108 protein-coding genes, 1 tRNA gene and 4 pseudogenes (2 of these 113 cut by a window edge) are annotated in these 115,343 nt (G+C 41.8%); 32 read left to right on the plus strand and 81 right to left on the minus strand.

The window, feature by feature from the left end:
• Positions 1-187 carry the 5' end (the start) of an ADP-ribosylglycohydrolase family protein gene (locus HMPREF9331_RS08035; protein ID WP_016420466.1) on the minus strand. Its footprint begins 596 nt before the window's first position, so 187 of the gene's 783 nt are visible here — the first part of the coding sequence; it begins with the start codon at positions 185-187; its stop codon lies beyond the left edge, outside the window.
• Between the two features lie 82 nt (positions 188-269).
• Positions 270-343, minus strand: a tRNA-Ala gene (locus tag HMPREF9331_RS08040).
• A gap of 151 nt (positions 344-494) precedes the next feature.
• Here HMPREF9331_RS08040 and HMPREF9331_RS08045 point away from each other — a divergent pair.
• From HMPREF9331_RS08045 to HMPREF9331_RS08060, 4 genes are all read left to right on the plus strand, one after another.
• A complete protein-coding gene (locus tag HMPREF9331_RS08045) occupies positions 495-1,766 on the plus strand; it encodes a polysaccharide deacetylase family protein (RefSeq protein WP_016420467.1) in 1,272 nt (423 codons plus the stop codon).
• Positions 1,767-2,040: 274 nt separating this feature from the next.
• Complete coding sequence (locus tag HMPREF9331_RS08050; protein WP_016420468.1) at positions 2,041-2,337, plus strand: virulence-associated protein 2; 297 nt, start codon at positions 2,041-2,043, stop codon at positions 2,335-2,337.
• Between the two features lie 307 nt (positions 2,338-2,644).
• On the plus strand, positions 2,645-3,916 hold the full coding sequence (locus tag HMPREF9331_RS08055) for a UDP-N-acetylmuramoyl-tripeptide--D-alanyl-D-alanine ligase (protein ID WP_016420469.1): 1,272 nt from the start codon (positions 2,645-2,647) through the stop codon (positions 3,914-3,916).
• 10 nt (positions 3,917-3,926) lie between these two features.
• A complete protein-coding gene (locus HMPREF9331_RS08060; RefSeq protein ID WP_009642876.1) occupies positions 3,927-4,421 on the plus strand; it encodes a metallophosphoesterase family protein in 495 nt (164 codons plus the stop codon).
• Between the two features lie 258 nt (positions 4,422-4,679).
• Here HMPREF9331_RS08060 and priA read toward each other — a convergent pair whose 3' ends face one another.
• The 11 genes from priA to HMPREF9331_RS08115 form a co-directional block, all read right to left on the minus strand.
• Positions 4,680-7,130, minus strand: a complete 2,451-nt coding sequence (priA, locus tag HMPREF9331_RS08065) for a replication restart helicase PriA (protein ID WP_016420470.1) — start codon at positions 7,128-7,130, stop codon at positions 4,680-4,682.
• A 3-nt stretch (positions 7,131-7,133) separates the two neighbouring features.
• The gene (locus HMPREF9331_RS08070) at positions 7,134-7,865 is read right to left on the minus strand and encodes a YggS family pyridoxal phosphate-dependent enzyme (protein WP_016420471.1); all 732 of its coding nucleotides are present in this window, start codon (positions 7,863-7,865) and stop codon (positions 7,134-7,136) included.
• A 40-nt stretch (positions 7,866-7,905) separates the two neighbouring features.
• Positions 7,906-8,580, minus strand: coding sequence for a DUF4276 family protein (locus HMPREF9331_RS08075; RefSeq protein ID WP_040357253.1), 675 nt, complete (start codon positions 8,578-8,580; stop codon positions 7,906-7,908).
• Between the two features lie 2 nt (positions 8,581-8,582).
• Positions 8,583-9,668, minus strand: coding sequence for an AAA family ATPase (locus HMPREF9331_RS08080; RefSeq protein WP_016420473.1), 1,086 nt, complete (start codon positions 9,666-9,668; stop codon positions 8,583-8,585).
• Positions 9,669-9,725: 57 nt separating this feature from the next.
• Positions 9,726-10,424: a metallophosphoesterase family protein gene (locus tag HMPREF9331_RS08085; protein ID WP_016420474.1), complete on the minus strand. Its 699-nt coding sequence runs from the start codon at positions 10,422-10,424 to the stop codon at positions 9,726-9,728.
• A 58-nt stretch (positions 10,425-10,482) separates the two neighbouring features.
• A complete protein-coding gene (locus tag HMPREF9331_RS08090; protein WP_016420475.1) occupies positions 10,483-11,538 on the minus strand; it encodes a DUF6892 domain-containing protein in 1,056 nt (351 codons plus the stop codon).
• A 21-nt stretch (positions 11,539-11,559) separates the two neighbouring features.
• Positions 11,560-13,380, minus strand: a complete 1,821-nt coding sequence (locus HMPREF9331_RS08095) for a hypothetical protein (RefSeq protein ID WP_016420476.1) — start codon at positions 13,378-13,380, stop codon at positions 11,560-11,562.
• A 170-nt stretch (positions 13,381-13,550) separates the two neighbouring features.
• Positions 13,551-15,389, minus strand: coding sequence for a hypothetical protein (locus tag HMPREF9331_RS13330; RefSeq protein ID WP_016420477.1), 1,839 nt, complete (start codon positions 15,387-15,389; stop codon positions 13,551-13,553).
• A 79-nt stretch (positions 15,390-15,468) separates the two neighbouring features.
• On the minus strand, positions 15,469-15,768 hold the full coding sequence (locus tag HMPREF9331_RS08105) for a hypothetical protein (RefSeq protein WP_016420478.1): 300 nt from the start codon (positions 15,766-15,768) through the stop codon (positions 15,469-15,471).
• A 461-nt stretch (positions 15,769-16,229) separates the two neighbouring features.
• Positions 16,230-17,114, minus strand: a complete 885-nt coding sequence (locus tag HMPREF9331_RS08110; protein WP_016420479.1) for a DnaB-like helicase C-terminal domain-containing protein — start codon at positions 17,112-17,114, stop codon at positions 16,230-16,232.
• Between the two features lie 12 nt (positions 17,115-17,126).
• Complete coding sequence (locus HMPREF9331_RS08115) at positions 17,127-17,360, minus strand: hypothetical protein (RefSeq protein ID WP_016420480.1); 234 nt, start codon at positions 17,358-17,360, stop codon at positions 17,127-17,129.
• Positions 17,361-17,503: 143 nt separating this feature from the next.
• On the opposite strand from HMPREF9331_RS08115, the gene HMPREF9331_RS08120 reads away from it, so the two are divergent.
• Entirely contained in the window at positions 17,504-18,436 is a 933-nt protein-coding gene (locus HMPREF9331_RS08120) for a helix-turn-helix transcriptional regulator (protein ID WP_016420481.1), read from the plus strand.
• A gap of 73 nt (positions 18,437-18,509) precedes the next feature.
• Here the strand turns inward: HMPREF9331_RS08120 and HMPREF9331_RS12965 are convergent, their stop codons facing one another.
• The 4 genes from HMPREF9331_RS12965 to HMPREF9331_RS08130 all read right to left on the minus strand — a co-directional run bounded on the left by HMPREF9331_RS12965 (position 18,510) and on the right by HMPREF9331_RS08130 (position 20,204).
• Positions 18,510-18,662, minus strand: a complete 153-nt coding sequence (locus HMPREF9331_RS12965) for a hypothetical protein (protein ID WP_155848680.1) — start codon at positions 18,660-18,662, stop codon at positions 18,510-18,512.
• Positions 18,663-18,969: 307 nt separating this feature from the next.
• Entirely contained in the window at positions 18,970-19,566 is a 597-nt protein-coding gene (locus HMPREF9331_RS08125; RefSeq protein ID WP_016420482.1) for a hypothetical protein, read from the minus strand.
• Between the two features lie 23 nt (positions 19,567-19,589).
• Positions 19,590-19,715 carry a hypothetical protein gene (locus HMPREF9331_RS13435; RefSeq protein WP_262482227.1) on the minus strand — a complete coding sequence of 42 codons (126 nt, stop codon included), beginning with the start codon at positions 19,713-19,715 and terminating at the stop codon, positions 19,590-19,592.
• Between the two features lie 117 nt (positions 19,716-19,832).
• Positions 19,833-20,204 (minus strand): DUF2493 domain-containing protein, encoded by a 372-nt coding sequence (locus tag HMPREF9331_RS08130; RefSeq protein WP_016420483.1) that lies wholly within the window; start codon positions 20,202-20,204, stop codon positions 19,833-19,835.
• A 91-nt stretch (positions 20,205-20,295) separates the two neighbouring features.
• Here HMPREF9331_RS08130 and HMPREF9331_RS08135 point away from each other — a divergent pair, with 91 nt between their 5' ends.
• From HMPREF9331_RS08135 to HMPREF9331_RS08205, 17 genes and pseudogenes are all read left to right on the plus strand, one after another.
• On the plus strand, positions 20,296-21,243 hold the full coding sequence (locus HMPREF9331_RS08135) for a helix-turn-helix transcriptional regulator (protein WP_016420484.1): 948 nt from the start codon (positions 20,296-20,298) through the stop codon (positions 21,241-21,243).
• A gap of 85 nt (positions 21,244-21,328) precedes the next feature.
• On the plus strand, positions 21,329-22,786 hold the full coding sequence (locus HMPREF9331_RS08140; protein ID WP_016420485.1) for an aminoacyl-histidine dipeptidase: 1,458 nt from the start codon (positions 21,329-21,331) through the stop codon (positions 22,784-22,786).
• Between the two features lie 350 nt (positions 22,787-23,136).
• Positions 23,137-23,349: pseudogene (locus tag HMPREF9331_RS13530) on the plus strand (IS1595 family transposase); the annotation flags it as partial.
• Positions 23,350-24,137: 788 nt separating this feature from the next.
• Positions 24,138-25,337 carry a DUF262 domain-containing protein gene (locus tag HMPREF9331_RS08150; RefSeq protein ID WP_016420487.1) on the plus strand — a complete coding sequence of 400 codons (1,200 nt, stop codon included), beginning with the start codon at positions 24,138-24,140 and terminating at the stop codon, positions 25,335-25,337.
• A complete protein-coding gene (locus HMPREF9331_RS08155) occupies positions 25,324-26,088 on the plus strand; it encodes a hypothetical protein (protein WP_016420488.1) in 765 nt (254 codons plus the stop codon). The genes HMPREF9331_RS08150 and HMPREF9331_RS08155 overlap by 14 nt, the downstream gene beginning before the upstream one ends.
• A 71-nt stretch (positions 26,089-26,159) precedes the next feature.
• A pseudogene (locus tag HMPREF9331_RS12975) lies at positions 26,160-26,779 on the plus strand (hypothetical protein).
• Complete coding sequence (locus HMPREF9331_RS08165) at positions 26,736-26,987, plus strand: hypothetical protein (protein WP_016420490.1); 252 nt, start codon at positions 26,736-26,738, stop codon at positions 26,985-26,987. The pseudogene HMPREF9331_RS12975 and the gene HMPREF9331_RS08165 overlap by 44 nt, the downstream one beginning before the upstream one ends.
• A gap of 246 nt (positions 26,988-27,233) precedes the next feature.
• Complete coding sequence (locus HMPREF9331_RS08170; protein ID WP_016420491.1) at positions 27,234-28,490, plus strand: fibronectin type III domain-containing protein; 1,257 nt, start codon at positions 27,234-27,236, stop codon at positions 28,488-28,490.
• Positions 28,491-28,557: 67 nt separating this feature from the next.
• Positions 28,558-29,017, plus strand: a pseudogene (locus HMPREF9331_RS12980) (hypothetical protein).
• Positions 29,018-29,141: 124 nt separating this feature from the next.
• A complete protein-coding gene (locus HMPREF9331_RS08175; RefSeq protein WP_016420494.1) occupies positions 29,142-29,942 on the plus strand; it encodes an outer membrane protein assembly factor BamD in 801 nt (266 codons plus the stop codon).
• Complete coding sequence (locus HMPREF9331_RS08180) at positions 29,942-30,286, plus strand: DNA-directed RNA polymerase subunit omega (RefSeq protein ID WP_369730988.1); 345 nt, start codon at positions 29,942-29,944, stop codon at positions 30,284-30,286. The genes HMPREF9331_RS08175 and HMPREF9331_RS08180 overlap by 1 nt, the downstream gene beginning before the upstream one ends.
• Positions 30,267-31,475, plus strand: a complete 1,209-nt coding sequence (coaBC, locus tag HMPREF9331_RS08185) for a bifunctional phosphopantothenoylcysteine decarboxylase/phosphopantothenate--cysteine ligase CoaBC (RefSeq protein ID WP_016420495.1) — start codon at positions 30,267-30,269, stop codon at positions 31,473-31,475. The genes HMPREF9331_RS08180 and coaBC overlap by 20 nt, the downstream gene beginning before the upstream one ends.
• 70 nt (positions 31,476-31,545) lie before the next feature.
• Entirely contained in the window at positions 31,546-32,430 is an 885-nt protein-coding gene (gene porD, locus HMPREF9331_RS08190) for a type IX secretion system protein PorD (RefSeq protein WP_016420496.1), read from the plus strand.
• A gap of 70 nt (positions 32,431-32,500) precedes the next feature.
• Complete coding sequence (locus HMPREF9331_RS08195) at positions 32,501-33,337, plus strand: ChaN family lipoprotein (protein ID WP_016420497.1); 837 nt, start codon at positions 32,501-32,503, stop codon at positions 33,335-33,337.
• 1,285 nt (positions 33,338-34,622) lie between these two features.
• On the plus strand, positions 34,623-36,368 hold the full coding sequence (locus tag HMPREF9331_RS13495; protein ID WP_016420498.1) for a SusC/RagA family TonB-linked outer membrane protein: 1,746 nt from the start codon (positions 34,623-34,625) through the stop codon (positions 36,366-36,368).
• Positions 36,298-37,752, plus strand: a complete 1,455-nt coding sequence (locus tag HMPREF9331_RS13500) for a SusC/RagA family TonB-linked outer membrane protein (RefSeq protein WP_345908519.1) — start codon at positions 36,298-36,300, stop codon at positions 37,750-37,752. The genes HMPREF9331_RS13495 and HMPREF9331_RS13500 overlap by 71 nt, the downstream gene beginning before the upstream one ends.
• 11 nt (positions 37,753-37,763) lie before the next feature.
• The gene (locus tag HMPREF9331_RS08205) at positions 37,764-39,233 is read left to right on the plus strand and encodes a RagB/SusD family nutrient uptake outer membrane protein (protein ID WP_016420500.1); all 1,470 of its coding nucleotides are present in this window, start codon (positions 37,764-37,766) and stop codon (positions 39,231-39,233) included.
• 77 nt (positions 39,234-39,310) lie between these two features.
• On the opposite strand, the gene HMPREF9331_RS08210 is transcribed toward HMPREF9331_RS08205, so the two are convergent.
• The 29 genes from HMPREF9331_RS08210 to HMPREF9331_RS08340 all read right to left on the minus strand — a co-directional run bounded on the left by HMPREF9331_RS08210 (position 39,311) and on the right by HMPREF9331_RS08340 (position 68,015).
• Positions 39,311-41,632 carry an outer membrane beta-barrel family protein gene (locus tag HMPREF9331_RS08210; RefSeq protein ID WP_016420501.1) on the minus strand — a complete coding sequence of 774 codons (2,322 nt, stop codon included), beginning with the start codon at positions 41,630-41,632 and terminating at the stop codon, positions 39,311-39,313.
• Positions 41,633-41,659: 27 nt separating this feature from the next.
• A complete protein-coding gene (locus HMPREF9331_RS08215; protein ID WP_016420502.1) occupies positions 41,660-42,157 on the minus strand; it encodes a hypothetical protein in 498 nt (165 codons plus the stop codon).
• A 6-nt stretch (positions 42,158-42,163) separates the two neighbouring features.
• Positions 42,164-42,391: a hypothetical protein gene (locus tag HMPREF9331_RS13335; protein WP_016420503.1), complete on the minus strand. Its 228-nt coding sequence runs from the start codon at positions 42,389-42,391 to the stop codon at positions 42,164-42,166.
• Positions 42,310-42,624 carry a hypothetical protein gene (locus HMPREF9331_RS08220; protein WP_234945870.1) on the minus strand — a complete coding sequence of 105 codons (315 nt, stop codon included), beginning with the start codon at positions 42,622-42,624 and terminating at the stop codon, positions 42,310-42,312. The genes HMPREF9331_RS13335 and HMPREF9331_RS08220 overlap by 82 nt, the downstream gene beginning before the upstream one ends.
• On the minus strand, positions 42,621-42,815 hold the full coding sequence (locus HMPREF9331_RS08225) for a hypothetical protein (protein ID WP_016420504.1): 195 nt from the start codon (positions 42,813-42,815) through the stop codon (positions 42,621-42,623). Before HMPREF9331_RS08225 ends, HMPREF9331_RS08220 begins: the two co-directional genes overlap by 4 nt.
• Positions 42,812-43,384 (minus strand): methylated-DNA--[protein]-cysteine S-methyltransferase, encoded by a 573-nt coding sequence (locus HMPREF9331_RS08230; protein WP_016420505.1) that lies wholly within the window; start codon positions 43,382-43,384, stop codon positions 42,812-42,814. The genes HMPREF9331_RS08225 and HMPREF9331_RS08230 overlap by 4 nt, the downstream gene beginning before the upstream one ends.
• A gap of 12 nt (positions 43,385-43,396) precedes the next feature.
• A complete protein-coding gene (locus HMPREF9331_RS08235; protein WP_016420506.1) occupies positions 43,397-44,812 on the minus strand; it encodes a HEAT repeat domain-containing protein in 1,416 nt (471 codons plus the stop codon).
• Between the two features lie 12 nt (positions 44,813-44,824).
• Entirely contained in the window at positions 44,825-45,346 is a 522-nt protein-coding gene (locus HMPREF9331_RS08240; RefSeq protein ID WP_016420507.1) for a hypothetical protein, read from the minus strand.
• A gap of 2 nt (positions 45,347-45,348) precedes the next feature.
• Positions 45,349-46,521, minus strand: coding sequence for an AAA family ATPase (locus HMPREF9331_RS08245; protein WP_016420508.1), 1,173 nt, complete (start codon positions 46,519-46,521; stop codon positions 45,349-45,351).
• Positions 46,522-46,592: 71 nt separating this feature from the next.
• Positions 46,593-47,975, minus strand: coding sequence for an SMI1/KNR4 family protein (locus HMPREF9331_RS08250; protein ID WP_016420509.1), 1,383 nt, complete (start codon positions 47,973-47,975; stop codon positions 46,593-46,595).
• Between the two features lie 21 nt (positions 47,976-47,996).
• Positions 47,997-48,614, minus strand: a complete 618-nt coding sequence (locus HMPREF9331_RS08255) for a hypothetical protein (RefSeq protein WP_016420510.1) — start codon at positions 48,612-48,614, stop codon at positions 47,997-47,999.
• A 12-nt stretch (positions 48,615-48,626) separates the two neighbouring features.
• Positions 48,627-48,797 carry a hypothetical protein gene (locus tag HMPREF9331_RS13340; RefSeq protein WP_248641634.1) on the minus strand — a complete coding sequence of 57 codons (171 nt, stop codon included), beginning with the start codon at positions 48,795-48,797 and terminating at the stop codon, positions 48,627-48,629.
• Between the two features lie 206 nt (positions 48,798-49,003).
• On the minus strand, positions 49,004-49,279 hold the full coding sequence (locus HMPREF9331_RS13345; protein WP_016420512.1) for a hypothetical protein: 276 nt from the start codon (positions 49,277-49,279) through the stop codon (positions 49,004-49,006).
• A 125-nt stretch (positions 49,280-49,404) separates the two neighbouring features.
• On the minus strand, positions 49,405-50,067 hold the full coding sequence (locus tag HMPREF9331_RS08265; RefSeq protein ID WP_016420513.1) for a hypothetical protein: 663 nt from the start codon (positions 50,065-50,067) through the stop codon (positions 49,405-49,407).
• Positions 50,068-50,432: 365 nt separating this feature from the next.
• Positions 50,433-51,824 (minus strand): RtcB family protein, encoded by a 1,392-nt coding sequence (locus HMPREF9331_RS08270; protein ID WP_016420514.1) that lies wholly within the window; start codon positions 51,822-51,824, stop codon positions 50,433-50,435.
• Positions 51,825-51,871: 47 nt separating this feature from the next.
• Positions 51,872-52,573 carry a peptide chain release factor H gene (prfH, locus tag HMPREF9331_RS08275; protein ID WP_016420515.1) on the minus strand — a complete coding sequence of 234 codons (702 nt, stop codon included), beginning with the start codon at positions 52,571-52,573 and terminating at the stop codon, positions 51,872-51,874.
• 12 nt (positions 52,574-52,585) lie between these two features.
• Positions 52,586-53,380 carry a hypothetical protein gene (locus HMPREF9331_RS08280; protein ID WP_016420516.1) on the minus strand — a complete coding sequence of 265 codons (795 nt, stop codon included), beginning with the start codon at positions 53,378-53,380 and terminating at the stop codon, positions 52,586-52,588.
• A 315-nt stretch (positions 53,381-53,695) separates the two neighbouring features.
• Positions 53,696-55,177, minus strand: a complete 1,482-nt coding sequence (locus HMPREF9331_RS08285) for a vWA domain-containing protein (RefSeq protein ID WP_040357264.1) — start codon at positions 55,175-55,177, stop codon at positions 53,696-53,698.
• A gap of 194 nt (positions 55,178-55,371) precedes the next feature.
• Entirely contained in the window at positions 55,372-56,409 is a 1,038-nt protein-coding gene (locus tag HMPREF9331_RS08290) for an Acg family FMN-binding oxidoreductase (protein ID WP_040357277.1), read from the minus strand.
• 81 nt (positions 56,410-56,490) lie between these two features.
• Positions 56,491-57,012 carry a Crp/Fnr family transcriptional regulator gene (locus tag HMPREF9331_RS08295; RefSeq protein WP_016420519.1) on the minus strand — a complete coding sequence of 174 codons (522 nt, stop codon included), beginning with the start codon at positions 57,010-57,012 and terminating at the stop codon, positions 56,491-56,493.
• 78 nt (positions 57,013-57,090) lie between these two features.
• Positions 57,091-57,993, minus strand: a complete 903-nt coding sequence (porN, locus tag HMPREF9331_RS08300; RefSeq protein WP_016420520.1) for a type IX secretion system ring subunit PorN/GldN — start codon at positions 57,991-57,993, stop codon at positions 57,091-57,093.
• 14 nt (positions 57,994-58,007) lie between these two features.
• Positions 58,008-59,582, minus strand: a complete 1,575-nt coding sequence (porM, locus tag HMPREF9331_RS08305) for a type IX secretion system motor protein PorM/GldM (protein WP_016420521.1) — start codon at positions 59,580-59,582, stop codon at positions 58,008-58,010.
• A 41-nt stretch (positions 59,583-59,623) separates the two neighbouring features.
• Positions 59,624-60,325, minus strand: coding sequence for a type IX secretion system motor protein PorL/GldL (gene porL / locus HMPREF9331_RS08310; protein WP_016420522.1), 702 nt, complete (start codon positions 60,323-60,325; stop codon positions 59,624-59,626).
• A 59-nt stretch (positions 60,326-60,384) separates the two neighbouring features.
• Positions 60,385-61,770 (minus strand): T9SS ring complex lipoprotein PorK/GldK, encoded by a 1,386-nt coding sequence (gene porK / locus HMPREF9331_RS08315; protein WP_016420523.1) that lies wholly within the window; start codon positions 61,768-61,770, stop codon positions 60,385-60,387.
• A 338-nt stretch (positions 61,771-62,108) separates the two neighbouring features.
• Entirely contained in the window at positions 62,109-62,624 is a 516-nt protein-coding gene (locus HMPREF9331_RS08320; RefSeq protein WP_009640837.1) for a PAS domain-containing protein, read from the minus strand.
• 186 nt (positions 62,625-62,810) lie between these two features.
• A complete protein-coding gene (locus HMPREF9331_RS08325; RefSeq protein WP_016420524.1) occupies positions 62,811-63,785 on the minus strand; it encodes an alpha/beta hydrolase in 975 nt (324 codons plus the stop codon).
• 1 nt (position 63,786) lies between these two features.
• Positions 63,787-65,133, minus strand: coding sequence for a DUF4374 domain-containing protein (locus HMPREF9331_RS08330; protein ID WP_016420525.1), 1,347 nt, complete (start codon positions 65,131-65,133; stop codon positions 63,787-63,789).
• Between the two features lie 70 nt (positions 65,134-65,203).
• A complete protein-coding gene (locus tag HMPREF9331_RS08335) occupies positions 65,204-67,555 on the minus strand; it encodes a TonB-dependent receptor (protein WP_016420526.1) in 2,352 nt (783 codons plus the stop codon).
• 181 nt (positions 67,556-67,736) lie between these two features.
• On the minus strand, positions 67,737-68,015 hold the full coding sequence (locus HMPREF9331_RS08340) for a hypothetical protein (RefSeq protein WP_016420527.1): 279 nt from the start codon (positions 68,013-68,015) through the stop codon (positions 67,737-67,739).
• A gap of 137 nt (positions 68,016-68,152) precedes the next feature.
• Between HMPREF9331_RS08340 and HMPREF9331_RS08345 the strand changes: the two genes are divergently transcribed.
• Positions 68,153-68,572 (plus strand): hypothetical protein, encoded by a 420-nt coding sequence (locus tag HMPREF9331_RS08345; RefSeq protein WP_016420528.1) that lies wholly within the window; start codon positions 68,153-68,155, stop codon positions 68,570-68,572.
• Positions 68,573-68,655: 83 nt separating this feature from the next.
• Here the strand turns inward: HMPREF9331_RS08345 and HMPREF9331_RS08350 are convergent, their stop codons facing one another.
• The 9 genes from HMPREF9331_RS08350 to HMPREF9331_RS08385 all read right to left on the minus strand — a co-directional run bounded on the left by HMPREF9331_RS08350 (position 68,656) and on the right by HMPREF9331_RS08385 (position 76,342).
• The gene (locus tag HMPREF9331_RS08350; RefSeq protein WP_234945871.1) at positions 68,656-70,245 is read right to left on the minus strand and encodes a subtype B tannase; all 1,590 of its coding nucleotides are present in this window, start codon (positions 70,243-70,245) and stop codon (positions 68,656-68,658) included.
• Between the two features lie 110 nt (positions 70,246-70,355).
• Positions 70,356-70,568, minus strand: a complete 213-nt coding sequence (locus tag HMPREF9331_RS13350) for a type 1 glutamine amidotransferase family protein (RefSeq protein ID WP_234945872.1) — start codon at positions 70,566-70,568, stop codon at positions 70,356-70,358.
• Positions 70,569-70,578: 10 nt separating this feature from the next.
• Positions 70,579-71,400, minus strand: a complete 822-nt coding sequence (locus tag HMPREF9331_RS08355) for a Crp/Fnr family transcriptional regulator (protein ID WP_074698802.1) — start codon at positions 71,398-71,400, stop codon at positions 70,579-70,581.
• Positions 71,401-71,547: 147 nt separating this feature from the next.
• Positions 71,548-72,606: an RNA ligase family protein gene (locus HMPREF9331_RS08360; protein WP_016420531.1), complete on the minus strand. Its 1,059-nt coding sequence runs from the start codon at positions 72,604-72,606 to the stop codon at positions 71,548-71,550.
• A 38-nt stretch (positions 72,607-72,644) separates the two neighbouring features.
• Positions 72,645-73,109, minus strand: coding sequence for a DinB family protein (locus HMPREF9331_RS08365; protein WP_016420532.1), 465 nt, complete (start codon positions 73,107-73,109; stop codon positions 72,645-72,647).
• Positions 73,110-73,294: 185 nt separating this feature from the next.
• Complete coding sequence (locus HMPREF9331_RS08370) at positions 73,295-73,567, minus strand: hypothetical protein (protein ID WP_016420533.1); 273 nt, start codon at positions 73,565-73,567, stop codon at positions 73,295-73,297.
• Between the two features lie 102 nt (positions 73,568-73,669).
• Positions 73,670-74,836, minus strand: coding sequence for a PDDEXK nuclease domain-containing protein (locus HMPREF9331_RS08375; RefSeq protein ID WP_016420534.1), 1,167 nt, complete (start codon positions 74,834-74,836; stop codon positions 73,670-73,672).
• A gap of 41 nt (positions 74,837-74,877) precedes the next feature.
• Positions 74,878-76,080: a beta-ketoacyl-[acyl-carrier-protein] synthase family protein gene (locus HMPREF9331_RS08380; RefSeq protein ID WP_016420535.1), complete on the minus strand. Its 1,203-nt coding sequence runs from the start codon at positions 76,078-76,080 to the stop codon at positions 74,878-74,880.
• 1 nt (position 76,081) lies between these two features.
• On the minus strand, positions 76,082-76,342 hold the full coding sequence (locus tag HMPREF9331_RS08385; RefSeq protein ID WP_009642558.1) for a phosphopantetheine-binding protein: 261 nt from the start codon (positions 76,340-76,342) through the stop codon (positions 76,082-76,084).
• A gap of 247 nt (positions 76,343-76,589) precedes the next feature.
• Here HMPREF9331_RS08385 and HMPREF9331_RS08390 point away from each other — a divergent pair, with 247 nt between their 5' ends.
• The 3 genes from HMPREF9331_RS08390 to lipA all read left to right on the plus strand — a co-directional run bounded on the left by HMPREF9331_RS08390 (position 76,590) and on the right by lipA (position 80,094).
• Positions 76,590-77,870, plus strand: a complete 1,281-nt coding sequence (locus HMPREF9331_RS08390; protein WP_172539812.1) for a M23 family metallopeptidase — start codon at positions 76,590-76,592, stop codon at positions 77,868-77,870.
• 22 nt (positions 77,871-77,892) lie between these two features.
• A complete protein-coding gene (locus HMPREF9331_RS08395; protein ID WP_016420537.1) occupies positions 77,893-79,137 on the plus strand; it encodes a sulfate adenylyltransferase subunit 1 in 1,245 nt (414 codons plus the stop codon).
• A gap of 84 nt (positions 79,138-79,221) precedes the next feature.
• Positions 79,222-80,094 (plus strand): lipoyl synthase, encoded by an 873-nt coding sequence (gene lipA / locus HMPREF9331_RS08400; RefSeq protein WP_016420538.1) that lies wholly within the window; start codon positions 79,222-79,224, stop codon positions 80,092-80,094.
• Between the two features lie 106 nt (positions 80,095-80,200).
• On the opposite strand, the gene HMPREF9331_RS08405 is transcribed toward lipA, so the two are convergent.
• The 19 genes and pseudogenes from HMPREF9331_RS08405 to HMPREF9331_RS08495 form a co-directional block, all read right to left on the minus strand.
• Entirely contained in the window at positions 80,201-83,359 is a 3,159-nt protein-coding gene (locus HMPREF9331_RS08405) for an efflux RND transporter permease subunit (protein WP_016420539.1), read from the minus strand.
• Between the two features lie 22 nt (positions 83,360-83,381).
• The gene (locus HMPREF9331_RS08410; protein WP_016420540.1) at positions 83,382-84,131 is read right to left on the minus strand and encodes an SDR family oxidoreductase; all 750 of its coding nucleotides are present in this window, start codon (positions 84,129-84,131) and stop codon (positions 83,382-83,384) included.
• A 5-nt stretch (positions 84,132-84,136) separates the two neighbouring features.
• Positions 84,137-84,850 carry a GNAT family N-acetyltransferase gene (locus HMPREF9331_RS08415; protein WP_016420541.1) on the minus strand — a complete coding sequence of 238 codons (714 nt, stop codon included), beginning with the start codon at positions 84,848-84,850 and terminating at the stop codon, positions 84,137-84,139.
• Between the two features lie 31 nt (positions 84,851-84,881).
• A pseudogene (locus HMPREF9331_RS08420) lies at positions 84,882-85,298 on the minus strand (DNA alkylation repair protein); the annotation flags it as partial.
• Positions 85,299-85,420: 122 nt separating this feature from the next.
• The gene (locus HMPREF9331_RS08425) at positions 85,421-85,840 is read right to left on the minus strand and encodes an LNS2 domain-containing protein (protein WP_016420544.1); all 420 of its coding nucleotides are present in this window, start codon (positions 85,838-85,840) and stop codon (positions 85,421-85,423) included.
• 58 nt (positions 85,841-85,898) lie between these two features.
• Positions 85,899-86,051 (minus strand): hypothetical protein, encoded by a 153-nt coding sequence (locus HMPREF9331_RS13135; RefSeq protein ID WP_040357283.1) that lies wholly within the window; start codon positions 86,049-86,051, stop codon positions 85,899-85,901.
• Positions 86,048-86,623 (minus strand): ATPase, encoded by a 576-nt coding sequence (locus HMPREF9331_RS08435; RefSeq protein ID WP_016420545.1) that lies wholly within the window; start codon positions 86,621-86,623, stop codon positions 86,048-86,050. The genes HMPREF9331_RS13135 and HMPREF9331_RS08435 overlap by 4 nt, the downstream gene beginning before the upstream one ends.
• Positions 86,616-87,290, minus strand: a complete 675-nt coding sequence (locus HMPREF9331_RS08440; RefSeq protein ID WP_016420546.1) for a hypothetical protein — start codon at positions 87,288-87,290, stop codon at positions 86,616-86,618. Before HMPREF9331_RS08440 ends, HMPREF9331_RS08435 begins: the two co-directional genes overlap by 8 nt.
• A 6-nt stretch (positions 87,291-87,296) precedes the next feature.
• Entirely contained in the window at positions 87,297-87,845 is a 549-nt protein-coding gene (locus HMPREF9331_RS08445) for a hypothetical protein (RefSeq protein ID WP_040357333.1), read from the minus strand.
• A gap of 8 nt (positions 87,846-87,853) precedes the next feature.
• On the minus strand, positions 87,854-88,492 hold the full coding sequence (locus HMPREF9331_RS08450; RefSeq protein ID WP_016420548.1) for a peptidase E: 639 nt from the start codon (positions 88,490-88,492) through the stop codon (positions 87,854-87,856).
• A gap of 94 nt (positions 88,493-88,586) precedes the next feature.
• Positions 88,587-89,324 (minus strand): hypothetical protein, encoded by a 738-nt coding sequence (locus tag HMPREF9331_RS08455; RefSeq protein WP_016420549.1) that lies wholly within the window; start codon positions 89,322-89,324, stop codon positions 88,587-88,589.
• Positions 89,325-89,425: 101 nt separating this feature from the next.
• Positions 89,426-90,823 carry an efflux transporter outer membrane subunit gene (locus HMPREF9331_RS08460; protein WP_016420550.1) on the minus strand — a complete coding sequence of 466 codons (1,398 nt, stop codon included), beginning with the start codon at positions 90,821-90,823 and terminating at the stop codon, positions 89,426-89,428.
• Between the two features lie 57 nt (positions 90,824-90,880).
• Positions 90,881-91,375 (minus strand): carboxypeptidase-like regulatory domain-containing protein, encoded by a 495-nt coding sequence (locus HMPREF9331_RS08465; protein WP_234945873.1) that lies wholly within the window; start codon positions 91,373-91,375, stop codon positions 90,881-90,883.
• A 57-nt stretch (positions 91,376-91,432) separates the two neighbouring features.
• A complete protein-coding gene (locus HMPREF9331_RS08470) occupies positions 91,433-91,978 on the minus strand; it encodes a carboxypeptidase-like regulatory domain-containing protein (RefSeq protein WP_016420552.1) in 546 nt (181 codons plus the stop codon).
• A gap of 141 nt (positions 91,979-92,119) precedes the next feature.
• On the minus strand, positions 92,120-92,620 hold the full coding sequence (locus tag HMPREF9331_RS08475) for a carboxypeptidase-like regulatory domain-containing protein (RefSeq protein ID WP_016420553.1): 501 nt from the start codon (positions 92,618-92,620) through the stop codon (positions 92,120-92,122).
• A 78-nt stretch (positions 92,621-92,698) separates the two neighbouring features.
• On the minus strand, positions 92,699-93,352 hold the full coding sequence (locus HMPREF9331_RS08480; protein ID WP_016420554.1) for a carbonic anhydrase: 654 nt from the start codon (positions 93,350-93,352) through the stop codon (positions 92,699-92,701).
• 50 nt (positions 93,353-93,402) lie between these two features.
• Positions 93,403-94,518 (minus strand): efflux RND transporter periplasmic adaptor subunit, encoded by a 1,116-nt coding sequence (locus HMPREF9331_RS08485; RefSeq protein WP_016420555.1) that lies wholly within the window; start codon positions 94,516-94,518, stop codon positions 93,403-93,405.
• 97 nt (positions 94,519-94,615) lie between these two features.
• A complete protein-coding gene (locus tag HMPREF9331_RS08490; RefSeq protein ID WP_016420556.1) occupies positions 94,616-95,800 on the minus strand; it encodes a Bcr/CflA family multidrug efflux MFS transporter in 1,185 nt (394 codons plus the stop codon).
• The gene (locus HMPREF9331_RS08495; RefSeq protein WP_016420557.1) at positions 95,787-96,272 is read right to left on the minus strand and encodes a MarR family transcriptional regulator; all 486 of its coding nucleotides are present in this window, start codon (positions 96,270-96,272) and stop codon (positions 95,787-95,789) included. Before HMPREF9331_RS08495 ends, HMPREF9331_RS08490 begins: the two co-directional genes overlap by 14 nt.
• Before the next feature lie 238 nt (positions 96,273-96,510).
• Between HMPREF9331_RS08495 and HMPREF9331_RS08500 the strand changes: the two genes are divergently transcribed.
• The gene (locus tag HMPREF9331_RS08500; RefSeq protein ID WP_016420558.1) at positions 96,511-98,892 is read left to right on the plus strand and encodes a hypothetical protein; all 2,382 of its coding nucleotides are present in this window, start codon (positions 96,511-96,513) and stop codon (positions 98,890-98,892) included.
• A 57-nt stretch (positions 98,893-98,949) separates the two neighbouring features.
• Here HMPREF9331_RS08500 and HMPREF9331_RS08505 read toward each other — a convergent pair whose 3' ends face one another.
• Positions 98,950-99,597: an O-methyltransferase gene (locus tag HMPREF9331_RS08505; protein ID WP_016420559.1), complete on the minus strand. Its 648-nt coding sequence runs from the start codon at positions 99,595-99,597 to the stop codon at positions 98,950-98,952.
• Positions 99,598-99,600: 3 nt separating this feature from the next.
• Entirely contained in the window at positions 99,601-101,748 is a 2,148-nt protein-coding gene (locus tag HMPREF9331_RS08510) for a S46 family peptidase (RefSeq protein ID WP_016420560.1), read from the minus strand.
• A 233-nt stretch (positions 101,749-101,981) separates the two neighbouring features.
• Between HMPREF9331_RS08510 and HMPREF9331_RS08515 the strand changes: the two genes are divergently transcribed.
• The 4 genes from HMPREF9331_RS08515 (at position 101,982) to HMPREF9331_RS08530 (ending at position 106,429) form a co-directional block, all read left to right on the plus strand.
• Positions 101,982-102,230, plus strand: a complete 249-nt coding sequence (locus HMPREF9331_RS08515; RefSeq protein ID WP_016420561.1) for a GlsB/YeaQ/YmgE family stress response membrane protein — start codon at positions 101,982-101,984, stop codon at positions 102,228-102,230.
• A 291-nt stretch (positions 102,231-102,521) separates the two neighbouring features.
• On the plus strand, positions 102,522-104,195 hold the full coding sequence (locus HMPREF9331_RS08520; protein ID WP_016420562.1) for a DUF1444 family protein: 1,674 nt from the start codon (positions 102,522-102,524) through the stop codon (positions 104,193-104,195).
• A gap of 7 nt (positions 104,196-104,202) precedes the next feature.
• The gene (locus tag HMPREF9331_RS08525) at positions 104,203-104,748 is read left to right on the plus strand and encodes a hypothetical protein (protein WP_016420563.1); all 546 of its coding nucleotides are present in this window, start codon (positions 104,203-104,205) and stop codon (positions 104,746-104,748) included.
• Between the two features lie 22 nt (positions 104,749-104,770).
• A complete protein-coding gene (locus HMPREF9331_RS08530; protein ID WP_040357288.1) occupies positions 104,771-106,429 on the plus strand; it encodes an MBOAT family O-acyltransferase in 1,659 nt (552 codons plus the stop codon).
• 149 nt (positions 106,430-106,578) lie between these two features.
• Here the strand turns inward: HMPREF9331_RS08530 and HMPREF9331_RS08535 are convergent, their stop codons facing one another.
• The 5 genes from HMPREF9331_RS08535 to HMPREF9331_RS08555 all read right to left on the minus strand — a co-directional run bounded on the left by HMPREF9331_RS08535 (position 106,579) and on the right by HMPREF9331_RS08555 (position 113,431).
• Complete coding sequence (locus HMPREF9331_RS08535) at positions 106,579-107,775, minus strand: glycoside hydrolase family 57 protein (protein ID WP_016420565.1); 1,197 nt, start codon at positions 107,773-107,775, stop codon at positions 106,579-106,581.
• Positions 107,776-107,870: 95 nt separating this feature from the next.
• Positions 107,871-109,160, minus strand: a complete 1,290-nt coding sequence (locus HMPREF9331_RS08540; RefSeq protein ID WP_016420566.1) for a glycosyltransferase family 4 protein — start codon at positions 109,158-109,160, stop codon at positions 107,871-107,873.
• A gap of 7 nt (positions 109,161-109,167) precedes the next feature.
• On the minus strand, positions 109,168-111,132 hold the full coding sequence (locus HMPREF9331_RS08545) for an amylo-alpha-1,6-glucosidase (protein ID WP_016420567.1): 1,965 nt from the start codon (positions 111,130-111,132) through the stop codon (positions 109,168-109,170).
• A gap of 57 nt (positions 111,133-111,189) precedes the next feature.
• Positions 111,190-111,447: a hypothetical protein gene (locus HMPREF9331_RS08550; protein WP_016420568.1), complete on the minus strand. Its 258-nt coding sequence runs from the start codon at positions 111,445-111,447 to the stop codon at positions 111,190-111,192.
• Positions 111,448-111,460: 13 nt separating this feature from the next.
• A complete protein-coding gene (locus tag HMPREF9331_RS08555) occupies positions 111,461-113,431 on the minus strand; it encodes an alpha-amylase family glycosyl hydrolase (RefSeq protein ID WP_016420569.1) in 1,971 nt (656 codons plus the stop codon).
• 464 nt (positions 113,432-113,895) lie between these two features.
• Here HMPREF9331_RS08555 and HMPREF9331_RS08560 point away from each other — a divergent pair, with 464 nt between their 5' ends.
• Positions 113,896-115,343, plus strand: partial view of a nitric-oxide reductase large subunit gene (locus tag HMPREF9331_RS08560; protein ID WP_016420570.1) — the 5' portion only. The gene runs 796 nt beyond the window's last position; only the first 1,448 of its 2,244 coding nucleotides appear in the window; the start codon lies at positions 113,896-113,898; the stop codon falls past the right edge of the window.

Genomic DNA, 115,343 nt, shown 5'->3' on the forward strand with positions numbered 1-115,343 from the left:
TCCTACACCAATAGAGCAGACTGTCCTTAAAAGGTTTTCCCTCAAGCAGCGCATCGGCTATGGCGATAGTACATATAGTATCATCAGTAAAGTCGTTGTATGGAGTAAACAACTCAAAATCAGTAGTATGTATATTAGCAAACTCATAACGAGAGCCTACAATATCACCTATAATAGCTCCTAACATAGCGAATAATGATTAATGAATAATGATTAATGACCAATAACTAATACCAAAGGGGATTAGTTATTGGTCATCAAGCCTGAAGTGGAGAATACGGGATTCGAACCCGTGACCTTTTGCATGCCATGCAAACGCGCTAGCCAGCTGCGCCAATCCCCCATTATTTCAGCGGCAAAAATACAACTTTTTTCTCAAACCACCTAATGTTTTTTCAAATATTTTTTTATCTCCTCCCCAAGGAGAATTAGTCACTTGTCATTTGTCATTAGTAATTATTTTTCGTACATTTGTCCCTGAAAAAGCAGCCGTTATGTTACTGATTTACACGGAAAAGAAAAGCCCTCGCTTTATGTACATTTGTCAGCATATCTTTGTTCATATGCTGGGGCTTACCATTGAAATTACTACCGATTTGGAGACTTTCGTCCGCTCCGACGAGAGCAAGCTCTCCTATGCAAAATCTCCTATCGGCAATGAGCTGTTTATCAAAAACTTTGGCCTACTCTACCAGAAGGGCATACAGCCTATTGAACTCTTTATGGAACAGTGGGAAGGGTTACCTTATTTCTTTGCTACCAAAAAAGGACACCTGCCTTTTGATATCCTCTCGGCAGCCTTCTATATGTTAAGCCGTTATGAGGAATACCTCCACCGAGATGCCTATCCCTCCTCCCCCTTTAGGGCTACCGACAGCGTGGCATACCAACATGGGTTCTTAGCGCTACCTATTGTTGACCTATGGGTAGCTCGTCTGAAAACCGCCTTACAGGAGAAATACCCTACCTTGGAATTTGCTCCTCGTGAGGGAGCAACCATATCAGTGATTGAGGTACCTAAGGCTTTCAAATACAAGCATAAGGGCTTTATGCGTACACTGCTCAGGGGGCTTACTTACCTCTTTACCTTGCAGTGGTCACAGCTCTCGCAGCTTTGTCGTGTGGTGATAGGAATGGAGAAGGACCCTTATGATTTCTACCAAACGCTAATTGACTATTTCCAGACACATAAGCTCTATCCTACATTCTTCTTCCCTGTGGGGGATTACAACTATTACGACCAAGGGCTTTCGTATAACAATGTGAAATACAAATACCTGATAAAGCATGTAGCGGATTATGCCATTGTCTCCATCTTAGGCTCTTACGATGCCATCTCACAACAGGAGACCATGATGAAGGAACGAGAACGCATGATCAATATCATCAACCGACCTGTTAGGCGCTTTCGTGCCAATAACAACCTACTGCCCTTGCCAGAGCTTTACCGCAACCTAGCCGACTCGGAGTTCAAGGAGGATTACACCATGTGCTACCCTACTCACATGGGCTTCCGCTCTGGCACTTGCACTCCTTATGCTTTCTATGACCTGCGTTTGGAGGTGCAGATTCCCATCGTTGTGCATACCTGCGCCCTACATTGGCAGCAGATAGACAGACTCTGTACCAAGGAAACCCTCTATGAGATAGAAATGATGAAGCGACGCACCCAAGAGGTACATGGTGATTTTGTTTCAGTATTCTCGCCCGAATACCTCTGTAAGGCTCCTAATCGTATTTCTATCTACAAGAAAGTGAATGATTAGTGAAGAGTGAAAAATGAAAAGTGAAAAGTGAAAAGTGAAAAGTGAAAAGTGAAAAGTGAAAAGTGAAAAGTGAAAAGTGAAAAGTGAAAAGTGAAAAGTGAAAAGTGAAAAGTGAAAAGTAAAGCCAGCGAATACTTGGAGCTGAGTATGTGAGTGAAAAGAGATTCGTCTATTGTAAATCAAAAACACAAAACTTTTCTTGACTTTCGCTTTTTAAAGTCGTAAATTTGCAGTCTGAACTAGTAACAGAATAAAAATTAGGAACTAAAAAATTATGTACGCTGTATTATTTGATTTAGATACTAACTATCTGAATGACAACTACGAAGGCACTACCTATCACAATGCTTATAAGCTCATCAAGGACTATATGCTTGCCAATGGTTTTGAATGGAAACAAGGAAGTGTATATTTCGGTAGGGAGACTATCAATGCAGTAAATTGTGTGGTAATTGTACAGAAGCTCGCCAAGTTATACCCTTGGTTTACTACCTGTGTAAAGGATGTACGTATGCTTCGTATAGAAGAAAATAATGATCTCGCTCCTGCTGTAAATCTATCGCTTTCTTAATCAGCAGGCAGTCGCTATTTATTTTTCACTATTCACTAACAACTTAAAACCAAAAATCTATGAAGACAGTTACTATAGAATTTAACAAAGCTACCGATTTTCATATCAATGACCCCCTCTAATGCTTTTAAAAAGGTTATACAATCAACCTAAAAAACTTACAAAAGTAGAAGATATGCTAAACCTTCTCAAAAAGGGAGGGGTAGATGAAATCCCTAAAAAATAGATTAGACGCTCATTCAGAGTTGTTTGGATAGAATATTAGGTACCATTAGTCATTAATCATTAGTCATTAATCATTATCAAAGTGTCCATATTATACGAAAAATTCAAAGAATGTGCGGGAGTCGCCACTGATACCCGTAAGGACTTGCGTGATACGCTTTTCTTCTGCCTCAAGGGAGAAACCTTTGATGGCAATGAGTTTGCTCCTTTGGCCATAGAGAAAGGGGCTAAATATGTAGTGGTTGATAACGAAAAATTTGCCTCACTCCCAGAGGCGATCTTAGTAGAAGACACCCTTAAGGCCTTGCAGGACTTGGCACATCAGCATAGAAAACAATTGGCTACCCCTGTGATTGCCCTTACGGGAAGCAATGGAAAAACCACTACCAAGGAACTGATATACAGCGTACTAAACCAGTCCTTCCGTGCGCTCAAGACAGAAGGCAACCTCAACAACCACATAGGGGTACCACTGACGCTCTTGCGTCTTACCCCTGATACCGATATCGCTATTATAGAGATGGGTGCCAATCACCCAGGGGAAATTGCAGCGCTTTGCCAGATAGCTGACCCTGACTTTGGCTATATCACCAACTTCGGACGCGCCCACTTAGAGGGCTTTGGCTCCTTTGAGGGCGTAATTAAGGCCAAAAGTGAACTCTACAACTACCTGAAAAAGGCTGATAAGCGAATTTTCTTCTGTCAGGACAATGACTTACAAGCGAATTTGCTCGAAGGGTATAGTCAGACCTATTCCTTTTCCTTAGAAGGCAATGAGAAAGCCTCTCTCCAACTCTCTGTTAAGGAGAGCGTACCCTTTGTCCAACTCGCTTGGGGAGAGACCATACTCCCTACCCACTTAATTGGCAAATACAACGCAATGAATGCCGCTGCGGCCATCTGTATCGGCCACTATTTCAAGCTCTCCAAGGAGGCTATCTCTCGTGGGATAGAGGGGTATGTACCGAGCAATAACCGCTCTCAGTGGGTCAAAAAAGACCGTGGCAACCAAGTACTTATGGATGCCTACAATGCCAATCCAACCAGTATGCACGCAGCCATTGAGGCTTTTGGTGAGATCAAGGCACCACACAAGGTGCTTATCTTGGGCGATATGAAAGAATTGGGTGCTTATAGCCAAAAAGAACACCAGCAACTGGTAGATGATATTGCGGCTTCTGTATGGGATGCGGTTCTGCTATTGGGAGATAATTTCTACCAGACGCAAACTGACTTTATGAAGTTCAGGACACTAACCGAGATGAACCACTACCTCAAGCTACACCCTTTCTCTGATACCTTTTTCCTTATCAAGGGCTCTCGCTCTATGACCATGGAAAAAATAGAAATCTAAAATACTACTCGTGAAGATTTTACTCTTATCTGACACCCATAGCTATATGGACGAGGCGATTCTAAAGCACGCCAAAGAGGCAGATGAGGTATGGCATGCAGGCGACTTTGGCGCTCTCTCGGTAGCGGAGGCGCTCCAAGCTGTCAAGCCCTTACGTGGGGTCTATGGCAATATAGACGGCACCGAGATACGCACCCTTTTTCCTGAAAAACAAGTCTTTGACTGCGAGGGTATGCGAGTGCTGATGATCCACATAGGGGGATATCCTTCCCACTATGCCAAGGGAATCCCAGAACTACTCCGTGAGGTAAAGCCCCAACTCTTTGTCTGTGGCCACTCCCATATTCTAAAGGTTATCTATGATAAGAAGTACCAGCTCCTACACCTCAACCCAGGAGCTATTGGCAAGTATGGCCAACAGAAAAGCCGTACCATGCTCCGCTTTGAGATTCATGAGGGTCATATCTCCCAAATGGATGTGATAGAATACGAAATCAATTGTTAATTGTTAATTGTTAATTGTTAATTGTTAATGATATAAAATAATTTAAGTTTCGCAATCCCTATAACTTACTGATTCTCACTCCCTACCCCTCCTCAAGGATAGTCTGCGAATACTTGGAGCAGAGTATGTGGATTGCGTAAGCGAGTATATGAAAGTAAGTAGTAGAGGTTCAATAAGTTATAGAAGAAAAATCTTTTCAATATGACAAACAAATTAGGCTATTTCAACGATTGATTCTCATTGACAATTAACAATTATTCAAATGTCCACATTATAAGAAACCTGCACAGAACGGAAGACTGCTACAGAGAAAAAACTCTGTTCCACTCGTAGGATATATTCCTTAACCCAAGCGGGAGAGAGTTTGGGAGGAATTTTAAGCAGTATATGCTTGATATATTCGTTGCGAATACGAGAAATAGGGGGATACTCCGCCCCTAAAACCTCCACTCCATAAGTGGTAAGCCCTAAGCGTAGGGATTCGGCAAACCAATGGCTACTCTCATCTATTCGTTGTTGTTCCTTATGCTTGAAGATAATCCTAATCAATCGGTAAAAGGGCGGATAGTGAAAGTCCTGACGCTCCTGTAACTGTCGAGCAATCATCTGCTCGTAGGCACCGTCCTTGACTTGTTGTAAGACCTCTTGAAACGGATTGTAGGTCTGTATCAATACTTGGCCAACGCTATCTTTGCGACCTGCACGACCTGCGATATGTGTCAGTAGCTGGTAGCCCCGCTCAAGGGCGCGGAAATCCTGCTGATAAAGGAAAATATCAGCATTCATAATTCCTACCAATCCCACACGAGGAAAGTCTAAACCTTTGCTGACCATCTGGGTACCGACTAATATGTCCGTCTCCCCTTTTTCCAAGCGATGGATGATTTTCTCAAAACTATATTTACCCCTGGTCGTATCCATATCCATACGGTCTATACGTGCCTTGGGAAAGAATTGCATGAGTTCCTCCTCTACCTTTTCAGTACCCAAGCCTTTGGTCTGCAAAGTGTTGTAACTCTGACAAGCAGGACAACTCACCGGTTTGACCATGGTATAACCACAATAGTGACAGCGGAGTTGGTTTTGTAGTTGGTGATAAGTCAGGGAGACATCACAATGGGGGCATTGGGGAATAGTATCGCAGTGTTCGCACTGCAAATAAGGCGCATACCCACGTCGGTTTTGCAAGAGAATGACCTGTTTGCCTTGGGCAAGGGTTTGTGTCATTGCCTCAAGAAGTATATCGGAGAAGTGGCCTTGAGTCTCTTTTTTCTTGGTCTTCTCCTTCAGGTCTATCAGCTCTATTTGAGGCGGTTGGGTACTGGCAAAGCGTTCGGTAAGCCTTACCATACCATACTTTCCTATTTGGGCATTGTAATAGCTCTCTGCCGAAGGCGTAGCCGAACCCAAGAGGGTTTTCGCCCCATGTAAGTGTGCCAACATCAGCGCTACATCGCGTACTTGGTAACCGCCTTGTCCTTCGGCCTGCTTGTAGGAAAGGTCATGTTCCTCATCTACAATCACCAAACCTAAGTTGTGGAAAGGCAAGAAGACTGCTGTGCGTACCCCAAGGACAAATTGGGCTTTCTCTTTTTGAGCCAATACATTATTCCACACCTCCACCCGCTCATGGGTAGAATATTTGTTGTGGTAGACGCTCATTTGGTCTCCGAAGAAGTGCTCCAAACGGTTTGTTAGCTGTACGCTAATACCTATTTCAGGCAGCAGGTAAAGCACCTGCTTCCCTTGAGCGAGGGTTTGTTCTATGAGTTTGCTATAAATCTGAGTTTTCCCCGACGAAGCTACTCCATGTAGCAAGACCGTGTTTTTCTCAGCAAATGATGCCTCTATCTCCTGTAGAGCTTTTTCTTGGGCAGGACTAAGAGCTAAGGTATCACTATCAGAGGCAAAGGATACCCTATCCACTGCCTCGGTATAGACTTCCAATACGCCATAGTCTATAACCTTTTTGAGTACCGCTGTGCCCACCTCTGCCTTCTCCAAAAGCATCTCAGCTGTGATAAGGGATTGTTTTTGGGCACGTAAGGCCAGAAAAGCCCATAGGAGCTTTTGCTGGGCTTTGGTTTTGAGTATATCTCCGTCCAAAAGCGCATTGAGTGCTTCTTTTTCCTGATAAGTAGGAGTAAGGCGGAGGTATTTCTGGAGTTTGGGTTGGTATTTCTCAAAGATTTTCTCACTGAGTTGTACTACTCCCTTTTCTATGAGTGTCTTAAGTACTCCTATAGGATTTTTCTTTTGGAGTATTTTACCCACTTCCTTAGTAGAAAGTGAGGAGGCCTGTCCCAAAGCCTCATAGACCAAGAACTCATCATCGGAAAGGGTGTCAGTAGCCACCGTCTGTTCGGTACGCTCCACCATGGTCTCACTCTCCAAAAGCAGTGAGGAAGGCATACCTATCTTGAGCAACTCACCAAAGCTGCCAAGATAGTAACCACTTGCCCAAGCAAATAGCTGTAGTTGCCGTGGAGAAAGTACAGGCGCCTCGTCCAAGATAAACTCAATAGGCTTGGTAGGATACGAGGGAGTATGCTCATGAACTTTGATAGTAATAGCCGTATAGATTTTAGATTTCCCAAAAGGCACCACCACCCGCATTCCAGCTTGTAGGAAAGCGGCTTGCTCCTCATTGACCTCATAGGTAAAGGCAGGGCGCAGCGGCAGGGGAAGGACTACATCTATATAGTGCATGGGCTATGCTTTCTGCTCGTTCCAATAGTAGCTATCAGGATAGATGCGTTGGCCGAAGATAGCCGTCCCCACCCGAACGATCGTAGCGCCTTCGGCTATGGCAATCTCCAAGTCGCCACTCATACCCATAGAGAGTTCCTGGGGCTGCACATCAGGTAGATTTAGAGCGATGATCTCTTGCTGAATACGCTTAAGCAACTGGAAACACTTGCGTACCTTGTCCTCCTCGGCACTGAAAAGTCCAATAGTCATCAGCCCCCTAATATGTAGGGTAGGCAACTGAGCTACCTGACGGGTGAGTTCTAAAGCCGCTTCGGGTGCTACACCGAACTTACTTTCTTCGCCAGAGGTATTTACTTGGATAAATACATCCATTTCACGTCCTGCTTGAGAAAGTTTCTGGTGCAGCTTCTCGGCCAAGTCGTAGCGGTCAAGGGATTCCACACAGCTGACCTCATAACGGAGGATTTCCTTGATTTTATTGGTCTGTAAGTGGCCAATAAAGTGGTTGGTATGCGGGGTTGTTTTGAGTGCCTCGTATTTTTCCTTGAGTTCTTGTACTTTGTTCTCCGCAATGAGGGTATAGCCAGCCGCTAACGCTTGCTGTATGCGTTCAGGACTTACCGTTTTGGTAGCCAAAAGCAACTTGACTTCCTTGGGGTCTCTGCCTGCTGCCTTACAAGCCTCATCAATGCGCTGTTGTACATGCTTGAGATTTTGTATGATAGTATCCATTTGAGTTTTGAGTTTTAAGTTTTGAGTTTTGAGTTTTGAGTTATAAGGTTTTAGTAATTAGAAGTTGTACCCAGTTTCTAAAACGAGGACAACGTTCCATAAGGGTTTCTATACCTATTTTAGTAGCAATATTATTACCATCAATAATCTTTTCATATCTCAGCCCTTGCTTTTCAAAGATAGCAATAATTCGTTTGGAAGGGGCAGTCAGAGGACTATCATTGATATCCTCTGGATTTTCATAACGAGTAACAACACTACGTACATCCGCCACTATGGAAGGGTTGTTAAACAAAGAAAAGCCTTCCACAGATGAAAAAAGCAATGCTTCAAATTCATGTAGTTGTATGTAGGGAATAAAGTTCTTAACCTCAATTCCTTTGCTCTTTAGGTCATCTGCTATCCCTTGCTCTAAGAGCTGCACCCCTTTGGTAGGGTCTGATTGTTTTTGCTTAGCTTCTTGGTAGTTAGGGAAATGATGACTTTCCAAAATACCATAATAGTCAAAGAATGTGGTAAGTATCTTTTCTTTATCTCTTAGGTGATTCCTCAGCTCTACAAATAGCTTGGAATAATTCACAATGCCACCACCTGTGTATTTTAGGGTACTGAAAGAAATATAACTACCTGTTTTAGAAAGGATATAAGGAGCTAAAATATTTGTAAAGACAGCAAGTTCCGTTTGTCCCTCTACGATACAATGGATTCTTTTCATCATCAGTAAGGTTGTCCGTTAATAATACTCTTTTCCCAAAGCTCTCCTAAAGAGAAATCCTCTATCCAGTGGGAGAGTTCGGCTGCATCTAAGTTGTTGAATACAGACTGATTATCCTTCCTATCTACAGTAATGATATCGGCTACTTCAAAGTTGGAAACAAGAGGTACCGACTGAGTGGAGATAATCACCTGACTTTTGGCTGAGGCCTTTCGGATAAGCCCTGCTAATACATTGATTGCAAAGGGGTGTAGTCCTAATTCTGGCTCATCAATGATAATCACCTCAGGGAGAAAAGGCTGCATAAGTAGTGTAGATAGAGCCATAAATCGCAAAGTACCATCAGAGAGATGGGTGCTATTAAACGGAATATCAGGGTGCTGCTTAGCAAGCCATTCCAACTTAATAATATTATCATTGAACCTATCAGGATGCAAATTAAACCTTTCAAAATAAGGAGCTACCATTCTTATAACAGCCTCTATTTGACTAAAACAGGAAGGATATTTTTCTTGTAAATAGTATAGAAAAGAAGGCAAATTCCCGCCGTCTTCTCTCAAAGAAAGGTTATCTGAAAGTAGGGAAGGCTTACGCAAAGGTGCATTTTCGCTGGTATCATGGAAATGATAGTTCTTAAAAGTTCGCATATAAGCACTTATACGCTGAGCAACTCCTTCCTGATGATCCTTTAAGACACTTTCTCTACTATTGATACTCAAATGTGTCTGCTTACCATTAAAGACATTTTCATAATCAACAAAGAGTGTGCCCTTAGCAGAGGGGGACAACTGACACTCATAGGCATCAGTCCCAAAAGTTATCTTGAAATAGATATGCTGTGTTGTCTTGCTTCCAAAGTATAGTAGATTTTCTATCTCTTTTCTAAGGGAATAGTTTTCCAAACGCTTTTCGTAAAGATTATTTAAGAGCTTAAAGAAAGAAATAAAGTTAGATTTTCCTGCACCATTTGCCCCTATGAGTATATTGATAGGACGCAGCGGGAGGGTCATCTCTCTAATAGACTTGAACCCTTCTATATGTATGCTACTGATCATAAGCGCTTTGGATAGATGTTTTTTGAAAGGCAAAAATACAATTTTTAATTGTTAATTATCAATGGTTAATTGTTAATTATTCGTCACTTATCACTTTTCATTAACGGCTGCTTGCCAATACTCCTTAGTCTCTATGTCCATGATCGTAAGGCGGCTATTGAAGCCTGCACCTGTATCAAGATTCCATACATGGTGACGGCACATAGGTTGGTCTGTACCATAGTTAAGGGTAGGTGTATGCCCTATATAGATTTCTTTGTATAACGACAATCTTTTGGGGTAATATGGATCAGTGGGAGGCATGTCTTCAGGAGTGGCGAGGGCTAACTCCCAAAGCGTTCTATCCCAATAGAAGTTTTCTGTGAAAAACTCATGTGCCACACCCCCTCGGTCGGTAAAGCCAGCATGTAAGAACAGGCGATTTTGCCCGTCTAAGAGATAATTCCTAAGTGATTGAAGGAAGTCAATATGTAATTGCTTATCCTCCTTAGAGTAGTGCTTATAAGCCTCTTCGGTAGCCTTGCCCCCATGGGAGCGCCAAAGGTCAGACATGGGTTTGCCCAAGAGAAAATCACAGCACAAGGCATCATGATTTCCTCTTAGACAAATCACTTGATGGGTCTGTTGCAGGGCAATAAGCTCGTCCAAGACTTCAGGGGTATGCTTGCCCCTATCGGCATAGTCCCCTAAGAAAATCAGTAGGTCATCGGGAGTAACTCGTGCTCGTTTCAAGACCTCAAGTAGCGCTGCATAAGCACCATGTATATCGCCTATAACAAGTGTCCTCATAAGGATAGTGAAAAGTGAACAGTGAATAACGAATAGTGAATAGCTAATAACGAACTAATTAGCTCATTGACTCATCGATGAATGATATGCCTTTTTCTTTACAGAAGTTTTTTACCTGCTCGGACATAAGAATAGCCGTGCCGTCAATGGTTTTTAGATTAGGCACCTGAGAGATATCCTCCTCGGTAAGTGATTTGATGTCAAACACATCGTCCTCTCCGTCCCAAAAAGGTATCAACTGTGCATATATTTCATTGCCCCCATCAAAATAGAGTTCTGTAACCAAAGCCGCCAAGGAAGCGGGAATGGGCAAATCCATAAACCATTTCTTTACCTCAGGAATGACCTCAAAGTAATACTCCTCTGGGTCTATGTCGCGTTTGGTATAGTTTTCACAGAAATCATATACGTCAAACTTGGGTTTTAGCACCTCTTGGACATACATCAGTTCTTGTACAACAGCCAATTTAAAATTAAAGCTCTTGAACTGTGCACATTTTCCTTCTGCCTGAGGGAAAGCCCACTTGTTGGGATCTTTTTCCTTACTTGAAGGAACTTCGTTAGGGATATAGCTCACCTCGTAATCACGAAAAGGCATCGCCTCTTGTGCTATGCGCCCCGCTATCGCTTTCTTAGAAAGGTCTTCAAGGTCTTCACTTAACTTTTCTGTATAGAGACAGCTCACATTCCAACTATCTAACACTATATCAAGCCCGAACGAATCCATACTTTGCTCCTTGGAGATATAGGACAAAGGAGATTTTCCTGCTATGGTAAAATCCCCCGTAAAGAGTCCCTTAGGACGCAGGGCAAAATAATCAAAGGTTACTGTACGTTGCCAATCCTTATCCTCCAGTACCCTACAGGCAAGCGTGGCTAAGGTTCCGTCCTTTTTCTCAAAGGCATAGATACCCAAATTGTCCCATAAGTACATAGCGCTGTAAGGAGAATCTTCATCCTTTATAGCGGTTATCTGAGGTTTGCCTAAGGCTTCTGTAAGGCGAGACAGGGAAAACTCTAACAGGAGTTCGTTATTGATGAGCAGCCCTGAGTTGCTGATGTCTATAGTTATTTGTTTTTTTATTATTGACCCTAAAAAATTCTTTATACTCATGAAATTTAGAAACGACTTACATTATTTGACCTTCACCCAGTAATATCTCTTTTCTTTAGCAAAAAAGACATGCCATTGTCCGTTGATCTTAAAGGCTTTTAGGCAACTTGGCGTATTTACGCTTGAAAGCTCTTCCACAGGAAAATACTGGTATAACAAAGAGCTTTTCCCCTTCAGGGCGTGTGTATCTTTGTCAAGGCGTTGCATCTTTAGCCCGCTGAAAAAGCCATCATAATACTCATAAAAAGCCACAACAGACTCTTCGTCCTGCTCCATAATTCGGGTGTCATAGATATCATCCGGCGAAGACACCCTATGTTCTTTGGAAGGCCTGGCTATGGTGTAGAAGTTAAAAGTATCATTAGCATCCATATCTCCATAATACTGCTTTTTTCCCCAGCTTAGATAAGTAGTTCCCCACTCAAATTTCTTTCCTAAAAGAATCTTTTCAAGTAGCTTGGTAGCATTGCACTTTAGGAAATAGACCCCCTTTTCTGTTTTCAACTGAAATACAAAGTTATCTGTCGCTCCTGTGGCAATATCTTGTGTGTGGTGCTCTAACTTCTTAGGATTGTCCAGTAAAGGGTTGAGCGGTATCTTCCCCTCTATCTTACCTGTTTTAGTATCGAGTGTCATCACTTGAAACTCATTTGTATCTTTTTTTTGGACAAGGAAATACATACACTTAGCAGTGGTGTAGGTCTGTACTATTTCATATTCAATATCTTGATAATAAACCTCACGATAAGACCTGTTAGGCTCAGGGGCGACATCAGCAGAGGCTATCTGCTGGTAGAAGAGGGAATCATTTACCCTTTTAGGAACATATTTTGCCCAAACAAAATGACTATTAAGCGTATATAGTGTATCATTTTGAGCATAAAAAGTCACAAAAGCAGTAGCATCAGGCTGCTTTTCCGAATAGATACGTCCTCGTTCTACTTTGTCATTTTGAACATCAAACACCAAGAGTTCTGGGACTGGATAATACTCAGTTCCTTGGGCAAGGTTATATACTTTCTGAGTCTCTTTGTCCAAAGCATAGAGCCTATAGCTGTCAATAAATTCCTGAAAAGTTTCTATATGAACAGGTAGGTGTTTGACCAAGGGAAAGGAGTAGTTTTGGAACCGTTGCCACCATTTCCGCCAATCTTCTTGGGTAGGCTTCTTGGGTAAGGGAACAATACTTTTTAGAAGATAGCTTAGTGAACTTAACTTTTCTTGGGCTAACTCACTCATTAGCTCTTGTTCCTTATATTCCTCGGAACCTCCGACCATTTTCCCGTCCTTATCCACTCCGTCCCAATGCATTATTCCTATAGTAGTTACTTCTTGTTTGTTAGACAAAGCTTCTATCCATTGGGGGATATCCCGAAAGTCATCACTATTATTAATCTCTTGATAGTAGATAGGGATTCCTTTTTTGATTTTCTCCATAGGGGATAAGGGCAGTTCTTCAGGATAAGAGAGGGTTATTTTCTTGCCTTGCTCATCGGTATAGAAGGCTTTCTTAGTATAATAGACATCAGGCGCATTAGGAATCGGGAGTATCTCAAAAGAAATAGGGATATCGTACTTGTAGGTAATTTTGTCACCAAAGAGAGGAATCAACAAGATATGAGAAGTCCCCAACCTCTTAGCGTCTGCTGGACGAAGCTTAAGGAAATAGGCTCTATCCTCAGGGAGATATACATTACCTTTCTCTAATATAAAGAGTGCCCTTCGGATATTGTCATAGAGGTCAATGGTGCGATACTCGTGCTTGAACTCACCTGTAACCATCAACTCTTGTGCCAAAGCCGTACAGCTGAAGAAGAAAGTCCATATTATATATCTTATCATTGCTCTTATAATTAAGTTAATAAACTTTTATTATTGTTATAGTTTTCGTATGTTTTTGAATAGGTGAGACAGTGTCTCACTTATTCGAGTATGGGGCAAAGATAATGAAAATTCCCCTAACCTTATAAGGGAGTTAGGGGAATTTTTAGAGGAGAGGAAAGATTACTTTCTTATAAAAACTTCTTAGCTTCGTTGGCAATAGCGGCAATAAGCTCGTTACTAACTCTATTGCTTAGTTGGCGGGTATGAATAAGAATACGTTTGTTATCTTTGCTAAAATGCAAATTGTACCAATATTTTTCGCCTACTTTTATTGGTTCTCCTTCCCATTGTACATCAAAGATCTGCTGCATATCGAATTTATATCTTTTGGGGTAATGCCCAGCCGCTACAATCACAATAGGAAACTCTTTGAAAAAAGGCAACGCAAAGAGGGGCTTACGTTCTTCTATAGACTGTTTTCTAAGGGCTTCTATCTCGTTATCCTTGTAACTTTCTTTGGTAGGATAATCGCTAAGCTCAGTGATGAAGAACTCCTTTTGGAAATTGATTTTCTGAAGTTTTTCTCCTTGTAAAAATAGCTGTTCGTAGAGTTTTTCGTAGTTTAAATAGGTACGACTAGTTCCTCCTTTTTTGCTTTTATCCCAACTATTATATTGATTGCCGTAAGCATATAAGGGATTGTGAGAGATAGTTCGCTCTCCATCATAGTTAGGCACCTCATTGGTGGAGAGTATGTGCTCCCATTGAGATACATTACTTTGGAAGAGCTCTTCTTTCTTCTTTTCTAAATTTTCGGTAGTCTCTTCTTTGCTAATGTGTGCCGCTTCTTTACCTATTACCAATACTTTCCCATTAGGGTTTCCATACCCTACAAATAGGTTGTTTTCTTTGCAGTATTGTACTACTTGCTTGAATTTTTCTGTGTACATATAATTTAAATCTTTTAAAATGTTATATTCTTTTCTAAGGATGCGTTCGGGTATTCCGTTTAGATAATAAACGGTCTCCCACAAGTCATTTTCAAAATAAGTGTGGATATATTTCTCTATTTCATTACCTTCCGCATCATATCGAATACAAGAAAAGATATTCCCTTCACATCCATCAAACATTGAAAAACCTTTAGGTTCTTCTTGGTAATCAATATCCTTGTAAAGAACTACACTTTTCATGCCTCCTGCACTGAGGGTTGTGCGTTCTACCTTTCCTTCAAAAAACTTATAAGAGACTGTTTCTCTGAGTTCTAGGTCTTTGTAGAAGATCTCATAGAACTTTGCCTCAATTATTCTCCCCTCTTCGTCATAACGAATAATTTTTTTATCCCCATTATGAGAATACACTATTTTTGCCCCTGTCTGATCATACTCAACAAGTCCTTCTAGATCTGATTCCTCTTCTATTATATCATCAGAGTTGCCATTTACTATTTTGGTTTTTCCTCCCCAATTTCGGATATATTGTAAAAACTTCCCATTTTCATCATATTCCCATTCTTCAGTATAACCACAGAGATCCCTTACCCTACTACGAAGAGAACCATTCTCATAATAAACAAACCTTCGGCTATGCACTATCTTATCAAACATAGAACAGTTCCACTGTGCCAATATTTCTTCCGTATCATATTCAAAGGTAAAAAGAACCTTTTTCAAAGAATAGGTATCTAAAACAATCGATGTTATAAGACCTTTTTCATTGTAATTTTCTACTTGTTTTAAAACAGAGGGCATTGTAAGCCTTTGAAGAGACATTCTAGATATTTCCTTTGGAAGAGATATGGTATGAGAGGTATGACGAATCACATCTATCATATATTCCATCGTTTCCCAGAGATAGTGGGGCAAATGAATCTCATCTACACCCAAGAATTTTCCTACCTCAACCGTATTATCTTCTGTCTTTATGGCTTGGTATTCCTTGTAACTTATCTCAACGGTTTTACCTGCAAAGAATTTGTTGGCCGGTATCTTTTCTATATAAAGAGAAGCATCTTTTTTAGTTAACATATAATTTTTGTTTTTAGTTATACTTTACCCAAGAAATGTTTCCGTTTTTTTAGGTAACTTAAATCTTTTAGGCATTCAATTAAATACTTCTTATTTTCCCTCCATATTGGTTTCTCAGTTCCATATCACCATTTTTAAGCGTTATAAGAACATCTGTACCATGGAAAATAGCTTTTACTACATTACTTTCAGCAATTGTAGATTTGCGACCTCCATAATCATTACAAAGATCTGTTTTACCATTACTATAGGTAATTAGTATTTGCTTTTCATCATTGCTAAGAGCTGCATCTACCACATTTTTTTCTGCAATAGTTCTCAATTTTCCTCCATTATCATTGAGGAGGTCTAACTTTCCTTTTACAATTTTTAAAATCATTTTGCATTGTGTTTAAAATATCGCCTACTCTAAAAGGTTTTCGGCTTCCCCTATTTGTTGCTTTAGATAAAAGGTTGCGGGCATCCCGTTTTGCTTAGCTCGAAGCCCGACCAAAGGCAAGTGTAAAGCAAAAGGAACGCCCGCAATACGCAAGCGCTTCCACTTTACTTTCCTACACTTTTTAATATTGGTCGTATTTCGAGCTAGAAAATAAAAGCGAAACGTTATTATATATTATCTATTTCTGTACTGTCAGTTTTTCGTATAAATTTTATTAATTTGCTGACAAAGATACGAAATTATTTTTATACTAACGTCCTTTTGCTGTATTTTTTATTTTTATAGTCAATTGCATTTAGAATACGAATGAATAGAATGAGAGATTATTCTTCACCTACTCTTTTTCAAGGGAGAATTGCCTCACATACTCCCGCTTTCGTAGACTTTGACCCTACAGCTGCTCACACTAATTTTTCGCAAACCATTTTTGTTTGACTATAATTCTTTTCCAAATCTGAGAATTTTCCTGCTTCCCATCGTAAATAAATACTCCCCAAAGTGTTCTGGTTATAGTGCTTTGATAAAACAAATTCTGCCATTGCTGCAGTAGGTAGATGCCCCTGCTCATCCCATTCAGAGATATTATAGTATTCAGGTCGGTAGAGAAACAAAATAACATCGGCATTTTCTTCAATGCTAATATCTTTAAAATCGCAAAGCTGAGGACGTTTATGTTTTGTAGGATATTCCAATCTGCGCGAAACCTGAGCTAAAGCAACAATAGGAATATTTAATTTTCGAGCGAGTTCTTTTAATTGCTGAGAAATAACAACCTCTGTTTGTTTTTTGTTTTCTATTAATTGCAAGTAATCAATAACAATTAATCTAATATCGTGCTCAATAAAGAGTTTTTCTGCTTTTTTACAGATATTATCTACAGAGAGATGTTGAGTGTCATCTACATATATGGGAGCATTCTCAAGTTTGTCTATATAAGTATTGAATATTTTTCTTTCTTGATCATCTAATATGTCTGTACGCAGTTTATCTGTTGTTAAAGATGTTTGCTGAGAAACAAAGCGTGTTAGTAATTGTAAAGAACTCATTTCTAAAGAAAATAAAGCTACGGGTATATTCCTTTCTACAGCTATATGATGTAACATAGACAATGCAAAAGCAGTCTTTCCCATAGCAGGACGTGCTCCAATAACCACAAATTTTCCTCTTTCCCATCCTAAAATTAGAGCGTCAAGTTCTCTAAAACCTGTAGAAATCACATTGACCTCGTCTCTCTTAAAGTCTAATCTATTAGATAATTTTTTTATTGCTAAATAACTTCCTTCCATTTGATAATATTTTTAAAATAAATATGCGGGCATCCCATTTTGCTTAGCTCGAAGCCCGACCAAAGGCAAGAGGGGAACAACATTAAATTTACCTAAACAAACATTACCATTCTCATCTGTTGCAATGTCATATTCCTTGTAAGAGGTTGCTACTTTTTTACCTGCAAAAGAGGTGTTAGATTTCATTACAGGTATGTAAGGTATTGAGGCTGTAGTGAATCTTAATCCTTCGTCTTTTAATTTCATCGTTGTATGTTTTTTAGTGAGTGCCTACTCTGAAAAGTTTTCGGCTTCCCTTGTTCCTTTAGATTTCGGGGCAAAGGTAATCACCCAAATGAACATTACTTGTCGTTTTGAAAAAAAATCGTATCTTTGTGTAAAAAAAAAAAATGACTACTGTAGCTATTTTCCTTAGACACCAGTTTATTATCCAACAATTACGGATTTATGGTGCTTTGTCTTATACTAAAATAAAAAATAATTATGAAGATAGATTTGGTGATACCTTTGAACTACGTACATTGCAGCGAGATATCAAGGATATTGAGTGTATCTATAAGATAAAAATCAAATGTTTCAAACGCTTCAAATCCGATAGTGTCTATAGAATTGTAGAAGAAGGAGATGCTTCTGTAGAGGATTTGCTGGAAGCCTTTGATGTATTTCAGGCCTTTCAAGAAGATGAAGACAGTTATCGGTATGTAGTGTTTGACCCTCGTCAATCATCAGGCACTCAACATCTTAGTTTCCTTATCAAAGCCATTATACAACAGAAACGAATTGAGTTCCGTTACCAAAAGCGTTATCCCCCTAAGGAGGTATTAACTCGTACTATAGACCCCTATCTGCTTAAAGAGTCCCAGCGCAGGTGGTATCTGTTAGGAATGGATGTACAAAAGGAACAATGGCGGATTTTTGCTCTTGACTGTATGGAAGATCTCGAAGAAAAAGGACGTGGAGCGCATGATAGGGAAAAGGCAAAGCAAGCACAAACATTCTTTGATGATAGTTTCAGTTCATGGGTAGGAGACGGACAACTAAAAGCCGAAAAAGTTATCCTTTCCTTTAGGAGAAACGAAAAGGATTCGTTTTTTACACCGAATCCTGCCGAATATCTTAGAGCCATGCCTTTGCATCGCTCTCAGGTATTTATCAAAGATACCCCTGAGGAGATTGTTCTCTCTCTACAAATAAAAATCACCCCCGACTTTGTCAAGGAGATTCTCTCCTATGGGGCGCATGTGAAGGTGGTTGCCCCTGAGCACTTGGCCGAGCGGGTCAAAAGTGAGATAAAAAACGCGCTACAACTCTATGATAATTGAATAAAAATTCGTGACCTTGTATAGCTTTTTATTTAGGGCTTTTCCCTGTAAAGTCTTATTTGCAAGGGGCGAATTATATCGTATATAGGAGGGCGAATTGCCATTCGCCCCTACAACTGCTCATGCTAATTTTTCGCAAACCACTTCCCTCTGCTGGCGCGAGCTTGTAGCTCGTGCCTACTATTAAGTAGCGCTTTTGGCTCTTTATAGGAGCTACAAGCTCCATAATTATAGGTACGAGCTACAAGCTCGCACCAGCGGCGAATTGCCTCTCATACAAGAGGGCGAATTGTCCCGCATATAGGAGGGCGAATTGCCTCACATACTCCGCTTTCGCGGACTTTACCCCTACAGTTGCTCATGCTAATTTTTCTCAAACCACTTCCCTCTGCTGGCGCGAACTACAAGCTCGCGCCTACTATTAAGTAGCGTCTTTGGCTCTTTATAGGAGCTACAAGCTCCATAATCATTGGTACGAGCTGCAAGCTCGCACCAGCGGGGGAGTTAGGGGAATTTTTAGAGGGAAGGAAAGATTACTTTTCTTCTTTTTTTCTTTCTAAGATAAAAAAGTGGTAAGTAGTCTCAAAGGGTTTATCTACCTTGATTGTAACTTCTATAGGCTTAAGAGATTTTTTTTCAGATTCCAAAGAACTAAACTGTTTTTCAAGAAGTTCTTTCCATTGAGTTTCTTCAGAATATCTTTCTGCAAACATAGTTTTAATTCCCCAATCTTCCTCGTAGGCTTTCCTTATCTCCTCATTACCATTACATATAATTGAGATTAAATAGTCACATTCTATCCTTTTCTCAAAATAGTTTCTAAGAGATTCTTCTTTTATTTGAGAATCTTCAGGAAAATGATACTTGAACTCTATAAGTATTTTCTCCTTTGAAGATTTATTTACAAGTGCTAGATCTATACGGATATTTTTATTAGAAACTTTTTTATTACGAACTCGATACTCTGCAATAGCTCTTTCATTTTCTTGTTTGTATTTTTGATTAAATAGCTCAACTAATAGATTTCGAATTTGGATCTCTTGTTTTAGGTTAAAAAAATTGTCATTGAGTTCTGCTAATTGTACTCTAAACTCATCTGAACGAATGATTTTTAATAGTTTATAAAACATTTGATATTATTTTTAATATTTGCCTACTCTGAAAGGTTTTCGGCTTTCCCTATTTGTTTCTTTAGATCATAAGGCAGTGGGGCGAGCTTGTAGCTAGTGCCTACTATTAAGTAGCGCTTTTGGCTCTTTATGGGAGCTACAAGCTCCATAATCATAGGTACGAGCTACAAGCTCGCACCAGCGGAGGCTCGACCAAAGGCAAGAGGGGGACGACTGACAAAGATACAAAATTATCTTTATACTAACATCCTTTTGCATTACTTTTTTTAATTCTCTTCTGTTTTTTCTCCGTAGGATATGATATGTAATTCTTTTTGTAGTTTTTTCGCCTTAGTAATACTATCTTTGGTACCTTTTGATTGTCCGTCCCAAAAGGCAAAGACCACATCGGCGTTTTCAATGATTTGAGTGTTACGTACCAGGGTTGCTCCACGCCCGTATTTTTGGTAATCAGGCTTGAAAACCAAGAGAGGAATGTCCATCTCAGTGGCAAATTGAGCGGCAAGGGTATCGGCTCCTTTAGCACCCCCCGATACGATGTTTTCAGGTGTCTCATGCGTGTCTATATACGCTAAAAGGCTTTCTTTCAATAGGGTATAGTCGCTAAAATCGCGCCCCCCAACAATGGCTATATTCATATCATTTATTTTTTATGGTGCAAAGGTCTTTGCTTATCGCGCCAAAACTTGTCGCTCTAAGAAAAAAGTTTTATCTTTGCCAAAAAAACAAATGAGCTTAGTCAATAACTTTCTTAGGCATCGCTTCCTTATAGAACGGCTACGCATGGCGGCTTGTTCGCTTGGGGATTTTGAAGATGATTTAGCCCACAGCGGGGAATATGCAGAAGTAAAGCCTTTTAGCAAACGTACCTTACAGCGTGATATAAAAGACATTAGAGAAATCTATCACATTGATATTCAATATAATAAATCCATTAAGAAATATGAGATTGTGGAGGATAATGACCTCTATGCTCAAAATCTTTTTGAGGCATTCGATGTCTTTAGAGCGCTGCAAAATCATGGAAATCTCTCCAAACTTATTGCTTTTGACCATCGCTACCCCAAGGGTACTTCTCACCCAGCAGGCACCCAACATCTCTCTACTTTGCTACAAGCTATCAAGCAAAAGAAGCAGCTACAATTGCACTACTACAAGTTTTGGGGAAGCAAAGAGGTACAAGTACGCACTATTGAACCTTATTTGCTCAAGGAATCACAACACAGATGGTATGTATTGGCCTTGGATGTGGATAAGAAAGCCCTTAGAATATTTGGTCTTGATCGTATTATGGCTATTGAGGATAGGGGAATTAAGCGCATGCAACGCTCGCCTCAAGGAATTGAACGTTTTTTTGATGATAGTTTTGGGGTATGGGTGGATAACGACCGCACTAAAGCCGAGAAGGTCGTCCTCTCCTTCAGGAGAAATGAAAAGGATTCGTTTTTTATACCGAATCCTGCTGAATACCTTAGAGCCATGCCGCTGCACCGCTCCCAAGTCTTTCTCAAAGATACCCCCGAAGAGATCGTTCTCTCTCTACAAATAAAAATCACCCCTGACTTTGTCAAGGAGATTCTCTCCTATGGGGCGCATGTGAAGGTGGTTGCCCCTGAGCACTTGGCCGAGCGGGTCAAAAGTGAGATAAAAAACGCGCTACAACTCTATGATAATTGAATAAAAATTCGTAACTTTGCGTGCCTTTTTATTCAAAACAAGCCTCAAGAGACTTGTTAAGTATTAATTTTTAATCTGTTTTATAATGAGTACAACCATTAGAGAATTAGAACCAAAAGAGGTGTGGAATCGCTTTGCGGACATCAACGCAGTGCCTCGTCCCTCCAAAAAAGAACAAAAGATCACTGCCTTCATGGTGGATTTCGGTAAGAAATTGGGTCTTGAGACCACTTCCGATGCCTATGGAAATGTGATTATCCGAAAACCTGCTACGGCTGGATTAGAACACAAAAAGCCTATCATCCTCCAATCTCACTTGGATATGGTATGCCAAAAGAACAATGACACGGTCTTTGACTTTGACAATCAAGGCATAGAAACTTATATAGACGGCGACTGGGTACGTGCCAAAGGTACTACCCTAGGGGCAGACAATGGTATGGGCGTGGCTGCCATTATGGCTATCTTGGAGAGCAAAACCATCGCGCACCCTGCTCTTGAGGCGCTCTTCACCACTGATGAGGAAACAGGTATGACAGGTGCTCAGAAGCTTAGCAATGATGCCCTCAAAGGAGAAATCCTCCTAAACCTTGATACTGAGCTAGACACCGAGATAGAAATCGGTTGTGCAGGTGGGATAGATGTTTCCGCTTATGCTGACTACAAAGAGGAAGCTACCCCTAGTGATGTTGTGGCTTATCACATAGTGGTAACAGGACTTTTGGGCGGACACAGTGGTATGGAAATCCACATAGGTCGTGGCAATGCCAATAAGATTATGAATCGTGTCCTCTTCCATCAATATGAAAAACATGGGCTACGCTTGGCACAGTTGCATGGTGGCGGTTTGCGCAATGCTATTCCTCGAGAGAGTGAAGCCATCGTAGTGGTGCCTAAGAAAAACCAAGCGGCTTTTGAAAAAGAATTCAAAGAAAACGCCGAACATATCTTCAAAGAACTACAACCTGTAGAGACACAGCTCTCTATCTCCTTCAAAGAAACCAAAACTCCTGAAAAAGTGATGGAAGCCAGCGCACAAGTGGCTTTCCTTAGAGCGGTAGCCGCTGCTCCTTGTGGGGTGTATGCTATGAGCCGCAATGTGGAAGGCTTGGTAGAGGCCAGCAACAACATCGCTAATATCAAGGTGGAAGCAGGTAAAATAGCTGTACTCTGTATGACCCGTTCTTCTGTGGAGAGCAGCAAGCAGGACTTGGCACATAGTCTTGGTGCGGCCTTTGAATTGGCGGGCTACAAGGTTGAGTTTACTGGAGCTTACCCAGGTTGGGAGCCTAACCCACACTCCCCTATTTTGCAGGTATTGAAGGATGTTTATGTACGTTTGTTCCAAGAAGAGCCCAATGTAGCGGCTATCCATGCAGGATTGGAATGTGGTCTTTTGGGCGAACACTTCCCTCATATTGACATGATTAGCTTCGGCCCTACCATACTTGGTGCGCACTCTCCTAACGAAAGAGTAAGTATCAAGTCTGTACAGAAATTCTGGAAATATCTTTTGGAAATTCTGAAGAATACCCCAGAATAGTGACCAATGACTAGTGACCAATGGCTAGTGACTAATGGCTAGTGACCAATGACTAGTGACCAATGACTAGTGACTAATGACTAACCGATTAAGATACAATAAACTCACATCTCTATAGAAGACTACGCTAATCAAGGAGTTATCTTAGCTAGCGCATGTGTAGAGACGTGAGTTTATTGCGTTTTGTTCGTGGAAATTACAGAGTTACGCTTAGTTGTTGCATCGTTCTCTCGGTGAAAATCCGTGTTTCACATACCCAGCTGTGAGCACTCGCTGGCTTTATGGGAGAAAAAATATAATTAAGGTGTCAAAATAATTTCATATATTTACACTCTGAAAATGAATGTATTATGGAATTATTTAAGGGACAAAGCCTCTTAGAGTTTACTGAACGCTTTAAAACAGACTTAGATTGCGAAGAATATATAGCTTCTTTAAAGTGGGAAGATGGATATTGCTGTCGCAAATGTGGTCATAAAAAATACCAAGTCAGAAAAGATTTTTCACGCACTTGTAATATCTGTGGAGATACGGAAAGTCCTACTGCTGGAACACTATTTTATGCAAAAAGTCAGTGAAGCTATGAAATCCAGTGAATCGCACAAATTGAATGATAGCGTTTAGGTTGATGAATTTAACATAGACCAATATTTAGCGGAATACAGTTTTAGAATCAATCGCTCACAGAGCAAAGAGACTATCTTTAACAAATTAATGAAAAGAATTGTAGAGCGTTCTCCCATTTCCCAAAGTCAATTAGTATGTAGCTAAATAGACACCTCAATTATTCTATTTTACTTGAAAAGAATGGTAATAACTCTACTAAAGATAAAAATGGTAAAGATAGATACTATATAAAACCTTTCTTTAAAAACGTGTTTAAACTTTTTTGAGGAACTTGGATATAAATCCTAATAGGAGCATTCCAATCCAAGTTACATCAAGATACTTATGTCTCATTATCAAAACTTTATACCCGTAAAATCAACCATTTGCTTGTTCAATCTTAAATCTATTTTGTACAATTCTTCATCAAAATAAACATCTGGTTGCTCTCCATTTTGGGGGTTAGGTTTGATATTTGTTATCAAATCCTACATCAGCATTGAGAAACAGACCTGTGATTTACAGCTTTAGGGCTTCCCATAGCTATCATTTGTCCTTTATTATCACACAAAAATACTATTTGTGGTTATGGCTTTGATATAATAAGGGTGAAAAAAACACTTTAACGCCCCAAAATTTAATATTTTATATTTGGTAAGGAGTAAAATAGTTAGTATTTTTGGGGCGTTAAACTAAAACATGTCTAATACTAAAATAAATAAATCATAATTAATATTTTATATTTATGGAAAATTGTGTTTATTATGGTGAATACTCACTTAGCCATTGGATTAAATTAATTTTGAAGGAGAATATATCTTTACCTATCTATCAGAGAAGTTTTGTTTGGAATGAAAACAAAGTAAAGACTTTAATCAAAACATTAGAAAATAAATTGTTTATTCCTCCTGTTACTATAGGAGCATTTAATATGGAAAAAAATAGATCTAACTTGATATTAGATGGACAGCAAAGACTGACTAGTCTATTATTATCATATTTAGATATTTTCCCTAATAAAGAAAAATTTATAGAAAAGAACACAACTATCTATTTAAATGACAATGATGATGATGAAGATGAAGACCAGAATAATAGGATAGAATGGACTTTTGAAAAATTATTAGAGTTAGGTAATACAAAAGAAAAAATACTAAACAATATTAAGAACTCTGATGAATATGTGAAATTGAATATTGAAACATCTATAAAAGAAGATTTTTTTGACAATCATTTTTTAGGCTTCACTTATATTGTCCCTCAGACTAATGATAAACAAGGACAACAAAGGTTTTATTCTTCCGTTTTTAGAAATATCAATATACAAGGAGAGTCTCTATCAATTCAAGAAAGTAGAAAATCATTATATTTTTTAAATGACTACTTTATTCCCTTTTTTGAGACTAACCCAGCAAAAGATTTAAAGGTAAAACAATCGGGGCAAATTAAAAATGTAGATTTTATTAAATATCTTTCTTTCTTATTTCAATACAAAAAAGATAATAATACAAGAAAACTTGCTCAAGGTTTTTCTGGAAAAAAGGGAACTAATAAAACAATAGAAACTTATTATGAAGAATTCATCTATTCAATTGTAGGAGAGAGAGAATCTAATTTATTTGAAGATTTTAGGGTTGTCTTTCCTGATAATTTTTTAGACCGATTTAGAAATTTAGAAAAATGTATTTCCATTTTAATTGATAATAAAGAATTTCCTTCTGTTATTAATTTAGATATGTATTTATTTGGATTGGTCTATAAAATAGTATTTCAGAATAAAAGTATAGATATAGATAAAAAAACTATTTTAATAAATGAATTAAACTCAAGAATAGAGAATTTTAAAGGGGTAAAAAATCATTTAAAATCTCCTGCAAGTCTAAAATATTTGAGGGAACGTATTAACGATTCTATAGAAATATATGATAAATATGAAGCACAATAATCACAATAGTTTTATTCTTACTTCTATAACTAAAATATTAGAGGAAGCTATTTCAGCCACGACAGGTATAGGAGATGGTATAGAAACTTATGCTCTTTATGATTATGTTATGCAATCTGTATTCTTAAAAATGACAGGAGCGCAAGAGCAAAAGATGAAATGTATTTGCTGGGAATTGGCAACTAATGATTATGAATTTAGAAAGGATTTTTTAATAGGGAATGATAAGCTAAGTGTAAAAGGAATGTCTCGTTATGATGATAAACAAAAAGTTTATATAGAGTTGATTAAACAAATAGAGAAGAACAATCCTAGAATTAATATAGAAGAAATTCTTGATAAGAAGAAGATAAGAAAGGATATAAGATATTACTTAAGAAAAATATTTGAAAACACTAACTTTGCTATTTGGGGAAGAAAAGGCTATGACCAAATTTATTCATTTTTCGAAAAATCAGTAACAGTAAAACATTTCGGAGATGATAATAATTTGTTTACTAAGTTTTCTAAAAAAGAGAATGAAGATATAGCTGAATGCTTACAAGAAAGATATGAACAACTTTATCATCATAGAAACCGTTGTGCTCATAATACATTGTCTTATCAACAAAATCTACCTACTTTAGACACCTTAAGGAAAGAAGAATATGTATATGAAAACTATTTCATTTATTTTTCAATACTGATTTTAATAGATGAGATAATGATGAAATTATACCAAAAATATTTAGAAGTAATTGATTATAATTAGTGAAAGCCTAAATTAATATATTGAGGCGTCAAAATAATTTCATATATTTGCGCTCTGAAAATTAATGTATTATGGAATTATTTAAAGGTCAAAGCCTCTTAGAGTTTACTGAACGCTTTAAAACAGACTTAGATTGCGAAGAATATCTAGCTTCTTTAAAGTGGGAAGATGGATATTGCTGTCGCAAATGTGGTCATAAAAAATACCAAGTTCGCAAAGATTTTTCACGCACTTGTAATATCTGTGGAGATACAGAAAGTCCTACAGCTGGAACACTTTTTCATAGACTAAAATTTGGGTTGCGTAAAGCATTTTTTATATGTTTTGAAATGACAACAACAACTAAAGGGTTATCAGCCTCACAAGTTGCTCGTCGTTATGAAATTAGTCGTCAGACTGCACATTATTTTATGCAAAAAGTCCGTGAAGCTATGAAATCCAGTGAATCGCACAAAATGAATGATAGCGTTTAGGTTGATGAATTTACCATAGGAGGAAAAGAGGAAGGAAAACAAGGTTGAAGCTATGAGGTATATATTCTTGGGTATCAGAATTTAACATAGACCGATATTTAGCGGAATACAGATTTAGAATCAATCGCTCACAGAGCAAAGAGACTATCTTTAACAATCTAATAAAAAGATTGATTGAAAGAAAACCTATTTTCCAATCTCAGTTGGTATGCCCTTAACTTGACACCTCAATTCATTTATTTTCCGATGGGGCGATTGCGTTATTTTTTGAATGGAAATGACCGTTGGTTAAAGGAAAAACAGTATTTCGGTCTGCCAAAGTTTAAAGAATGGTGGGATAAAGCCGCTTATGCCGAATATTATTTGTCAGAATGTGAATATGAAGGCAGTTGTGGTCCGGGTTATCAATCCTTAAGTGAAGAATAAAAAGAAAAAATAATAATAAGTTACAAATAATGAGTTATGAGTTACAAAGGTTGTTTAGCAAACGTTGAGCAACCGTTTTTACAAATCCTCCTCTCTAAGTAGAACAAACGTCTTTGGGCTAATACCTCTCTTCATAATTCATAATAATTTCGTAATTCGTAACTCGTAATTCGTAATTATTTATTATCTTTGTCGCCTAAAAATGAATACGATACCTATCGTATTTGCTATAATAAATGAAATAATATGAAACTAATAAAAGATCTTCAAAAAGGTACTTATCTGTTATTGATGATAGTAGCCTTAGTTGTTATCAGTTGCTCAAAAAATGATAACGACTCAATTGATACTGAATCTCCTAGACTGGCTACTATTACCAAAATTGAAACTACTGCTTTTGATACCGCTACTATTACGTGGGATCTAACTACTGATGGGCAAACTGATGCTAAAGAGCTCACTTATCAGCTGTTATGGCAGATGAGGGGTAGTAGTGAGGTGAAAAATAGCGGTACCCCAAAAGCTCTTTTCAGCACTTATAAGCTTACAGGGCTTACCGAGAAAACTACTTACCGCGTATGGGTAAAGGTATGGGACAAAGCAGGTAACACTACTGAGTATCTCGTACAGGAGTTCACTACCCCTGCTAAGCCTATCAATCCTACTGGACTTGATACAACAAACTATATACAGCTTACTACCGAGAAAAAAGTAGGAGAAATAATAAGCTTTATTATTAATGGTAATGACATAGACAAAAAAGGGTTTTGGATTGACTTCAACAACAATGGTAAATGGGACGAAGGGATAGATGTTCTACCAAAGTTCGAAGGTTATCTTGATTATACCCTAAAATCTCAAACTTTTAGAATATATGGTAAAGTTATTGAGTTATTTTGCGAATACCTAGAGCTTACAGACTTGAATATTAGTCATAACCCTTTTTTGAGTACGTTATTGGTTGAAAATAATAAACTTTCATCTATTAAAAACTTAGAGCATATAACAGTGTTATCTTTGGATAGTCATACTATGCTCAATAGCACTCTCCCTACTAATCTTTCTTTTTTGGGTATAACCGAAACCACTGCTATTCCTGCTTTTGATGTTAAAGCATTCAAAAATCTTACAGTATTACTTATAAACGGATGTAAAAGTATCCATAGCTTAGACCTTAGCCAAAACCCGCAACTTGTCCGTTTAGAAATTAACAACACCAATATCACTACTTTAGACCTTTCTAAGCAACCTAATCTTGCAATATTACACGCTTCAGGAGCTCCCCTTACAAGCGTAAACATACAAGAAAATACTGAGTTACATTGGGTATTACTTGAGCTTACAAAAGATGGTAAAGGGCTTATGGGGACTGCCCTTCTCGACTTTATTAAAGCCTTACCCACACAAAAAGTTAGTGCTGTGGCTAGTATTAAACTAAGCCCAGCCCAACAAACAGATGCTGTAAAAAGTCTTTTGCAAAGTAAAAACTGGGGAATTTATTAATTTGTTAATTATTTAATTGAGGTGTAAAAATAATTTCATATATTTGCATTCTGAAAATGAATATGTTATGGAATTATTTAAGGGACAAAGCCTCTTAGAGTTTACTGAACGCTTTAAAACAGACTTAGATTGCGAAGAATATCTAGCTTCTTTAAAGTGGGAAGATGGATATTGTTGCCGTAAATGTGGTCAGAAAAGATTTTTATGGATTTGATACAGAAAGTCCTACTGCAGGAACACTATTTTATGCAAGAAGTCCGTGAAGCTATGAAATCCAGTGAATCGCACAAAATGAATGATAGCGTTTAAGTTGATGAATTTACCATAGGAGGAAAAGAGGAAGGGAAACAAGGTTGAAGCTATGAGATATATATTCTTGGGTATCAGAATTTAACATAGACCGATATTTAGCGGAATACAGTTTTAGAATTAATCGCTCACAAAATAAAGATACTATCTTTAACAAATTAATGAAAAGAGTTGTAGAGTATTCTCCCGTTTCCCAAAGTCAATTAGTATGTAGCTAAATAGACACCTCAAAAATATCATTTTGCTTACGCCGAACTCATGTTGTATTATTAACAATTTACAATTGATAATTAACAACTAATATTTGGTTGGAAGTATCAAAAAAATGCGTATCTTTGCCCAATGAATCTAAAAGGAAAAGTACTGGCTGTTGTCTGTGCTATCTCATGGGGTTTTTCCTCCTGCGGGGAGTACCAAAAAGCCATGAAATCAGACAATTACGAATACAAATACCAAGTAGCTAAAGCCCTCTATGAGAAGGGTGACTACACTCGTGGGTTACGCCTATGGGAGAAGGTAGTAGGCTATTATATAGGCCGCCCACAGGGGGAAGAGGCCTTGTATATGTATGCTGATAGCTTCTATAAGCGGAAGAAATACGTGCTGGCGGCCTATCAGTATGAGCGATTTTTGCGCAATTACCCTCGTAGTGAGAAGGCCGAAGAGGCGCTCTTTCTCAAGGGGGAATGCCACTTTTGGGAGTCGCCTAAGTATAGCCTAGACCAGAGCGAGACGGCTAAGGCCTTGGATGAACTACAGGAGTATATAGATCGCTACCCCAATGGCGCACACCTAAGGGAGGCTAACAATATGGTCTTGGAGCTACTGAACAAGCTCCAGCAGAAGAGTTTTGAAATAGCCAAGGGCTATGACAAGATTCGCGACTATCAGGCTGCTATCAAGTCCTTTGAGAACTTTTTGATAGACAACCCTGGCTCTACCTTCCGCGAAGAGGCGATGTACTACCGCCTACACTCGGCTTATGAGTTGGCAAAAAACAGTATCAAAAGCAAAGAAAAACAACGCTTTGAAGAGGCCAAGGGCTATTATGAATCCCTTGTTCGCTCCTACCCAGAGACCTCTTTCAAGGGGAAGGCAGATAAGATGTACCAAGATATTCTAAAGAAAATAAGTGAATTATGATAAATTTGAAACGCATAGATGCGCCGCAAACTACCGTTACCTATGACAAGAACAAAATAGATGCCCAGACAGGCAACATCTATGAAGCAATTTCTATCATAGCCAAACGGGCTTCGCAGATCAATGCAGAAATTAAGCGCGAATTGGAAGAAAAACTAGAAGAGTTTGCTATCAATAATGATAGTTTGGAAGAAGTTTTTGAGAACAAAGAGCAGATAGAAGTTTCTAAATTCTATGAAAAACTTCCTAAACCACAAGCTATTGCTGTAAAGGAATGGCTGGATGGGGATATAGAGTATCGTTATATTGATGAAAAACAAAACCATGAGTATTCCTTCGCTTAAGGGGAAACATATACTAATCGGAGTAACGGCTGGAATAGCCGCTTATAAGATACCACACCTTGTACGCTTGCTTGTCAAAGAACAAGCAAGCGTTAAGGTTATTATGACTGAAGATGCCGAGGCTTTCGTAACACCGCTTACCCTTTCGGTACTCTGCAAGGAGAAGGTATATACCGCATTCCAATCTCAGGAACATGAGTGGCACAGCCATGTGGCACTTGCCCAGTGGGCAGATGCCTTTGTCATAGCTCCCGCTACGGCCAACACCTTGGCCAAGATGTCCCATGGAATATGCGATAACCTGCTATTGGCTACCTATCTTTCGGCTAAGTGCCCTGTGTTCTTTGCTCCTGCTATGGACTTGGATATGTATGTTCACTCGACAACTAAGAACAATATCGCCCTATTACAATCTTTTGGCAACCATCTTATTCCCTGCGAGTTTGGCGAGCTGGCCAGCGGTCTTATAGGAGAAGGACGTATGGCGGAGCCTGAGAGGATTGTAGCCCAATTAGCTCAGTTTTTCTTTCCTAAGAAAGCGCTGCTCAAGGGCAAAAAGCTCCTCATCACCGCAGGCCCTACTTACGAGATGATAGACCCTGTACGGTTTGTAGGCAATTTCTCTTCTGGTAAGATGGGGGTAGCACTTGCTAATACAGCCGCACTTATGGGAGCTGAAGTAACCCTTATCCTTGGCCCTACCGCTCCCCACTTTATAGAAAATACGGTGAAGGTATGCCGTGTGGTAAGCGCCCAACAGATGTATGAAGCTGCTCAAGAGGCCTTTGCCCATACCGATATAGCGATATTGGCTGCTGCTGTTGCGGATTATAAGCCTATGGTGCAAGCTCCCCAAAAGATTAAAAAGAAAACCGATCAGCTGACGCTAGAGCTGACCAAGACTCAAGATATTTTAGCGTCCTTGGGTGCTCAAAAGGACAAACAGCTGCTTATTGGTTTTGCCTTAGAAACAGAAAACGAATTGGAAAATGCCAAGGGGAAACTCACCCGTAAGCACTTAGATGCCATAGTGCTCAACTCGCTCAATGACAAGGGTGCCGGCTTCTCGGTGGATACCAACCAAGTTACTTTTATCACCCGTGAGGATAAGGTCGTGCCTATACCGCTGAAAACTAAAACAGAAATTGCAACTGATATCCTTACCCTTATTCACGACGAATTGTTATAAATCGAAGGGCAAATTGCCATTATAACTAGGGCAAATTGCCATTTGCCCCTACATACACAACAATAACATTATGAAAAAACAACTTCTTATTATTCTTTCGCTGCTGAGTTGGGGGATTTTCGCCCAGGAACTCTCTTGCAAGGTTACGATCAACACCCAACGGGTCAACCAGACCAACCAACGGGTATTTGCTACCCTACAGCGCTCTCTACAAGAGTTTATCAACCGCAAGGCTTGGACAGACCTCAAGACAAGGGAGAACGAACGTATAGACTGTTCTTTCGTCTTTACCGTCTCTTCCTATGAGAACAATATGCTCACTACCGATGTACAGATACAGGCCTTCCGCCCTGTGTATGGGAGTGGCTACCAAACACCGCTGATGAACTACCAAGAGAAAGGGGTTACTTTTTCCTACTTGGAGAACGAACCTATCTACTTCAACCCCAGCAACTTTACCTCTAACCTATCTTCCTTTATCGCCTACTATGCGCTGATTATCATAGGGATAGATGCCGATACTTTTGCTCCAGATGGGGGCAAACCCTATTTTGAGAAAGCCCTGGCTGTGGTACTCAATGCCCAAGGAAGTGGAGACAATGCTTGGCTACAGAATGGCTCTAACAACCGCTGGCAGATGATTACCGACCTGCTTTCCGATGACTTCGCTGCTCTACACAAGGTGCTCTATGCTTATCACCGCAAGGGCTTAGACCTGATGAGCCAAGACACCCAGAAAGCTAAAAATGGTATAGCCGAGGCGCTTATAGAACTTGACAAGATGGACAATAGCCGTATCAACCGCTTCCTCGCTCAGCTCTTCTTTGATGCCAAAGCAGATGAACTCGTCCAGATCCTATCAGAAGGCAAGCCCTTAGAGAAACGACAAGAAGTACAGAAAGTACTGCTAAAATTGGCGCCTACTCATGCACAACAGTGGGGACAGATTAAGTGACTAGTGACTAGTGACTAGTGACTAATAACTAATAACTAACAACTAATAACTAACAACTAATAACTAGCCTATGAGAATAGTTTTGTTTTATTTAGGGCTGTTGCTAACTGTGGGTGGTTGGGCTCAGGATAAGAGAGCCTATGTTTTCTTTGATAAAAACGGTAGGCGCACTTCCTACAAGAAACTCCTTAGAAAGAGTGAAAAAGCCGATATAGTACTCTTTGGCGAGTATCACAACAACCCTATTGCCCATTGGTTAGAACTTGAACTTCTCAAAAACCTACAACCCAAGCGTCCGCTTGTCTTAGGGGCGGAGATGCTGGAGCGGGATAACCAAGAAGCCCTTGATCGCTACTTGCAAGGGACTATTGACCAAAAGGGATTAGACACCTTAGCCCGCTTATGGAAAAACTACAAGACAGATTATAAGCCCTTGGTGGATTTTGCCAAGAAGCACCAACTGCCTTTTGTAGCGACCAATATTCCTCGCCAATATGCCAACCTTGTATATAAGAAGGGAATCCAAGCCCTTGATACACTTGCTTCCACTGAGAAGCAATGGATCGTACGCCTACCTTTCGCCTATGACGGCAGCCTCTCCCAATATGAAAAGATGAAAAAGATGTCGGGACACAACACGGAGAACCTCCCTATGGCACAGGCGATTAAGGACGCTACCATGGCCGAATCCATATTAGCACACTTAAAACCCAACAGCCTTTTTGTCCATTTCAATGGGAGCTACCACTCTGACTATTACCAAGGCATTGGGTGGTATCTCAGGCGAGAACGCCCCGATCTACGGATCTTGACCATCGCCACTACCTCGCAAGCGGAACTCAAGAGGCTTGCCAAGGAGAATTATGGTCAGGCTGATTTTATCTTGGCGGTTGATGAAGACCTATAGTCAAGCATATTTAACGTGAGTTCGATATAACGAAAGCTCCCACAGATTTTCACGGATTTCACAGATTTTCTATGTTTGTGTAATTGTGCTGTTGCGATTTACACAGATTTTTATAAGGCCTTTGGCCTTATTTATCCGTGGAAATTAAGGAGTTATACTTAGTTGTTGTATCATTCTCTCCGTGAAAATCCGTGGAATCTGTGGGAGAAAAATATAATTTTGCTTACGTCGAACTCACGTTATTTAGAATGCGAAAAAAATACGAATAAATAAGGTAAGGGATTTATTCTTAATTTGCTCTCTTTCAAGGGCGAATTGCCATTCGCCCCTACACCTGCTCATGCTAATTTTTCGCAAACCATTTCTGTTTGGCTATAAAAACAAAAAAGAAGTTTGACAAAAAGTTTTTTGCCTGATTTTTCTCTTCTATTAGAAAGAACCTCTATCTTTAAACAAAAGAGCTACAAGCTCTATCTGTGTAAGGCACGAGCTAAAGTCGCTGAATACTTGGAAGCGAGTATGTGACTCGCGCCAGTACATAACTACAATACAAGAACTATAAAATTTAACGGGACACTATTGTAAGCACTATATAAGTAAGCCCTGCTACAATATAAATTAACGTGAGTTCGATATAACGAAAGCTCCCTCGAATTTTCACGGATCTCACAGATTTTCTATGTTTGTGTAATTGTGCTGTTGCGATTTACACAGATTTTTATAAGGCCAAAGGCCTTATTTATCCGTGGAAATTAAAGAGTTATACTTTTTTAGTTGTTGTGTTATTCTCTCTGTGAAAATCCGTGGAATCTGTGGGAGAAAAAATATAATTTTGCTTACGTCGAACTCACGTTATCTTTAAACAAAAGAGCTACAAGCTCTCTCTGTATAAGGCACGAGCTGCAAGCTCGCGCCAGCAGATGCCAGCAGATAACTACAATACAAGAACTATAAAATTTAACGGGACACTATTGTAAGTACAATATAAGTAAGCCCTGCTACAATATAAATTAAGCATACAAAAAACAAATAAAATATTGCATTTTATTCAACAAAAGCGCTACTTTTTAAATTTTATTCAATATTTATATTTTAGTTTCTTTATAGATAACCTCCAAAGGTCTGTTTTTAAGCAACTTAATGAAAATAAGACTCTTATTAAAATTAAAAACTTTTCATTTTCCTATGTAATACATTATTGTTTATTGAAAAAATATTTAATTTATTTGTTTTATTTTCAAAAAATGACGTATATTTGCAGCTTTCTATTAAAAAACATTCTGATATGAAGCAAAACAAACATTGGAGGTTATTGTATTTCCTCTTTACCCTTTGCCCCTTATGGCTTGTAGCCCAACAACTCAGTGTAAAAGGAGTGGTGAAAGACACTGATGGAATGGAAATGCTCGGTGTCTCTATTATTGTCAAAGGCACCCAAAAAGGGGTCGCTACCGATGGCAATGGTCGTTATCAAATCAAAGTACAACCTCATGACGTTCTTGTTTTCTCCAGCGTGGGGTATCTCTCCCAAGAGAAAACAGTAGAAAAGAGTGGTGTTATTGACATCACCTTGGAGGCTGAAGTGGTAGCACTCACAGGTACCGAAGTGGTCGCTGTTGCCTATGGAGCTACCGACAAGAAATCATTTACAGGTTCGATGACAACAGTCAAAGAGGAAACCATCAAAGGAGCACAGACCAACAATGTTGTAAAAGCCTTGGAAGGTTCCGTTGCGGGGGTGCAGATCTCCTCTGGTTCAGGGCAACCAGGTTCGGGTGCCTCTGTGCGCATACGAGGTATAGGCTCTATCAATGCCTCCAGCAACCCCTTAGTCATCTTGGATGGTGTGCCTTACGAGGGGAGTCTCAATGCTATCAACAACAGTGATGTGGAGAGTATCAATATCCTCAAGGACGCATCGGCAGCAGCGCTCTATGGGGCACGAGGTGCCAATGGGGTGATTATCATCACTACCAAGAGTGGCGCACGAGGCCAACTCTCCGTTCAGTACGACAGCCGTATAGGGTTCAACTATCGCGGGGTGCCTGAGTACGACCTTATGAGTTCCCCTTCCGAATACTACGAAACCCTATGGCATTCCCTCTATAACCAAAGCCGATTTGGACAAAACCAACCCGAAGCTGTGGCACGCTCTTGGGCAAGCCAGCAGCTAATCCCCAATGTAGGAAGCGGGTACAATATATACAATGTACCCGACCAAGAGGTTGTTTTAGCCAACGGAAAGCTCAACCCCAATGCTCAGATAAAGTACTCCGATGCGGCCACTTTTAACCAATGGGAAAAGGCACTTTTCAAACCAGGTGTACGCAAGGAACACAACCTTAGCCTGACCAAAGGTTCTGAAATCAACAACTTCTATTTCTCTTTGGGTTACCTAAGCGATGAGGGGTATAACCTCAACTCCTATTTCAACCGATATTCATCTCGTTTTTCCTACAGAGGAGAAATCACCCCATGGCTAAAGATACATACCAACTCCATGCTTACCTATACCGAGAAGCAGGGAGCCACTTCCATTAGCTATTCCAATCCTTTTTCTTGGACGCGTAATATAGCTCCTATCTACCCTATCTACGAACATGATGATTCGGGTCAGGTGCTTAGCAGTTATGACTATGGTGCTACTCGTAAGTATAATGACAATGCCAATCCCCTTGGCACTCAGAAAGAAAACATAGACTTGACGAGGGATTATTACCTTAATCAATCCATATCCCTAGACGCTACCCTCTTGAAAAACTTACAATTCTCCAGCACAGGGAATGTATATGGCAATTTCTACGAATCCAATAACTTCACCACTCCCTTGGCTGGTGAAGGGAAAGTATATGGGGGGAATGCCACTAAATCCCGTTCCGATGTTGTGGTGATGACCTTCAACCAGTTGCTCCGATACCAAAACACTTGGAAGGACTACCATCTTGAAGCCCTTTTGGGGCATGAATCCCACAAGGCACACAGGGGCTATGACAGGTGCCAAGCGCAATTTTGTAGATCCTCGCAACAGTGAGTTCTCCAACGCTGCGGTTTTGGCCGCTTTGGACTCCTATACGAGCCATTATTTCATAGAAGGATACTTTGGGCAGATAAATGCCAACTACAAACAAAAATACTTCTTCTCCAGCAGCTTGCGTCGTGATGCTTCTTCGGTATTTGCGCCTGAACATCGTTGGGGTACGTTCTGGTCAGTGGGAGGCTCTTGGCTAATCAGTCAAGAAGATTTTATGAAAAAAGCCACTTTTGTCAATAGCCTAAAGCTAAAAGCCAGCTATGGAATCCAAGGGAATGATGAACTCTATCTGCCCGATGGAGGTCGCTCCTTGGTACCCTATATGACCCTATATGAGGTTACCTCCGATGGTAGTAACGCAGGGCTACAAGCGCGCTACAAAGGCAATCGCAACATCACTTGGGAAGAGAGTGGCAACTTCAATACAGGAATTGAGGCTACCCTATGGGATCACCTTCTTACTATAGAGGCGGATTACTTTGTCAAGAAAACCAAGAACTTGCTCTTCAACATGCCCCTACCCTCCTCCACAGGCTTTAGCTCCGAACCGAGAAATGTAGCCGACATGGAAAACAAAGGGATTGACTTTGTTATCAACCTAAATCCAATAAAGCGCGAGCACTTCTCTTGGTCTGTGTCTTTCAACGGACTATACTATAAAAACACCATCACCAAACTGCCTGAGGAACTCAGAGAAAAAGGCGTCTCCAGAGGAGGTTCACAAATCCTAAAAGAAGGCGGCAGCATCTATGACTTCTATATGGTACGCTGGGCGGGAGTCAACCCTGACAATGGAGATGCCCAATTCTATATCAAGAACCCAGCCACAGGCGCCTATGAGGTGAAAGGTAGTGCCGCCTACGAAATGGAAAACAGTCGCACCTTCGTCGGTTCTTCCATTCCTGACCTACAAGGAGGCTTCGGTAGCAATTTTAGACTATACAACTTTGACCTCTCCCTACAGTTTGCCTACCAGCTTGGCGGCAAGTTCTACGACTATCAGTACGCAGGGCTTATGCACTCAGGACAGTTGGGTAGAGGATGGCATACCGATATGCGTGCACGCTGGAGCCCTGAAAACCCACATACCGATGTGCCCCGCTTGGAGTTTGCCAACCAAAAGCTACTGAGCTCCTCCGACCGTTTCTTGATAGATGCTTCCTATCTGTCGCTAAGAAACATCAGTGTAGGGTATAGTCTGCCTGAAGAGGTTTGCCAAAAGCTACACCTAAACAAGCTCCGCTACTATATCACCGCTGAGAACGTATATCTCTGGAGCAAACGCAAGGGGTTAGACCCTCGTTCGAGCCTCGCAGGGGTGAATAGCTCCGCTGTATATAGTCCTATACGTACTGTTTCTATGGGACTTACCCTTAACTTTTAATCCGATGTATCATGAAGAAAAATAATATATACCTCCCATTATTCCTTTTAGGGCTGCTTATCAGTGCCTGTTCTAAAAGCGAATTTGACCCTAAAGTAGATGGCTTCCTCACCGATGAGCGCAAAAAGGAGCTTATGGAAAATGTAGAGACCAAGGCCAACCTCTTGCAAGTAGAACTCAATGGTATCTATAACAACAATATACGCTCTCAATCCAATAGTGGAGAGACCTTTGGGCTGAAGGCCATTCACCTGGCCACAGACCTTTCGGGGCTAGATATGGTACAACAATCCTATAGCTGGTTTGGTTTTGACTACAACTTTGATATGTGGCGTGCCGAATATGCCCGTACGGCCTTTTTATGGAATTTTCTCTACAAGCAAATCAGCTCTATCAATGCTGTACTTACGGAATATTTCCCAGAAGTACCTTCCCAAGCGGTATTGTATCAGAAATATGCGGAACTGAAATCCTTACGAGGTATCTACTATTACTACCTAATCAATCTCTACCAACACTCCTATAAGGGGCATGAGAATGACTTAGGCGTCCCCTTAGTGCTACGCCCTACCGATGCCAAACTGCCTCGTGCTACAGTAGCGGCTGTATATGAGCAGCTTTTGGCCGATTTTTCAGTAGTAGATGATGCCCGCTATGTAGTTACTGAAACTAAAACCGATGTAGATAAGGCTGTCGCCGCGGCCTACTTGGCCAAAGTATATGCCCATCTTGAGCAGTGGGACAAGGTGATTGCCTATACCCGTATGGTGCTCAATAGTCCTTATTTTACCTTTACCTCTATGGGTGAGGTACAAGCAGCCAAGTGGGATATCTCCTCCGCCTCTTGGCTTTGGGGGTATGACATTACTCAGGAGACTACCACTCACTGGAATTCCTTCTATTCCAATATAGACAACACCAACCCTATAAGCTATGCAGGAGGGGGTGCCTTCAAGAGCATCTATAGCCTGCTCTATGCCCATATAGCCCCTACCGATGTGCGTCGCAACCTCTACATAAACCGCACTGAAGCCCCTGCGATCGCCTATAGATACCCACAGCTACCCGATTATGCCAATCTAAAGTATGTTACAGACACCCGCTTCTTAGGAGATTATTGTTTCCTACGTTTGGAAGACCCACTACTGCTCTATATAGAGGCCTTAGTGGAGAGAAACGAACTCCCCCGTGCTCAAAACACCTTGACCTATTTCATGCAGAACTTCCGTGATCCTTACTATACTCCTACGGCTACAGACCAAGCCTCTATGCGTGAGGAAGTACGTTGGCAACGCCGTATAGAACTCTGGGGAGAGGGCACCTCTTTCTTTGATTTCAAGCGTTGGGGATTAGGCGCCAACAGAACTCAAGCAGGCAGCAACCATGTTTATGCCATAGATGTTCCCGCAGGAGACAGGCGTTGGGTGTATCAGATTCCTATTAGCGAAATAGAAGCCAATCCGAATATGGTACAGAATTAATGAGTTGATGAGTCAATGAGTCAATGAGCTGATGGGTCAATGAACTGATTTAAGGTTCATTGACCCATCGGTTTATTTTATAACCTACTACGTTCGCTCTCTATACCGCTGCCCCTGACATCCTCCTCTACCTCTTTGCCTTTGGCAAACTGGTAAATGAGGGAGAGACCAAAGAATCGTGTGTTGGCCTTGTTGTAGCTATAACTATACACTTGGTTGAAGTCATATTCACTCTTGGATCTGGAGGTATTGAATAGATCACTTACAAAAGCATTGAGCTTGAAGGCGTCTGAAATTGGATAGAACAAATCCACACCAAAGGTATTGCTCTGGTAGTTCTTGAAATACATATTCTTGTGATCGGATGTATAAGTGTAGTTCACACCCAACTCCATATCCCAAGGGAGATAAAAACGCTGAGACAAAAACACTTCTGCATATAGGGAATGGTACTGCTCATTGGGGAGTCTGAAATGGAGACTTCCCCCTACAAATTTGGCATTCATCTCGCACCAATCGGTTAGTTTTTGGAAAGAAGATATATGCAAAAAGAAATCATTCTTATAGCCCGCATTCTCAGGACGGGTAACCCGTATACCTGCCACATCACTAGGCATATATACAATATTATTTTGGGTATAGCGATAAGTTAGACTCAGATTAAGCCTACCTGTATGTCCCCATTGAACTTGGTAAGTGTTGGCTGGTTTCAACTCCTTATTCCCCACGCCTGCCGTAGTAGGGCTATATCTTATATAAGTAGGATTAAAAGCATTAAAATACGGCCTACTGAGTCGCTCAGCCGCAGAGATATAAAAGCTATACCCCCATAACTGACCCTTGTATTGGGCATTGAATAACCATTGCCAATCATTGTTATAATAATACGCTGATCTATTGTTGAAATCATTGTAATTATACTCAGAGCGAGCCCCCAAGGATACTGAAGCACTTTCCCCCACAGGGAAGTTATAAGAGGCATAAAGAGCAAGTATATATTCCTTTAGAAAAAAATCCTTTGAATAATCGGTATCTTTGATATACTGCTGATTGACAAGATAAAAACGATTCTGGTAAAGGCGGTTATCTACCAGAGAAAGACGAGTACCTAGGGAAAATGCCTGCTTATCTGCCCATTTCTTATTCCAAGCCGCCTTAAGAGCATAGACAAAGACCTTATCATCATTTGCTTCTTCAAAAACCTTAGTTGTTACAAGTGCTTTGTGCAGTGTTTCCTCTTCCCAAGAGGGATTCTCATATTTCCTATTCATGAAATCAAGATTCACCTGTAGGTTGGAGTTGAGTGTATCTAAGGTTTGCTTAAGTGCTAAAGAAAAAGTATGATCGGTAGAATGCTGGCTAAAAAGCTTATGATTGGCAATCCAATGGTCATAGGTATTATGATCATAGACCTCTGTACGTGTATTTCGGTCATGATCCTTATCCTCGTCGTAATTGAGCATATAAAGGAAACTCAGACTTGTATTCTCATGTGGTGTATAGTCTGTTCCAAAGAGAACATTATTACCTATTCTCCTTAGCTTGGCTTCAGTGGTGCTATTATAGGAACGTTGCACATTCTTAAGTGTTAGCTCATTTGCCTCCTCTAAGACGGTTTTGGAGCGAAAGTGATAGAGATTGCCATAGATACGATATTTCTCGGTAGCATAAAAGAGATCCACACCACTATCATAGCCAAATTGAGGTTTGAAGTATATTCTCTGGCGCAACTCCCCTACCCAACCTTGTTTTTGGATTGTATTTATCTTGATTATTCCAAACTTAGAGGCTTCGGTAGAGGCGTCCATTCTATCGACTACCTCTATACTCTCAATGGTATTGGTAGGAATAGTACTTAGAAACTTGAGGATCTTATCCTTGGGCAAATGAAGCTCCTTACCGTCCAGAACAAGCTGAATATCATCACTACCGAGAATATTTAGTCCATTAACAGTGGAGATACTAGGAGCATAGTCGAGTATCTCAAGTATATTATCTCTGTTTTTCAGGCGAGACTCAGCCACTGCTATCACCACTCCTGTATCGGTATAGGTGATAGGGCTTTTGGTACGAGCGATAGAGACACCTGAGAGTTCTTGCACTTTTTCAGCAAGGGAGATCTCCCCCAAGGAAGTATCTGATTGTAAGGAAAGTACTTTAGAAAACCCTTCGTAGAAGACAGAACTGACCGTAAGGGTATAAGTACCTGCCGCTGCTTGTAGGCTAAAACTACCGTCCTGCTTGGACAAAGTTGCCTCGACCACTTTTTCCTCCTGTAATAACTTCACAGTACAATAAGCGATAGGGGCATTGCTCTTATCCCTTAGCACTCCCTCGACCTTAAATTGTCCCCAACAGCAGAAAGGAACAAAACAACATAGAAGAAAGAACGATTTCATAGCGTAAGAAAAATTGTTTGACAAATATTAAATTATTTTACCTTGATAATCAATCAAGTAACTTTCGTAATTAAAATCTATTAGCTCTATTCCTTTGGGTGTAAGGGTAAAAGAGGGTATACGCTCTGTGGGCGAGACAAAGATATCCTTACCACTGAACTGCCAAAGGATTTCGCCCTGCCTATTAAGGCGTGATATCTCTACCTCTCCATGGGTAATGTAATCATCTTGGTAAGGAACAATCTCAAAGCAAGTAGCCATATCCACCTGCGTATGCCAAAGGAGCTCTAAGGAGGGTAAGAAGATACAAAATACCTCATTACCACAAGCTATGAGCAATCTATCGCCGTCTAACAGCGCACTTTTCTCCCACAGACTGCTCACGCTCCCTCCTGCTGTGAGGACTACGTTTTTAATCTCCTCTTCTGCCTGATAGAGATAAACTGTTACTTGTGGTGGGTGAGCTTCCTTTTCTCTTATCTCTATCTGATAAGAATCTTTATAAAGCCAAAGGGTGTTTTTCATAGTGTTTTAAGGTCGTATAATTGTTTCTTCTACTTTGCCTTTGATCATATTCTCAATAGCAGTATAGAGGTCGCCCCCATAGAGATGGTAATAGGTCTTTCTTGGTATCCAAGAGGTAAGGTCAAGTACGCCCCATACACTCCCTACACTATCTATACAGAGAACTTCATCGGCATTGACATCGCCAAAGGGAATAAGCTCGGTAATACCTGCATCCGATTCATAGTATAGCATCTCTTGGCGAGATTTTGCGAATATATAAAAACCATATAGCCGTCGCGGCGCTTGATATCCTTGTCGTCGAATATGGTAAGGAAAGTAACAAGCTCATGCGGCAAATCGTCATAACCTGCCTCGCGATAACGCGCTTTGATAGTTTCCGTACGAGTGCGTCGCTCTTCTTTAGAGAGGGTATTGAGTAAGGCAATACCTTGCTGGGCTAAAAGGTTTTCTAATGATTTTTTCATTTCTTAAACAAATTTGCTACCTCAAAAACGGGTACTAACAACAATAGTATAGGCCATAAAACGAGAAAGATCACCCCCGTCAACAAACAGCCTAAGTACTGGTTATAAGCAAAGTCTCTATCCAATAGTTCTATGGTCTTATTAACTATCCATAGTTTTTCTATTTTCTTCTTGAGGTTCATGGGTTTCATTCTTCACTTTTCACTCCCTCCAATTCCAGCAAAAACTTTTTCCGCCACAAGCCTCCTCCATAGCCTGTGAGGGTACCATTGGAGCCAATAACCCGATGACAGGGGATAAGGATAGAGATATGATTTTGGCCATTGGCATTGGCTACCGCGCGTACACTTTGGGGCGATCCCAAGGCGATGGCTTGCTGTTTGTAACTCCACGTTTGCCCATAGGGAATGGTTCGTAAGACCTGCCAAACCCTTTGTTGAAAATCAGTTCCAAAGGGAGATAGAGGCACGGAAAACACCTGACGCTTGCCTGCAAAATATTCGCTAAGTTCTTGTTCCAAAAGGGCAAAGTAGGGACTTTCACCTTGTATAATAGGGGCTTTTTCCAGTTTAGAAATTTCTTTTAGCTCTGCTTCCAACACTTTGCTATCAGAAAACTCCAACATACAGATCCCCTTGCCTGTAGCACAAGCTACCATAGTGCCTATAGGGGTTTCTATATGCTTGAGGAGGATTCCCCCGATCCCCCGAAGGGGAACAAAAGGAAGGTTTTCTTTAGTTAGTATGCTCACATTTTCCATGTTTTTCGTTTTTTATTTCCTTGCTTCCTCTATGGTGAGGCCAAAAGGCTCTAATGCCCATTTGAGATTGGAAAGGATATAATCCTCATCTTTAGAAAAACGCTTGGCTATCTCTTTGTAATAGGGCAGTAAACGCTTGTCTTTTACCTCAGATAGTGCTTGTATAACTGTGTGTAACACCTTGTTATCGCTCTCTTGTAGCCCTTTGATGAAGGTGTCAAGATATTGCTCTCTTTTCTTGCTTTTGCCCAGTGTATAATAGGCTGTTATACGGATTCGAGGATTTGCATCATCAGTAAAAGGAAGGATTACTTCCTCGAAATTGTCATCGCCTTCGGTAAGGAGGTAGGTAGCAAAATCAAAGGTTTCCTCATCGGTAATAGAGGGCAAGAGTTCTTTTACGATAGGCACCCAGTCGGCACAGTGGTCTTGAGCATACCACCATATATACTGAAATACTTCCTTGGGCTTCTCGGTTACTAAGGTATCCAAATAAGGTTTGGCGCGCTTGTAGGAGGACAAGGTGAGTATTTCAATGAGAAAATCCCTATCCTCATTGTTTAAGGCGATGAGCGCTTCTACTTTGTCTAATACGGTATCAGACAAAGGCGGTCTTTTGTGATACACTCCGTCAAGACAATCGGTTTGGGTTTTGCGGTCGTTGGTTTGCTCATATTCGGCAAGAAGTACCTCAGCGGGTTCACCTCGGTGGTAGCCAAACCAAGTAGGTCGGTCGTCCAAGAGTTGGCCAGAGATGACCTCATCAAGATAGCGTTCGTACCAATCCAAGAAATTGGTTTCAAAAGCAAATGTAGGTTGTATTAAATCCCAATTGACATTGACTACGCGTCCTGCATAAGGCCCTGTAAGCACCAAAGCGTGGTAATAGGCACAGCCCTGACTTCCCAAGGGGAGCAGTCCGCCAAAGACTTTCCCACACTGTTGGGTGTAGTCCTCCTCTGTTTGCGTTTCGTCCTCCTCTTGCTCATCATCTTCAAAATCTTCATCTTCTTCCTCATCTTCAAAATCCTCATCTTCTTCGTCATTCATTAATAGCGGACTGGAGAGGGCTTCCCATTCTTCTTTGGTCATATCGGGTGAGAGGGCACAAGGGGCTTTGAGGTAGGTTTCCGTTTGGTCATAAACAAGGTCATTCACTTGAGTACCGAAAGCATACAAGCCGTAATAAGGCCCTGCCATCGTGTCCAACTTCTGGGCTTTAGCGTCGCCTATGGTCTGTACAAAAGCACGGTAATCCTCAGGTAGGGATACACCATATTTTTTTTCAAAGGCAAGGACTTCCGCCTCACTTACGGGAGGGTTAAGATGGTACTCATGTGTCTCGGCGCCAAATACTTCCAAGTCTTTATCGGCAGCTTTGGCTTGGGAGAGCTTTTGCTGAATGCGGTGGAGTTGTTCTTGATACATAAGGGTTAGGTTTTAGGGGGTCATATAAGGGATTTTGATTCTGTTTTCTATTCGGAGGGTATAGCCTGTTTCTTGTTGAAATTCTTCCATCCTTGCTACATAACTACGATGTATTTTCTTTTTATTTGCTATATAAGCTGCTTTAATATTATAATCAGTAATATCACAGATCTTTTTAAAGTGATTTATTGTTGCTATAAGTTGCAAAGCCGCTTCTTTTAGAAAATCACTTGCATTTTTTAGCTTTCTATCTTTTAATTCTACAAAAATAAGGTTATTTCCATCATACTCAAGCATACCATCACAACGTTTTTCCATTTTTGTAGGGTCATCATCTCGCCAGATTTCAATACAGTTATCAATAGCGATAAAGTAAACCTCTTTTTGTTCTTCATTTTTTATTTCTGCAATCCAACTGTCCTGATTACTTACATCAATATAAGCAGGTTTTTGTGTTCCCTCTTCATCACATAAACCAAAAATCTTTTCAGAAGAAACTTGCTGACATTGGTTATTAAAAAAATCTATTGCCATTGTTATTTTAAATCTAAAAGGTCTGCAAAAAGGTTATTGGTTTCATCTATTTGGAGATTTAGCATATTCTCATCAGAAGGTATTCCATTATAATCACCTAACAACTTCACAGTACCTTCTTTTTCATCAAGTTCATAAATAGCTAAATCCTCACTTTTTACAAGTGCTGAAATTGGTATAATCTTTCCTATCTGTTCTTTGTTTACCTCGTTTCGTATGTTTCCTGCTTCCACAGCTACTGATATGTAATTGACCAAATAAGGGCTATGGGTGGTAATTATCAATTTGTTAGCAGGTATTTCATTATTGATTTTCAGCAAACTATAGAGCATATTGCGTTGCGAGGTTGGAAAGAGGTTTTGCTCAGGCTCTTCAACGATATTAACAAAAGAGGTTTTGTTAAATTTTTCAGATAAAGCGTTGGCTGCGCTACGTCGTTGCTCTTCTGTAAAATGAAGATTGGCATAGATTTCCTTGATTTGCTTTTCAAATCGTTTACGTTCCTCTATACTCATTGGTTCTGTCTTATTCTTTACACTATTTACTAAATAGTCAGACACTAAGAACAAAGGCACTAATGATTGGAACCCACTTGAGGCCTCTGAGAGTTGTACCCTATAGTCATCACCTTTTACATAGAGTATATCTCTATTTTTATCGTATAACAAATAAGATTCATTGATGGGGAGCGGCATTTCGGTTACCTTTTCTTTAGCATAAGTATAGGCTGCCAAGAAATCATTCAAGGCAGCTGAAGCTACTTTTAGTTCCCTCATACTCTTCATATATGAAATAAAGTTCCGCTCAGAAGGCACATACATTAGCTGTGGAAGGGCATACGCCATCTGCTTCTTTTCAAAAGATAATTGTCCTTCTGTATAGGTAATTGAAAAAGCACTTCCTGTATATTGGATATAAGTATTTTCTTTCAAATAGTTCTCAAGGCGATGATAGCTTAGAAACAAGTCCCTAAAAGTATTATTTTTTTCAAACCATTGAGGATTATAACTTTCTTTAAACAAAGCCTTTTCTATCCACATAAAGGTAGCGATAAGTTTAGCCACGGTACTCTTCCCGCTGCCCTGATTTCCTATGAAGAAGGTTACTTTTTTAATCTCTATAGGAGCACTATGTTCTTTGATAGCTCCAAAGTTTCGTATGGTAATATTACTCATTTTGTCAATGCCTTGTTCTAAAGAACAAAAATACAACTTTTCAATCCAAAAGTCAAGAAATAATTGTTTTTTTACTTTCTCGCTTCTTCTATAGTCAGCCCAAAAGAAGCTAAACGGCGTTCTAAGTTACTAAGAATATAGTCTTTCTCTTTGGGGAAACGCTTGGCTATTTGTTTGTAATAGGGCAACAAACGTTCGTCGGTTATACCTGAAAGAGCTTGGATAGCTGCTCTGAGTACATTATTATCACTATCTTGTAGTCCGCTAATAAAAACCTCCAAAAAGGCTTCCTTATTAGGACTTTTGGAGAGGGTATAATAAGCATACTCACGCATTTGGGCAATAGGATGATGCGTAAATGGTATGATAACAGTCTCAAAATTGCTGTTAGGACAGTCAGAGATTATGGCGCTTGCGCGCTTAAATACATCTAAGTCCTCAATAGTAGGCATTTGTGCTTTTACTACTTCTATCCAGTCGGCATAATGTTTTTTTGCATAGAAACATATCATCTCCACTGCTTTTTTAAAATCCTCCTTTATCAAAGTGGTTAAATAAGGCTTGGCATGCTCGTAAGAAGAGCGCAAAAGAAGGTTGATGAAGAAGTGCTTATCTTCCTTATTCCAGCTGATAATTCTTTCAATAGTGGGGAACGTTTCCGCAGGAAAAGGAAATTTCTTATGCCAAAGAGCATCCCTACAATTCCTTTGCTCTTGCAAATCGGTAGTTTGCTGATAGTCATTTAGAAGAACTTCAATAGTGCCACGACGATTATAACCAAAATGGGCTAAGGTGTTTCCTATCAAATCGCCAGAGATCACCTCGTCCAAATAGCGTTCGTACCAATCCAAGAAAGTAGTTTCAAAGGCAAACTTAGGTTTTCTCAAATCAACATCTATATTCACTACTCGCCCTGCATATTTGCCGTTGAGTACCAAAGCGTGGTACATAGAGCAGCCCTGAGAGCCTAGTGGTAAAAGACCGCTATATACCTTTCCGTGAAGTGCTTCATAAGTAGCATCGTCTAACAGAAATTCTGTGTGGTTTTCCTTGGCTTCTTGTTCGGCTATTTCGGCTTCCAAAAGTTCTCTGCTAAAAGCCTCCCATTCTTCATCTGTCATATCAGGAGAGAGGGCACAAGGAGCTTTTAAGTAAAGAGTGCCGTCGCCAAGAAGAAATTGTTCTTGTGCTCTATCAAAATCAAAAAGCCCATAGTAAGGACCTGCTATCCTCTCTAATCTTTCAGCATTTTTGTCACCTATGGTAAGTAGGAAATCGCGATAGCCCTCAGGCAAAGTCAGTCCGTACTTTTGTTCAAAGGCAAGGACTTCCGCCTCGCTTACAGGTGGATTGAGGTGGTACTTGTGTGAGCTGGCACCAAATACTTCTAAGTCTTTATCGGCTTCTTTGGCTTGGGAGAGCTTTTGCTGAATGCGGTGGAGTTGTTCTTTCATTTGTGTTTGTTTTTCACTATTTTATATATTCCCATAAACCTCTATATAGGCGCAGATGAGGAGTTTTTCTTCTATATAAGTGAGCACTTTCTCCACAAAGGTCTTTACTTTTTCTTCGGTAAATGTACGCTGGCGCAGTTGTGTGATGATTTTTTGGCATGTGGTGAGATCAAAAAGGTTGCTAGTGGTATCCTTGAAATCGGGTTCTATCTTATTCCATTGGGGTTGGTATAGGGGAAATACGGATTGGAAATCTTCCGAGAGGTATTCATCAAAATCTTTTATTGGGATAAAGATAGAGCGCTTGGAAACAACGTTCAGATCAGTATCCAAGGCAGTGATGATATAGCCCATACCTCTTTCGCTGGTGTCTCTCCTATTATCCACACTTATAGTTAGTGAAGTACTAAAAATGTGTTTTACAGTCTTTTCGACATTGTAATCAAAGCGCTTGTACGCACTTTCCGCTTCCCAGCGCTCGCAGTGGGTTGTTGCCATAATAGTGGCTATATTCTCTTGGTGATAGAGGGCTATGGCTGCAGGGAGGTCACCTGCAGTTTGCTCTAATAGGGTTTTGGCTTTCTGCAAGGGAAGGGCGAGCTCAGTTTTGAGGGTTTGTATTTCTTTGAGATAGTTCATTCAATTAACAAATTACTTCATTTTGGGACGAAAAGAGCGTTTTTTGTCAAAGCCTTTGCTGTCTATTTTCAGCTCGTTGGGCAGTTCCGGTGATTGCTCGGCTTGGGTTTTGAGGTCGGAAAGGTACTGCACGATGTGCTGCCATACAAAATCAGGGTCGATATAGACGCCGAGTTCCTGCAAACTAGGGTTTATATATACTTTTTGATTTTTCGTTCTATAATCACTCGTAATGAGTAGTAACGGTATTTTTGAGAGTTCTTCCCAAGACAAATGAGTTTCTTCCCTGATATGAAAACCATTATTCTCACGAATGAAATCAGCTGTATCTGAAAAATAACCTAAGCAAAGATTACTTTTATACTCATATTGTTTCCCATCTCGGAATTTTAGATAGTGTCCGTCAAAAAAATAATACTTCCTTTTTTTGTTTCTATATCTACTAAATCAAAATGGGTATAGATTTTATTTTGGGTAATAAAAAGATGTACCACTTCACTCCCTACATATAGTGTTGAATACAAGGCAAGGTTAGATTCTTCTGGAGAAATACGCTGTCTATCTACAATCGTTCCATTACGTCGGTCATAGATGAGGTTTTCATCTGTGCCGTAGTCAGCGACTTTATAGTCGTAGTAATCTTTGAATTTAGAGATGATTTTCATTATTTATACAAGAAAAGTAAATGATCTTACCTATAAAAAATCTTGTACTACTCAAAAATTACAATACTTTTTTGGTGGTACAGGAGGACATATTATCCATTTCTGTCATTTTTATAATATAACTATTAATCTAAATAGCGAAAATTTCCAATTTTTGTAAAAATATTATTGACAGATTCCTTTTGTTTAAGGGTAATTTTAAAATTTTTATATAGATATCTTAGTATAGAGCCTAAAAAATCTACCGAATAACCTTCTCTAATAGCTTTTTTAATCCAAAAAGAATATGAATAGCATCTATGCAAATTATCTAATTTTAAAATATCTGGAGCAGCATTCTCTATATTTAAAATATGTCTAACTTGTTCATCCGTTAAGTCTCCTTTTTCAATAAAAGTTAGATAATAGTCTTTTAGATATCTATACGAAACTCCTTCAAATTCTTCTATAAGTTTATTCTCTCTTAGCTCAATGTATTCTACTGCTTTTTTCTTATCATCATTTCTATGAATATTCTGGTTATGAATATTTCTCTCTTGATTTTCTTGATTTTGATTTTCACCTTCTTCATCTTCTAATGTTTCTATAATATATTTTGTAAAATCAGGTATTGATCTTAAATCTGCATTTACATTCCTTTCAGTACAATAACGCCCTGAAGAAAATACTTCTCCTGTATCGATATTCTTGACTACATACACCTTTTGAGATATTAGTCTTCTTCTACAAAAATGACATCGTTCAATTTCCGTTGTAAAATCTTTTCTTAATAATTTATAATTACTCATTTTATTTCAGTTATAGATATATATTCGTTTAAAACTACATTATCATTTGATATTATATGATTACTAAGTATTCAAATTAGGGTAATCCTTACTGGCACGAGCTTGTAGCTCATACCTACTATAAATAAAGTTTGTAGCTCACTTTCTCTCGTATTACTTACTTTATAACACTGCCTATCTCCCAATGTTTTTCTTTCAAACAGCTAATAGCAAGGCACGCCCCAATGGCATTCCATACCGAATAGTCAAAGGTAGCTTTTAGCCCTACAAGTGAAAAATTATGAGGACAAAGATAGTAAAAAATAGTGACAAATGACAAGTGACAAATAGCACAGTAGAATTAGTCTCTTGTCATTTGTCACTAACTATTTGTCCATTCGTACAATCCTTGGCTGGAAAGTGCCAATGATATCTACCAAATCGGTTTGGGAAGCCATTACGGTCTCTATGTTTTTATACGCCATAGGGGCTTCTTCGGCATTGCCTCCAATGAGGGTAATATCTTTGGCTTTGAGAGCTTTTTTGATATCGGAACTGGTAAAGCGGCTACGGCTCTCATTGCGTGAAAAAGCACGTCCTGCGCCATGCGAAGCCGAATCAAAACTCTCGGCATTGCCCTTACCGCGCACGATATAGCCTGCCTCGGTCATTGAGGCGGGAATAATACCCAGTACGCCCTCCCCTGCTGGGGTCGCTCCTTTGCGGTGTACAATCACCTCCTTGCCATCGTGAATTTCCTTCCAAGCAAAATTGTGGTGGTTCTCGATGCGCGCTCTTAGGCGACCGCCTACCGCACGAATAAGTCGGCGGTGAATGTCCTCATGACAAGCCGAAGCGTAATCACCCGCAAGGTTCATAGCTGTCCAATACTCTAATCCTAAGTGAGTTGAGAGATCGAGCCAAGCAAACTGTTGGGCTTCCTTCGGGAGCGGACACTGTTCGGCTGCTACGCGTACGTAATACTGAGCAATTTCCGCACCAAAACCACGTGACCCACTGTGAGAAAGTATACCGAGATATTTCCCTTTGGGTAAACCTATCTGCGGATCGTCGGCTAAGAGTTCTACCTCGCCAAACTCCACAAAGTGGTTACCACTACCCGAAGTACCCATCTGCTTGATGGCCTTATCCTTCAATCGCTTGAGGATAGGAATCAGCGAAAAAGTATCACGGTCGAAAATCTCGTGCTCTACATGCGACTTATGGTGTTCGTACATACCAAACTTGGTGTGCTCCATAAGGGCTTTCTCGTACTTATCTCGCGCTCCTGATAGGTAGGACACAGGGATATCCAATATACTAAGGCACATACGGCAGCCGATATCCAAGCCTACTCCATAAGGAATCACGGCATTTTCTACCGCCAGTACGCCCCCTATGGGCAAACCATATCCACTATGGGCATCGGGCATGAGTGCCCCGCCTACCGAAATAGGGAGTTTGAGAGCCGTATAGAGTTGCGTTTTTGCCTCTTCGGTGATGTCGTCGCCAAAGATATGATAAGGCGCTCGCAAGGCGTTAAGCTGTCGCTTTTCGGTTTTAGTAGAGGAAAGCAGCGCTTCGGCTATCTGACCAAAAGTAAGATGCCCCTCGTATTGCACAGGATTTTTTAAAATATCCTCAAGTACCGACTTTACATAAGCGGTATTCTTGGTAGCGTAATTGCGCTTCATCACTTCTAACGCTACATTAATAGATTGATTATTTGGGAAACCTAACTTAAGAAGGTCTTTCCCTTTGAGTTTTAAATTTGCCATTTTTTAGGTGTTAGGGTTTAGGTATTCGCTAAGCGAATTGCCATTCATTAATAGGCGAATTGCCATTCGCCCCTACAGAGACGCTTGGCAGCGGCGCGCTCCTTCTTATAGCTCTTTTCTACATAAGTACTTTTGAAATCGGTGCCTTTAAAAGTGCGTACAGGGTTGCCGCGCTGCACTTGGGTGTGATTGCTCCAATGACTCTGCGCTTGCTCGGCGAGTTGCTGAAGCTCCATTTCAGCGAGTTTTTCTTTAAGTCGGGCAAGGGCGAGTTTCTTATTGTCTAATTGCGAACGTGAATCCTGTGCAAATACACTGATACCCGTAGGCAGGTGGGTGGCGCGCACTGCCGAATTTACCTTGTTCACATTCTGTCCGCCATTGCCTTGTGAGCGAGTGGTTTGGAACTGTACATCGCGCTCTGAGAAAGGCTGTCGTTGCAGTTGGTCAAGCTCAAAAACGCCTATATACCAGTTACTGCGCTCGTGAAACTTGCGAAAAGTGCTCTTGCCTACCCAGCAGACTGTGCCGAGCCAACTTTTCAAAAACGATGCTAACTCCTTGCCTTTGAGTTGCAGGGTAACCGATTTTACAGTGAGATTGGCATCGCCTTCCTCTCGGCTAAGAATGGTATAGCTGATGCCCGCTTGAGTAGCTTCTTGTAAAAATGTTTTCAGCACTTTGGCTACTACCCATTGGCATTCTAAAGGACCGCGTCCTGCGGTGATTTGTATGATTTTTTCTTCCATTTTTCTTTTTGTTTATAATTGCACATACGGCTTGCACTCTAAAAGCATCTCTCCTATTTCCATTGCTGAGGTGTGATACTTAAGAGCTGCGATTTCTTTCAGTGGGGTGTGTTTGTACTTTTCCTTAGGGTCATAACGCTTTTGGTATTGATTCCACGAATAACTCCCTCCATAGATTTTGCTATGGATAATCCCCCAGTTCTTATGGTCATTTATGATTTTATCAAGTTCGGCGAGTTCTCGCTCTATGGTAACATCTACCGGACGGTAGTGGGTGATCATATTAGGCTTTACACGCAGTTCAAAACGCCACGCTTCGGTAAACTCGTAATACGTTTCAAAACGGTCTTTTTGGCGATTGAAACACTCTATCCTCGCAAAATAGGCACGTTCCTTTTCAGTGAACTTCCCTCTTTCAAGGGCTCTTTGCCATTCCCATTGATTAAAAGCGTATAATTCCTGCTTACGAGCTATGTAAACGCGTTTGCCTCGGCGCTTTCTCTTTTTTTGGAACTTGCGTGTATCGGCGTATTGATAGGTGTTGATTTTCTCTAAAAGTGTCGCGAAAAAGTCGGCTTGCTTACCTTGCCTTACATCTTCCCTGAGTACAAAGAAACGCACATAGCCCTTTTGGTAAGGTTTTTCAAGTGGTACAAGTGGCAGGTTTCGCCTCTGCTTTTCTATTTCAGCATGGCGATCACAGCATTCGCGCAAAAACTTCTCGTGGTCTTCTCGAGCAATGCGCTTGCGAGAACGCAAATTGCGCAGGCGAGAAACGCCTTCGGGGATAATATATAGATTTCCCATTGAATTAATGATTAATGTTTAATGATTAATTTGCTTGGGATTTTTGAGAGAAGGACAAACAAAAAGCCCGAAGCAGTCGCTTCGGGCTTTTGTTGTATGATATGATAATGCTACATCAAGTGGATACGCCACGAAGCGTTACCTTGCCAGCAAGGTAATTCTACGGTAATATGTAACTTGATATAGGTCATTTCTTTGTAAGTTTTATTTAAGGTTAAACAATAGTTGTTTGAAATCGGGGGCAAAGGTAGTGACTAATGACGAACGACAAGTGAAAAATAACAAATAATTAACAACATAATTATTAGTCATTGATTACTTATTTTTAGCCATTAACTTCGCTCCTTCCACTAAGCGGACAAACTCCTTTCGGTAGCCTTCTTCATCTCGGCCGAAAGCATTCTTGGCCAGTTCTATTACTTGGTCATAGGAAGCTTGGGCTTTGTACTCGGAGTCTCTCAGCAGCAGACCAAACTCAGCCACTGCGGCAGCAAAACGAAAATCATCGGAAGCCTGTGTCAGTTCTTTTAGGTTGTAGGTCAGCGGTTCTACCACTTCTCGGCTGGCAGCGTTGGCTTCTTTAGGGTCTTTGTAGCGGATTTTTAGGAAAGCCACCTCATTGCCCTTTCCTATTTCATTGAGCTGACTATCTTGATAACGAAGAGAAGAGGTTACTTTTCCATCGGAAGGGACAATCTCATAGATAGCAGTAACGGTATGCCCTGCCCCTACTTCCCCTGCATCTTTCTTGTCGTTGGTGAAATCCTCATTGGCAAGCATACGATTTTCGTAGCCTAAGAGCTTATATTGCTTTACATACTTAGGATTGAACTCTACCTGTAGTTTAACATCCTTGGCTACAGTAAAGAGAGTTCCACCAAACTCATTGACCAACACCTTCTTAGCTTCAGTAAGGTTATCTATATAAGCATAGTTACCATTGCCACTATCGGCTAAGGTCTCGGACATATCGTCTCGGTAATTGCCCATACCAAAGCCCAATACGGAGAGATACACACCTCCCTCGCGTTGCTTTTCAATAAAGGCTTTAAGGTCATTAGGATTGTTGATACCTACATTAAAATCACCATCGGTAGCTAGAATGATACGGTTGTTTCCTCCCTTGATAAAGGCCTTATGAGCTTGCTCATAAGCCAGCTGTATTCCTTGTTCTCCAGAGGTTGCTCCACCTGCCTCAAGTCCGTCCAATACCTTTTCTATCTTCTCGCGTTCCCTAACTGAAGTAGGTTCAAGTGCCACTTGTGTACCACTGGCATAGGTTACGATACTGACCTTGTCTTGTGGTTTGAGATTTTGAAGCAGGAGCTTCAAGGAGGACTTAAGTAAGGGGAGTTTGTTGTAATCCATCATAGAACCAGAAACATCTATCAAAAACACCAAATGAGAAGCAGGCGTATTGGAAAGATCTAAAGGCTTAGTCTTGAGACCAATACGCAAAAGATAATGTGTGGTGTTCCAAGGAGCTGGAGCCTGCTCGTAGCTCACTCGTAAGGGAGAGGGTGTTTGTGCATCGGGGGTAGGATAATCATAATCAAAGTAGTTAATCATCTCCTCTATACGCACTGCATCCTTAGGAGGAAGGGTACCCTGCTGTATCATACGGCGAATATTACTGTAAGCTGCCCTATCCACATCTACCGAAAAGGTAGAGACAGGCTGGGAAGAGACCTCCACAAAGGGGTTTTCCTTGATCTCCTTAAAGGTCTCTCCTCTCTCTCGCGTGGGCACTTGCATATCCTTTGTATAGGAAGGATACTGATATTCCGGTCTATACATCATATCATGGTTATTGCCACAGCTAAGCCATAGCAAACTGCCCAAAACTGTAAAAACAACTCTTTTTTTCATATTTGTCAATCATTATGGTTATATGGGACAAATATACAACTTTTTCTCTGTTTGACAAAAGATTTAGCTAATTTGCTAATTTGACATTTGCCAATTATTTTACTCATTAGCTCATTGTCTTATTATCTGATTACTTCCCTAATATCTTTCCTCTTGGAGTAGGCCATAGGTTGGGCATAGCCAAGGCGTAGGAGTATCTGGGGGTAAGCATGAGCTATAGGGAGATTTTCTCGCAGTGTAGCACTGATTTCAGGTACTTCACAAGGCTGGTTAAGGTAAGCATGAGCTATTCCCTCCTGAGTGAGCAAGAGTAAAAAGCGCTCAAGAGTGCGGCCTGTCTGTATCCAAGTGGCAATATCGTTCTTCTCGGTGGTCAGCAGCACCATGTGTGAGGAGGATTGTATTTTCTTCAGGTCAGTCTTGTTCTGCGTCTTGGCCTTCAGGCTCGCCTTTACAATAGGTTCGGTGACCCAGCGAGGCAAGTTGGGTGCTCCCAATACAACATAGCTCAGCCCATCGTGGGTGCTCTCACTATGTTTCTTATTAAAGCGAATCCATGAGAGGAGTTCGCTTTTGAAAGCAGGGTCTCCCATCTGCACCGTATTGCCTTGTAGTACCGCTTGGGTGAGGATCTCAAAAGGTGGAGTATCCTTGGCAAAAGTATGTATTTCAGCTTGTTCCTGAGCCTCTGGCACCTCTTTATACAGCCTATTCATAAGGCTTTGCAATAGTACAGGGTCAATAGCTTTGTCCTCATACTCAGAGCGGTTTGTTTGTCTCTTTTCAATCACTGTCGCCAAGGGGTCAGCAATTACTGTATTGGATTTTTGTAAGTCTACCGTAATAACTCCTTCGTCACTGAAACTCACCTGGGTCTGGTAGTGCAATTCAGTAGCCTTCGTACAGAGATTTTCCAGCGCACAACCCAAACTGATAAAGAGTTCGCGGTGCTGGCTATCCACCGCAGGAAGTGCCCTATCCAAATTGGGCGAGATCACAATGCTATGATCAGAAGTCTCAAACCACCAGGGCTGAGAGTTATGACCCGAAGGTGCTTGAGTAGCAGCCTTGATAAGAGTCAAGAAATCTGTGTTTTGGGCATAGCCTTTGGATGTGGCAAGTGCCATCATAAAAGTAACGGGAAACATTTTGAAGTTCATTTTATTTGTCTTTGTTTTTCAAGGCAAAGTAACGGCAAAAAAATGTAGAAAAAATGAACTTGGGTTCATAAATGAGAATACTCAAAAAATCCTTTTGCGTATTCTGCTGAGGGCTTGGGGGGTAATGCCTATATAGGAAGCGATATATTTTAGCGGAATGTTCTGAATAAGCTTAGGATCTTTCTCCAATAGGGTGCGGTAGATCTCTTCAGGGGATTGTAGCAGAAATTGCGCTTCTCGTTGCATTTTCTCAATAAGCAAGTGTTCTAATATATCGGCTTTTATTTGGAGATACTCTTGTTGCTGTATCAGGTGCTCAAGGTGTTCGCGTCCTATCTTATAAGCCGTAACATCCTTAAGGGCTTCAATAGAAAGCAGTGAGGGCTCTTGCTTAACAAAAGAAGTATAAGAAAGGCAGAACGATTCAGGAAACAGAATATCTACTGTAGTTTCCTTATCCGTAGTAGGATTATAATAGAAAAAGCGTACAATACCTTCGCTAAGGTAATACAAATGGTTCTCTACCTCACCTACGCGAGTGAGGATCTCTCCCTTGGCGAACCGTACTTCGGTAAAATATTGGCTGAGAAAATCAAGATTCAAGGCTTAAAAGATTAAAACGTAAGACATTCATAAAAAAACAAAAGACTACCCCAAAGAGGTAGTCTTTTGTATATTGTTTTAATAAACCCACATATCTTGTTCGCGGTCGCGGATACGTTGTTTGATACGTTCGGCTTCTAGGAGCTGGTATAGGGCATTGTCAGGAAGGTATTTCTTGATTTCCCTATCCCCATACACGTTGTCTTCCTTATAAATCACCCCTACAAAACGACGGGCGTTCAGCAAGTGGTCAAAGGAGACACGATTAGCTGAGTTCAATTGGTTAAATACCCTAGCCTTGTGTAAGATATTTCTTGCTGCAGGATACCATACCCAGAAAAGCTCTACCAAGTTCGATTGTGCATCATCGGTCCCTAAAACACTTACGTCAGGAGCCACTGGAGCCAGTCCAAGTAAGCGATACTTAAGTTCGCCTTGTCGCTTGTCAAAATACCACAAGCCTTTGATACGATACTGTACGATATCCCTAGAGGTAAGGTCAGTACGTACGATGTATTCTGGTGGTAATGGTTGCCCTTGGTTTAGGATTTCATACCCTGCATCAAGCGTATCAGCCTTGGACAAACTATACTTGAGGTCATCATAGCTCTTTTTCTCAGTGAAATAGGAATCAGCATACGTTTCAGTGAGTTTTTTCTCCTTCATCGCTCTTAGGAGAACATCGTACAAGGAGCGACGGTCTGCACCAATCTCCATAGTATCAATAGGGAATAGTAGCGGGAAGTTAGCTCTTTCTTCCAAGTCCACAAGTTCCCAAGTGGTAGTTGACCACATGATATCACGGTCATCTACATAACCATAAGGAAGTGGTACATCATTGTCAGATTCCTGTTGAGCTGTTGTCTTCTCACCTATCTCACTTGGTACTTTTGCATTCAAGATATTCACTTGAGCAAAAGCATTTGAGGATACTATCCACAAAAAAGATAGCGTCAGGATATTCTTTAGTGCTTGTTTCATAATCTTATAATTTGTTATAATACTTCGATAGATATAGGAGTAGCTGGCTTAGGAGTACCACTATATCCTGATACTGAGTAACGTATCTCTGATATTTGAATTATATCTCCCTTCTTAGCACGGTTTACAGCTGCTGCTGCTGCACCGCTAGCACTTACACGGCTACCCTGTACTACCACACTAGGCTGTCCTGGTACCAAGATACGGAAGGAATTTACCTTGGTAGTAAGGTCAAAATCAAAGTCGTTAAATGCTACAGAAAGTTCTCCGGCCAAGATATTAGCCTTAGCCAACTTCACAGCTCCAGTAGTACGTAAGATAGCTCCTTCTGGTTTTGGAATATCTTTTACACGGAACTTCTTAGAAGAAGAGAATTTCTGACCATCAAAAGTACCTGTAACTACGATGGTTACTTCAGCAGAACCAGCGTTAGGCTTCATAATATAGTTAGGTCCACTCTTACGAGAAAGTCCTGGTGCAGAAGCATTTACTTGGTTATCAGGTACCCCTGGCATAGAGATAGTCATAGGGTTCACTACACCACGATATACTACGTTCATCTTATCAGCAGAGATTACTGCTTCGTTTGGACGAGGAATAGTGGTGAATGATTGAGATACATCTACAGGAGTTTCTTCTCCATTTTGTTCATAGATAAGCTTACCTTCGATCTTGTGGTCACCTACATTACCTGTATTTACTTTAAGTTTTACCTTTCCTTCTACCACTTCTACTTGTGATTCAGGGATAGGACGACCATCAAGGGTAAGTTGTACTTTTTTAGGTTTGGTAGAGTTATCTTTACGTCCGAGAACGATAGCTCCGTCAAACTCTTGGTTAGCATAGTAAGCCCCTCTGGATTGTTCAAGTAGGGTAGTATAGTGCTTCATAGAAAGCTCTTCTTTCATCTTCTCACCGAGCATAGCCTTGTAGAAGTCTTGTTCTGTTTGGCGAATGTCGGATTGTAATTGGGAGAACTTAGTAACAGCTGCTATATAAGGAAACCCTTCGTAGTTATACTGAACCCAACCTACGCTATTTCCTTCACGATCTTTTACTTTGTCGTTTACACCAGTACTGAAACGTTCTTCAATAACTGTTTTAAGGGCTTCGTCTTTAGCATCAAGAAGACTTACTAATTGGTTGCGATAGTTTTTGATTTTGTCCAAGAATTCCTGACCTGCTGGTTTAAGTCCATCAGTTTTGAAGAATTTTTCATCCAACATATCGGATTTGTCCATTATTTGGTAATCCTTTCTTTCTGCTTCGGTACTACCAGCCTGTTTCATTACCTCTTCTTTGAGTGTACCTAAGTAAGAGTAATATTCGTTAGACATATCTCTTACTTGTCGAGCTTTTTTCAAAGCCTCTGCATATTCTTCAGGTTTTTCTTGTTCTTTTTTCTCTAATTCTGCAAAGACGGCCTCATTGGTAGAAACGTAACGTTCGTTAGCGGCTTGTAATTTTTCGTTCATAAGCCCGAACGCACTTAGTACTTCTTTACCCATATTGAGCGCCATCATCGCGATGAAAACCAGATACATCAGGTTAATCATCCTCTGTCGTGGTGAATTTGCTGCTCCTGCCATTTCTAATTGGTTAAATGATTAAATAATTATACTTCTTTAGATTAACGAGCTCCGCCCATTGCAGAGAGCATGCCACCATATACAGTGTTAAGAGATTTCAAGTGTTCTTTGAATGAATTAACTTGTGCGTTCAATGAGTTAAGGTTATCTACCATACCTTCTTGAGCATTTACTTGAAGTTCTGTTCTTTCAAGTTGGATACGGTAAAGAGAGTTCAAGGCTTCGAGGTGTACGGCCGCTGTGGTGAGTTCTTCTCCGTATTTTTGAGTAGAAGCTACAGCGTCAGCAGCTGGGCCTATGTTACGAGCAGCCCCTTCGAAGTTACGGATACTCTTAGCCAATGAGTTCATTAGCTCTGCATCTATATGAGCTTCTCTTAGGATATTATCCAACTTTTCAGACAAAGACTCTCTAAGAAGTTGTGTTTCTTGTTCGTTTTGGTATCCAAGTTGTTGTGGAGCAGCACCGCCAGCGAAGTTAAGTTGTCTTGGCTCACCGCCTGCAAGTTCTGGAAATACACGTTCCCAGTGAAGTCCTTCTTCTACAGGTTCAAAGGCCGCGATAGCGAAGATGATCGCTTCGGTAATAAGACCTGTAGCGAGGAGTACTCCACCACCTAGCTTAATGGAACCTAGAGAGATTTCCCAGTGAAGGAGTTTGAAAAGGGCTCCGAGAATTACCACAGAGGCTCCTAATCCATAAACCATATTCATGATTTTCTTTGATGATTTTGACTGTGCCATTTTTTTCTTTTTTTGATTATACTTCTTTTATTTATTAATTTTTAATTTTTTACTATGGTTTATCTTAGGTTAGAGAGGTTACCTTTCTTAGAATTAACTCTCTGTACCCCCATGAAACTCTGTACTGTACGGAAACCTATATAGCTACGTGCAGAGTCTTGGTATTCATAATCACGGGTAGCCACTTGGGTATAGAAAGCCACATCTTTCCAAGAACCACCGCGGATTACTTTACGTTTGTTTTGTTGGTCATTTACGTTAGGGTTCATAGAGGACATGTATTCGTATGAGTTAGAATCATAAGAAGTATTTGTCCATTCTGATACGTTCCCTGCCATATTGTAGAGGTTGTACCCATTAGGGTGATATGATTTTGCTTCTACTGTATAAAGAGCATTATCGGCAGCATAGTCCCCACGTGAAGGCTTGAAGTTGGCCATGAAACAAGCTTTGCTATCCACGGTATAAGGTCCACCCCAAGGATAGGTAGCTGCTTCGAGACCTCCGCGAGCGGCAAACTCCCATTCAGCTTCGGTAGGAAGGCGGAATGCATTCACGTCTTTTCTCTTCTTTGCTTTTTGGAAAGAGTTCTTATAGAGGGTACGCCACTCACAGAAAGCCTTTGCTTGTCTCCAAGTAACACCTACCACAGGATACTCACTATAGGCATAGTGCCAAAAGTAGTCATTGTGCATAGGCTCATTGTAAGAGTAGTTAAAGTCCTTAATCCACACAGTGGTATCAGGATATATCTTTACGATTTCCTCTTTGATAAAGTCCTTACGTCCTTTTTTGTGAGAACGAGCTGCAGCTTCTATATCCATCCATTGGTACTTGAAGACAAGTTTCTCCACCGCCAAAGGACGACGTCCGTTATAAGTCTCCTCAATAGGTACATACATGGAGTCCATCACCTCAACATAGTGCTCATCAGGCCATTTTTGTTTGTCCCATATGAGTTTCACTTTTCTGTTGATTTTACGCTTTTCAGGATTATCCTTCTCGCCATAGTTCTCATACATATACTTATCGTAGGCGCTTAGCTTCTCCTGATCGGTATCCAAGAAAGCGTACTTTCCAATACCTTCACCGCCAGCGGATTGCCCACTTTCTTCGGCCATGATAGCCAACTTGCGACGTACGATAGAGTCACGCACCCAATTGACGAACTGGCGATACTCACCATTGGTAATCTCGGTATCATCCATATAAAAAGGGCTTACGGTTACCGTTTTGGTAGTAGCATCCTCGGTATGCGCTTTATCATAGTCGGAGCTACCCATAACGAAAGCACCACCTGGAACAAGCGTCATTCCATAGGGCTTGGGCTGTTTCCATAGTCCACCCTTTACACCTGTAAGTTCCCCCTGGTCATTACCAGCGCCACAGGAAACCATCAGATAACCTATTACAACAAGTGCTACTTTTTTTAGTTTCAATATCATAATCTACAATATTATTTCAGGGAGGCAAATGTAGTCATTTTTTATTTGTCTTACACTACTTTTTCTCTCAAGACCTCACTATTTTTAAAGATTTTTCGTTCAACTTCTCAAAAAGAAAAATGTTATTTGCTGATTAACAATAGATTACACCCGCTAAAGACCTTATTGCCTTACAAAAAAAGTTATTAACAACTCCTATGTAAATCATAAAATATCTTTAGCCTCTCTCTTGAAGATGAACAAATCCTTTTAACAGCAAGGGTTCTTTTGAAAAAATCATTACATTAGAACTCCCCTTTTTTGTTTAATTCTTCACGATTGGTTTTACAGCGTATTTTTTATTTAAATTCCAAAATCACATCCTCAATATAAGTAAGGTAATCCTTACCTTGGTCTTTGAGGAATTGTTGGAAGTATTGCTCTCCTGCTTCGATACCGCCAGCTTGTTCTACTTGCAATATTTTTTGGTACAAGGGAGCGATGTGCTTTTCTATAGTCTGCTCAGGAACAGAGGTTCTTCTACCCATGTAGTTGATGATCTGTCCGCTTGGGTCACGGATAATATCAAAATCGGTAATTACCCAATAATATTCGCCTGACTTAGCTAAATTTTTAACAATTGCATGGAAGTTAATCCCTTTTTGGATGTTATCCCAAAGGATTTTGAATATAGTCTTAGGCATATCAGGGTGACGAATCACGTTGTGAGGCTTACCTATTAGTTCAGCTTCATTATATCCGCAAACGTCCATAAATACCTGATTTACATACTCTATCACTCCCTTTGCATCGGTTTTACTCATAATGGTCTTGGTCTTATCCCAAGCTACTTCCTTATTTACTGGTGTACTCATAAGTCTAACTGTTTATTCGGCGCAAAGATATAAAAATATTTTTAGAAACAAATAAAAAATGTTCTTTTTTTATCTTTTTTTCATAAAAACTTATCAACCGATTTTTTATTTATACCTTAAATTATATATCTTTCGCTAAAATCGATTTTATTTAATTGATAATCAGACGATTACAAATTCTACTTATTATTTATTTTTTTCTTTGAAATTTATTAACAACGCCTCCACTTCTTGGGCTTGGGTTTGTTTTCCGTTGCGCTGTAACCACTTCATGGTATGCTCCAGATAAGATTCTGAAGGGGTAAAAGTATAGTGTAGCCTTTGGGAAAGTGCTTTATATCGCTCGGTTATTACTTGTGGATTTTCCTCTATATCATTGCGGTCAATGAACATCTCGGCAAAGAGCGCACGGAACATGTCTATATTACCGATAAGCTGTATGGTACCATGGTTTTCCTTGGAGTACTCAGAAATCTTCCATTGTAGATTGGGGAAAGCATTAGCTGTAAGCATTGTCTTGAGCTTGTCAAAGGTAGCCACATGCCCGCTACGACCATTATGGCGTATCTTATAGCCCGTATGGGTGATATAGAGCAAGCGGTTTTGGAAATCCTTCCCCTTGCTTTGCTCAAAGAGCTTGATCCCGTAACCCTCGCCCCACCATAGGCTGGGATCATGAGCGATATAGGCATTGAACAAGTCAGTATACTTTATCAGAGCATCCACCACCGAGAGGCCTCCGAGGGAGTGCCCTACCACTATACGAAAGTCCTTACAGCGATATTTGCCCTCCACCAAGGGCTTAAGCTCTTCGCGGACAAACTTCCAAAAGCGATCATTCTCTGTGGTGAAATCATTATCTCGCTCAGTGCTTTCTATTCCTACGACTATCATTTCAGGTATATTGGGAATCCCTTGGGTGAGCTTCTCCATAAGAGTAGTGAAATAATTGAAGTTGGTTTGCGCATCAAGCAGATAGACCACAGGGTAATCCATGGGGGTAAGGGAGCTATCATTATAGGAAGGAGGCAGGTAGAGGTCTATGGTGCGCTCCCCGCCCATAATGGTAGAAGGGAGCGTAAAACGCTCCCCTATACAAATAGCTGTCTGTGCCCAAGTGCTACACACGGATAGGAAAAATAGACAGATGATATGTTTCATATTATTCAAAACGTCCTATAGCATTGATTACAGTGGCACCTTTTACTACTAAGCCCTTAGTAGCGGCATTGGTTGCAGGATCTATGACATAGATAGCAGGGTCGGTACCTTGTTCGTTTACTGGTAGATATACCTTACCTCCGTAGATTGCAGGGGTAATAGGATTGGTCACGATATTAGTACATTTGGCAGGGTCAGGAAGTCCAGCTACCCAGTTGAGTGTTTTAGCTTCTACATCCACTATGGCGTAGTGATATACATCCAAAGAGCGGAGGTTGGCCTTAGCAGCATCATTGAAGAACTCTACAAGGAATTTATTCTCTGTGATATGCCATACGCGACGGAAAAGACCGTTGTTAGATACGGCAGAGATATCAAAGAAATAGCTATCATCAAAGGTAGTTGCCCCTGCCTTGATACGCAAAGCTCCCGCAGGCTTAGTGGTAGCCTTATCTGCTTTAGCTGGTGCTTTGGCTGGTGCAGGATTCTTAGCGATAGCTCCTGAGAAAACATATACATCTCCGTTGGCTACCTTGCCCATTTCCAAGAGGTATTGGCTCTTAAAGCGTCCTGCTGAGTAGCTGAGCTTATCGCTCTTGTAGTAACGCTTAAGGTTCAAATCCTTATCAAGTACTCCTACATATACCACATCGGTATTTTCCATATAGCCTGTACTGGATCCCTGTCCTGGTTGTACATCTTTGTATTCAGAAACAAGCATACCTGTGAGGAACTCTCCATTGCCATTGTCCAAAATACCTGCAAAAGATACGATCTCGGTATCATTCATATTGTCCCCTAAGAACTTATTGGTATGAATGGTTTTACGAGAAGCCTCTCCGAAGTCAGAAGTATTACGGAAGATAAAAGTAGCTCCATCATTTTTCCCTTCAAAAGCCTGTCCACTTACCGCTGTTACATAGTAATTATTAAAGAAGCCGAAGGTAGTAGCACGCTCATTTACCTCAAACTCACTGATAGGATTTACTTCTCCCTTTGCATCGCGTGCATAGGAAACACCTATACCAGCTCCCTTAAACTCATAAGAGAGACCTGCTGCGATGTTTTTATTAAACAACCAAAAATAGCCATTAGCAGGTTTTAACTGTAATTTGTTAGACCCTAAAGGTACTTCTCCTTTGGTTACATCTTCAGCAAGGAGTACATAGCGGGCTTTGTTTTCGGCTCCTCCTGCATCAATAAAGAAGCTATTTACTTCTGTTGCATCAGGGGTTGGAGTTGGTTTTCCTCCATTATTATCATCACTCTTAGAGCATGACACCAAAGTAGTTGCTCCTACAAGTCCAAGGAACAACATTTTTCTAATAGTTTGAAAATTAATATACATAAATATAAATAGTTTTGAATTTTCAGTTTTGAGTCGTTAGTGGTCAGTGGTTAGTGGTTAGTGGTTAGTACTAAAACCTATACCCTAATTTCACATAAAAGGTTCTACCTGCTTTTTGCAGACTATAGTTATCATATAGCAGCGCATCGGTAAAGTTCTTGACCTCGGCCGAGAGGGTATATTTATTCCTTGGCGCTGTATAGGTAAGGCTTAGATCGTGGGAGAGCTGCGTGGGTACGGTGATTTTCGCCCCCTCGCTCTGCCAAGAGAGGAAAAACTCATGCGTATAAGCCAAGTTATAGCCCAAGGTAAGCCCATCGTCCTGAGTGATAAGGTCGGCAAAGGTATAAGAGGCATCGGCATTACCAAAGAGATAAGGCATGTTAGGCACCCGATCCTTGTAGGTGAGCGAATTGGCTCCGTTGGTATTTTTGCGTTCGTGGTTGCGCATATCCATATAAGAGAGATTTCCCCCTACAGAAAAGGTTTTCTGATAGAAATAGCGCAGGGTGAAATCACCGCCCAACGTAAGTACCTTGCCATGGTTCTTGCTGGTAGCTGCTCCTGTGCTGGCTACATTGCGAATGATATAGTCCTGAATATAGCGCAGGGCAAAGCCTCCTTCCGCTAAAAGAGCATGGCCATTAGCTTCGGGCTGCCAAGAGAGATTCACGTTGAGATTATTGCTCTGCTCAGGGCGCAATTGGTTGGCTCCTATCTCTAAGTCACCATCTCCGAAAAGCTCTCGGTCATTGGGCAAGCGGTAGCTCTTTTCATAAGAGAGCTTGGCCAATAGTTCCTTAGAAAACTCATAAGAAGAACCTATCCCCGCCCCCAAAGCATCGGTACGCTCGGTATGATCTTCATAAACGGACAAATAGCCGTGGCCACTCACCACTGCAGGGCCTGTTACTTTAGCTGCATAATATTTGCCGAAGGCTAAGACCGTCCACTGGTCATTCGGCACATATTTGTACGAGAGGCCTGTGATATTCTTCTGGTTGATGCGATCCATAAAATCAGCATCAGAAGAAAAAGGCGTAAAAAGCTGGCTCTTGGTCAATCTATAATAGTGGCTAAAGGTATGCGTAAGCTGCAAGAAGTGCTTTTCGCTTAGCCAATAATCCAAATGTGCCGCCACATAGGCTGTCTTGCCTTCAAAGACTGTATTCTGATACATAGCCTCTCCCATCGTAGGCTTAGTTCTGTAGGAGCCGTCCCAACTATACATACGATTCTCCTCATCTACGACATTGGTAGTTGTCAGGTCGTAACGGCCTGTAACGGAGAGGCTCAGCCCCTCCAACAAGTTTTTCTTTTCGTACTCTATCCCTGTACTATAGGTATAGGAGGTTTGGTACTTACCCCCAAAGACAATCTGCATGAGATTGGCATTCTGTATCTGTTTGTACTCTTGGTTATAGTTCAGGGAGAAAGAGAGCTTATCTGCCCAAGGCTCCTTGAAAATATTCACTTTCCCAATGATCACCTCATTGTGATAACGATCATGGAAACGCTTGAACCATTGTCTATCCTTGGAATAAATCCCCTTGGCCAAATCTAAATAATGGGTAAGCACCTTATAGCTATTATCGGAATAGTTCTGATAGGCGTTGAACTCTATCCCTATATTATCGGTCAGTGGTGCCCCTACATTGAGCGTACTCTTATGGGTATTGAAAGAGCCAAAAGTATAACTTAGGTTAGCATACTGAGCATTGCTGCGCTTGGTAACGATATTCACCGCCCCTCCCAAGGCATCAGAACCAAAGGTAACAGGCACCACTCCTTTATAAATTTCAATACGGTCAATTAGTTCAGTAGGGATATTGCCTATTTGAAAAGAAGAAGCCCTACTGATAGGCACCCCATCCACAAAAGTACGTACATGCTGACCTGTAAAACCATTGAGATTGATTTGGCTCTCAGCTCCCACACCACCCGTTTCGCGTACCTTTACCCCAGAGGCTTTGGCAAGCATATCGGCGGCATTGCTATTGAGGTGTGTGAGCTTGGAGGCATCTATAGCAGCTACATTATAGGCACTCTTCTCCACCTGCTTGATGGGGGTGATTGCCTCCACCGTAATGCCTGTAAGAGCGGTGATTTCTTCCTCCATTGCCACATTGAGCACCACCACAGGTTGTGTCACGGTAAGAGTTTGCTCTTGTGCCTTATAGCCCATGGACTCTATAGAGAATGTATAAGGCACTTTTCTATAAGGTACTGACAGAGAAAAATTCCCTTGGCCATCGGCCACTGCATACTTTTTAAGTTCCTTAAGCTGCACTACTGCCCCCATTACAGGCTCTTTGCCTGCGGTGATACGCCCCTTTACGGTAGCTATTTGCTGGGCAGAAAGTACCCCTACACAGAGGTAAAACACACAAAACCAAAAACTTCTGAAAGAGAAATACATCATATAGCTTACATCCTATTTCTAAACGGGGGCAAAGATACTAATTTATTTGGAATAATTCTAAAATAATTTATTGATTAGCAGATTTGTCTAAGTTAATTAAAAATCCCCATGAGTTATGATAGCTCACGGGGATTTTTAGTATTTCTCTATTGTGCTACGTCCTAAACTGTTAATTGGCATATCATCTCCACAAAAGCAGGATCTCGGTGAGAGGAGAAGAGCGTTTGCGCAGCAAATCGATATAATCAGTTTGTAGTTTGCACCAGTCGGCTTTGGAAGTAGGGCATCCCCATATTTTTGACCATATACCAGTAGCAAAAATATCGTCGCGGTTGAAATCGTCTTCCCAAACTAATTCCCATTCCTCTTTTTCTTTGGAAGGGGTGTCCTCTTCTTTTTGTTCTTGAGAGGAGCCTACAATGATGCTCCAAATGCATAAAATAATAAAAGTTTTTCTCATAATATTGTATTGTTTTTAAGTTATTCTAAATGCAAAAGTATTGATAATTAGCAAATTAGCAAATTAGTAAATTAGCGAATTTGCATATTAGGCAATTAAGTATTACTTTTGCGGAATTAATTTAAATATAAAAAAAGATGAAAAAAGTACTTTTAATGGGAGTGTTAGCTTCCTTTATGTTAGCGGGTTGTGGTACAGCTAAATCACCAGAGATGAAACGCTTGGAAAAACAAGAACAAGCCTTGAAACTCAATACTGAGCTCAACGAATTGCAAATGAAACTCACTCAAGAGCAAACCAATAATCAGTCGTTGCAAACTGAGGCTACGCAAGCTAATGAAGAAGCTACCAATCGTACGGATGCTTTTAGTGATGCGAGTTCGGCTTCGGCAAGTGCTAAAAAAGCGAACAAAGCTGAAAAGGCTTTGCGCAAAGCTAGTAAAGCTAATAAGCAATTAGCCAAAAGTAATCGCCGTATTGAGAAGTTGCAAAAAGACATCACTAAATTGCAAGAAAAGATAACTAAACTAAATGCTGAAGTAGAATTTAGCAAATAGATACAAGTTAGATGTCTTATTAAAAATTCCCGTGTGGTAGTACCACATGGGAATTTTTATTTATTGCTTGTCGTGCTACGACCTTATCGGCTTATTTTTTCAGCCCAAGTGAAAAGTTCTCCCAGATCGTAATCACCACTGTGAGGTTTGTCCCAAGGGAGAGCATAATCTACAGGATAGTGGTTATTTTGGAGCGCTGTAGCAAGTATTAAGGATATAGCAGCAGAGGTATCACTATCCTTAGCACCATGACGTATACGCCAATATTTGGCTAGATGAGCATTTTTATTGCCTATGAAACTCATTGGGTTCATCAGTTTTACTATATTGGCATCTGCCATTTGGCTTTCTACAACACTGTTTTTTAAGGCATAAGGAGTGAAATGCTTTTTGTCGGTGGTGGCATCGCCAAAGAGTTGGTTCTCACCTATGCTGAGGTCAAGCCCATCAAAAGCTGGGGGACTTTTGTGTCGCTCCATATAAGTGATATAGCCATCCCAGTCTATGGTCGTAACTTTACCATTTTTAAGTGTAAGGAAAGAATATTTGCTAAGGTCTGTTCCTTCCCTTTGAGCCTTTTCAGCAGCCGCTATAATAGTTTGCTTTAGCAATTCTTTAAAACTACCTTCACCTTTGGAGTTTAGGGTAAGCTGTTCGCCTTTGCTGTCTTTTAGCTTTAGGCTATTGAGGTAAGCGGGGAAGTCCTTTTTGAGGTCAGCAGAAACTTTTGTCTGTTCAGGGGTAAAAGTCCCTGTCTTATAAGTGCGTTGTACATTGTAATCAAGCATAGAAATCTCCATCGTTTTGTACTGACTAAGGTTACCGAACTGCCATTCGTAGGCTTTGTCAGCGTTCTCTAAGTTGGTGATAGGACAATAAGCTGATACGGCGAAAATAGCATCAGTAGCAGGGGCAGCACCTAATTCCTTTAAGTAAGGCTCGTAAGCGGCTTGGTCTCCAGAAGCTCCTAAGAGGGCAGACGAGGCACCTCCCGCACTCGTACCATTGGAGATAATCTTATTGGCATCACCAGGTATTTCTTTGTCGTTATATTTCAGGTAGCGCACCGCTGCTTTTAGGTCTACAATCACAGCAGGGGCTTTGCCTGTAGCCGAGGTACGTCCGCGTGCACCTGGTGAGGCTACGACAAAGCCTTTGCTAAGTGCCATAATAAGCGAGTTATTTGTATCTTTATTACCTCCAGTGAGTGAAAGGGGCTTGGCGGGCATATAGCCTCCTATGCCATTGGGTAAGAAAATAGGAGCAGTTTGAGCGTTAAAACCGTTGATTGTTTCGCCATTGAAGTAGGCTTCTGGAATGTAGATATTCAGCTGTTGGTATTGTTCTTCCACAGGATTAGCTACATATACAATCCCCTCATAGGCGCGTACTGTAAGGGTTTGAGTACCTTGTGTTACTTGTTGGGTAGTGTATTTGGTAGCATCAAAACGAAGGGGATATTTTTGCAATTCTTTTAAGATAGCTTCTCCTACGCTTTTAGCCGATTGCGGGTTCTGACCGGTAATTACACGGTTATCTACGCTCACCTTGTCTTGCCACAAGCCTGCTTTATCAATGATAGCCCCGTGCTCTTTAAGTTTGTCTTCTAATGAATAAGGCACTACTTTGGTGAGTTTTACAGCCTCTTCTTCCTCATTCGTAAAAGGACTCAAAGTTTTGCCACTCACTAAATATTTACCGTCAGAGAGTTTAATATTCACTAAGCCCGATGGTCCGTGACATACTGCAGCTACTACACCTCCTTTTTCGTAAATTTGTTGGGCTATTTGGCAAGGGCTTCACTGTTGGCAAAATCCCACATGGTGCCGTGTCCGCCCGCATAAAAGATAGCGGCATAGTCCTCAGCTTTTACTTGTGAGGGAGCGAGGGTGTGAGCTAACTGTTTTTGGTAGTCGGCACTTTCCCAATATTTTTTATTGATAGGATCGTCTAACTTTACTCCGTAGGCAGTAGCTGTACCCCCTTTGGGGCTCACAAAATCGACTTTATAGCCTGCCGCCGTAAGCACTTCTAAGGGGTGCGTTACTTCTGATAGGAAATAGCCCGTAGTTTCTCCTGTATTCCCTAGCTGGGTATGGTTTGTTACTACAAAAAGTATTCTTTTGTTCTGTGCTACCCCTGCTACACTGTAGATAAGGGCGAGCAATACTATTAATTTTTTCATTGTTTTTTCTTTTTAAATTGAGAGACAAAGGTACGGCTAATATGTCTGTATTACTGTGAGGTATGTCACTTTTTTTGTGTGAAGTAAAATACAGACGGCTGAGGGTCTCGCGTGACACACCTAAATAGGAGGCTATCAAGCTCTTAGGTAGGCGTTGTAACAGCGAGGGATAGAGTGCTGCGAACTGTTCATAACGAGTGCGAGCATCATCGCTGAGCAGGGAAAGGATACGCCTTTGTTGAGCAGCATACCCCATATTACATTTTTGGCGGTGGAAGGTATTAAATTGAGGTAGTTCGGCACACAGTTTTTCTTTATCGGCATAAGTAATGGCAAGTATCTCAGTATCTTCTAAGCAGCAAATGTTAAGGGTAGCCTTCCTCTTACCGAAAAAGGCTTGATAATCGGTAACCCACCAGTTTTCCATAGCAAATTGCACAATATGTTCTTTGCCATTAGCATCTAAGAGATAAGTTTTTAAGAGCCCTCTTAGCACCCAATATTCGTGGGTAACGACTTTGTTCTCGGGTAGTAAGAAATCATCTTTTTTAAATGAATAATGGGTGAAATGCGAGGCGATATAAGCAAACTCCTCATCAGTAAGAGAGATGAGTTCTTCAAAGTGTTGTCGTAAAGGGTGCATATTTTTGTAAAAGTAATATGATAAAGCAGCAAAGGTATAAAATAATTGACAATTAACAAAAACTCCCCATGATGCGAGCCACATAGGCAGTTTGCGTCATGGGGAGTTTTTACAATTAGCAGATTTGCCAATAGGCTTACCAACTCGTTATTTCTTACTATCGTAGTAGTTATTCATTATTTTTGCAGAAAACTTGCTATCAGGAGTCCTAACCACAATCCCCTCTATCACATGCTGGGCAAAATAAGCCTCACAGGTAGCGAGCAATTCCCCTCTGCTGCTAAATTCTTTTTCAAAGATAATAGGAACCGTCTGGATACCAAGCGCTTGTGCTTTGGCTACAAACTCGGCATGAGGGAGCTTGTAGGTAATTCCTCCTCTGAGGCGATCTATACCAAAGAAACGAATATTGGCTGCTTCTTTTAGTGCAGGATTGAGTTTGTTACCCGAACTGCCTACTCCTTGTCCGTTAAGCTCGCCACGCAATACAATCTCTGTCTCTTGGGCTGCTCTCAAGATATCTTGGTACTGGCTACCATATTTGATATAGGTTTCGGTACTCTCTACTTCTGTATCACCTTTCTTTACAAAACGCTCCATCACATTCTTGCGTGTGGCGATATACTCAGTGGAGATACTAATGGAAGTACCATCTATCTTCTGGGTACCAATCAGATAGATAGGAAACACTACCTCATTCCACACATTGTTGATATTCTCTTCATCTGTCTGATACCAACCAGAGGGGAAAGGACTTAGTTGGGTGTCACCCATGAGCTTGATAGGGGCTTCATATTTGGTAATTCCTAAGCTCTCGGCACTGATAGGTTGTTCCCCTATATGAGAAGTTACTACGGAAAGAGGCAAGAGAATCCCATTGGAATAGACTTTGTCGCCATTAGGCTCTTTAGAGAGTGGGAACTTAATGGCTCGGATACGCCGTGGTTGGTCTTCTATCTTACCCAGATAAGACTTCTTAGGATCACCGCCTGGAGCAATAAAATCCTGAAAGAGAGGTGTATCAGGCAAGCAATAATCAGGCTGGATATAGATAGCGGTGTCGCCTACTGCATAGAGGTCTTTTTGAGCAACCAACTCAAATCCTGTTTCTTCTAAGGTGATAAGCTCTACACGCTCGGCTAATTCCTCTTTTTTATAGAGAGGAAATTTAGCTTTGATAGTTACTTTCTGTACGGGTGTTGCCATGATTGTTATTTTGATGATACTTATAAGCCAAAGAAGGCCTAAAGAAAATAGCGCAAAGCCAAAATCGTTCCTATATGCATTCCCTCATGGGTATTGTTAAAGAGAATGGCCTCCTCTACATTGTGGAGCGTATAGCCAAAAGAGGTTTCATATACAGGATAGTCTTTCCCTGCAAATACCCCTTTTTGATAGTCCTCAATGATTTGGTCGTGAGTGGAGGTCAGTAGCTGGCGGAGGGTAGCAATTTCCTCTTGGCTTGGGATATGCCCATCGGGGTAGGTACCCTTTTTGTAAGTGTTGATCAGCTCTTCTGAGACATGGGGTTGCACTCCTGCGAGCTTATAGCACAGCAGCTGTTGGGTAACCACGCAGTGGGCTATATTCCATAGGATATTGTTGTGAAAGCCCTCTGGGATGAGCGCTAATTGTTCTGGGGTAGCTTCGTCTAAGAAGCGTAACAGACGGGCACGTATGGCCTTGTGTAAGTTAAATGCTTTTGTCATGGTTTATAATTAGCACATTAGCCAATTTGTCAATTAGCTAATTATGTATTTTTAATTTGTCAGTTGTTTTAGGGCTGTTTCCAATTGTTTAAGGCTGTTCCTTATTGTTACTTTACCCTACACCCCGTAACTTCTGCAGCCTTACAGACGAAATTGCAGAGTGTCTTATGGATATTGCCATAAGGTTAGTTTGCTTGTTTGCTAATTTTAGAAAGTTCTTCTTCCACTTCTTCTATAGTTGGCAGTACTGATGCCACCATTTGTGCAACAGCTTGTTGTGTAAATGTATCTTTCTGTTTTTCAGAATTCTGAATTAGTGCAACAAGTTGTTGCACTAATAGCATATCAGCATTAGCTGAAGTGATAAGCCGTACTTGAGTACGTTCTATATCTGCACCAATAGCTTGTACTACAAAGGACAAATCTTTAGGCCTTATATTCTGAAGCATGTTTTCCATGATGTACCTTTTTACCAAATAAATCTCAATTATAATATTCTACTGAATATTTTCTTCTTACTTTTGACATATGAGAAACTGTGAGTCCATAGGGTTAATTTACTATTTATCAGTAGGCTGAATTGACAATACTTTGCGCAGTTCGTCTATATCGGGTAATACACGCTGGAGCTGTTCAGGCATTTCGGCAGTAGTGGTATAGCGAGCTACTCCCATTGGTTTGTTATAGTCTTGAATAATGTATTCTACAAAATCTCTATTAAAGTCTTTGCAAAGAATGATACCAATAGTAGGATTTTCGTGAGGTTTCTTTACAGTGTCATCTAAGATTCGCAAATAGGTAGTGAGTTGTCCTAAATAAGAGGGTTTGAAATTGCCTTTTTTGAGTTCCACACATACCAAACAATTAAGTTCGCGGTTAAAAAAGAGCAAATCAGGATATTGTTCCTCCTCAAACACTTCCAAATGGTATTGATTGCCTACAAAAGTAAAATCTTTGCCAAAAGTCATGATAAAGTTCTTTACATTGTGGATAATCTGTTGTTCTACTACCCGCTCATCTATATCAGCGAGATCACGTTCCCCTATCTCTTCCACATTGATAAAATCAAGTAGGTATTCATCTTTGAACATTTCAACTGCTTTACGTGCTAATTTCTTAGAAGGGAGCGTTTGGGAGAAATTATTAGGGATAGGTTCCTTTTGGAAGACACCTTCATCTATAATCTTCATCAAAGTATATTTACTCAGATGTTCTTTAGCACATTTACGGATATAAAACAAACGCTCTTCTATATCCTTCACTTTTGCTATGATAATACTATGATGAGTAAATGGTACCTCAAGAAAAGTATTGTCATAAAGCATATCAAAACGCGGTAACAATATGGGTGTATTCATAGTTTCTAATTCGGCAGCCGTAGCTGCCGAATCAATAAAATCTTCGTTATCAGATATTTGTAATTTGGAAACCGTGGTTTCCAAATTAGTATCCAGCTCCTGCCACGCCTCATAAAAGGCTCTCATATTACGCAAATGTCGTGCTCCAAACCCACGAAGTCCTGGCAATTCTTTGTGAAGTTCCGCTGCTATTATTTCAATAGCTCCTGTACCCCATACTCCTTTGCGGGTATTTTGGGAGACATAGCGCCCTACACCGTAATACAAGGAGAGTTGTACGGCATTTACTTGCTTAGCAGCCTTGTACTGACTGCTGAGAATGGCTTCTTTTATCTGCTCAGTGGCAGTCATATAATTTGATATTGCCATAAGGTTCGTTTTTCGCTTTTCACTCACATACCCCGTTGTGGTCACTGGTTGGCTCTACTAAAAATAAGCGTTGAGCAGTTCCCTCCAAAGCCAAAGGAGTTGGACAGTACATGCTTAATAGGCTTGTGCTTAAGAGTTGTCTGTGGGCGGAGGGGTACCTCTGGCATAGGGGTTTGCCAATTTAGGTTAGGCCATACTGCTCCTTCTTGAATTGCCAACAGGCTAAAGATTGCCTCCACAGCCGAGGCAACCGCGAGGGTATGCCCTGTAAAGGGTTTAGTGGAGCTAAAGTCTGGCACCTCCTCGCCAAAGATACGCATCAGGGCGCGGCTCTCGGAAAGGTCATTGTTCACCGTGGCGGTACCATGGGCATTGACATAGTCTATATCAGTGGGGGTAAGTCCGCTTATAGCCAAAGCCTGTTGCATAGCCAAGAAAGCCCCTTCCCCTTCTTCGGAAGAAGCTGTTTGGTGATAAGCATCATTGGCATTGCCCCAACCTGAGAGTACCCCTATAATGGTTCTACCTTCGGCTAAGGCGGTAGCCTCCCGCTCCATGATAAGGAAAGCACCCGCCTCCCCCAGATTCAGCCCCTTGCGATGTGCATCGAAGGGCGTACAATCAGCATCGGAGAGGATCATCAGGCTATTGAAGCCATTGATAGTGAATACTGAAAGCGCATCGGCACCACCTACGGCTATACGCTGGGCGCGACCTGTGCGAAGCAAATTGGCCGCTGTAAGTATGGCATTGGCCGAAGACGAACAAGCGGTACTGACACTGGTTACATAACCCTTGATACCGAAGTAGTCTGCTATCTGCCCTGTTACCTCTCCTATGTTGTGATAGGGAATATAGCGGCGCAGCTCCTCTTGGGTAGTATATGCGTAGAAATAACGCTCGGTCATATCCATACCCCCCACACTGGAGGCCATTACCATACTCAGCTGTGCCACCTCAGTGGGGGTAAGTCCTGCTTGGGCGATAGCTTTCTTAAGTGCCCAAATACCCAAAAGCCCTGTACGGGAATAGTGATTGACCACAGGTAGCCCCAATTGCTGGGCAAGAAAGTCATTGGTATGCTTGATCTCCCCTACCCTGATGTGATCACGGTGTAGGGTAGATACATTTTCTACAACAGACAGTCCCGATTGTCCTGAAAGCAAGCCCGCAAGATGCTCTTCAAGGTTATCCCCCAGCGCGGAACAAATCCCCATTGCTGTGATAACAATCCTTTCTGCCATGCTATTTGGTTCTGTGCTTTTGGATATATTCGGCCATAGTGGCTATGGAATAGAAAATCTCCTTCCCTTGCTTAGGATCAGAGAGGCGTATGCCATATTCTTTGTCTAAGAGTACGATTAGCTCAAGAGCATCAATAGAATCCAGCCCCAATCCGTCAGCTCCAAAGAGAGGGGTATTTTCGTTGATCTCCTCCGCGGAGAGTTCTTCCAAGTTAAGTGCTTCTACGACTTTTTGTTTGAGTTCTGCAATGAGTGCGTCCATTATCTATACGATTTATAATTTCTGCAAAGATACAACTTTAATGATTAATGACAAATGATTAATGGTAAATAAGTTATCAGTGGGCAGTAGACAGTAGACATTGGGCAGTGGACAGAAGACAGAGAGTAGAAGCAGCCGCTAGAGTCTAACTTTTAACAATTAACAATTGATAATTGACAATTAACAATAAAAACTTTCTACATTGGAAAAAAAGCACGAACTTTGCTCTCCCAATACATGTACCCTAATGAAGAGACTATTCGGAAGTATTTTACTGGCAGGTCTTTTGGCTATAGCCCCTGCTTGTAAGCGTGATAAAGCCCCTGCACCCGTTGTGCAACAAGTGGCTGAACCACCCAAACCTGTCTATGAATATGGTTTTAACTTATTAGAATACAACATCATAAAGGACACCCTCAAGCCTGGCGATACCTTCGGTGCACTGCTAAGCAACCATGGCGTACCCCTTGAAAGGGTAGCCAAGATTGCTGACCTCTCCAAGGAGTTGATACGCCCACGCAACTTCAAGGCAGGACAGGCCTATGCGCTTATCTTTGACAAAAAACAGCCTGACTCCTTAGCCTACTTTCTCTATCAGCCTGACTTGCTACACTTTATAGAAATAAAAACCAGAGATTCTCTTGCTATTCGCCAGATTGATCGCAAGGTAACCCTAGTGGAGCGTGAGGGCGGAGGCTATATCAAGAACAACTTGCTTGATGATATGACCAAATCAGGCTTATCCTTCGCCGCTGCCTATAAGCTTTCCCAAATCTTTGACTATACCATCGACTTCTTTAACCTACAGGAAGACGATAAGTTCAAGATCATCTATGACGAACGCTATGTAGATGATACTATCAATGCGGGTTTGGTACAAGTAAAAGCCGCTTTCTTCGAGCACAAGGGAAAGCCCTACTATGCTTTTCACTTCCAAGCTGATACCACCAAGTCGGGGGGCTACTACGATGAAAATGGAAATATGATGAAGCGTATGTTCCTAAAATCTCCTTTGGATATCTTCCGTATCACCTCGCACTATGGTATGCGTTACCACCCTATCCTCCACCAGATGAAAGGGCACTTTGGTACTGACTATGCCGCTCCCTCAGGGACGCCTATCCGTGCTACCGCCAGTGGTACTGTAACCCAAGCAGGCTATGGGTCAGGCAACGGAAACTATGTGAAGATTCGCCATGACAAGACCTACGAAACCCAATACCTACACATGTCCAAAATCATTGCCCGCAAGGGACAGCATGTAGCCCAAGGAGAAGTCATTGGACTGGTAGGCAGCACAGGACTTGCCACAGGCCCCCATGTGTGTTACCGCTTTTGGAAAAATGGGGTACAGGTAGACCCTCTTAAAGAGAAACTCCCCGATGCTACCCCCATTGATGAAAAACTAAGACCTCGCTATATGGAAGCCATCGCTCCCTTAAAAAAACAGTTGGACGCGGTGCCTTATACGAATATACAGACCACTGAGCAAGCAGAAGTTGTTCCCGATACACTCAAGGCTCAGTAAATTTTTACCTAAACTCAAGACAATGAACATATTAAGATTTATCACTGCTGGTAGTGTAGATGACGGAAAGAGTACCCTTATTGGTCGCTTGCTTTATGATAGCAAGAGTATTTTGGCCGATCAGCTTGAAGTACTCGAACAGCAGTCCAAGAATAAAAATGAAGACGGAGTGGATTTGGCCATTCTCACCGATGGCCTTCGTGCCGAGCGTGAGCAAGGAATCACTATAGATGTGGCTTACCGCTACTTTGCTACCGACAAACGTAAGTTTATCATTGCCGATGCTCCTGGACATACCCAGTATACACGCAATATGATCACAGGCGCCTCCAACTCAGACCTAATCATTATCCTTATAGATGCCCGCAACGGCGTTACCGAACAGACCCGCCGACACTCCATCATCGCCTCCTTGCTAAATATTCCTAAGGTAGTGGTAGCGGTCAACAAAATGGACTTAGTGGATTACTCTCAGGAGGTTTTTGAGGGAATTAAGAAGGATTACGAGGCTATAGCCAAGCGCTTGCACCTGAAAGAGGTGTATTACTTCCCTATCTCGGCTTTTGTAGGCGACAATATCGTAAATACTACCGATGCCATGCCTTGGTACAAGGGAGAATCGCTCTTACACTTTCTGGAAAAAGTAGAAATAAACACCAGTAGCTACCCTCATGCACGTTTCCAAGTACAGTATGTGATTCGTCCTCAGACAGAAGCCCTACACGACTACCGTGGTTATGCCGGACAAATCCTCTCAGGAGGCTATCGCCAAGGAGACACCATTGAGATACTCCCCGAAGGTATCACCACTACCCTTACCAAAATAGAGATAGACGGCAAGGAAGTGGCCGAAGCCTCTGCTGGTATGCCTGTGGTGCTACACATTGCCGATGATATAGACATCTCCCGTGGGGATTACTTTGTACACCCAAACCATACCCCTCACATGGAACAAACCGTAGAGGCAACGCTCTGCTGGATGGATCGAAGAGAGCTACGCCCAGGGGGCAAATACCTCTTACAACAGCGCAGCCGCCTGACAAAGGTTATTGTTAAGGAAATTATCTACAAGATAGATGTCAATACTCTGGAGCAAACCACCGAGGTAGAAAGCCTTAAACTCAACGAAATCGCAAGAGTACAGCTCCGAGCCGCAGTGCCCCTTGTCTATGACCCTTTCCAAGAAAACCCACAAATGGGCAGCGCTATCCTTATTGATGAGACCAGCAATGCCACTGTAGGGGGCGTACTTATAAGTGAAGAGTGAAGAGTGAAAAGTGAAGAGTGAAAAGTGAAGAGTGAAAATATATAGGGCGAATTGTCATTCGCTCCTACAACTAAAAATTAAAAAATGGATACTACAACAACCGCTCCTGTAGAAAAAACCGCTAAACCCCAATGGCTAAGGGTAAAGCTGCCTACAGGAAAAAAATATACTGAATTGCGTAGCTTGGTAGATAAGTACCAGCTCAACACTATTTGTACCTCTGGAAGCTGCCCTAATATGGGCGAGTGCTGGGGACATGGTACAGCTACTTTTATGATTTTGGGTAACATCTGTACGCGCTCCTGCGGTTTCTGCGGGGTGAAAACAGGGCGACCTGATACTATAGATTGGGAAGAACCTGAGAAAGTTGCCCGCTCTATCAAGCTCATGAATATCACCCATGCCGTGATTACTTCCGTTGACCGTGATGATCTCAAGGACATGGGCAGTATCATCTGGGCAGAAACAGTCAAGGCTATTCGCCGTATGAACCCTAAAACAACCCTTGAGACTCTTATTCCCGATTTCCAAGGTGTAGAACGCAACCTCAACCGCATCTTAGCCGTAGCGCCTGAGGTAATCTCTCACAATATGGAGACCGTACGTCGCCTAACCCGTGAGGTACGTATCCAAGCCCAATATGACCGCAGCCTTGGAGTGCTTCGCTACCTGAAGGAAAACGGTGCTCATCGTACCAAATCGGGTATTATGCTCGGCCTTGGTGAAACCGAAGAAGAGGTAATCCAAACCCTCTATGACCTAAAAGAAGCCAAAGTAGATGTGGTGACCATAGGTCAATACCTACAACCCTCTAAGAAACACCTGCCCGTGAAACAATTCATCACTCCTGACCAATTCCAAAAATACAAGGAAATAGGTGACTCCTTAGGCTTCCGCCACTTTGAAAGTAGCGCTTTGGTAAGGTCTTCTTATAAGGCGTATAAACACGTTTTATAGTGACAAGTGACCTTGATAGTAACAAATGACAAGTGACTAACGATTCATATCATTCTGATTATTAATCGTTAGTCACTTGTCATTCATCATTAGTCACTAGTCACTATTAGTAGTTATCCGTAGGAGCGACAAATACCTCTTCTTTGTGTTTTACACCACTGATAAGCTCTTGTAAGTGTTGGAATATCACAAAAAGCACTGGTATCACAATCAGTCCAAAGAAGGTACCAATAAGCTGACCTACAGCAGCACCTGTGGCTACCGAACGGTTACCCGCAGCTCCTACCCCTGTGGCAAACACCAATGGTAATAACCCCACGATAAAGGCAAAGGAGGTCATCAAGATAGGTCGCAAACGTGCCATAGCCGCATTGATCGCTGCCTTAGAAAGACTTTCTCCATGTCGACGCCTTTGTACGGCAAACTCTACAATCAAAATCGCATTCTTGGCCAACAGCCCCATGAGCATAATCAGTGAGATCTGGAAATAGATATTGTTCTCCAAACCAAAGAGCCACTGACCTAAATAGGCTCCAAAGATACCAAAAGGCAAAGAGAAAAGTACTGATAATGGCAAAATATAACTTTCATACTGTGCCGATAGGATAAAGTAGGTAAATACCAAGCTCAACATAAAAATTAGAATAGTTTGTGAGCCTGAATTTTGTTCCTCACGGGAAAGACCTGTATAGTCAATACTATAGTTTGCATTAAGGGTTTGAGCCGCTACCTCTTCCACTGCTTTTATGGCATCTCCTGAACTATAAGCAGGATTGTTCTGTGCTGAAACAGCTACGGAGGTAAAAAGGTTATAACGGCTGAGTGATTGAGCCCCAAAGGTACGGTTTAAGGTTACAAATTCCGATATAGGAGCCATCTCCCCATTGCCTGTTTTTACATATAGACTATTAAGGCTATTGAGATCCTTACGAGCTTCAGGCAATGCCTGTACCATTACACGATACTGCTTACCGTAAAGGGTAAAGTCGGTAGCATAGAAGCCCCCTATGTAGTTCTGCAAAGTAGAGAGGATCGTACTTACTGCTATACCCGATTGCATAGCGCGCTCGACATTGATATCCATCTGATATTGAGGATAATCCACATTGAAGGAGGTTTGAGCAAACTGTATTTCGGGGCGTTGCATTAAGGCAGCTAGGAATTTCTGTACATCGGTATTCACCTGACTTAGTTCACTTCCTGCCTTATCCAATAGCACAAATGACACACCACCTCCAACACCAAAACCTGGCACTGATGAAGGTTGGAAGAAGATAACTTTAGCATCTTTGATAGAGGAAGCAGCCCCAAAAGCACGCTGAATAATGGTATTTATATCTTGTCCTGGTATTTTAGAACGTTCTTTGAAAGGTTTGAGTTTTAAAAAGCCCATACCGTTATTACTACCTTCTCCTGAGAGCATACCACGTCCAGTAACAAAGGTAGCATTCTCAACACCAGGAATATTGGATAGTTTTTCGTTCACCTCACGCATTACATTAGCTACACGTTCCATTGAGGCGCCTGGTATCATCTCTGCATTCATCATCACAAAGCCCTGGTCTTCGTTAGGCACAAAGCCCGACTTCATCTGGCTATTGGCGTAATAAATACCTCCTCCTGCCAAAACAAAAAGCACTAAGGTTACCCATTTGTGACGAAGGAAAAAAGTAAAAGTCTTCCCATACTTAAGAGTTGCCGCATTGAAAGCAATATTGAACTTATGGAAGAACTTACCTATCCAAGATTTTTCCTCATACTCCTTATCTCCATGAGGTTTTAGGAAAAGAGAACACAACACAGGACTGAGGGTAAGTGCATTAATAGCCGAAATAGCAATCGCTACGATAAGGGTTACCCCAAATTGCTTATAGAATACCCCTGTAGTACCTCCCATAAAGGTTACTGGCACGAATACTGCCACCATCACAAGGGTAATGGAGATAATCGCCCCTGTAATCTCATTCATGGCGGAGATAGTGGCTGGCTTGGCTTTCTCGTGCGTCTGTTCCATCTTGGCATGGACAGCCTCCACCACGACAATGGCATCATCCACCACTATACCAATGGCCAATACCAAAGCAAACAAGGTAAGCATATTGATAGAGTAGCCGAAGAGGTTTAGGAAGAAGAACGTACCCACAATAGAGACTGGTACGGCTATGGCAGGAATCAGTGTAGAACGGAAATCTTGCAAGAAGATATACACCACAAGGAACACCAATAGGAATGCCTCCAAAAGGGTAGAAACCACTTTGGAAATGGCTGCATCCAAGAAGGTATTAGCATTAAAGTTAATAGTATAAGTAATTCCTTCGGGAAAAGTAGGCTCTACCGATTTAAGATATTTTTCAATGTTCTGAATAATTTCATGAGCATTAGACCCTGGCGTTTGCGAGATACCCATAGCCACCGCTGGGCGACCTTTACTTTCGGAAAAACCTGTATAACTTAAGGCATCAAGTTCTATTTTAGCCACATCTTTCAGGCGGAGCATACGCCCCCCATCAAGGGCTTTGAGTACTATATTTTCATATTCTGAAACTTCCTTGTATTTTCCTTTGTATTTGATGACATACTCATAGCTACTTCCGCTATTTTGTCCCAATGTGCCAGCAGCTGCCTCACGGCTTTGAGCGGAAATAGCCGCCGTTACCTCCGTTGGGTTTAGCTTATAAGCTTGGAGCTTTTGAGGATCAAGCCATACACGCATAGAATAGTTCTTTCCTCCAAAAACAGAGGCGTCCCCTACCCCACTAATACGCTTGAGCGCAGGAATAACATTGATATTTAGGTAGTTCTGTAAGAACACATCGTCCAACTCCTTATTTTCTGAAAAGAAAGTAAGGAACATCAGGTTCCCAGAGTTCTGTTTGCGTACCGTCACCCCGGATTGCACTACCTCTGAAGGAAGAGAGGCATTGGCACGTGAGACCGCATTCTGTACATTCACCGCAGCAATATCCCCATTTGTCCCTTGTTTGAAATACACAGTGATATTAGCAGAACCACTATTAGAGGCTGAAGAGGAGATATAATCCATATTCTCTACCCCATTGACTTGTTCTTCAATAGGAATGACCACCGACTTGAGTACTGTTTCGGCGTTAGCACCCCCATAGTTAGCACTAATTGACACTGTTACAGGAGCAATATCTGGATATTGAGAAATAGGTAAGGATATAATCCCCAATATCCCTAAAATGACTATCATGATAGAGACTACCGTTGATAGCACTGGTCTGTTAATAAAACTTTTAATCATATAACACTAATTATTCTTTGTTCTAAAATTCTTGTTTGGTAGGGCGTAGCGTAATTTCGTTAATCGCCACCTCTTCGGGTTCACCTATGGCATAGGCTATGGCTCTGGCTACGGAGCTGGCAGGAATCTCATATTCTTTATAGAACGCCTGTATGTTGGCACTGGCCTCAGGGTCGGAGCTACCATACTTGAGTTCGCTCTCCACCGCCCCAGGGTAGAGAGTGGTGACACGGATATTATCCTTGGCCACCTCAGCACGTAAGCCTTCGCTAATGGCTTTGACGGCAAACTTGGTGCCACTATACACCGTACCACGCCCTGCTGCCACTCGCAATCCTGCTACCGAGGATAGGTTGATGATATGCCCACTGTGTTGCTGTTGCATAGTGGGGAGTACTGCTGCGATGCCATAGAGTACCCCTTTTATATTGATGTCAATCATCTTGTCCCACTCCTCCACCTTGAGTTTGTCCAAAGTAGCTTGTGGCATGATACCAGCGTTGTTAATCAGTACATCAATACGGCCATAAGTCTTAAGTGTCTCCTTAGTGATATGCTCCACATCGCTCTGTACAGCCACATCGGCAACTACCACAAGGGCTTCGCCTCCTTGAGCGGTAATTTCCGCGGCCAATTTCTCCAAACGCTCCTTGCGACGTGCGGCCAAAACGACCTTAGCTCCATATTTTGCCAAGAGCAGGGCGGTTGCTTCACCCAGGCCACTGCTGGCACCGGTGATAATCACTACTTTATTTTTGATATTTTCGGTCATAATTACTATATGTTAGTTTGTCTTATGGCGCGCAAAGACTGTCGTTGCTTGCCTTGTGAATCAAAATTATCAGGAGAAAGCCATTGCTCAAGAGCACGTTTGTTTTGAGGCCATTCCTTATCAATCATAGCAAACCAAGCGGTGTCACGCGAACGCCCTTTGTAGACGACTGCTTGCCTAAACGTCCCCTCATAGACAAACCCCAAACGCTCTGAGGCACGGCGCGAAGGCGCATTAAGGCTGTCACATTTCCATTCGTAGCGCCTGTATTGAAGGACTTCAAACACATATTTTGCCAAGAGATACTGCGCCTCTGTAGCCATACGTGTACGCTGCAAAGCAGGCGAATAGTTCACCCAGCCCACTTCTATCACTCTGCTTTTAGGGTCTATACGCATTAGGGCGAGCGTACCCACTGCTTTTTGCGTTTGCTTATCTACAATCGCCAGAAAATAAGGGTCGGCAGAGGCTTCCTGCTTAGTGAGTAAAGCGTACAACTCCTCTTTGTTCTTCGAAGGAGCTATAGAAAGGTATGTCCAATCGGGCATTACAGCTTTGGCTTCCAGATAGAAATCACTCAAATCGTCCAAATGTTTGGCTACAGAGAGGCGTTCCAACCGACAATAATTCCCTTCTAAGAGGGTTATATGCGGGGTTTCTCCTGCTGAAAAATCAGGTAAAGCCTCCCCTATGGGTTGATGATATTCGTTTGTGGTCATTCTGTTAATCATAATTAGTTGATACGCCTTACTATTTAGCGGCAAGGGTTCTCAGCGCCTTTTTTACAATATATTTGGTTTCTTTGGTAGGACTTTCACTTTCCCAACGCTCACAAAGGGCTGTTACGAAATCGGGGCTGGTTTTGCTGGCATCATTCAGCCAGTTCCCTACGCTATCTTGTACATACTTTGCCTTATCGGACTTCAATTTGTCTAATATAGGCAAATACACCTCTGGCTTTTCTTTCAAGGCTTCTATATGAGCACACCAGACACCCCGCGGGCGCAAGGCTTCTGTACTAAACCTGCGGATATTCTCATCTTCGCTTTCTGCCCAATGAGAAAGAAAAGCAATTGAAAAGTCCAGATGTTCACTCATTTCGGGGCGTAAGGCCATCCAAATAATCTCACGAACGCCAAAATGACTATCGGCTACCAAGGGTTTTAGCTAGCGAAAGTACTTCCAAAGGGATATCTACCGCCTTTTGAGCCCCTTTTCTGTTTTTGATGTCTTCGGTCATGAATCTAATCTATTAATCTGTCAGTTATCCCATTGGACAAGGTTTACTGCTAATCGCTAAAGACTTCTATGGTTTCTTCTTTGAGGACAAAATCGGTGAATTTGCCTTTGTAGCGGGTAGCCTTTACGATATGGTTATCTATCCAATGATAATTACCTCCACGAGGTTTGCCAAAGATGATGCCATGGTACTTAAAGCCATGCTTATCAAGCCACTGTTCGGTAATCTCGCGGAGTGCTTCGGTGCGTGAGGTGAAAAAATGGATCACATGCCCTTGGTCATACCATTTGTTCACCTGTTCCAGTGCATCGGGGAATACCTCTGCCGTAATCATTCGTTCGGGCTGTTCGTTGGGGATATCCTCGCATATAGTACCATCAATATCAATGAGGTAGTTCTTCACTCCTTCGGGCAATATAGGGTTTTTATTGCCATGAGCGTCTTCTTGTAAGGTAAATTTTTCAATCATAATGCATTATTTATGTAGGTTAATTTATTTATGTGTTCGCGTGATAATACACTAATTATCATGGAGTTATAATAGCGATTATCCCCCCTTTCTTGATAACTATTTTTTGATTATTCTTGCGCTTTTCGGCAATCATTCGCTTATAAGAAAGAGATAAACCTTTTAAAAGTTTTTCCCTAAATAATTTTCTTTCTGTATTTGTATCTTTCACATCTGTTCTTTTATTTGGTTAAATATTTCTATATCAAATACAAACTCTTCTCCCTCATATTTTTCTGCAATAAGAACACTTTCTCCTTCCGAATTGTCAAATATATAATATCTTTCTATCATATCCATATAAGTGGTAATCAGCTGGGTAATACCACTATGATACCTTCTTTCAATAATTTCATCGGGTATATTATGCCCTCCTTCGGCAACACGCTGAGCGACACGCTTTTTTGCTAGCTTAGAGGTGTTCAGCCAAAAGAACAACAGGGTAACCTCATAGCCATTGGCTTGTGCCCATTCTATTTTTTGCTTATAGCTTTTAGTAGCCAAAGTAGTTTCGAAGGCAAAAGTTTTTCCTTTTTGCAATAGTTCGTCCATACGAGCGAGCATTATTCTACCGGCTTGCATAGCTACGCTTTCAGGCTGGAAAGGCGATAACCCCTTGGCGATCTCGTCGGCATTGATAAACTCTTTGCAGTTGAGTACTTCGGGCAAAATGGTAAAGGAAGCGGTAGTTTTTCCTGCACCATTACAACCTGCTATGATATAGAGTTGTTTCTTATTACTCATCTGTCATCTCATAAAACCAATTTAAAAAAGGGTCATCGGTCACTTCGTCGTCCATACTATGAGGGTTTACCACTTCTAATCCTATCTTGGGGATAGTGGTATGAAATGTATTTTGCACCCACTCTTGGTATTGTGTATTGGGGTGTACGAACATTTCGTTCTTATCACTGTTAGGGGGGAGTGAATAATACTCGTCCCAACAAATTTCATCATAACCAATAGCCAAAAGACGCAAGAAATCCAAAGCGTTTTTCACCAATATACAGGTCATCATAGAACCTGAACCCGAACCGATATGTACGATTTGGGTACGCCCTTCATCGTCGAGCCATAGGGCACATTCCGAACCATCTCCTCCGCTCTGCGCGAAGGAAAGCAAACGCTGTGCTGTTTCCTCCTTATGTTTCCCGAAAGAAATCTCTAACAGCTCCTCACGTTCTGAGGGTTTTGCTACATAAAACGAAATATCAGTACCGCCTTCACGTTCATCTTCTTTCCAGCTCTCTCTTAGCTTATCTTGTGGATAGAGATAGCCATAGCGCACGCCATCTCTGTCCTCATAATAACCATTGTCCTCTATCCACTGATAGAGTTGGCGGAGTTCCTCAGGGATTTGCATTCCCTCAGGGAGGGCATTTCCTAATTGTTGTAATAAAATATTTTTCATTTTTCTTTACGATTCATACATCATCGCATCATACCAACCTTCAAAATCCTCATTTAGGCCATTATCCTCTATGCCCATAGGTACAAAAATATCTATTCCACTAGTACGTATAGGCGCTCTGTAGAAGTTCAATTGTTTCTTTACCACTTGCCATTTGTCTGCCTCCTCACCCCTAATCATACGCACTATTTGAGTGGTTCCCCTGTAGTCTATCCACAAGGCTACCATAGAACCGCTGTATAGATTTTCGGCAATTATCAAAAAACGCTCAGCAGCATCGTCGACATTCTTGCCAAAAGAAATGGTTAGGAGTTCTTTGCGAAAGTTTTCTTCTTCCACAAAGAAAGCAATATCAATATCTACATTGGGGTCATCACTAAGATAGGTCTCCCTAAAAGCACTTTTAGGATAGAGATACCCATAACGTACCCCATCATCTGAGTCCTCATAATAGCCGTTATCCTCTATCCACTGATAGAGTTGGCGGAGTTCCTCTGGGATTTGCATTCCCTTAGGGAGGGCATTTTCTAATTGTTGTAATAAAATATTGGGCATCATTAAAACTATTTTTTAGTTGCTCGTTTGGGTTTTTCAAGTGTTTTTATTTCATTACCTAAAACGGTAATTACTTGATTATTGGAAATGGGTCGCAGATCTATTTTTGGTGAATAGTCATTTACTATTTTTTGAGTAGCTTCCTTATATGGAAAGTTCAGATAATGAGGCAAAAAGTAAAAATCTACCAAATGTAAGCCTGAATAATCAGTGAGTTCTGGAACTTTTTTGGTCTCATCCATATCGCTAACAAATTCAATAGTAGGAGAGGCAATGATAGAACCCGCTGAAGTGCCTATGTACAACTTTCCATTATTAATTTGTTCTATAAGTAGCTTGTCAGCCCCTTTCTTTTTTAGTTCTTGCATTAGGTAGAATGTATTCCCTCCAGAAATGAAAATATAATCATTTCGCTCTAATGCTGTAGCTATTTCTTCGGTTGTAGCGGTAGAAATTTCTAATTCTTCTATGATAAGCCCTAATTTTTCAAAGGCTTTTCTATCATCATCTACATAAAAACGCACTTTTTCTACCAAACTTGCTGTTGGAATAAAAGCCAATTTTTTCCCTTTTAGGGGTTCCCCTGCAAAATCTTCAAATAATTTTGCTACTGAACTGAATGATGAGGTTAAAAATAATCTTTTCATTTGTGACAATTATTTAAGATTTCTAAATTTAGGGCGAATTGCCTCACATACTCTGCTTCACAGACTTTGCCCCTACACATACCACAAAACGATGTTACGAATAATCAAAAGTGAATAGTACGATACGACTTATAGGCTCGTACAGCATAATGATATAGCCTCCAGAACCTACCCAGTCGTAAGCCCCTGTTTCGGCTACGAGATAAAAAGGGTTTCCTTGGTATGAAATGTCAAACAGTACTTCATCGTCGGCCTCTCCATCTTCTATATGCATCTTAAAAGCCTTCGGATATTCCTCGTCTTCAATAGTGGAGCACCAGTTGCCATACTGAGGCTCTCCCCCTAATATCTCCAAATAGTTTTCCTTATTCAGTTTCCCATTATATTCAGGATAACGCAAATTCACCAATGTACCATATTTGGCTACATTTTCCTTACTCTTTTCATAGTTATCAGCCATTTCCCGAAAGAGTTCCTCCTCTTTGGAGTCAAAATCCCAATGGTGAATAGTAGTTCGCTCAAAATAACCTTCCTTGCCAAGGAACTCAAACTTATTATCATCAGTCAATCGGAAAGCCAGCCAGTTAGGTGCGGTATATTCGTTGTGATATTCAGTGGTATTATCGCCTATATAACCTTCGTAAGGTTCAAAAGGACAGAGCATATACACCTTTTGTCCTGCCCAATCGGGATTGATTTCTGCTAAATCAATACGCATCAAGGGCAGAAAATGGTTTTTAAGCCACGGTTGCTCTTTTACAAAAATGTCCTCCACCTTGGGGAACGCCTGCAAATGGTCGTTCAGTTCTTGGATTTCTTCTCTTGCTGTCATAGTTTTAAATTTCTGCCCCTCCCAAAGAATGGAAATAAGGTAGTCTTTAAAATCTTAAATTGTTTTTATTAATAAAATGGTTATTGCCTGTGCGGCTCGCACTACCTCCAACCACCACCAAGGGCTTTGTATAAGGTAATACCATATTGCATACGGGTAAATTGGGCATTGGCAACACTAAGTTCCGCATTGAGGCGGTTTACTTCGGCGGTGATCACCTCCAAATAATTCACCATACCACTATCAAATAACTGTTTGGAGTAGTCCGTAGCTTCTTGATAGGCTTTCATCTCCTTCGTTTTTAGCTCAATAAACTCGGTTTGGGTAGAGAAGTTCTGCATAGCATCGGATACTTCCTTACCAGCAGAGAGTACCGCCTTCTTGAAATTGAGCAAGGCAGTTTCTTGAGCGATTTGTTGTACCTCGTATTGGGTGCGAATCTGTCGGCGGTTCAAGATCGGTTGGGCTAATCCTGCTACAAAGTTAGCAAATATGGACTTAGCCGAAATCCATGTATCGAGTTCGGTAGAGGAAATACCCCCACGAGCCGAAAGCGTTAACGTAGGATAGAAAGCAGCACGGGCTACATTGGTCATCTCAAAGGCGTTGCGTAAGCTGAGTTCTGCGCGAGCTACATCGGGACGGTTCTGGAGGAGCTTAGCGGCATATCCCTGCTTAAATTCGGTAGGGAATTGCTGCTGGGCAAGCGTAGTGCGCTCTATCGTATGGGGTTCTTCCCCAAGGAGCACACAAATGGTATTCTCCAAAGCCCATATATTATTGCCTATGGTAACCAATTGTGCTTGAGCATTGTACACCAAAGCCTCTATCTGCTTGGTAGCTACTTCGGTAGTGGAACCTGCCTCCTTGAGGCTCTTGGTAGTCTCTAAGCTCTTTTGGCGGAAATCAATGGTTTGCTCCAGTACCTTTTTCTGCTCGTCAAGCATCAGCAGTTGGTAATAAGCCGTTGCCAAGGTAGCCACTACCTCGGATTGTACAGCTTTTTGAGCCTCTACGGTAGCAAGGTAAGAAGCATAAGAAGCACGGCGTTGGGCAGAGAGCTTGCCCCAGATGTCGGCCTCCCATGAGGCAGCGCCTGTGAGATCCCATAGGTTGCCGTAAGTACGTTCGCCTACGCCCCCCATCGCATTGATAGAGTTGGTGCTACGGGTATAATTTGCCCCTACCGATAAGGTAGGAATAAAAGCGGCTTTGCTTTGCTTGAGATACACCTGAGCGGAAGCTACGTTCTGCATGGCTACACGTACGTCAAGGTTGTTAGAAAGTGCCTTATTGATATGCCCTTGGAGAGTAGCATCGGTGAAGATATTGCGCCAAGAGACATTGGCACTGCTAAGACTATCGGCAGGCACTTGGTCAGCACGAAAGAGCTTTTCGTCTATAACATTGGGACGCTCGTAAGCTTTGCGACCTGCACAAGCGGTAAGGGTAAGGGCTATAAAAGCCGCCGCGAAACCTTTATAAATGATTCTGTTCATAATCTTAATTTAGGTAATAAGTAATAGATAATAAGCGATAAGGTTTTATAATATTAATTATTTTTGTTTGTTTTTGATATGTTGGTTATAGTAATCTTGGGTGTAAACAAACACATTATACATAGAAATCTGTTCTATTTCCTTAGGCATCTCATCCCAAGTGCGTATCTCATAGGTATAAAACTCTCCATTGCGCACACGCTCCTTGAATGCTTCTTCATTCGATTTTTCAACTTTTGAATCATCTAGGTAAAAACTAAAAGATAATGTATAAGGATCCACAAAATCTTTATAAATTACAACAGAATCTAATTGTACTTTATACTTTTGATGCGGTATATTCTTGATTACATAGTAATATTGTTTATTCATTTTATACCCTTTATATTCGCTTTCAGCAGAGAATTCTAATATATCAAATAGTTTTGCTTGTATAGTATAGTTTCCTTGGGCATCGGTATATACCTTTTCTCTACCATTGGAGACTATTACCCTAGGGAAAGGTTTATTTTCCTCATCAAAAACCCTTCCTGATACGGTGATTTGTGACATAGTGAAAAGCGTAAAAAAGAATAGAAATATAGTAAGTCGGGTCATATCAAAAATATTTTATTTCTTTTTACTCTTATTCTTTATATGCTCATTATAGTAATCTTTGGTATAGACAAGGACAGTATACCGAGAGAGCTTTTCTATAGTTTCGGGAAGTTCATTGCAAGTGCGTATCTGATAGGTATAAAACTCTCCGTTGCGCACACGCTCCTTGAATACTTCATTGTCTGTTGTGATTTTTTTATCATTAAGATAAAAGGAAATCCCATACGTACAAATTATTTCCATCTCACACTTATGCAAGGGAATCGAATAGAGTGTTTTATTACACTCTTGATAAGGTGTATTCTCTACCACACAGTATTCTTCATAGCCAATCTTACGCCCTTCCTCCTTGGCTTCTCCTTCGAAATAGAGAATATCAAATAGTTTTGCTTGTATAGTATAGTTTCCTTGGGAATCGGTATATACCTTTTCTCTACCATTGGAGACTATTGCCTTAGGGAAAGGTTTATTTTTCCCATCAAAAACCCTTCCTGATACGGTGATTTGTGCCATAGTGGAAAGCGTAAAAAAGAATAAAAGTATAGTAATTCGGATCATAGCTTATGGAAATTTTTATTTTTTTCAATATTCAACGATACGTTTATTTAACGAAAAGTATCTTTTTTCAGAAATCTACATACCGTAGAAAATACAAAACAGCACAGAAATCAAAGTTCAACGATTTATAACAAAATGTATTTATTCCTTTTTCTCTTTATCTTTGATATGCTCATTATAGTAATCTTTGGTATAAACATATAGAATATAATCGTAATAGTCGCTAATTCTGCTCGAAAAGAAAGCATTTTTCTTTAGTGAATACTGAAAAAACTCTCCGTTTCTGAGTCTTTCTTTAAAGGATTCCTTATCTTTTTTCTCAATAGGCACTCCATCGAGTACAAAAAGCATATCTGGTTTTTTCCTACCTCTATCACACTTATCAAAACTAATAGAATGTACAAATGCATCATAACTTTGATGAGGTGTTTCCGTCAGTACATAATGAGGTGTTTCGATTTCATAAGAGCGAAACTTTCGATCCAATCTATAAAAATAAATAACATCCCATAGTTTGGCTTCTATTTTATACCTGCCCTCACTATCGGTTCGCACCGTATCTCTTCCATTGGTAACCGGAAAATCAACATAGGGTCTTTTTTGATAGTCCGTTACCCTGCCTGTTATAGTAATTTGCGCCATAGCGGATATAGGAAAAAGGATAAATATCAAAAATGCCCTCATAACAACTCAAAATTCAAAACTGAAAACTTAAACCTCCTACTTATAATTCCAGTCTTCTCCGGTGAGGTCATATACCCTTTGGATACGCTTCATCAGCTCTACGAAGTCTATTTCCAAGTCTATCAGGCGTCCTGAACGAATGTCAAACACCCAGCCATGGACAATAGGATATTGGTGATAGAGGTAGCCTTCCTGTACGCAGGCCATTTTCGCCACGTTGATACACTGTTCTTCTACATTAAGCTCTACCAAACGGTCGTAACGCTCCTTAGGGGAGGTGATGCTATCAAGTTCATCCTGATGTAGGCGATACACATCGCGTATGGTTCTCAGCCAAGGGTTGAGTAGCCCCAAGTCTTTGGCTTGCATGGCGGCTTTTACCCCTCCGCAGTCATAGTGCCCACACACAATAATATGTTTCACTTGTAGGTGTTCCACGGCATATTGTATCACCGCCGTAGAACTCATATCGAGGGTATTGACCACATTGGCAATATTGCGGTGAACGAAGACATCACCAGGGCCTAATCCCATGAGCTCCTCGGCAGTTACACGGCTATCCGAGCAACCTATATAGAGGAAATCAGGGTTTTGTTCCTTGACGAGCTTTTTGAAAAAGTCCTTGTCTTCGCCTGTTTTTTTCTCGACCCACTGACGGTTATTTTCAAAAATGGTTTTATAAGAATCCATAAATAATGATTAATGCCAATAATGATTAATGACTAATGACTAATGTCGTCTTAGAAAATGGGTTGAATAGCCTTCACAATACTATCCATAGAAACGGATTGAGGCTTTACCTTATCACCAGTGCGTATGCCATTGAGTCCTTGTACGATAATCACATCACCCGCCTTGAGACCTGTCTCCACCACGGCCAAGTTATTAGCACGGTTCTTGAGGGTTACCACTGTTTGCTTGATTGTATTATCTTCTACCTTATAAACAAATATCTTTCCTTGCTGTTCGAACACTGCTACTTCAGGGATTACCAAGGACTTATCAAAAGTCTGTGGAATGAGGATGGTACCACTATTTCCGTTGGTAAGCAAGCGATCAGGGTTAGGGAAGGTCGCACGGATTTGGATAGATCCTGTGGTAGGGTCTATCTGTCCTGTAACGGTCTGTATCTTCCCCTTGTGGTTATACAGCTGTCCGTTGGCCAAAACAAGAGATACTTCGGCAAAATTGGCCAACTTCTCCTTAGTAGTAGCCCCTTTAGTTTGTGCAAGGAAAGAAAGATAATCCTTTTCGTTCATAGAAAAATAGGCATATACATCTTTCACATCGGAAACGGTAGTAAGTACCGTGTTGTTGGCTGTTACCAAGGCTCCCTCACGGTAAGAGATAGCCCCTACCACGCCACTTACAGGTGCTTTCACTACCGCAAAGCCTATATTACTTGCGATTTCGTTATAGGCAGCTTGAGCGCGTTGCAAGTTGGCCTGAGCTGTTTCGAGTTGTACCTTGCTGACAATGTTCTTCTCCACCAAGGGACGAATCTTATTGACCTCTACCTGAGCCACTTCCACCTGAGCCTTAGCTGAGGCGGCTGACTGGTTAAGGGTCTGTGTCTCGAGCTGGAACATAGGCTGTCCTTGAGAAACCGCTTGACCTTCATCTACCAATACCTTAGTGATATAGCCAGAGATTTTGGCCTGTACGGGACTATTAACGACTCCTTCTATATTGACAGGGAAAGAGAGGTCTGAGGTTGTACGCTGCTCTTCTACGGTAATCACTGGTAGCTCCTTAGGCCCACCTGCCCCCATCATAGCACCAGAGGCTTGCTGGTTTCCATTCTTACACCCTACTGCAAAGAGGGCAATACTTGAAAAAATTAAAACTTTATTCATCTTTTTAAATGTTTAATGATTAATGCCAATAATGATTAATGATTAATGCTGGCGAGAACTTGTCACTTGTCACTCGTCATTTGTCACTCATCACTCGTCACTCGTCACTTGTCACTAATAACTTATACGTTCCTACTGAAATCAAAATACATAGTGTTATAGCAAAGAGCATAGGCTGGTCGGTAGCGGCGGAGAACAAGGCTAAGATAGCCCCAATCACTGCCCCCGTGGCAAAGCGAAACATACCTATAAGCGAGTTGGCCGTACCTGCTGTGCGAGGGAATAGCTCCAAGACAGCCGCATTGGCATTGCTCGATACCACCGAAACCATTCCTACATAGAAGGCAACCCCTATAGCTACAGGCCACAAGCCCCAGTGGAAAATAGCACAAAGTCCCAACCACAAGCCTGCTGTAAGCTGTATGCCAAGCCCTATACGCAAAACATGCTCCGTCCCTAAGCGACCTACAAAACGTCCCGAAAGGAAAGTAGCTACCATCATCACCCCTATATTAAGGATAAAAAAGTACCCAAAATGCTGGGGTGCTACCCCATATACCCCTGTATAGACCAGCGAACCAGAGGTCAAGAAACAAAACATTCCCGAATAGGAAAAGGCATTGGTAAAGATATAGCCAATAACCTTTTTATTGGTAGCTACTTGGCGGTAATTGCGTAATACGCCTATGATATCCAAGGGAATACGTCGCTCCTTAGGCAAAGACTCTGGGATGCGTAGCCACACCAAAAGGGCAGCGAGCAGTCCCAATACTGTCAATAGGTAAAAAATAGCCTGCCAATGAAACCAATCGGCTATATACCCTCCTAAGATAGGGGCTACCAAGGGCGCCACCATCGTTACGAGCATCACCATGGACATCATCTTGGAGAAAGCCTCCTTGTTGAAAAGATCTCTAAGCAAGGCGCCTGCAACCACCGCAGGAGCAGAACCAAAAAAGCCTTGCAGAAAGCGCAATATATAAAAGTAGTATAACTCCCCCACCTGAGTGAGCCACAAGGCAATCACTGCCGCTACGATCACCCCTACAATAATCGTAGGCTTGCGTCCATAGCTATCCGAAAGTGGCCCCCAGAGCAATTGTCCCACGGCAAAGCCCATGGTAAAGAGCGCCAAGGTCGTCTGAATCCGCTCTTTGGAGACATGTAAGTCCGAGGCTATCGCCCCAAAGGACGGCAAGTACATATCTATCGCCAAAGGGGTAAGCATGGAGAGCAACCCCAAGATAAGGATAAATAGGATATCGGTATTATGGTTTTTCACTTATTTCTTCTTGTTTTAGTTTTTTCAAAAAATCTTCAGTAAGCGCCTCTATTTGTTCTAAATAATCCAAGAATAGTCCTAACTTATGTATTCTTTCCTCGGTAAAGGAGTGTTCGCTCTCATTCTGTGCCTTCATATACTGCTGAAAGCGTACAGTAAAATCTTTTTCATAACGAATCAGCCCCAAAAACCCTTCAAAACGCTTGTCAAAAGGAAAGGACTTGAAGTATTTGCGACGTTTTCCCTCTTTGGTTTCGTAGTAGATTAGCTCCTTGTCCAATAGCAAGTGGATATTGGTAGAGAGTGCACTCTTGCTGACTTTCAATCGCTCTATCAGATCCTCAAAAGTAAGCCCATGTGTGCGGCCTTCTATAGCCAACACCGAGAGGATCTTGGCGGCCATAGGAGACAGATAATGCAGGCGGCGGAAGAGTTCCGCCATCATCTCAAGCAAGACAAGCCGTTCTTTCATATCTTCGTTCTTCACTTAATCTGAGTGCAAAGATAGTCATTTAGCTCTATTGCTTGCGAACCAAAGTTATAAACTTTTGTTAATTTTTGTCATTCACTCATCAGCCCTCCTTGTTTACGCTCTTACTAGCTCACTATTTTATTTGGAAAGATGTCCAATATTTACTATTTTTGCGCAATTTTAAGGGACAAACACCAGCAGTCAGTAATCTATCTGGTATTAATCATTAATCATTAAAATGCGTCTATTATATATCTTATTAGCTCTCTTGGCAATAGGTTGTTCCAAGGGGGGAGGGGATCGCAGCTCTGTGGAAGTACTTTTGCGTAAAAACCCCTCTATGCTGCTACATATCCACCAAAAAGACCAGTTTGTTAGTCAAGCCATTAACCATGATTTTTGGAAGGAATACTTTAAGTACTATCCCAATGGGAATGTACAGAACCTATTGCGTTCCTTGCCTGTGGATAAGGACATCTGGTTGGGCTATACCCATGAGGGGGTGTATCTGAGCTGCAGATTACCTGAAAAAGATACGCTTAGCTCTTGGAAGTCCCTTACCTCTGAACAGTTGGATTCCCTAACCATAGAAAACAAAAAGTGGTACTATCGCTATCATGAGCGCAACCTGCTAGTAGGCTCGCTCAAAGACCTTCCACAGTGGGAGAGAGAAACCGAAGAGGAGCACCCTTATGAGGATTTCTACAAACTCAACAAGACCACCAGTGAGGATGTGGTAGCCAATTTGTTTCTCTCGCCTAAGAAAAACCAAGAGTTTGTCGGAGGGATCTTTCCCCCTCACCTGGTAGCACAAATCGGTGATTGGACGGCTTGGGATATCTTCCTTGATAGGCATACCTTTCGCCTGAGTGGCTCCTCGCTGCGTCCTGCCGATAGCCTACCACAGTTACCGCTGTCCAAACCCCAAAAAAACAGCCTTGAGAGTGCTTTTGTCATTCCCCAATCGGCTAAGGATATAGAGGCTTATGCCTTTGACGAGGCACTGATCCCCGATGAGTTTTACTTTGATTTCCAAACAGATATATCTTCTGTAGCGTTCTTCGATTTTGCAGGAGATTCCTTGGCCGTACTACACAGCGAGAACCCTACCGAGACACTGCGCTACTTTACCATACTCAAGACAGAGACCTTCCAAGGTGCTTCTCTCTATCAGATAGAGGAACTCTCAGACGCACAGTCGTTCTTTAGTATATTTGGCCATGAGCTAGCCCCTAAGTATATCTATAAGCAGGAGGACGATCTTATCTTTGCCCAACAGCGAGGCGCTCTTGAGCAACTTATCAATGCGCTCCAGCTCAAGCAGAGCCTAGCCGAGCAATCCCGCTTTGCCGCCCTCAAGGAACAGAGTAGTAGCCAAACCGCTTTTGTTGCGGTAGCCAACCTTAGCGAATCATCAGCTTTCGCCAAGAAATACCCTGCCCTGGCCGCTCGCTATGGCTATGCTGCCCTACAGCTAAGTCCCGAAGAGCATTTCTACCAACTCACGCTCTCGGCTACTGCGGCTAAGGTAGGGGAAAGCGCCTTAGAAACCACCGATACCTTTGCTAACCCCACCCAAGGCAATACACCCACAAGTGAAGGGGCTGCCCTTGCTGAACGCTTCCAGCTAATCCTTGACAAAGATGCCCATACCCTCCCCCACTTTGTTACCAACCACCGTACAGGGCAACGCGAAGTGGTCATTCAGGATACTGACAACCAACTCTACCTCATAGGCCATGATGGGAAAATCCTTTGGAAAAAACGCTTGGATAGTCCTATCGTAGGGGAGATATACCAAGTAGATCTCTTCCGCAATGGTTTCTTGCAATTGGCTTTCAATACCCAATACTCCAGCTATGTGATAGACCGCAATGGCAAGGAGGTTATGCCTTTCTGTCATTCATACAAGAACCCTCTGCTACCCTTGCAAATCTTTGACTATGACCGCAATAAAGATTACCGCTTTGTGATCTGTGACAACTATCGCATCCGCCTTGAGGACAGGCGCGGGGAGGAGGTCAAGGGCTTCGAGGGCAGCCATGTCCCAGTAGGGATTAAGGCTACTCCTCAGCACATGCGTTTAGCAGGTAAGGACTTTATCGTCTTCCCAAAAGCAGACAATCACCTTAGTATCCTCCACCGCAATGGTAGTGTACGTATTCCCCTTAGCCAAACCTTTGCCTTTTCTGACAACCCTATACGCGCTTATAAGGATTGCATCTGCTTTACTACCGAGGACGGCAAGCAGTACTATATAGACAGCAACGGAGGCCTACGCCAAGAATCCTTAGGGGTAGCCGCAGGACATTACTTTGATGTATTGGACGATACTTGCGTGGTACTAAGCGGCAACAAACTGATTATTAACAAGAAAAAAATAGACCTCCCCTATGCCGACTATGCGCGACCTCGCCTGATACAGACACCCAAGGGGCTGCTTATCTCAGTACTTGACCAGCAGAACCACCAGCTCTACCTGCTCAATGCACAAGGAGAGATTTATCCAAATTTCCCTATCTACGCCCTCTCCCAAGCGGATGTCACCGTGGAAGCAGGTAAGCTGCTACTGACTTTTCTAAAGGAGAAAAATACAGTAACAGTGGTAAGTGAAAAGTGAAAAGAGCCAGCGTGTGCTTCTCTTTTCACTCTTCACTCTTCATTCTTCACTATTCACTTAATTGCTTTTTACTCTTGAGAGTGTTAGTCCATCGCGTATAGGCAGCAATACCGTTTCCAAACGTGGATCGGTAGCTAAGCGCTCATTATAGGCCATAAGGACTTGGGTATGTTTGTCATTGTCCTTGACTGGCTCCACCACCTTACCACTCCAAAGCACATTGTCCGAGAGGATCACCCCTCCTACGCGCATCTTAGGCAAGACCGCCTCTAAGTAATTGAGGTAGTTCTTCTTATCGGCATCTATAAACACTAAGTCTATGGCATCGGGCAAGGTAGGCAAGACCTCAAGAGCAGGAGCAAAGTGCTGTACAATCTGCTCTCTGTAAGGACTCTGCCCGAAGTATTTGTTCTGAATATCCTCATATTCCTCATTAGCTTCTATGGTATGTAGCCGCCCCAAAGGAGCAAGCCCCTCGGCCAAGCAGAGCGTTGCATAACCTGTGAAGGTACCTATTTCCACTATATAGCTAGGGGCGAGCAGCTTGGAGAGTACACTAAGCAGGCGCCCCTGCAAGTGGCCACTGAGCATACGAGGCTGCAAGACCCTCAGGTGTGTTTCACGCACAAGAGCCGCCAATAAGGGCGGCTCCTGCTGGCTATGCTGTTCGGCATAGCGCTCTAAATCTTCTGAAAGAAAGTGCATAAGTTATTGCATTAGGGTCATTTCATCTACCACATGTTTGGCACCTGCATAGGTATCTATACACCAAAGCACGTAACGAATATCCACCACTATGGTACGTTGGAGCTTTTTGTCAAAGATCACATCACCGGCCATAGCCTCTATATTACCGTCAAAGGCCAAGCCGATAAGCTCCCCCTTGCCATTGAGCACAGGCGAACCAGAATTACCCCCTGTAATATCATTGTTGGTTAGGAAATTCACATGCATGGTGCCATCCTTATCTAAGTAACGACCAAAATCACCTTTTTGGTACATCTGGACAAACTTCTCTGGCATGTCAAACTCTGGATCCCCTGGCTTATATTTATCCAACATGGTTTTGAAAGTGGTGTAGTAGTTACGCTTCACATCATAATTGCGCTTATCCTTTGGCAAGGACTTCACGCTGCCATAGGTAAGGCGTAAGGTAGAGTTCGCATCAGGATAGAGAATTAGGCTCACCTTGGAATCGCGCATACCCTTTACATATTTGCGGAAAGCCTTTTGGTAAGTATCCTTCAGCGCTTCATCTTCAGAGCTATAATACTTATCCACCAAGGCCTTAGCTATATGTGCTAGTGGGTCTTTGTCAAGTGCTTCTTGGCTTGGATTTTGGAAGAACTTGTCTATATTCTCCTTAGTTGTAAAGATACTACGGGCAAATACCTCTGCGGCATATTTCTTAAAATCCCCCTTATACTGCTGCTTAATCTCAGCCAATTCTTGAGGAATATCGGTAGACTTGTCCGCATAGAGCTTAAGGTTATCAGCGAAAAGGTCTATCTCGGCAGGGAGATAGGTACGGTCATAATAGTTGTAAAGCGCCTGGGTTACACGCTCTTTGAGCTGCTGTTTTTCCTTATCGGAAGAAGAGTTGAGGTACAAAGAGAGTTCCTTGGCCAAGGGATTTGCCTGAGAGGCGAGTTGGCTAGCTCTAAAGAAAATAGCCAAGTAGTTTTGGTTGGCTGCCTGTTCATTCGTCTTGGCAAAGAAAGACGCTAAGTCGGTTAGCACAGCACCATATTCTGCTTTGTTCTCCTGCTTAGCTGCCCATTTGGCAAATTTCTTTTCTGCCTTGCGCTTAAGCGCTACGGTCTTGTGAGCAGTAAGGGCATCAATCATTCCTTGGCGATTCTTCCAATAGTTGGCCAAGCCTGCATAAGCAGAAGCATATTTGAGGCGTACAGCATTATCGGCATCCATATGTTTTTTCATGGCATCCATAGCTGTTTTGGAAGCCTCTACCCAAGCGGGGTAGCCATATTTCACCTGCTGATCCACCCAATAGGAAGGCACCCAGCGGTTGGTACGACCAGGATAACCCAAGATCATCGCAAAATCCTTCTCTTCCACTCCTTTGAGACTTACATTGAGGTATTTTTGTGCCTTCATCGGAATATTCTCAGGCGAATACTCAGCAGGATTGCCATTCTTATCGGTGTATACACGGAACACGGAGAAGTCGCCTGTATGGCGTGGCCATTCCCAGTTGTCGGTATCCCCCCCGAATTTGCCTACATTCTCAGGAGGAGTACCCACCAAGCGCACATCCTTGAAGTCCTGATATACAAAGTAGTAGAACTCATTGCCTTGGAAGAACGAACGCACGGAAACCACATACTTGCCTCCCTCATCGTTCTCTTTTTGAATCTTGTTTATTTCTGTATTGAGGGCGGCCTCGCGTTCTTTCTCACTCATAGAAGGATTTACCACCGCGAGCATACGATCGGTAACATTGTCCATACGCACAAAGAAGCGTACAGAAAGACGCTTAGGAGAGAGCTCATCGGCCTTGGTTTTTGCCCAATAGCCGTCGCGTAAGTAGTTATGCTCAGGGGTAGAAAGGCCTGCAATCGCCCCATAGCCACAGTGATGGTTGGTAATAACTAGCCCATCGGGGGAGATAATACTGGCCGTACACCCCCCGCCAAACTGCACTATGGCATTCTTAAGGCTGTTATTGTTGATACTATAGATCTCTTCAGCGGTAAGCTGCAAGCCCTCTTTCTGCATATCGCGCTCGTTCAGGCGCTTGAGGAACATCAGGAACCACATCCCCTCATCGGCTCTGACCATAGAGGGCAGAAGTAATAACAGAGAGGTTACAAAGGAAAAAATAACTTTTCTCATTCGGTTAGGTTTTTAGGAATTTAATAAAGGGCAAAAGTACGAAAAAATTATCAATTAGCCAATCAGGAACCTCTCCAATTCGTAAGCTACTACAAAGCTAGTCAAAGGGCTTGTTACGCTGCCGCGAACTTGCAGAGACTAACCCTATATAGATGCCGCGATAAAAAAAGATAAGCAAGTAAATATCTAAAAAATAATTATTACCTTTGTACTCTAATTTAATATTAAGATTTATGAGTATTATTGCAACACTTATTATTGGAGCCATCGCTGGATGGTTAGGAGGAGTTATCTACAAGGGTAGTGGACTAGGCCTTCTTGGGAATATCATTGTTGGTATTCTTGGAAGTGGCGTTGGGTATTGGCTTTTAGCAAGTGTGTTTCACATCTCACTTGGAGAAGGATTGATTGGTTCTATCTTGACTGGAGCCATTGGAGCCATTGTTATTTTATTCTTGATAAATTTGATATCTAAGAAGTAATAAAGAAGCTACTTACACGAGTTTCTAAAAGCCAATGAGTACCTACTCACTGGCTTTGAAAATTTTTTATAACACCTATTTCACATTAATCAAGGTAAGAAGAAGAGAGCTGACTACACTAGCGCGAGCTTTCAGCTCGCGCTAACAATGAAAAAAAACACAACCCTCTGATAATCTTGCTATTACAAAATTTTCAGGTTAAAAATTTCCAAAAAATAATTTTTCTTTGCGAATATTTCATCATTACAAAAGAAGTTTATATATTTGCCTTTGGAAAAAACAGAAAGAAAAATGGGATTATTAGATTTATTTAAAAAGAAAAAATTCGATGAAACAGACTTAAAATCAATAACTTACAAAAGATATTGGTTAGATTCTATTTCTACTATTCTCATTCCTACCGATTGGGAAGTAACTAATACTGACCGTTTTTTAGCTAAATCTGCCGATGATAGAGCGATCCTTACGGTAATGAGTTCCGAAGAACCCATCAAGGGAGAAATTAACAAAGCGTTCTTCGAACGTCTCAAAGGCGATTTCTTCAAGGAATATGAGAGAGATGGTTTCACCGCACTGGATGAGACCACTGCTAACGAGCGCTATATCAGTAAAACTTTCCGCACCTACGACGAGGTAGAGTACCATTTCACTTGTGCCAAAAAGATTGACGACAAGGCTATTATTACCGAGATTATCCTTCGCCACAAGGATTCCTATAGCCTTGAGATGCGCGAACTAGTGGATAAGATAGGTATGAGCATACAGTATGTACCCGACTTCACCCGCCTTTTCGCTCAGCGTTTGGTAACTAAGAACCCCAATGTACAGGTGAGAAAAACCAAAGGCCTTGAAATAGAATGGATGCTCAAAAGTGAGCCTGGACAGCTCATCACCAGTTTCCTTGACAATGCCTATGCCGAATATATGCACCGCAGTGATTTCTATCTAAGTGAAATCATTGAAAAATATGCCAGTTCCATACTTGAGACTATTCCCAAGCAAAAACCTAAACCGCAGCCTGAAAAACCAAAAGAAACGGCCAAGAAGGAAGAGCCTGTGATCATCACCACGCCTCCTCCTGCCCAGCCGCCTAAGCCTAAGGAAGAAGCGCCTAAACCTAAGGAAGAGACGCCTAAGGCTCCTGCTGCCCAGCAGCCCGTACAGCCTGTGGAAAAACCCGTGGAAACTCCTGCTGACAAGACCCCTAAGCCAGTGGAAAAACCCATCGAACCCCCTGTGGTTGAGACTCCTAAGGCAGCAGAAAAACAAGAAAAAGCACCTCACTTCCCCGATGTGGAGGCCTTTACCCGTGGAGAAAAACCTGCGGTTGAGACCCCTGCCCCCCAAGTGGCTAAATCGGTTGAAGTGGCCAAACCTGTTACAGCCCCTATCCTAGGAACTCATGTAGAAGCACCTGAAGAAATCGACGAAATGGTCATAGGAGGCATTGTTATTAAGAAAGAGGAAATTTTCCCACTGGTGAGAACCACTGGCTTCATAGAAGAACTCAAAGCAGAGATACCCGACTTGCTCTATGAGAATATCAATAGTGAATTGGGTGTGATCTACTTGGTTCGTGATGAGAAGATCAGCCTTACTATGGGCGATCTCAGAAACCTACACTTGGATATGCTTGCACTGAAATCATTGGCGGTACAGAACCTTATCAACCAGATAGAAGTAGGGGTTGAGGAAGAAGGCAACCGCTATACTATTGTGGCCGATGGCAAGTTCGAGGCTAGCTTCTTAGTGGTTTCCGACCTTTGGTCTAAGGACAACATCCCTGTAGAGGGTACCATCACCGTAGGAGTTCCTGCCAACAATGTACTGCTCATCACCGGTAGTGCCAACCCTAATGATATGAACTGGATACGCCACAGAGTCGCCCAAGCCTATGTAGAGAGCAATATTCCAATCTCGGACAAGCTCTTTGAGGTAAAAGGAAACTCTCTTATTCCTCTGTAAGTATTATATGAAAAAACTACTTTTTTTAATCATCACTATACTAAGCCTCGCCTGCCATGCACAGGACGATAAGAATATCCTTTTGCCCCAAAACCAAAAGCAAAGTAACTTCTTTGACAACTTTACCATAGGCGGCAACATAGGAGCCTCTTTTGGAAACAACCTTTGGGGTGTGTCCTTGGCTCCCCGTATAGGCTATAAGGTTACCGAAGATTTTGAAGTGGCTTTTTCAGTGAATTATTACTACCAAAAAAGTCCAAATGTTCAATACAACTCTCTGAGCTTAGGCCCCTCGCTGAACTACTATATAGCGCGCAATTTCTATGTAAAAACTTCATACCAACACTATTTCATAGATCAGAAGACAAGAGGGATTAGCGAGCATTACAAGAGGGAAGAATCCGCGCTATACTTAGGGGCTGGCTATATGCAATACTTAGGGGGACGTTCCTACCTGCGCTTAGGTTTCTCTTACAATGTGTTGTATGACAAAGATAAAAGTATTTTCTCCTCTGGCCTGTCTCCTGAGGTAGGGATCGTCATAGGGTTATAATACTTAACTTAGCAAGCAGAGAATGGAATGGATATACGATCTTTTTGAATTTTCCAAAAAATACCCAATGGATTTTACCCAAATGGGTTTTTGGGTATTTTTCTTCATCGTATATACAGGTTTTGCTTTTGTCTATAAGCGCCTTTTTGTCCGCAATCTCTTTCTGTTCTTAGTCAGTTGTTTTTTCTATTACAAGACTAGTGGACTGTTCGTCATGCTCTTGTTATTCAGCACTGTAACCGATTTTTACTTCGGTCGCCAGATAGACAGAAGTGAACATGAGGGGAGGCGAAAACTCTTTGTTACGCTGAGTGTTACGCTAAACCTACTGGTGCTGAGCTACTTCAAGTATGCGTACTTCTTCACTGATTCCTACAACACTATTTTCCATACTGACCATAAGGTGTTTAACTACTTAGCTTATTGGGGCAATGGCTTTCATAACAAGGGCTATTTCTCGGTAGATGAGATTGTGCTCCCAGTGGGGATTTCCTTCTATACTTTCCAGACTATTAGTTATACAGTAGATATCTATAGGCGCAAACTCAAGTCACTGGATTCTATCTTGGATTTTGGGCTGTATGTAACCTTTTTCCCCCAACTCGTGGCAGGGCCTATTGTACGTGCGGAGGAGTTTGTCCCCCAGATTCTGCGCCCTACTCAAATCACCCAAGCCGATTTCAACAAGGCCACTTACTTTATATTCAAGGGACTGATTAAAAAGATGCTCTTTGCCAACTTTATCGCGACGGAGTTCTTAGATAGGGTCTTTGAGATGCCAACTATGTATTCGGGTTTCACCAACCTTATGGCGCTAGTGGGCTATTCTCTGCAAGTCTATGGGGATTTTGCTGGCTATACCGATATAGCCATAGGGCTGGCGCTACTTATGGGCTTTGAGCTACCACGTAACTTCAATTCGCCATATAAGGCCATCAATACAGGAGATTTCTGGAAGCGCTGGCATATCTCTCTCTCCACTTGGCTAAAGGACTATCTGTACATTCCTTTGGGAGGAAATCGCACAGGCTCTTGGGCGTCGGTGGCGATCTCCTTGTTGCTAATCTCAGTAGCCCTCATTGGGGTTGGTAATCCCTATTTCTCACTCATTGTAGGGGTATTGCTCTTAGGAGGCACGCTTTTGGCCATGAAGAATGAGCGTTTTCAGCACTATATCTCGACCAATATCAACCTGATGCTCACTATGGTACTGGGAGGGTTATGGCATGGCGCCTCGTGGAAGTTTATCCTATGGGGAGGAATTAATGGTTTAGGTATTGTCTTCTACAAACTCTGGCGTAAGATAAGCCCGTATGAGTATTCTACCCATTGGTTGGCACATTTCTGGAAAGTCTTTTCCACTTTTATGTTTATCGTCTTTGTACGTCTTTATTTCCGTGGAGAGGACATAGAGCGTATCAACCAATTCTACAGTCAGTTATGGAACAACATGGACTGGGGCAGCAGCGGACAGGTATTATGGTACTTTCGTGATGCCTTCGCGGTTATGGTACTAGGCTATGTAGTACACTGGCTTCCCCAATCACTCAAGGATAAAATAGAGAATGCCTACTACCAAAGTCCTATCTGGGTAAAAGTCCTTATCGCAGTAGTGGCAGCTGTTATCTGCTATCAGACTTTCTCGAACGAATCACCAGCGTTTATTTACTTCCAATTTTAGTAGTTAGTCGTAGGGGCAAATGGCAATTCGCCCATGAAAGAGAGCAAATAGCAATTCGCCCATGAAAGAGAGTAGATGACTTCCTTGATGGGCGAATTACCTTCCTTGATGGGCGAATTGCCATTCGCCCCTACATGTGTGTTATCAAATCACTTTTTTAGTGCTTTATCCACCTCCAGCGTAAAATCACTTAGCACATTCATATAATTGATATAAGCATCATAAGGAGAAGAGTAAGGTGATACTTTCTTGAGGCGTTGTTCTATAGGGATAAACTTGGTACTCATATAGTTAAAGTGGTTACTACACTGCAAGCGGCTATAGGTACGCAATAAGGCCTCATCGCCTGTAGCCTCAACCTTGGTACTTAGTCCAAAAAGTTCTTCAAAAGCATCCTCCTGCAATTCATTACCAAGCCATGAGGTAATATCTCGCTCTTCGTCTGTCCAAGAAATAGGATTAGGCACATAAATAGCTTCCTTCGGAACGAAAGTGGCCACTACTTCCTTAGGTGTTAGGAAGGCATATTGAGGATCGTCCAATACATATTGAGGCAGATAACGCAAGAAATCAAAGATTCCAGAATCAGGCGTATTGTACTTACCAAAAGCCTGATAGTGCATAAAGAGATTCACCACATCGCTATCGCGGAGGCTATCCTTAAGCCAATGGGCATACTTCTCGGCAGTAAGCGGATACTCATTCCAATCCTTTGAAGAGAAGCGCAAGGAAATATCATCGCTGAGCTTGGCATTCTTGAGCAAGATTTTTATTTTGGTATCACTGGGGTGATGATGTACAAAATTAGGGTTACGCCAGCCCAAAATATGCTTAGCTCCCTCGGTGAGTATATTGCGGAAGCCCAAGCGAGCGATACGCTCCCCTATGCTATCGGAATAGATCAGGGAGGTGTTGCGGAAAGTTACAGGTGTCTGTCCGAAGAGTTCTTCTATACGCTGAATATGGCGCTTGACATCCCGCTCGAACTCAGTAGTATCACTTGAAAGGGAAGAGAGGGAGTGTGCATAAGGCTCACAGAGGAACTCCACTTTTCCTGTTTTGGCCAAGGCCTGGAAACTATGGATTACCTCTGGGGCATGTAGCTCCAAGAGTTCTATAGCACTACCTGAGATGGAGAAAGCCACCTTGAACCTGCCTTTGTAGCGATCAATTAGCTCCAAGAGAAGCTCATTGGCAGGCAAGTAGCAATCCCGTGCCAACTGTTCTATCTCGGTACGATTGCGATAATAGTCAAAATAATCATGTTGCTTCCCTATATCAAAGAAATGATATTGGCGAAGCTGTTCGGGGTGATGAACTTCAAAATAGAAACATATTGCTTTCATGGTTTATTATTTATTTTTAAGGAGGCAAAGCCTATAAGTGAAAAGACACCTCCAAATATACGACTTTTTCTTTGTTTTACCAAATAAATGAGCTATTAATATAACACTTGTTGGTAAATATTTTTGAGCTTACTGGCAGCAAACTCCCACTTTAGGGTATTGACTTCGGCTAAGCCTTCTCTTTTGAGTGAATCGGAGAGTTTTGGATAGGCAATAAGGCCATAGATAGCATCGGCCAAAGCGTTCACGTCCCAATAATCTACCTTGATAGCATGCTCCAATACCTCCGATACGCCTGACTGCTTGGAGATTATGGTAGGCACGCCACAGCGCATCGCCTCCAAGGGAGAGATACCGAAAGGCTCGGACACCGAAGGCATCACATACACATCACTGTAGCGGAACATACGCTGTACATCGTCCCCACGCAAGAAGCCTGTAAAGTGAAAATGCCCACCGAGTTTCAGTTGCGCCACACGCCTTACCGAAGGGGTCATCTTGTCCCCATTACCTGCCATCACAAAGTGTACATCAGGACATCTCTTATGCACCTTAGCGGCAGCTTCTATAAAGTATTCAGGGCCTTTCTGTAGGGTGATACGACCTAAGAAAGTAACAATCTTTTGATTAAGGGCACGAGGAGGGAGGTCTAGATCATCGTCAGAGAAGTCTACCGCATTGTGCACGGTACTGACCTTATCGGCAGGGATACCATATTTTTCTATAACAATATTGCGTGTCCAATCACTTACGGTAATCACATGATCTGCCCCTTCCATACCTTTCTTTTCTATATCATAGACGATGGTATTGCGGTTGTATTCGCCCCCACGGTCGTACTCAGTTGCATGTACATGCACCACCAATGGCTTGCCACTGATATGCTTGGCAATAAGCCCTGCCTGATAGGTGAGCCAGTCATGTGCATGTATGATATCAAAATCATACTTGCTAGCCACGGTTCCTGCTACCAAGGCATAACGATAGACTTCCTCCAAGAGGTTATCCCCATACTTCCCTGAGAAATTAAAGGTATTGTGGCTGTTATGGGTCGTATATTTATGTCGGTTCTGTTCCTCTTGCCAGTAGGAGGCGAAGACCTCTGGAGAGAGGTAAGGGCGCAAGGAAGAACCAATTTCCATGAACTGGATATGCTCTAAATAATCATCGGAAAGGGTATAGGGTTGGAGCATTTCCTCCTGGCTAGCATTGATTATTTTTGCCGCTTCGGGGTCTTCATCTCCTGAGGCTTTAGGCATTACAAAGAGTACTTCCACGTCATTCTTCGCTAAGCCCTTGGTAAGTCCAAGGCAGGCGGTTCCCAAGCCTCCACTTATATGAGGGGGGAACTCCCAGCCGAACATAAGTACTTTCAACTTTTTCATAAGGGTATTATTTTTTGGGTGAATTTTCCTTTTTATAACTATTCATCAGATAGGCTGCCCGCACAATCTCAGCCACATTGCGTGCCTGAGAGATACAGCCATGCCCTGAATAGGGCGGGTTACCGTCATAGAACTCGGAGAGCAGGCCTATGCCGTAGTTTTTCATATCTTCGCTGTCTTTGGAGAGGAGTTCCTCTGCCTTGGGTACAAAGTCAGCTCCGTAGAGCTTCAGGCAACTTTCTATATAGAAACTCAAAAGCCATGTGTGCGTTCCTCCCTGATAGATAGCCTCTTCCTGCTCACCCATAGAGCCTTCGCAACGTCCGCGATAGTGCTTGTCATCGGGAGCTAAGGTGCGCAAGCCGCGTTCTGTCAAGAGCTTATCCTCTACCAAATCCACAATCTGTTTCTTTTGTGCCTCCTTCAGTGGGCTGTAATCCAATGCACAAGTGATGAGTTGGTTAGGACGTACCGAAAGGTCTTGCCTATTCTGATCCACATTGTCGGCCAAGTAACCCAAGCGTTCGTTCCAGAAAGTGGAAAGGAAGTTCTTAGCAATCTCGACTGGATAGTCCTTCCATGACGCTATGAAATCATTGTCTTTAGCCGCCTCAGCCAAGGCTAGTGCATAGCATACAGCATTGTACCACAAGGCATTGACTTCCACCACATAGCCATTGCGCTCTAGCACAGGCTTACCTGCTATGGTGCCATTCATCCAAGTGAGGGGGCGGTAGTAGTGCTGGTTATAGATGAGCTTATTCTCCTGCATGCTTACCTGCGGGAAGGTGCGACCATCACGATAGGCCTCCAAGACCTGGGTGAGCGCAGTTGCATACTTCTCCCACAAAAGTTTTTTAGGTACTTTAGCCCAGCGTTCGTACTGCTGAAGTGTCCAAAAGAACCACAAGGAGCCATCGGAATTGAACTCTGGGGCAGCATGGCTACTGATAAGGCGAGGGAAAAGTCCGCCCTTTTGGTAACCTAACATGGAGGTAATCACCTTATCAAAGAGCTCCACTTTGTCCGTAGCAATAGCAATTCCTGGCAAAGAGAGGAAGGTATTACGCCCATAGGAGAGATGCCAAGGGTATCCTGCCTTGATACGGGTCTCATTGAGCTTTTCAATAACAAACTGATGGGCTGCATATTGCAGGCAGTGTTCAAAGCTATCACGTGGGGCACGCTTCTGGGCTGCCTTATCAAAATCCTCTAGCAGCTCACTGTATTTCTCCTCGGTAGTGGAGGCAGAAAAAACCAAAGGCTTGTTCAGGGCAAGGTTCAGTTCGAATTCGCCTGGGACGAGCAAATCCTCCTGATAGTCCCCTCCACGAGCTCTGTCCTTACTATACTGTATATTCTTGTACCAATGAGGGTCATGCCTGTAGCTCTGTTCCTCGCTCAGCTGCATATATAAGGTAGGGAAACCCTCGTAGAGTTTCATAGCCATCCCTTGAGGCACACGCTTATAGTGGGTATCGGCCACTGGATTTTCCTTGCATAGCTCATGAATATCTCGGAAAGCTAAGAAGGGTTTTAGTCTTAGGCGTACCGATGCAGGCCCTGAGAGCAACGTATAGCGAATGAGTACCTGTGGCTGCTTATGGAGCATCATAATGTCTTTCCTCAGACTCACCCCTGCTACCTGATAGGTAATGGAATAATACTTATTCAACTCGGATTCTACAATATACTTATGACCCTTAGGGGAAAAGGTATCGGGATATTCATGGATACTAAAGTTGAACTCCTTGTCATTGACAATGACTGTCTCGTCCAAGGAGGAGAGCAATAAGTGGTTACGTCCCTTGAAATTATCTATAGGAACTACGAGAAGTCCGTGATAACGACTCGTATTACAAAAATTGAGGGTAGTGGAGAGGTATCCCCCTTCTCGGTTGGTACCGAGAAACTCCCTCTGTAAGGCAAATTCTAAATTCACCAAATCACGCTGCTTGAAACTTAGAGACATTAGATTAATTGTTAATGGTTAATGGTTAATTATTAATTACTGACTTCTGACCTCTGACTACTGAACAGAACTCCAGTTATAGACCCCATTGATAAAGCCTCTCTTTATGGCATCATCTCCGTAATAGCCCATCATCAGGTATCTTTCCCCTTGGGTAAGCTCCCACCAGCTACCTGCATTCACCCTATAGAAATAGGACTCGCCCTTATAGGTAAGCTCGCCCTCTACTATAGAGGGATAGACATCTTTTTGCTTCGGAGAAACACGCTCGCAAGCAAACAAACACACTAAAAGGACAACAATAGGAGGTTTCATTGTTTTTCACTATTCATTTTTCACTTTTCAGTACGATTCCTATACGAGGCGGTATATAGAGAGAAATCAGGTTTTTCTGCGCTATATATTGGGTAAAGTGTTCCGTTTGCTCATTAATCAAGCCTTGTCCGCCAAAGTTAGTGTTGTCGGTGCAAAGCACATAGGTATATTTGCCTGCGGCTACCTCAAAATGATAATTCACAAAGGCCTTATCAGGGTTAAAGCTAAAGACAAACAGATAGCCACCGCGCTCAAAAGCCAAGAGCTGTCGTTCTATATCACGTACCAATACATGAGGCTCATAGTCCAAAAGGCGAGACTGCTTTACAAAATGAATCATCGCTCGGTCAAAGGCATTGAGATATTTGAATTTCAAAGAACTATCGTCCAAGAGACTCCACATACGGCGGGCATGGGCATAGCTCCAGCCATTACCCTCGCGGGGAAAATCAATCCATTCGGGGTGCCCCCATTCGTTGCCCATAAAGTTCAGGTAGCCCCCACCAGCAGTGGCTATGGTCAAAAGACGTATCATCTTGTGCAAAGCCATAGCGCGGTCTATCACAAGACTATGGTCAAAGACACTCATTCCTGTATAGATTTCCTTGTCCGTCAAGCGGAAGAAAATCGTCTTATCCCCCACCAAGGCCTGGTCGTGGCTCTCGGCATAGCTTATGGTATGTTCTTCTGCGCGTTTGTTCGTTAGCTCGTAATAGATATCCCCTACATGCCACTGCTCATCAGGGACGTCCTCCAAGAGCTTAATCCAGTAGTCGGGAATCCCCATACTCATCTTATAATCAAAACCTAAGCCCCCTTCCCTTATAGGAGAAGCCAGCCCCGGCATACCACTCATCTCCTCGGCTATAGTGAGCGCCCCAGGATAGACCTCATGTACTACCTGATTGGCCAAGGTCAAATAGGTGAGTGCATCGGTATCCTCATTGCCATCATAATAAAAACTATATTCAGTAAAGGCCTTACCCAATCCATGGTCGTAATAAATCATACTGGTTACCCCATCGAAACGGAAACCATCAAACTGGTATTCCTCTAACCAATACTTACAATTGGAGAGCAAAAAGTTCAACACCTGTCCTTTGCCATAGTCAAAACAACGAGAGTTCCATGCTGGGTGTTGTCCCCGCTCGCCACTATGAAAATAAAGGTAATCTGTACCATCAAAATGACTAAGCCCTTCGGCCTCATTGCTCACCGAGTGCGAATGTACTATATCCAAAATCACTCGTATACCCAAGCCATGCGCTGTATCTATCAACTCTTTAAGCTCCTCTGGGGTACCAAAGCGTGAACTTACAGCAAAGAAATTGGACACTTGATAACCGAATGACCCATAATAAGGGTGCTCCTGTATGGCCATCAGCTGTAAGACATTGTAACCCAGCTGAGCGATGCGTGGCAGTACAAAAAGTCGAAACTCCACAAAGGTACTTACCTTCTGCTGTTCGGTAGCCATACCTATATGTGCCTCGTATATTAGCGGCGCTGCTCCTGCTTCAGGACGTGGGTGTTGCCACTGATAGGGCGCAGGCTGCCATACTTGTGCGGTGAAGACCTTGGTATAAGGATCCTGTACCGCCCTTGTGGTATGTGAGGGTAAGCGCTCTCCACTCCCTCCTGGCCATTCTACCAAAAGCTTGTACAAAGTGCCATGGGAAAGTTCCTCTTCGGGTAGAGATAGCTCCCAATTTTCCCCGTCAATTTTCTTAAAGGCATAACGCGAATTTCTCTGCCAGCTATTCCCGTCAAAGAGCAGGTATATAGCGGTAGCATTGGGCGCCCATTCCCTAAGGAGCCACTGCTCCTGACTGAGGTGCAGTCCGTAATAGAGGTGAGAGTTACAATTGTCCGCCAAGCGAGGTGCATTTCCTTGCAGCATACGCGCTTTTTCTTGGCACAAACGATGTCTTTCCTCTATAATCCCCTTATAAGGAAGTAAAAGAGAATCACTATCATACAGCATGGCAAAAGCTTTTATGATTTAGGTTGTAAAAATAATAAAAAGAATCGATACTAAGTCACAAGAATTTGTTATTTTTATCGGGATAAATTTTTTATTTTAACTAAAAGAAGAAAGCAGTGGTTAGTGACTAATGATTAATGATTAATGACTAATGATTACTAGTATTAATCATTAATCAACGCCCTCAAATTTACGTTTTCCTACAGAAAAAAGCAAGAAAAAAGAAAAGAAATTTATCGATTCATTCCAATTCTTCTAAAAAACAATAATTTATACCAATCTTTTAAGAGACGCAATGGATTACACCCATTTTCTAAGACGCAATAGATTACACCAATTTTCTAAGAGACAATAAATTGCGTATCTAACCACTGACCACTAACCACTGTTGAAAAAAAATCTCAAGAAGTATTTCAAAAGATAAAAATATCTTTTTATCTTTGCGGCCGCTAAAAATAAATTATATGACCGCTAAAAAATTGTGGATTTGGCTGGGAGCAACGGTAGCTGCCTCGTTCTTAGTGCTGATCTTCTACGGAACAGAAATCTACCGTACAGCACCTGACTTCCCAACCAAGATTGTAACAACTGATGGACAAGTTCTCTATGAGGGACAGGACATCAAGGACGGCCAAAATGTATGGCAGTCCATGGGAGGACAGACCGTGGGCAGTATCTGGGGACATGGTGCCTATATCGCACCTGACTGGAACGCCGATTACCTACACCGCGAATCCCTAATCCTACTTGACTTGCTCGCCCAAAAGGACGGCAAGCACTACCAAGACCTTTCCGACGAGGAACAGGCCAAATACCAAGTACAACTCAAAAAAGAGTTGCGTACCAACACCTTTGATGAGAAGACTGGTGTGATTACCTTCTCTGCTGAAAGAGCCGAAGCAAGCCGACAAATGGCCGCTTACTATACGAAGCTCTTTATGGACGATCCTTCTATGGATGCTACTCGTAAGAGCTATGCCATTCCTCGCAATGCTATCAAAGACCCTCATCGCATGCAGCAGATGAATGCTTTCTTCACCTGGAGCACTTGGGTATGTAGTACCAACCGCCCTGGGGAACAGGTGAGTTATACCAATAACTGGCCGTACGATCCCCTAGTGGGTAACGTAGCCTCGACCTCCTTACAGATGTGGTCTGGCTTTAGCGTGCTGATGCTCCTCTTCGGAGTGGGTATCTTGGTCTTCTACCATGCTTACAACAAGGAAGACGAAGAGAGTGAACACCTCCCTGCACAAGATCCTATGCGTGAGATGAAGCCAACTCCTTCTATGCGAGCTACCCTCAAGTATATCTGGATTGTTTCCCTACTGATCCTCGTACAGATGCTCGCTGGAGTTATCACCGCTCACTATGGAGTGGAAGGCGAAGGCTTCTTCGGTATTCCGCTTGATTTGATACTACCTCAGGCTATTTCGCGAAGCTGGCATGTGCAGCTGGCCATCTTCTGGATTGCTACCTCTTGGCTGGCTACTGGCTTGTATATTGCCCCAGCAGTATCAGGACACGAACCCAAAGGACAGAAATTAGGGGTAAATATCCTCTTTATCGCCTTGCTGATTGTTGTATTAGGTTCCTTAGCTGGACAATGGTTTGGTGTGATGCAAAAGTTGGGCTTAGTGGAAAACTTCTACTTTGGACACCAAGGCTATGAGTACTTGGAGTTAGGCCGCTTCTGGCAGATTTTACTGTTTGTGGGGCTTTTCCTTTGGCTTTTCCTTATGGTAAGAGCACTTATTCCTGCCCTCAAACGCAAAGACGAGAGCCGACATCTCTTACTGCTTTTCGTACTTTCTTCCGTAGCTATCGCTGCCTTCTATGGGGCAGGACTTATGTATGGCAGACAAACACATATGGCTGTAGCTGAATACTGGCGCTGGTGGGTGGTACACCT

Source organism: Capnocytophaga granulosa ATCC 51502 (genome assembly GCF_000411115.1).
Classification (GTDB): Bacteria; Bacteroidota; Bacteroidia; order Flavobacteriales; family Flavobacteriaceae; genus Capnocytophaga; species Capnocytophaga granulosa.

Bases quoted from the DNA above. Each gene is read 5' to 3' on its own strand.
- HMPREF9331_RS08365 (WP_016420532.1), bottom strand. From the start codon at position 73,109: ATGACAAAAGCATTTAACTTACACAAGGCCATACGTGCCCGTCTGTTA.
- priA (WP_016420470.1), bottom strand. From the start codon at position 7,130: ATGCACTATATAGATGTAGTCCTTCCCCTGCCGCTGCGCCCTGCCTTT.
- HMPREF9331_RS08505 (WP_016420559.1), bottom strand. From the start codon at position 99,597: ATGCACTTTCTTTCAGAAGATTTAGAGCGCTATGCCGAACAGCATAGC.
- HMPREF9331_RS08090 (WP_016420475.1), bottom strand. From the start codon at position 11,538: ATGAGTATAAAGAATTTTTTAGGGTCAATAATAAAAAAACAAATAACT.
- HMPREF9331_RS08425 (WP_016420544.1), bottom strand. From the start codon at position 85,840: ATGATTGAAAAATTTACCTTACAAGAAGACGCTCATGGCAATAAAAAC.
- HMPREF9331_RS08205 (WP_016420500.1), top strand. From the start codon at position 37,764: ATGAAGAAAAATAATATATACCTCCCATTATTCCTTTTAGGGCTGCTT.
- HMPREF9331_RS08450 (WP_016420548.1), bottom strand. From the start codon at position 88,492: ATGAAAAGATTATTTTTAACCTCATCATTCAGTTCAGTAGCAAAATTA.
- HMPREF9331_RS08465 (WP_234945873.1), bottom strand. From the start codon at position 91,375: ATGTCACAAATCACCGTATCAGGAAGGGTTTTTGATGAGGAAAATAAA.
- HMPREF9331_RS08535 (WP_016420565.1), bottom strand. From the start codon at position 107,775: ATGAAAGCAATATGTTTCTATTTTGAAGTTCATCACCCCGAACAGCTT.
- HMPREF9331_RS08335 (WP_016420526.1), bottom strand. From the start codon at position 67,555: ATGATGTATTTCTCTTTCAGAAGTTTTTGGTTTTGTGTGTTTTACCTC.
- HMPREF9331_RS08415 (WP_016420541.1), bottom strand. From the start codon at position 84,850: ATGACCACAAACGAATATCATCAACCCATAGGGGAGGCTTTACCTGAT.
- HMPREF9331_RS08175 (WP_016420494.1), top strand. From the start codon at position 29,142: ATGAATCTAAAAGGAAAAGTACTGGCTGTTGTCTGTGCTATCTCATGG.
- HMPREF9331_RS08480 (WP_016420554.1), bottom strand. From the start codon at position 93,352: ATGGATTCTTATAAAACCATTTTTGAAAATAACCGTCAGTGGGTCGAG.
- HMPREF9331_RS08280 (WP_016420516.1), bottom strand. From the start codon at position 53,380: ATGGGAAATCTATATATTATCCCCGAAGGCGTTTCTCGCCTGCGCAAT.
- HMPREF9331_RS08440 (WP_016420546.1), bottom strand. From the start codon at position 87,290: ATGAAAAATATTTTATTACAACAATTAGGAAATGCCCTCCCTGAGGGA.
- HMPREF9331_RS08235 (WP_016420506.1), bottom strand. From the start codon at position 44,812: ATGTATCAAGAACAACTCCACCGCATTCAGCAAAAGCTCTCCCAAGCC.
- porL (WP_016420522.1), bottom strand. From the start codon at position 60,325: ATGGCACAGTCAAAATCATCAAAGAAAATCATGAATATGGTTTATGGA.
- prfH (WP_016420515.1), bottom strand. From the start codon at position 52,573: ATGGAAGAAAAAATCATACAAATCACCGCAGGACGCGGTCCTTTAGAA.
- HMPREF9331_RS08270 (WP_016420514.1), bottom strand. From the start codon at position 51,824: ATGGCAAATTTAAAACTCAAAGGGAAAGACCTTCTTAAGTTAGGTTTC.
- HMPREF9331_RS08095 (WP_016420476.1), bottom strand. From the start codon at position 13,380: ATGATAAGATATATAATATGGACTTTCTTCTTCAGCTGTACGGCTTTG.
- HMPREF9331_RS08110 (WP_016420479.1), bottom strand. From the start codon at position 17,114: ATGGAAGGAAGTTATTTAGCAATAAAAAAATTATCTAATAGATTAGAC.
- HMPREF9331_RS13435 (WP_262482227.1), bottom strand. From the start codon at position 19,715: ATGGAGCTTGTAGCTCCCATAAAGAGCCAAAAGCGCTACTTAATAGTA.
- HMPREF9331_RS08545 (WP_016420567.1), bottom strand. From the start codon at position 111,132: ATGTCTCTAAGTTTCAAGCAGCGTGATTTGGTGAATTTAGAATTTGCC.
- HMPREF9331_RS13345 (WP_016420512.1), bottom strand. From the start codon at position 49,279: ATGAAAATCATCTCTAAATTCAAAGATTACTACGACTATAAAGTCGCT.
- HMPREF9331_RS08495 (WP_016420557.1), bottom strand. From the start codon at position 96,272: ATGAAAGAACGGCTTGTCTTGCTTGAGATGATGGCGGAACTCTTCCGC.
- HMPREF9331_RS08075 (WP_040357253.1), bottom strand. From the start codon at position 8,580: ATGAAAAGAATCCATTGTATCGTAGAGGGACAAACGGAACTTGCTGTC.
- HMPREF9331_RS08550 (WP_016420568.1), bottom strand. From the start codon at position 111,447: ATGAAACCTCCTATTGTTGTCCTTTTAGTGTGTTTGTTTGCTTGCGAG.
- HMPREF9331_RS08360 (WP_016420531.1), bottom strand. From the start codon at position 72,606: ATGGCAACACCCGTACAGAAAGTAACTATCAAAGCTAAATTTCCTCTC.
- HMPREF9331_RS08445 (WP_040357333.1), bottom strand. From the start codon at position 87,845: ATGCCCAATATTTTATTACAACAATTAGAAAATGCCCTCCCTAAGGGA.
- HMPREF9331_RS08195 (WP_016420497.1), top strand. From the start codon at position 32,501: ATGAGAATAGTTTTGTTTTATTTAGGGCTGTTGCTAACTGTGGGTGGT.
- HMPREF9331_RS13335 (WP_016420503.1), bottom strand. From the start codon at position 42,391: ATGCTATACTATGAATCGGATGCAGGTATTACCGAGCTTATTCCCTTT.
- HMPREF9331_RS08330 (WP_016420525.1), bottom strand. From the start codon at position 65,133: ATGTATATTAATTTTCAAACTATTAGAAAAATGTTGTTCCTTGGACTT.
- HMPREF9331_RS08375 (WP_016420534.1), bottom strand. From the start codon at position 74,836: ATGGCAATATCAAATTATATGACTGCCACTGAGCAGATAAAAGAAGCC.
- HMPREF9331_RS08230 (WP_016420505.1), bottom strand. From the start codon at position 43,384: ATGGAAAATGTGAGCATACTAACTAAAGAAAACCTTCCTTTTGTTCCC.
- HMPREF9331_RS08515 (WP_016420561.1), top strand. From the start codon at position 101,982: ATGAGTATTATTGCAACACTTATTATTGGAGCCATCGCTGGATGGTTA.
- HMPREF9331_RS08320 (WP_009640837.1), bottom strand. From the start codon at position 62,624: ATGAGTACACCAGTAAATAAGGAAGTAGCTTGGGATAAGACCAAGACC.
- HMPREF9331_RS08140 (WP_016420485.1), top strand. From the start codon at position 21,329: ATGAGTACAACCATTAGAGAATTAGAACCAAAAGAGGTGTGGAATCGC.
- HMPREF9331_RS08340 (WP_016420527.1), bottom strand. From the start codon at position 68,015: ATGAGAAAAACTTTTATTATTTTATGCATTTGGAGCATCATTGTAGGC.
- HMPREF9331_RS08520 (WP_016420562.1), top strand. From the start codon at position 102,522: ATGGGATTATTAGATTTATTTAAAAAGAAAAAATTCGATGAAACAGAC.
- HMPREF9331_RS08220 (WP_234945870.1), bottom strand. From the start codon at position 42,624: ATGAAAAAATCATTAGAAAACCTTTTAGCCCAGCAAGGTATTGCCTTA.
- HMPREF9331_RS08250 (WP_016420509.1), bottom strand. From the start codon at position 47,975: ATGAAAGAACAACTCCACCGCATTCAGCAAAAGCTCTCCCAAGCCAAA.
- coaBC (WP_016420495.1), top strand. From the start codon at position 30,267: ATGAGTATTCCTTCGCTTAAGGGGAAACATATACTAATCGGAGTAACG.
- HMPREF9331_RS08285 (WP_040357264.1), bottom strand. From the start codon at position 55,177: ATGTATAGACCGGAATATCAGTATCCTTCCTATACAAAGGATATGCAA.
- HMPREF9331_RS08395 (WP_016420537.1), top strand. From the start codon at position 77,893: ATGAACATATTAAGATTTATCACTGCTGGTAGTGTAGATGACGGAAAG.
- HMPREF9331_RS08070 (WP_016420471.1), bottom strand. From the start codon at position 7,865: ATGGATACTATCATACAAAATCTCAAGCATGTACAACAGCGCATTGAT.
- HMPREF9331_RS08120 (WP_016420481.1), top strand. From the start codon at position 17,504: ATGACTACTGTAGCTATTTTCCTTAGACACCAGTTTATTATCCAACAA.
- HMPREF9331_RS08210 (WP_016420501.1), bottom strand. From the start codon at position 41,632: ATGAAATCGTTCTTTCTTCTATGTTGTTTTGTTCCTTTCTGCTGTTGG.
- HMPREF9331_RS12965 (WP_155848680.1), bottom strand. From the start codon at position 18,662: ATGGAGCTTGTAGCTCCTATAAAGAGCCAAAAGCGCTACTTAATAGTA.
- HMPREF9331_RS08045 (WP_016420467.1), top strand. From the start codon at position 495: ATGTTACTGATTTACACGGAAAAGAAAAGCCCTCGCTTTATGTACATT.
- HMPREF9331_RS08555 (WP_016420569.1), bottom strand. From the start codon at position 113,431: ATGCTGTATGATAGTGATTCTCTTTTACTTCCTTATAAGGGGATTATA.
- HMPREF9331_RS08470 (WP_016420552.1), bottom strand. From the start codon at position 91,978: ATGATCCGAATTACTATACTTTTATTCTTTTTTACGCTTTCCACTATG.
- HMPREF9331_RS08105 (WP_016420478.1), bottom strand. From the start codon at position 15,768: ATGATTTTAAAAATTGTAAAAGGAAAGTTAGACCTCCTCAATGATAAT.
- HMPREF9331_RS08455 (WP_016420549.1), bottom strand. From the start codon at position 89,324: ATGACAGCAAGAGAAGAAATCCAAGAACTGAACGACCATTTGCAGGCG.
- lipA (WP_016420538.1), top strand. From the start codon at position 79,222: ATGGATACTACAACAACCGCTCCTGTAGAAAAAACCGCTAAACCCCAA.
- HMPREF9331_RS08525 (WP_016420563.1), top strand. From the start codon at position 104,203: ATGAAAAAACTACTTTTTTTAATCATCACTATACTAAGCCTCGCCTGC.
- HMPREF9331_RS08135 (WP_016420484.1), top strand. From the start codon at position 20,296: ATGAGCTTAGTCAATAACTTTCTTAGGCATCGCTTCCTTATAGAACGG.
- HMPREF9331_RS08405 (WP_016420539.1), bottom strand. From the start codon at position 83,359: ATGATTAAAAGTTTTATTAACAGACCAGTGCTATCAACGGTAGTCTCT.
- porM (WP_016420521.1), bottom strand. From the start codon at position 59,582: ATGGCAGGAGCAGCAAATTCACCACGACAGAGGATGATTAACCTGATG.
- HMPREF9331_RS08290 (WP_040357277.1), bottom strand. From the start codon at position 56,409: ATGAACTTCAAAATGTTTCCCGTTACTTTTATGATGGCACTTGCCACA.
- HMPREF9331_RS08245 (WP_016420508.1), bottom strand. From the start codon at position 46,521: ATGAGTAATATTACCATACGAAACTTTGGAGCTATCAAAGAACATAGT.
- porK (WP_016420523.1), bottom strand. From the start codon at position 61,770: ATGATATTGAAACTAAAAAAAGTAGCACTTGTTGTAATAGGTTATCTG.
- porN (WP_016420520.1), bottom strand. From the start codon at position 57,993: ATGAAACAAGCACTAAAGAATATCCTGACGCTATCTTTTTTGTGGATA.
- HMPREF9331_RS08240 (WP_016420507.1), bottom strand. From the start codon at position 45,346: ATGGCAATAGATTTTTTTAATAACCAATGTCAGCAAGTTTCTTCTGAA.
- HMPREF9331_RS08410 (WP_016420540.1), bottom strand. From the start codon at position 84,131: ATGACCGAAAATATCAAAAATAAAGTAGTGATTATCACCGGTGCCAGC.
- HMPREF9331_RS13500 (WP_345908519.1), top strand. From the start codon at position 36,298: ATGAATCCCACAAGGCACACAGGGGCTATGACAGGTGCCAAGCGCAAT.
- HMPREF9331_RS13495 (WP_016420498.1), top strand. From the start codon at position 34,623: ATGAAGCAAAACAAACATTGGAGGTTATTGTATTTCCTCTTTACCCTT.
- HMPREF9331_RS08085 (WP_016420474.1), bottom strand. From the start codon at position 10,424: ATGAGGACACTTGTTATAGGCGATATACATGGTGCTTATGCAGCGCTA.
- HMPREF9331_RS08265 (WP_016420513.1), bottom strand. From the start codon at position 50,067: ATGAGTAATTATAAATTATTAAGAAAAGATTTTACAACGGAAATTGAA.
- HMPREF9331_RS08370 (WP_016420533.1), bottom strand. From the start codon at position 73,567: ATGGAAAACATGCTTCAGAATATAAGGCCTAAAGATTTGTCCTTTGTA.
- HMPREF9331_RS08255 (WP_016420510.1), bottom strand. From the start codon at position 48,614: ATGAACTATCTCAAAGAAATACAAACCCTCAAAACTGAGCTCGCCCTT.
- HMPREF9331_RS08385 (WP_009642558.1), bottom strand. From the start codon at position 76,342: ATGGACGCACTCATTGCAGAACTCAAACAAAAAGTCGTAGAAGCACTT.
- HMPREF9331_RS08380 (WP_016420535.1), bottom strand. From the start codon at position 76,080: ATGGCAGAAAGGATTGTTATCACAGCAATGGGGATTTGTTCCGCGCTG.
- HMPREF9331_RS08540 (WP_016420566.1), bottom strand. From the start codon at position 109,160: ATGAAAAAGTTGAAAGTACTTATGTTCGGCTGGGAGTTCCCCCCTCAT.
- HMPREF9331_RS08390 (WP_172539812.1), top strand. From the start codon at position 76,590: ATGAAGAGACTATTCGGAAGTATTTTACTGGCAGGTCTTTTGGCTATA.
- HMPREF9331_RS08215 (WP_016420502.1), bottom strand. From the start codon at position 42,157: ATGAAAAACACCCTTTGGCTTTATAAAGATTCTTATCAGATAGAGATA.
- HMPREF9331_RS08475 (WP_016420553.1), bottom strand. From the start codon at position 92,620: ATGGCGCAAATTACTATAACAGGCAGGGTAACGGACTATCAAAAAAGA.
- HMPREF9331_RS08115 (WP_016420480.1), bottom strand. From the start codon at position 17,360: ATGAAATTAAAAGACGAAGGATTAAGATTCACTACAGCCTCAATACCT.
- HMPREF9331_RS08510 (WP_016420560.1), bottom strand. From the start codon at position 101,748: ATGAGAAAAGTTATTTTTTCCTTTGTAACCTCTCTGTTATTACTTCTG.
- HMPREF9331_RS13330 (WP_016420477.1), bottom strand. From the start codon at position 15,389: ATGTTAACTAAAAAAGATGCTTCTCTTTATATAGAAAAGATACCGGCC.
- HMPREF9331_RS08225 (WP_016420504.1), bottom strand. From the start codon at position 42,815: ATGAAACCCATGAACCTCAAGAAGAAAATAGAAAAACTATGGATAGTT.
- HMPREF9331_RS08500 (WP_016420558.1), top strand. From the start codon at position 96,511: ATGCGTCTATTATATATCTTATTAGCTCTCTTGGCAATAGGTTGTTCC.
- HMPREF9331_RS08125 (WP_016420482.1), bottom strand. From the start codon at position 19,566: ATGTTTTATAAACTATTAAAAATCATTCGTTCAGATGAGTTTAGAGTA.
- porD (WP_016420496.1), top strand. From the start codon at position 31,546: ATGAAAAAACAACTTCTTATTATTCTTTCGCTGCTGAGTTGGGGGATT.
- HMPREF9331_RS08170 (WP_016420491.1), top strand. From the start codon at position 27,234: ATGAAACTAATAAAAGATCTTCAAAAAGGTACTTATCTGTTATTGATG.
- HMPREF9331_RS08345 (WP_016420528.1), top strand. From the start codon at position 68,153: ATGAAAAAAGTACTTTTAATGGGAGTGTTAGCTTCCTTTATGTTAGCG.
- HMPREF9331_RS08150 (WP_016420487.1), top strand. From the start codon at position 24,138: ATGGAAAATTGTGTTTATTATGGTGAATACTCACTTAGCCATTGGATT.
- HMPREF9331_RS08460 (WP_016420550.1), bottom strand. From the start codon at position 90,823: ATGAACAGAATCATTTATAAAGGTTTCGCGGCGGCTTTTATAGCCCTT.
- HMPREF9331_RS08355 (WP_074698802.1), bottom strand. From the start codon at position 71,400: ATGCACCCTTTACGACAACACTTTGAAGAACTCATCTCTCTTACTGAT.
- HMPREF9331_RS08050 (WP_016420468.1), top strand. From the start codon at position 2,041: ATGTACGCTGTATTATTTGATTTAGATACTAACTATCTGAATGACAAC.
- HMPREF9331_RS08325 (WP_016420524.1), bottom strand. From the start codon at position 63,785: ATGAAACATATCATCTGTCTATTTTTCCTATCCGTGTGTAGCACTTGG.
- HMPREF9331_RS08155 (WP_016420488.1), top strand. From the start codon at position 25,324: ATGAAGCACAATAATCACAATAGTTTTATTCTTACTTCTATAACTAAA.
- HMPREF9331_RS08130 (WP_016420483.1), bottom strand. From the start codon at position 20,204: ATGAATATAGCCATTGTTGGGGGGCGCGATTTTAGCGACTATACCCTA.
- HMPREF9331_RS08485 (WP_016420555.1), bottom strand. From the start codon at position 94,518: ATGAATAAAGTTTTAATTTTTTCAAGTATTGCCCTCTTTGCAGTAGGG.
- HMPREF9331_RS08530 (WP_040357288.1), top strand. From the start codon at position 104,771: ATGGAATGGATATACGATCTTTTTGAATTTTCCAAAAAATACCCAATG.
- HMPREF9331_RS08435 (WP_016420545.1), bottom strand. From the start codon at position 86,623: ATGAGTAATAAGAAACAACTCTATATCATAGCAGGTTGTAATGGTGCA.